Below are 115343 nucleotides of genomic sequence, written 5' to 3'. Positions count from 1 at the left end.
TCGCCGACGATGGCGCCGACCATGTGGATCGGGTCGATGCCATAGGCGCGAGCGGTCGACTTAATCTTGCCCATCAGCTTGCTGTCGGTCGCGAGCAGCTGCCGCACCTTCTCGTACTTGGCGTCGAAGCTCGATTTTCCCGCCTTCGTGCGGCGGACCGATGCGCCGGGCACCGACGGCTGCTCGGCATTGCGGTTGCCCTCCGGCATCACGCGTATCTCCGCTCTGGCCGGTGCGCCCGAAGCAAGCAGGGCGGTGATAAGGGCGAGAGCGGGAACGAGTTTGCGCAAGGCTTCAGTCTCCAGAGGGTGCGGCGGTTCGCTTAGGTGATGCGGCGTAAAGGTGTCGGAATCATGCCATCCGTCATTCCTCTGCCATTCCGTCTGTCCCCGCAACCGCCTCCTCCACGCCTTTGAAGCGGCGCAGAGAAAGCTGCGATGCGGTTCATCAGAGGATGTAACGCGACAGATCGGTGTTGGCCGCGAGGTCGCCGACATGCTTGCGCACATATTCGGCATCGATGTTGAGTTCCTCCCCCGACTTGTCGGGAGCCGCGAACGAGATCTCGTCGAGCACGCGTTCCATGACCGTCTGCAGGCGACGCGCGCCGATGTTCTCGACGCTGGAATTCAGCATGACGGCGACATCGGCCAGCGCGTCGAGCGCATCGTCGGAAAAGTCGAGCGTCACGCCTTCTGTTTCCAGCAGCGCCTTGTACTGGCGGATCAGGCTCGCCTCTGTTTCCGTCAGAATGCGGCGGAAGTCTTCCTTGGTCAGCGCCTTCAGCTCCACCCGGATCGGCAGACGACCCTGAAGTTCGGGCAGGAGATCCGACGGCTTCGACACATGAAAGGCGCCGGACGCGATGAAGAGGATATGGTCGGTCTTCACCGGCCCATACTTCGTCGCGACCGTCGTTCCCTCGACCAGCGGCAGCAGATCGCGCTGCACGCCTTCGCGCGACACGCCGGCACCCATGCCACCGTCGCGGGCAGCGATCTTGTCGATCTCGTCGAGAAAGACGATGCCGTCGTTCTCGGCCGAGCGCACGGCCTCCCGCTGGATCTGCTCATTGTCGAGCAGCTTGTCGGATTCGTCGTCGATCAGGAGCGCGTAGGACTTCTTGACCGTCGTGCGCACCTTCTTCGTGCGGGCGCCCATGGCCTTGCCGAACATGTCCGAGAGGTTGAGCACGCCGATATTGGCGCCCGGCATGCCGGGAATCTCGAAGCCGCCGCCGGGGCTTGCGGTATCCGCGACCTCGATGTCGATTTCCTTGTCGTCCAGCTCGTTGTCGCGCAGCTTGCGGCGGAAGCTGTCGCGGGTCGCGGGCGACGCGGTGCTGCCGACCAAGGCGTCGAGCACGCGTTCCTCGGCATTCTGGTGCGCCTTCGCCTTGACCTCGCCGCGCTTCTTCTCGCGCACGAGGCCGATGCCGACCTCGACCAGATCGCGGATGATCTGTTCGACATCGCGGCCGACATAGCCGACTTCTGTGAACTTGGTGGCCTCGACCTTGATGAAGGGCGCGCCGGCAAGCTTGGCGAGGCGGCGCGAGATTTCGGTCTTGCCGACACCGGTCGGCCCGATCATCAGGATGTTCTTCGGCATCACCTCATCGCGCAACTCGTCGGGAAGCTGCTGGCGGCGCCAGCGGTTGCGCAGCGCAATGGCGACGGCGCGTTTCGCATCGTGCTGGCCGATGATGTAGCGGTCGAGTTCGGAAACGATCTCTCTTGGGGAAAAGGTGGTCATGGTGTGTCCGTTTCTTCAATCTGGGCATCCAGCGCCATGAGATGGGCCGGACCGTAAAGGCTGTGTCGCTGGTCGATGAAGCGGAATCCGGCTTTCTCATAGGCCCGGATCGCGCGGGAATTCTCGGGGTGCGGATCGATGACGATCCGCTTCGTGCCTGCCTCGAAAAGCCGGGCCGCAAGGCTTGCGGCTATCTTCCCGCCATGACCCTTCCCGATGTCATCGGGCAGGCCGATCACCATGTCGAGGCCGAGCGTTCCCACCGGCTGGTCGCGATAGGGATGGTTCGGCTCGCGGTGCGGATCGTAGGTCTGGAGGTAGGCGAGCCGCCTTCCCTCCCATTCGACGATCATCGGCAGTGTTTCCCCTGTCTTCATCGCTTGCGCGATGGCGGCGAGCTCTACCTCCGCCGCATCCCACCATCTCGTGACATGCGGCTCGGCGAGCCACTGGGCCAGGCGCGGAAAATCCTCGTGGCGCAGGGCGCGAAAGACGTAAGGGTCGCCCGGTTCAGGCGACATCCAGCGTCTCGACGACGATGTTACCGTTGGTATAGACGCAGATATCGCCGGCGATCTCCATGGCGCGGCGGGCGATCTCCTCCGCCGTGCGGTCCGAATCCATCAGCGCCCGGGCCGCGGCATAGGCGTAGTTGCCGCCCGAGCCGATGGCGATGGTGCCATGCTCCGGCTCCAGCACGTCGCCGTTTCCTGTGATCGCCAGCGTGATCGTCTTGTCGGCGACCAGCATCATGGCTTCGAGATTGCGCAGGTACTTGTTCGTCCGCCAGTCCTTGGCAAGCTCCACGGCGGCGCGCATCAGCTGGTCGGGATATTGCTCCAGCTTGGCTTCAAGCCGCTCGAGAAGGGTGAAGGCGTCCGCCGTGGCGCCGGCAAAGCCTGCGATGACCTGGCCCTTGCCGAGCCGGCGCACCTTGCGGGCATTGCCCTTCATCACCGTCTGGCCGAGACTGACCTGACCGTCGCCGGCCATGACCACCTGGCCGCCCTTGCGCACGGTGATGATCGTGGTCGCATGCATGGTTCCGTAAGGGTTATGTTCGCTCATAAACGTCCTGTCACTTTCCGCTCCCGGCTCTGTTCCCGGGGCGTTCGAATGCTTGATGTCGCGATCTATGTAAGAATGACCACAGCGATTGCAAAGGGTGCTGCAGAGGGTGGACGCGCGCCTTATGGGGAGCGATCGCGCCTGGATAATCGAAGCTGGATATTTTCCGGCCGGCCTGATATCAGGCGACTTTCACAGACCGGAGTTCCCGATGGCAGAGGCAGAAGGCCGCAGCGGCAGCATATCCCGCAAGACCAACGAGACGTCCGTCTCCGTGTCCGTCGCGATCGACGGCACCGGGGCCTCGACCATCTCGACGGGCGTCGGCTTCTTCGACCATATGCTCGACCAGCTGTCGCGCCATTCCCTGATCGACATGACGATCGAGGCGAAGGGCGACCTGCATGTGGACGATCACCACACCGTCGAAGACACGGGCATCGCCATCGGCCAGGCCATCGCGAAAGCGCTCGGCGACCGGCGCGGCATCACGCGCTATGCCTCGATCGACCTTGCCATGGACGAAACGATGACGCGGGCGGCAGTGGACGTTTCCGGGCGTCCGTTCCTCGTCTGGAACGTCACGTTCTCCTCGCCGAAGATCGGCACGTTCGACACGGAGCTGGTGCGGGAGTTCTTCCACGCTCTGGCGCAAAATGCCGGCATCACGCTGCACATCCAGAACATCTACGGCGCGAACAACCATCATATCGCCGAGACATGCTTCAAGGCCGTTGCCCGCGTGCTGCGCACGGCAACCGAGATCGACCCCCGCCAGGCCGGCCGCATTCCTTCCACCAAGGGAACGCTGGCTTAAGCCGGACCCTTCCGCAGCGGACGCCGAGCAGGCGTGGTATCGGCCACGTCGAGACACGTCTTCCTGAGAGAAGATCCTTCTGTTGAGAGCAGGCTGCTTATGACACCGTTTCTCGTCTATCTCCCGCCCGGCGCGCGGCCCGACAGTGCGGATGCGGTCTTCGTTGCCGATCGCTTCGCCTGGCCTGCCTTCGTCTTTCCCGCCTTCTGGCTCCTCTTCAAGCGCCAATGGGCCGCCGGTATCGCCGTCTTCATCCTCCAAAGCGCGATGACGGCAGCCGGCGGACTTGCCGGTGCCGCGCTGGCCGCCATCCTGATCGAACTGGCACTGCGGCTTCTCGTAGCGTTGGAAGGCCCGACCTATCTCGCGCATCGGCTGGAAAAACGCGGGTTTACGCTCGCCGCCGTCCTGCCGGCACCAGATCTGAAGACGGCCGAGGCGATGTATGGCGCGACGCTCGACGATCTTGCCAGCGATCCCGTCCCGCCACTGCCGCGCCTCGGGCCCGGCCGTGACGGCGTGAAGACCATCGACCCTGCCAATCCAGGCTTCGGCCTGTTCGACACCTACGGGAGCCGCTGATGCGCGTTGCGATCATCGATTACGGATCCGGAAACCTTCGCTCCGCCACCAAGGCCTTCGAGCGCGCCGCCCGCGAGGCCGGCATCGATGCCGAGATCGATCTGACCGACAAGGCCGACCGGGTGGCAAGTGCCGACCGGATCGTGCTGCCCGGTGTCGGCGCCTATGCCGATTGCCGGGCCGGCCTCTCCGCTGTTGATGGCATGAGCCAAGCCATCATCGAAAGTGTCGAGAAGGCCGGAAAGCCGTTCCTCGGCATCTGCGTCGGCATGCAGCTGATGGCCTCGCGCGGGCTGGAGAAGGCAACGACGCAGGGCTTCGGCTGGATCAAAGGTGACGTCATCGAGATGAAGCCGGCGGATACCACGCTGAAGATTCCGCAGATCGGCTGGAACACGCTGACGCTCAACCGGCCGCACGCGCTGTTTGACGGCATTCCAACCGGGCCGGATGGATTGCATGCTTATTTCGTGCATTCCTACCACCTTGCGGCTGAGAACCCGGATGACCTCGTCGCGACCACCACATACGGCGAGCCCGTGACGGCCTTCGTCGCCCACGAGAACAAGGCGGGCGCTCAGTTCCATCCGGAAAAGAGCCAGACGCTCGGCCTTGCCCTTTTGACCAATTTCCTGCGCTGGAAGCCCTGACATGATCCTTTTTCCCGCGATTGATCTTAAAGACGGCGCCTGCGTGCGCCTGAAGCTCGGCGATATGGCAGAGGCCACCGTCTACAATCCGGATCCCGGCGCCCAGGCGAAAGCTTTTCAGGATCAAGGCTTCGAATGGCTGCACGTGGTCGATCTCAACGGCGCCTTTGCCGGCGAGACGGTGAATGGTGCGGCCGTCGAGGCAATCCTCCAGGCGACCACCAATCCGGTCCAGCTTGGCGGTGGCATCCGCACGCTCAGCGATATCGAAAGCTGGCTCGCCAAGGGTCTCGCCCGCGTCATTCTCGGCACCGTCGCGGTGCGCGATCCAGCATTGGTCAAGGAAGCCTGCCGGTTGTTCCCGGGCAAGGTCGCTGTCGGCATCGATGCGAAGGGCGGCAAGGTCGCCGTCGAGGGTTGGGCGGAAGCGTCCGAACTCGGCGTGATCGAGCTTGCCCAGCGCTTCGAAGGCGCCGGTGTCGCGGCCATCATCTATACCGACATCGATCGCGACGGCATTCTCGCCGGTATCAACTGGGCGGGCACTCTGGCGCTTGCCGATGCGGTCGCCATTCCCGTCATCGCCTCGGGGGGGCTTGCCTCCATGGAAGACATTCATCGCCTCGCCGCACCCGAGATGGCCAAGCTGGAAGGTGCGATTTCCGGACGGGCGCTTTATGACGGTCGGATCGATCCGGCCGAGGCGCTTGCCGTTCTCAACCGTGCAAGGGGACGTGCAGCATGACCCTCAAGGCCCGCGTGATCCCCTGCCTCGATGTCAAGGACGGCCGTGTCGTCAAGGGCGTCAGCTTCGTCGATCTGATCGATGCCGGCGACCCTGTCGAATCGGCCAAGGCCTATGATGCGGCCGGTGCCGACGAACTCTGCTTCCTCGACATCACCGCCTCGTCCGATGGCCGCGATACGATCTTCGACGTGGTCGAGCGCACCGCCGAACATTGCTTCATGCCGCTGACCGTCGGCGGTGGCGTGCGCAGCGTCGGCGATATCCGCCGGCTTCTGCTCGCCGGCGCCGACAAGGTCTCGATCAACTCGGCCGCCGTGCGCGATCCCGATTTCGTGGCGCAGGCGGCCGACAAGTTCGGCAACCAGTGCATCGTCGTCTCGATCGACGCCAAGCGGCGTGTGACGCCCGGGGCGGAAGGCACCAGCGCCTGGGAAATCTTCACCCATGGCGGCCGCACCGCGACCGGCATCGATGCAGTCGATTTCGCAGCGCGCATGGTCGAGCGGGGAGCCGGCGAACTGCTGGTGACCTCGATGGATCGCGACGGCAGCAAGATCGGCTACGACCTCGAGCTGACCCGTGCCATCGCCGACCGTGTGTCCGTCCCCGTCATCGCCTCGGGCGGCGTCGGCACGCTCGATCACATGGTGGAAGGCATTCGCGACGGCCATGCGACGGCCGTTCTCGCGGCCTCGATCTTCCATTTCGGCACCTACAGCATCGGCGAGGCCAAGCGCTACATGGCCGAACGGGGGATTCCGATGCGGCTCGACGGCTCAGCGCAGGAGGAGAGCAACCTGTGACCGGATTTTCTCTCTCCGATCTCGAAGCCATCGTCGCGGAGCGGGCAAAGGCCTCGCCTGAGACGTCGTGGACGGCCAAACTCGTTGAAAAGGGACAGGCGCGCGCTGCAAAGAAGCTCGGGGAAGAGGCCGTGGAAGCGGTTATCGCCGCCGTCTCCGGCGACCGTCAGGAGCTTGTTTCCGAGAGTGCCGACCTGCTTTATCACCTGCTGGTGGTATTGAAAATTGCCGACGTTCCGTTACAGGAGGTCTTGGAGGAGCTTGAGGGACGCACTGTCCGGTCAGGCCTTGAGGAGAAGGCGAGCCGAAAGACGTGACCATCGCGGCGCAGAACAGGGGGGAAGCGGATATGCCGGACGATCTCGGCAGGCGAGACTATTCCCCGTACCACTTCTTCTCGGCCGAGGCGTGGTCGCAGTTTCGCGCGGACACGCCCCTGACACTGACCGGCGACGAGGTTCGCCGGCTGCGCTCGCTGAATGATCCGATCGATCTCGACGAAGTGCGGCGGATCTACCTGTCGCTGTCGCGCCTGCTCTCTACCCATGTCGAGGCGTCGCAGATCCTCTACGAACAGCGCAAGCGCTTCCTGACGATCTCGGATGAGACCAAGACGCCATTCGTGATCGGCATCGCGGGATCGGTGGCAGTCGGCAAATCGACCACCGCCCGTATTCTCGCCGAGCTCCTGTCGCGCTGGCCGTCCAGCCCCAAGGTCGATCTCGTGACGACCGACGGATTTCTCTATCCGAACGCCGTACTGATGCGCGAGAACATCATGAACCGGAAGGGTTTTCCGGAAAGCTACGATATCGGCGCGCTCCTGCGCTTTCTCTCGGCCATAAAGGCTGGGCAGCCGAACGTCCAGGCGCCGAGCTATTCGCACCTCGTCTATGACGTACTGCCCGACCAGTTTCAGGTGGTGGACCGGCCGGATATCCTGATCTTCGAGGGCATCAACGTGCTGCAATCGCGCGACCTGCCCGAGGACGGCAAGATCGTGCCGATGGTGTCGGATTTCTTCGACTTCTCGATCTATATCGATGCCGACGAAAACCTGATCCACTCCTGGTATGTCGACCGCTTCATGCGGCTGCGCCAGACCGCGTTCAAGGACCCGGAATCCTTCTTCAAGCGCTATGCGCAGGTGAGCGAAGAGGAGGCGCTGGGGATCGCCGAGGGGCTCTGGCAGAACACCAATTTGAAGAACCTGCGCCGCAATATCCTGCCGACCCGGCCGCGCGCGGACCTCATCCTGCAGAAGGGTACCGATCACCTCGTCCAGACGGTCGCGCTTCGCAAGCTGTAAAGCTACAAGAGGCCGGCTTCCCGAAGCCATGTCTCCAGTGGCGCCAGCGAGGGATGGTCGAGCGCTTCGCGGAGATAGGCGAAGGTGCGCGGCATGTGCTTCATATAGCCCGACTTGCCATCCCGCTGCATCAGCCGAACCCAGATTCCGACCAGCTTGCAGTTTCGCTGCGCGGCCATCAGATGGAAATGCTCAAGGAAGGACGCGTCATCGAACGGGCCGAGACGGTGCCGCTCGGCGATATAGGCCTCGAGAATGGCGCGTCCGAGATCCGGCGCGATGGTGACGCGGGCGTCCTGGGCAAGCGAAGCGACGTCGTAGGCCGTGGGGCCGATCATCGCATCCTGAAAATCGATGAGGGCGACACGGTCGATGCCGGTCCTGTCCTCGCGCCAGAGGATGTTGGGCGAATGAACGTCGCGCAGGAGAAGGTGCTTTTCGCCGCGGTCCGACAGGTCGATCAGCCGGTCCCAGACGGCAGCATAGCTTTCGCGCTCTTCAGGGGTCGCCGGCGTGCCGCGATGATGCGGCAGGAACCAGTCGAGCAGCAGCCGCGTCTCGATTTTGATCGCCGCGCGGTCGAAGGGCGGGACGACATGGACCTGCCCGCCGGGGAGAGGCAGCCGGTCGCCCAGAGCTTGCGCGTGCAGACGGGCGAGCAGACGCGCTGTTTCGATGTAGCGTTCTGCAATAGGCGCGCCTTCCGTATCGAGCACGCCTTCGGCCCCGAGATCTTCCAGAAGGAGAATGCCGGCGTCGATATCCTGCGCAAGAATTTCCGGCGCACCGAAGCCGCGCTTGCGCAGATAGAGATCGATGGCGACGAAGGCACCGACATCCTCGGCGATATGGGCGATCTGCTGGTAGTATTTGCCGTCTTCGAGGATCGGTCCCGGGGTGGTGCGGGGCGCATCCATCAGGATCAGGTCCGGCTTTGCAGCCTCGCGGATACGCTCATAGCCGCGTACCGAGGCATCGCCGTTGAGATGGCGGCGCGCCGCGCCCTGATAGCCTTGATCATTGAGAAACTGACGGATCGCGAGGCTGCGCCGGATGCGCGACAGAATCGGCTCGCTGCCGGAAAAGATGGCCATGCGACCATCGCCATCCTGTTCGAGCGTCAGGACGATGCTCTGTCGCGGCAGGTAGCCTTCCGCTCGCTCCGGCCACTCGATCAGGCAGATGCCGTTTGCCGAGAGTTCGTCGAGGCCGAGTTCCAGCACCTCGCTCGCATCGCCAAGCCGGTAGAGATCGAAATGGGAAACGGGAATACGCAGGTCGTAAGACTGGACGAGCGTGAAGGTCGGGCTCGGCACCTCCAGAAATGGATCGTCGGCGACAGCCCGGATCAGCGCCCGGGCGAGGGTGGATTTTCCGGCACCCAGATCGCCAGAGAGTGCGACCGTATCGCCGGCTTTGAGCGCGAGCGCCAGATCTTCACCGAGCGTCATGGTGGACGCTTCGTCCGGCAGCGGCAGGCGCAGCATGTCGCTCATTCTGCCGCTTCGGCCTTTGGCAGCGCGCCCGAGGGAATGCGGCAGACGACCTCCGTCCCCTCGCCTTCGCGCGTGACGATGCGGACCTTGCCATGGTGCAGCGTGATGAAGCTATCGACGATGGAGAGGCCGAGGCCGGCGCCCCCGCGTTGACCATGGCTTTCGAAGCGGTGGAAGACGCTTTCGAGCACATCCTTCGGAATGCCGGGACCCTGATCGCTGACGGTGAAGACGAAATCGCTGCCTTCGCGGGCGCAGGAGAGACCTATCAGGCTGCCTTCCGGCGCGAAATTGGCGGCATTGGTCAGGAGCTTGATGAAGATCTGCTTCAGGCGCTGATGATCGGCGACGAAGGTGCCGAGCATATCCGGCGTATCGATGCGCAGGGTCACCGCGCTTTCCTGCAGGCGGTCGGCCATCTGGTGGGAGACTTCATCGAGGAAATCGGTGAGGTTGATTTCGCTGAGGTCGAGCTCGACGATACCGGCATCGACGGTAGCGAGATCGAGAATGTCGTTGACGATGGTGAGCAGCAGCGACGACGAGGTGGAGATATGATCGACATATTCCGCCTGGCGCGTCGAAAGCTCGCCGAAGGCAGGCGTCTTCAGGAGGTCGGCAAAGCCGATGATATTGGTGAGCGGCGAGCGCAGCTCGTAGGAGACGTGCTGGACGAAATCGTTCTTCAGCGAGTCCGCCATGCGCAGCGCTTCGTTCTTCTCCGTCAGGGCCCGCTCGACACGGACGCTGTCGGTCATATCGACGAAGGTCAGCATGGTCTGCGCATTGGGCAGCGGAATGATTGCGAAGTCGAGGATGAGGCCGGTGCGCAGTTCCAGCATGCCGCGGCTCGACGGCCGCTCATCCTCGAAACTGGTGATGGCATGGGCGAACTGCTTCCAGCCATCCGGCTGGTCATAAGAGACGGCGCAGGCCTGCTCGATGGCGCGGATGTGGGTTCCGGGCGCGACTTCCGTCTCGGTTACGCCCCAGAGCGCCCGGAAAGCCGGGTTCGATAGCTTGATCCGCCCATCCGGGCCGAACACGGCAACGCCTTCGGAGAGATGGTCGATGGTTTCGCCCTGGACCTGAACCAGCGTGTTGTAGCGGGTTTCCAAGTCGACACGTTCGGTCAGGTTCTCGAACACCCAGGTGGCGCCGCCTTGCGGACGGGCCGTGGCGAAGACGCGCAAGGTCTGACCGTTCGGCAGGTGCCACATGTCGGTCTGGGTTTCGATGGCCTGATAGACCGAGAGAGCCTGTTCCTTCCACTGCTTCCAGCTGAGCTGCTCGGGAAGACGGCCGCTCTCGCGCAGCTGGTCGAAGATCTCGCCGTTGCCGGGACGGCGGGCGAGGAAGGCGGTGTCGAGGTTCCACAGGGTCTGGAAGGCCTGATTGTAGAATTGCAGACGCTGCGAGCCATCGAAAGTAGCAACGGCCGTCGCCAGATGATCGAGCGTTTCGGCATGGCTTTTCAGCGTGCGCGAAAGCTCCTCGCGCACCGCCTCGATGGCGCTCACATCGAGCGCGATGCCGGCCGTGCCGTAGGTGGTCTTCGCATCGACGACATCGAAGAAGGTGCGCTGGCCGCGCACGACCGTTGAGATCTTGTCGCGGAAAGGGGAATCGTAGGTCGAAAGCGCCTTGGCTTTTTCACGTGAAACGGTCGCGAGCAACTCACGGCCTTCCTGAACCACCACATCGGCGCTCGGCGCCTCTACGGCGTCGCAATAGGCTTCGTTGACCCAGCTGATCTGGCCATCCCGGCCACGCTGCCAAACCGGCATGTCAACGGCGTTCAGCAGCGTCTGCAAGCTGGCGAGATCGCCGCGCAGGCGGTCGCGTTCCAGCGTCAGTTCGGCCAGTTCTTCCCGAAGATTGTTCAGCGCCACGAAGCGCACGAAGGCACGGCCACCGGATACGCGCCCCTGTGCTTCCAGAATTTCGTTGCGATTCGTCTGGACGATGAGGTCGAAGCTTTCGGCATAGGTGCGCAGCCGGTCGATGGCGCGCTCGAGTTCGCTGGCGGATGTCGCCTTGATCCAGCGGCCGAAGGCGAGAAAATCCCGGTCGTCCTGCGGCGCGCCGGTCTCGGGCGGCAGCTGGCCGAGAAACTCCGGCTTTTCGGCCGGTCCGTCCCAGACGACGATGCTGCGGTTCTTGTCGGAGATCAGCGCCTGAAAGCGCGAAATGCTCTGGCGGGCGTCCGCAAGCGCGGTCTTCAGGTCGCGATTGTCGATCTCGACCGTGCTGCGCTGGCGAATGACCCAGACAGCGGAGATCATGGCCGCGGCGATGGCACCGGTCAGGAGCGAGAAGGTGATGATTTCGGAGGAATGGAAGACGCTCGCGACGCCTTCGGCCGCCATGGCCTCGCCGGAGAGAAGCCCGAGCGCGGAGCCTGCTGCCAACCGACGAACAAGAAGGGACAAACGCCCGTGGCGCGGAATGGTAAAGGGTTCAGGCGAAGAGGATGGGGACGTCTGGTGTTCTGGCGCCTGGGCGGACACCATACAGGACTTTACCGGCTCGGCGCCCGTCCGTCCCGCGTTCCAAGAAGCTTTCGTCATCGCGTGCCTGTCCCCGTTGCACGGCGTCCTGACCGGCGTTGCGCCAAAAAGGCATCAACCGACAGGGCGCACGTCCGCCGTCCCACGCGGTCTCTAGGTAAGGCCGCCTGAACGAATATCGTCTTCCTCGGGATCGTTACGCGCTTATGCTTGCCCGCCGCTTGCGACGCACTGCGTTCCGTCCTGAAAACCAACGCTTTTCTCCGATTCGGTCCGCGTCAGTGCCGCATCTTCGTCCCGAATCGATACAGGCAGCATACCCACTCCCCCGGCGAGCGGGAAGCGCCGACACAAAAAAGAGGCCGCACGCTGTCAAGCGCACGGCCTCCTCTCACCTGTGGATGAGCGTATTATCTGTTTAGTAGCGGTAATGATCCGCCTTGAACGGGCCCTGCGGCGTCACGCCGATATAGGCGGCTTGTTCGTCGGAGAGCGTCGTCAGCTTCACGCCGAGCTTGGCGAGGTGCAGGCGCGCGACCTTTTCATCGAGGTGCTTCGGCAGGATATGGACGCCGGCTTCGTACTGCTCGCCCTTGGTGAAGAGCTCGATCTGGGCCAGAACCTGGTTGGTAAATGAGGCCGACATGACGAAGGACGGGTGGCCGGTGGCGTTGCCGAGGTTCAACAAACGGCCTTCCGACAGAAGGATCATGCGGTTGCCCTTGGGAAACTCGATGAGATCGACCTGCGGCTTGACGTTGTTCCACTTCAGGTTCCGAAGCGCGGAAACCTGAATCTCGTTATCGAAGTGGCCGATATTGCCGACGATCGCCATGTCCTTCATCTCGCGCATATGCTCGATGCGGATGACGTCCTTGTTGCCGGTCGTGGTGATGAAGATGTCGGCGCTGGCGACGACGTCTTCGAGCTTTACGACTTCGAAACCGTCCATGGCGGCCTGAAGGGCGCAGATCGGATCGACTTCCGTCACCTTGACGCGTGCGCCGGCACCCGACAGCGAGGCTGCCGAACCCTTGCCTACATCGCCGTAACCGCAGACGACGGCGACCTTGCCGGCCATCATCACGTCGGTGCCGCGGCGGATGCCGTCGACCAGCGATTCCTTGCAGCCGTACTTGTTGTCGAACTTCGACTTGGTGACGCTGTCGTTGACGTTGATCGCCGGGAAGGGCAGCAGGCCCTTGGCATGCAGCTGGTACAGGCGGTTGACGCCGGTGGTGGTTTCCTCGGTGACGCCCTGGATCGCGTCGCGCTGCTTGGTGAAGAAGCCGGGCGTTTCAGCCAGACGCTTCTTGATCTGCGCGAACAGGATCTCTTCCTCTTCCGAGCCGGGGTTCGACAGCACATCTTCACCGGCTTCGGCACGCGCGCCGAGCAGGATGTACATGGTGGCATCGCCGCCATCGTCGAGGATCATGTTGGAGACGCCGCCGTCGGTCCACTGGAAGATCTTATCGGTGTAGGTCCAGTATTCCGTCAGCGTCTCGCCCTTGACGGCGTAGACCGGAATGCCGGCGGCAGCGATGGCCGCAGCCGCATGGTCCTGCGTCGAGAAGATGTTGCACGAAGCCCAGCGAACCTCGGCACCGAGCGCGACCAGCGTCTCGATGAGGACGGCGGTCTGGATCGTCATGTGCAGCGAGCCGGTGATGCGCGCGCCCTTCAGGGGCTTCGACGTGCCGAATTCCTCACGCGAGGCCATCAGGCCCGGCATTTCGGTTTCGGCAATGGTAATTTCCTTGCGGCCGAAGTCGGCCAGGCCGATATCGGCTACCAGATAGTCGTTGGTCGTGCTCATGAAGCTCTCCGCTGATGGCGCGCCGGGTCGAAAGCTGCAAGCTCCGGGACCGCTGGCGAGCGTGATCTCGTTGCCCGGGCATAGCCAGGGCGCGATCTTCCTCTAGCAGGAAAGCGGATCGCAGGCAACACACACATAAAGACGTCTTTATATGTTTATATGCCTACATTTCCTCGCCGAAACGGTCTTTGACCAGTGCGTCGAGCGCTTCCAGCGCTTCTTCCGCCTGATTGCCGCTTGCGGTGACGGCAATCGAGCTGCCGGTGCTGGCAGCGAGCATCATCAGGCCCATGATCGAGAGCCCGCCGACGGTCATGCCGTCCTTCGTCACATGGATATCGGCATCGTAGGCCTCCACCGTCTGCACAAATTTGGCGGAGGCGCGCGCATGGAGACCGCGCTTGTTGATGATCTGGAGGTCCCGCGACAGGGTCATGAAGGATCGGGTCCGTTATTTGCCGCTGAGAACGCGGCTGGCGACGTTGATGTACTTGCGCCCGGCTTCGGATGCCTCGACCAGCGCCTTGTCCATGTCGCTCTCGCCACGCACACCGGCCAGCTTGATCAGCATGGGCAGGTTGACGCCGGCGATGACCTCGACGGTGCCGCTCTGCATGACGGAGATGGCGAGATTGGACGGCGTGCCGCCGAACATGTCGGTGAGAATGATGACGCCGCTGCCCTCATTGGCGGCGATGACGGCGGTCAGGATATCCTGACGCCGCTGGTCCATGTCGTCTTCGGGCCCGATACAGACGGTCTCGATGAATTTCTGCGGCCCTACGACGTGTTCGAGCGCATGACGAAACTCTTCAGCCAGCTTGCCGTGCGTGACAAGCACAAGTCCGATCATGTGTCTTTGCTCCAACTGCCTTTTCCCTTCGGCGGACGATAGCCATGCCATGCCGCAATGCAACAATTTCATTCCGCCTTGGGGCGGTCATCTTGGCGAGGAAATGCCGGAGTGCAAGTCAAAAATCCTAAAACAGGGATCACATGAGCAAAAACTGTGCAGACTGCGACATTTCAAAGAGCCGAAAAACGGCTGAGTGCATCCAGCGGGTCAAGCCCGGGAAGGAGCGGAAGCCGCAGCAAGGGGAGCGCAGCCAGGCCGGCGTCCCACGTCTCGGCCTCCGGTGCGACCCGCATGTCGAACGGCGGGGCAACGGGCAGGACGGCGTAGGACATGACAGCAGCTTTGACCGTGCGAACCGGGATGGGCCCGACGCCGCGCAACTCCGCGAGGCCCGCAATGGTTACCGGGGCGCGGGCGACGAGGCGGCCGCTCCGCAGGCTGACGAGAACCTGATCGTCGGAAACGAGCGCCGCATTCCAGCCGCGGCGGGCGGCAGACGAGAGACAGGCAAGGGCGGCACTGGTCTTGCCCGTGCCGGAGGGGCCGACGAAGAGATAGCCCAGACTACCAAGGACGACGGCCGTCGCGTGGATGTTGCGGGGCGCGGCCTCGTCATCGGCTGGGGAACCATGGCCCGTTGAATCTTGCCTCAGGCTCACGCCGCCTCGCCGACGGGCAGCGACAGGATGAAGCGCGCGCCGGTGATCGCGCCTTGCGCATCCGTCATGTTTTCGGCCCGCAGCGTGCCGCCATGCGCTTCGGCGATCTGCCGCGAGATCGAGAGGCCGAGGCCGGAGTTCTGCCCGAAATCCTCGCCATCCGGCCGGTCTGTGTAGAAGCGTTCGAAGATACGGTCGATATCCTCGGCCTGGATGCCCGGGCCGTTGTCCTCGACATAGACGACGCAACGCGTGCGGTTGCGCGTCAGCCGGACGATAATGTGCCCGCCCTCCTCCGGCACGAAGGACCGGGCGTTCTCGATAAGGTTGGTGATGATCTGCCCGATGCGCAGTTCATAGCCGCTGACGTCGAAACGCGCCTTCGGATTGTCCTTCCGCTCCACGACGAAGTTGAGCAGCACCGTCTTCTTCTTGTTGCGGACCTGGCGCGAGATATCGACGAGGTCGCCGAGCAGCTTTTCGAGATCGACGCCGCGCGCATCGCTGCGGGCAAGCTCCGCATCCAGCCGCGAGGCGTCGGAGATATCGCTGATCAGGCGGTCGAGCCGGCGCACGTCGTGCTGGATGACATCCATCAGCCGTTTCTTGGATTCGTCGGTGCGGGCGAGCGGCAGGGTCTCGACAGCACTGCGCAGAGAGGTCAGCGGGTTCTTGAGTTCATGGCTCACATCGGCGGCAAAATTCTCGATAGCCGCGATGCGGTCGTAGAGCGCGCCGGTCATGTCGCGCAGCGCCACCGAGAGGTTGCCGATCTCGTCCTGGCGGGAGGAGAAGTCGGGGATCTCCTGCCGCTCCTTGGCGCTGCCCCGGCGCACGCGGATGGCGGCAGCCGACAGGCGGCGCAGCGGATTGGCGATGGTGCTCGACAGGAGCAGCGACAGGATGACGTTGACGAGGGCGGCGACGCCGAACACCCGGATGATCGCCAGCCGCTCGGCATGGACGATCTTGTCGATATCGCCGGCCTGGGTTGAGAGAAGCAGCACGCCGAGCACGGCCCGGAAGCGCTGCACGGGAACGGCGACGGAAACGATGAGTTCGCCCTGTTCCGTCACGCGCACCACCGCGCCGCGCACGCCTGTCAGCGCATTCATGACTTCCGGATAGATCGACCCATTGCCGCCCGGCGGCTCCTTGTAGAGCGGCAGATTGCCCGGCTGGAGCATGCGATTGTACCAGGTGTTGAGCTTGGCGGTCAGCGTCTGGTTTTCGGGCTCGATGGGCGGCAGGTCGAAGCGCAGCACCTGGCCGCCGGTATAGAGGTGGCGGCTGTCGAGCAGCAGGTCGGCATCCGCATCGAAAAGACGGGCACGGGTGCGGGTGGGCGAAATCAGCCGCCGCAGCACGGGTGCCACGCGCTCCTGCGTGATCGGGAATTCGAGGTCTTCGTCGCGTGGCAGCGGCGTGATGCTCTGCCCGGCCTGGAGTTCGAGCAGCTTTTCCGGATCGATGGTGATGGAGTTCGTATCGACCGAGGCCGATGCCGCGATCGCGCCGGCAATGATCTCACCCTGCGTCAGCAGGCTCTCGACGCGCGCATCGATCAGCCCCTCGCGGAACTGGTTGAGATACATGATGCCGCCGACGAGAACGACGAGCGCTACCAGATTGAAGAACAGGATGCGGCGTGTGAGGCTGGAAAAGACGGCATTGCCGAAGATACGGCGGATCAGCGTGAAGGGATGCGCCCAGCGTCGACCGGAGCGATAGGCTCCGTCCGCTTCCTCGATCGCCGCATGCCTCGTGATATCAGCCACGTCGGACGCTCAGCCTCTCCCGCTCGTCTTGATGTTCAGGACCTCAGGCCGATTCGCGGAACCGGTAACCGACGCCATACAGGGTTTCGATCATATCGAAGTCGTTGTCGACCATCTTGAACTTCTTGCGCAGCCGCTTGATGTGGCTGTCGATGGTGCGGTCGTCCACATAGACCTGCTCGTCATAGGCGGCATCCATCAGGGAGTCGCGGCTTTTCACGACGCCGGGTCGCTGGGCGAGCGAATGCAGGATCAGGAACTCGGTCACCGTCAGCGTCACCGGCTCGTTTTTCCAGGTGCAGGTGTGGCGCTCCTGGTCCATTGACAGCTGGCCGCGTTCCAGAGACCGGGCCTGAATGTCGTCCTTCATCTTCTGCAGTCCGGCAGGACCGGCAGCCGCCGCGGCCTCCCGGTTGGCGGAGCGGCGCAGGATGGCCTTGACTCGCTCGACCAGCAGGCGCTGGGAGAAAGGCTTGGTGATGAAGTCGTCGGCGCCCATCTTCAGGCCGAAGAGCTCGTCGATCTCCTCGTCCTTCGAGGTCAGGAAGATGACGGGAATATCAGACTTCTGCCGCAGGCGGCGCAGGAGTTCCATTCCGTCCATGCGCGGCATCTTGATATCGAAGATCGCGAGCTGCGGCGGCCGGGCCAGAAGCCCGTCGAGCGCGGAGGCGCCATCCGTATAGGTCTCGACTTTATAGCCTTCGGCTTCCAGCGCGATCGAGACCGATGTCAGGATGTTCCGGTCGTCATCGACAAGTGCAATGGTCTGCATCGTATTCCGCTCCATCATATCTTCGCGCCTTCTCTCCTCGATCCCATCTCCGGCAGGAAACGGGACATCATCGACAGAGGCCGGCCCGGAAAGACAGACCTCCCGATACGGAGATCTGCCAGGGCCGGCGCGCGTTCATGAGTATAAAGGTGGAACAAATTGTGGCGAAGCGAAAACGTCACCGGGAAGCACAATCGTGGATGAATGGCCTGGCAGCGGCCTCCTCCAAGATTTTCAATTGTGAATTTAAACCGATTGAACATTGAACAATTTCCTTTAAATCGATTAATATATTGAATTTATTATCTTTTTCCTGGTGCTATCTTGCGTTTTCTGTAACTCCGGCTAATGTTGGGCCATCGATACAACGCAGGGGAGCAGCGCTCATGGAAGAATTTGGCATTCGCAATCCGGATCTCGGAATCGCTGCACTCGGTTTTGAAGACCTTGTCGCCGTCCGTTACAACCTGACACCGGCAGAGCTTTACGAGGAATCGTTGCGGCTCGGCGAAGCACAGGTGACGGCAGATGGCGCGCTTCGTGCGCTCACCGGCCAGCACACGGGCCGCTCCGCCAAGGACAAATTCGTCGTTCGCGATGCGACGACGACCGACCAGATCTGGTGGGACAACAACAAGGAAATGTCGCCCGCGCATTTCGAAACGCTGTGCAACGACATGCTCGACCATGCCCGTGGCCGTTCGCTCTATGTGCAGGACCTGATCGGCGGTGCCGACAGCGACAATGCCCTGCCGACCCGCGTCATCACCGAATTCGCCTGGCACTCCCTCTTCATCCGCAACCTCCTGATCCGTCCGGATCGCGAGAGCCTGACGACGTTCGCGCCGAAGCTGACGATCATCGACCTTCCGCATTTCCGCGCCGACCCGGCCCGTCATGGCTGCCGCACGGAAACCGTCATCGCCTGCGATCTCGTCAACGGCCTCGTTCTGATCGGCGGCACGTCCTATGCCGGCGAAATGAAGAAGTCGGTGTTCACGGCGCTCAACTACCTTCTGCCGGAAAAGGGCGTCATGCCGATGCACTGCTCGGCGAACGTCGGTCCGGCCGGCGATTCCGCCGTGTTCTTCGGCCTTTCCGGCACCGGCAAGACCACGCTGTCGGCCGACCCGAAGCGCACGCTGATCGGCGACGACGAGCATGGCTGGGGCAAGGACGGCATCTTCAACTTCGAAGGCGGCTGCTATGCCAAGACGATTCGTCTTTCGGCCGAAGCCGAGCCGGAAATCTTCGCAACCACGAAGCGTTTCGGCACCGTGCTCGAAAACGTCATCCTCGATGAAAACCGGGTTCCCAACTTCGACGACGGCTCGCTGACCGAGAACACCCGCTGCGCCTACCCGCTGGACTTCATTCCGAATGCCAGCGCAACGGGCACGGCCGGTCATCCCAAAACGATCATCATGCTGACGGCCGATGCCTTCGGCGTCATGCCGCCGATCGCCAAGCTGACCGCCGATCAGGCCATGTACCACTTCCTGTCCGGCTACACCGCCAAGGTCGCCGGCACGGAAAAGGGCGTGACCGAACCGGAAGCCACCTTCTCGACCTGCTTCGGCGCGCCTTTCATGCCGCGGCATCCGAGCGAATACGGCAACCTGCTGCGCGAACTGATCGCCGAACACGGCGTCACCTGCTGGCTCGTCAACACCGGCTGGACCGGTGGTGCCTACGGTACGGGCCGCCGCATGCCCATCAAGGCGACCCGCGCTCTGCTCGCGGCAGCGCTCGACGGCTCGCTGGCCGAGACCGAATTCCGCACCGATGCCAATTTCGGCTTCGCGGTACCGGTCGAAGTCGCCGGTATCGAGGGCGGTATCCTCGATCCGCGCTCGACCTGGGCGGACGGTGCAGCCTATGATGCGCAGGCCAGCAAGCTCGCCAACATGTTCGTGGCGAACTTCACCAAGTTCGAGAGCCACGTCGATGGCGGCGTCCGCGATGCAGCACCGGGACTGGCCATCGCTGCGGAGTAAACCTCAGGCCGAAATGCTTGATCGATGATTTCACGTGAAACCCGGCGCTGGCAACAGCGCCGGGTTTTGTCATTCAGCTTATCTTTTTGTCTTCACGCAATTCCAGCAAAACCGCTGTGCACTTTTGCTGGAATTGCTCTCTTGGCAAAGCACGCAAAGCTGGAATAAACAGGGAACGAAAGGCGACGGCATGGCAAGCGACCCCCTCTATATCAACGACCGGATCGTCATTGCCGGCTGGGAGCTGAGCGAGCAGTTCGTGCTGGCGGGCGGCCCCGGCGGGCAGAACGTCAACAAGGTCGCGACCGCTGTCCAGCTGTTCTTCAATATCGCGGCGTCCCCTTCCCTGCCCGAGCGCATCCGCGACATCGCGATCGGCCTTGCCGGTCGCAGGGTCTCGAAAGAGGGCGTGCTGATGATCGAGGCGAACAGCTTCCGCAGCCAGGATCGCAATCGCGAGGACGCGCGCGAACGATTAAAGGCGCTGATCCTCAAAGCCGCCGAACCGCCCCCGCCGCCCCGCCGCAAGACCAAGCCGACCCGCGGCTCGGTGGAGCGCCGCCTGAAAGCGAAGAGCGGGCGCGGAGAGGTCAAAAAGATGCGTGGCCGCCCGGATGGCGAATAGATGAATGCGATCGCCGGGCAAGATGCCAATGCAACGCTCGAACCGGTAAATGTCGCGGTCGGAATCCGGCAAAGAACCCTGCCATGAGCGGCTGGCAGCAACGCGAACAGGAGGAGGCCATGCTGGTCCTGCCGAAAGGCTTCCGCCATATTCCCGGCTTTCTCGATCGCGATCGGCAGGAAGCCCTTGTCGAGGAGATCCGAGCCGTCGTTGCCGCGGCCCCGCTCTATCGCCCAGCCATGCCGAAAACCGGCAAGGAACTGTCGGTGCGGATGACGAATTGCGGCACGCTCGGCTGGGTCACGGACAAGGCTCTCGGATATCGCTATCAACCTCAGCATCCCGTAAGCCAGGAGCCGTGGCCCGCCATTCCACAAAGCCTGCTCGATCTCTGGCAGACGGTTGCCGGTGCATCCAAGCCGCCACAGGCCTGTCTCGTCAATTTCTATGCGGAAACCGCGCGGATGGGGCTGCATCAGGACAAGGACGAGCAGGATCTGCAGACACCGGTCGTCTCGGTGTCGCTCGGCGATGCCTGCCTGTTTCGCGTCGGCGGTCGCGAGCGCAACGACCGGACGGTCTCCTTCAAGCTGTCGAGCGGCGACATCGTCGTTCTCGGCGGCGAAAGCCGGCTCGCCTTTCATGGCGTCGACCGGATCTACCCCGCGACATCGACGCTTCTGAAAAATGGTGGCCGTATCAATCTGACGCTTCGGCGCGTTACGCCTTGAGAAGGCTCCGGCGACATGACATCCCACACGGCATCCGTTGTTGAACCTCGCCGCATTTCGGAAATGATGCGAGGCTTCGATCGCGAATCAAGGGCCAATCAAGGAAAGGGCGACATGCTCATTGAAAATGCCATGGTGCTGGCCGCGGGGCTCGGCACACGGCTGCGTCCCATCACCGACACGATGCCGAAGCCGCTGGTGCCGATTGCCGGCAAGCCGATGATCGACCATGTGCTCGACCTTCTGGTTGCTGCCGGCATCAAGACGGCGGCCGTCAACGTGCACCATTTCGCCGATCGCATGGAAGCGCATCTCCATGCCCGCGCGGCACCGGCGATCCGGATATCCGACGAGCGCGCGGCCCTGATGAATTCGGGCGGAGGCCTCGCCAAGGGGCTGGCACGGCTCGATCCCGGCCCGGTGCTGGTCATGAATGCCGACCTCTTCTGGATCGGCGAGCCGGAAGGGCGCAGCAATCTGGCCCGGCTTGCCGAGGCCTTCGATCCCACCCGCATGGACATGCTGCTTCTCTGCGTCGATCTCGACCGGACGACCGGGCATGACGGCAAGAAGGATTTCTCGCTTCAGGCCGACGGGCAACTCGTGCGCTACGCCGAAGGACTGCCGCAGCCCGTCGTCTATGCCGGCGCCATCGCCATGATGAGCACGCTGTTCGACGATGCGCCGAAAGACGCCTTCAATCTCAACATCTATTTCGACAAGGCGATCGCGGCCGGACGTCTCTACGGTCTGATGCTCGAAGGCGAATGGATCACCGTGGGCACGCCGGATGCGATCGGCAAGGCCGAAGCGCAATTTGCGCGGCTGGCGGAACGCGCCTGAGGGAAGAAACCATGATGCCCGCACGACAGAACGTCTTCACCATCCCGGCCGGCGTGCCCTTCCTGAAGACGCTCGTTCATGCGATCTGCGACGGGACGATCGTGCCCGACTACCGATACGATCCGGCCGATCCGCTGTCGCTTGCGGGCGTGACGATCTTCGTGCCGACACGGCGCGCGGCGCGCGTGCTGCGCTCGGAATTCGTGGATTGCCTCGGCGCCCGCTCGGCCATTCTGCCGGTCATCCGGGCGCTGGGGGAGACCGACGACGATAGCGGCTTCTTCGATGCGGAGATGCCGGCCGTTCTCGATCTGGCGCCGCCGCTGACCGGCCCGGCCCGACTGATCGAGCTGTCGCGACTGATTCTCGCCTGGCGCAACACGCTGCCGCGCATCGTCACCGAACTCCACGGCGAGAGCCCGCTGATCGCGCCGGCAAGCCCGGCCGACGCCCTGTGGCTCGCGCGCAACCTCGTGCAGATCATCGACGATATCGAGACGGAGGATCTGGACTGGGAGAGCCTGGGCACGCTCGATGCCAGCAACTATGCGCAATGGTGGACGCTGACGCTAGAGTTTCTACAGATCGCCAGCCAGTTCTGGCCGGCCCGGCTTGCCGAACTCAGCCGCTCCTCGCCCGCCCGCCACCGCAATGCGATCCTCGAGGCGGAAAGCCACCGGATCGCCGCCGGTGCCATCGATGGCCCGGTCATCATCGCAGGGTCAACGGGTTCCATTCCCGCCACCGCCCGGCTGATCCTCGCGGTGCAAAAGCTGTCGCAAGGCGCGATCGTCCTGCCCGGCCTCGACGAAACGATGACCGAGGCGGACTGGAGCCTCATCGATCCGCCGCCTGTGGATGCCGCCCGCCGCGACGATTCGGCCAGCCGCAGCCACCCGCAATACGGCTTCGTGCGTCTCCTCCGGCGCATGGGCATCGCACGGACGGAGGTCGTGTCGATCGGTACTGTCGATACGGATCTCGCCGACCGGGCCGAGACGTTGTCGCACGCTTTCCTGCCGGTGGAAGCGACCAGTTCCTGGGACGCTGTGCGACGCTCGCTCGATGCGCGGCGTGTCGAGGCTGCCTTTTGCGATGCGGCGCTGATCGAGGCGGTTAACGAACGCGAGGAGGCGACGGCGATCGCGCTGTCGCTTCGGCTGGCGCTGCAGAAGGACGAGGAATGCCAGGCCGCGCTGATCACGCCCGACCGCGATCTCGCCCGCCGGGTTGCCGCGGAACTGCAGCGCTTCGGCATCGAGGCGGACGATTCGGCGGGAACGCCGCTCGCATCCACGCCTCAGGGCACGCTTCTCCGTCTCATGCTTGACGTGACGCTGCGCCCCGGCGATCCCGTCGCCATCACCACACTGATGAAGCATCCGCTCGCCCTCTTCGGGGTGTCGCTCGAGCGCTTCCGCCCGGCTGCGACGCTGCTGGAGCTGCTGGCTCTGCGCGGCGGCACGGTGCCGGCCGATATTGCCGACCTCAGGCCGCTGCTCGACGAGGCGGCCGTGCGAAGGCGGGCCGATCGCCATGCGCCGGAGTGGCTGGCGCATGTGATCGATGCGGATATCGAGGATGCCCGCTTCGTGGCTGGTGCCATTGCCACGGCCGTCGAGCCGCTTGTCGCCATGCTGGTGCGGCGGCGAAAGGGTGCCGGCGGGTTCAGCACGTCGCTGACGCTGTCCGACTGGGCCGAGCGGACCGGCCGGGCGCTGGAAGGTGTAGCCATGGCCGAGACCGGCGACCTCGGCGCTCTCTGGTCCGGCGAGGCGGGTGCCGCACTTGCCGATCTGCTGCGCGCCGTGATCGAGGTGGACGGGCAGATCGAGGCGGATGGCGGACAGTGGTGCGAGGCGGTGGAAGCACTGATGGCCGGCTCGGCCGTCAAGCCGCGCGCCATGCGGCATCCGCGCGTCTTCATCTTCGGGGCGCTGGAAGCCCGGTTGCAGAGCGTCGATCTCGTCGTCCTCGGCGGTATGAACGAAGGGACGTGGCCGGGGCAGAGTGCCAATGATCCGTTCCTGTCGCGCAGCATGAAGACCGGCATCGGACTGGAGCCGCCGGAACGGCGCATTGGCCAGCTGGCCCACGATCTCCAGATGGCCTGCGGCACGCGGCGGCTGGTGTTCAGCCGGTCGCTGCGCAAGGGCGCGACGCCCACGGTCGCATCCCGCTGGCTGCAGCGGCTTCTCGCCGTCGGCGGCAAGGATCTCGGACAGCGTCTGCGCGAAAATGGTCGCGACCGGCTGCGCTATGCCGCGCTTCTCGATGCGCGGCCAGACACGCCGCTTGCCCGGCGGCCGGAGCCGAAGCCGGATTTCGCGCTGCAGCCGCGGCGCTACTCCTTCAGCGAGGTCGGGCGCCTGCGCCGCGATCCCTACTCCATCTATGCCCGGCGCATCCTGCGCCTCCAGCCGGTCGATGGATTCAATGCCGACCCGGGTGCGGCCGAGCGCGGCACCATCTACCACGCCATCGTCGAGCGCTTCGCCAAAAGCGAGGTCGATCCGGCGAGCCCAGAAGCGCAGGCCGTCATGCAGCAGCTGATCGATGCGGCCTTTAACGAACAGCGCCTGCCGGTGCATATCGATGTCATCTGGCGGCCCCGGTTTGCGGCCGTCGGCCGGGCCTTCATCGATTGGGAAGTTTCCCGCAAGGACGGAATTCGGCAATCTTTCCTGGAGCGATATGCCAAGTTTCAGGTCGGCGTCGCCGATATCGAACTGACCGGCATGGCCGACCGGATCGACATCGGGCCCGATGGCGAGGCCGTGATCGTCGATTACAAGACCGGCGCCAACCCCTCCGTGAAGGAAGCCCGCGCACTGCTCGACCCGCAGCTGCCGCTCGAAGCCGCGGCACTGAAGGCTGGCGCCTTCGACACGGTCGGCAGGCGCCATCCCGCCTCGCTCCTTTATGTCCGGCTGAAGCCCGGAGACCGGTTCGAGGTGGACGAGGTCAACAATGAGGGGCGTGCGCGGGGCGATGTCGAGCCGAAGACGGCGGACATGCTGGCGGACGAATCGCTTGCCCAGTTCACAGGCCTGCTGCGCGCGCTGCAATCGGGCCAGCGCGGCTTTGCTTCGCGGGTGATCGTCCAGAAGGAGAAATCCTATGGCGGGGAATACGATCATCTGGCGCGCGTTGCCGAATGGTCGACGGCCGATGGCGAAGAGGAGACGGGGGATGCCTGACGATCTCGCACCGAAGAGCGGCTCACCGGCCGACTGGCTGAACTGGACCACCGAGCAGCAGGCCATCGCCTCGGATCCGAAACGATCGGCCTGGGTGTCGGCCAATGCCGGGTCGGGCAAAACCCATGTCCTAACCCAGCGCGTCATCCGGCTGCTGCTTTCGGGATGCCGCGCGTCGGCCATTCTCTGCCTGACCTATACCAAAGCGGCGGCCGCCGAAATGTCGAACCGCGTGTTCGAGCGGCTGGCCGAATGGGTAACGCTGGATGACGCGACGCTCTCGGCGCGGATCACGGCACTCGAAGGGCAGCCACCGAGCGCTGCCACGATCGCCGAAGCCCGGCGCCTGTTTGCGCGCGCGTTGGAAACGCCGGGCGGGCTGAAGATCCAGACGATCCATGCCTTTTGCGAAGCGCTGCTGCATCAGTTTCCGCTGGAAGCCAATGTCGCCGGGCATTTCTCCGTGCTGGACGACCGGACGGCCACGATCCTGCTCGCCGATGCGCGCCGTCTTCTCCTGACGGCCGCGGCGACCGAGGGCGATCCGGTGCTGACCGGCGCGTTCGAGACGGTACTGGCGCTCGCCGACGACACCGGGCTCGAAAGCCTGCTGTCGATGATCGTCGCCAACCGGACGGCGCTTCAGGCCTTTCTGACCGAGGCCGAGCAGCAGGGCGGCACGGATCGTGTCCTGCGCGGGGCGCTGGGACTGGACGAAAGTGAGACGGCGGACAGCGTCATCGCGCAGTTCTGGCCGCTTGCCGGCCTCAACGGCCCGGATCTCACGCGCTATATCGACATCGCCCGCACTTCGGGCGGTACCAAGGTCCGGGATTTTGCCGACGGGCTGGCGGTTGCGGCAGAACTCAAGACGCCGCTGCAGCGCTATCAGGCCGTTCGGGACCTGTTCTTCTCCCCGTCCTCGGGCAAACCGAAAGCCATGTCGGGCTTCTTTTCCGCGCCGCTGCGCAAGGCGGCACCCGATCTCGAGGACAAGGTTCAGGCCGCCTACGATCAGGTTCTGACGCTCTCCGACCGGCTCAGTCTGCTTCATATGTTCGAGGCGACACAGGCCGCGATGGTGCTCGCCGAGCGGCTGACGCAGGACTATGAGGACATCAAGAAAAGCCGCAGCCAACTCGACTTCGACGACCTGATCAACCGGACCGCCCGGCTGCTGACCCGCTCGGACGTCGGCGCCTGGGTGCACTACAAGCTCGATCAGGGTATCGACCATCTTCTCGTGGACGAGGCGCAGGATACGAGCCCGGTGCAGTGGTCGATCATCCGGTCGCTGGCCGAGGACTTCTTTACCGGCGACAGCGCCCGCGGCCGCCACCGGACGCTCTTTGCCGTCGGCGACGAGAAGCAGTCGATCTACTCGTTTCAGGGCGCGCGACCGGAGCGCTTCTCGGAAGAGGCGCGGGAGGCGAAGCGGCGGATCGACGCCAGCGGGCTCGCCTTCAGTCCCGTGCAGTTGCAGCTCTCCTTCCGCTCGACGGAGGACGTGTTGTCCGCCGTGGACACGGTGTTTCGCCAGCCCGCCCATGCGCGCGGTCTCAGCGCCCGCAACGAACCCGTGGTGCATGCCTCCAACCGCGTCGGCCATCCGGGTCTGGTCGAGATCTGGGACGCGATCGCGCCCGCGCCGAGCCTTGAGGAGGAGGACTGGACAGCGGCTTTCGATGCGACGCCGGAAAACGCGCCGGCCAACATTCTGGCCGAACGCATCGCGGCGACGCTTGCAAGCTGGATCGGCACCGAGACCATCATCGAGAAAACGACGCGCCGCGTCATGCGGCCGGGCGACGTGATCGTGCTCGTGCGCAAGCGCGATGCCTTCGTCAATGCGCTGATGCGCGCCCTGAAGACGCGGCACGACATTCCCGTCGCGGGTGCCGACCGGCTGGTGCTGACGGCGCATATCGCGGTGCAGGATCTGATGGCGCTCGGGCGGTTCCTGCTTTTGCCGCAGGACGACCTGTCGCTGGCCGCCGTGCTGAAGAGCCCGCTTTTCGCGGTGACCGAGGAGATGCTGGCAGACGCCGCAACCTTGCGACCCCTTGGCCAGAGCCTCTGGACCGCGCTTCAGGGATCGACCGATCCTGCCCTCACGCCCGTCGTCGCACGGCTGGCGAACTACCGGACGCTTGCCGATACGCTCTCCGTGCACGACCTCTATGCACGCCTGCTGGGTGCCGATGGCGGCAGGGCGGCGTTCCTGTCGCGGCTCGGCAGCGAGGTCAGCGATATCCTCGACGAGTTCCTGACCTTCTGTCTCGATCATGAGGCCAACGGTCTTCCCGGTCTGCAAAGCTTTATCTCCGGGCTCGAACTGGAAGCACCGACGATCAAGCGAGAGCAGGACAAGGAGCGCAACGAGGTTCGCGTCATGACCGTGCATGCGGCCAAGGGCCTGGAGGCGCCGGTCGTGTTCCTCGTCGATGGCAGTGGCAAGGCCTTCAACAACCAGCATGTTCCCGCACTCCGCATGGTGCCCTTCCCGCATGGACAAGGCCCGAACGGACGAGGCCCCGATGGCGAGACCCTGACCATCCCCGTCTGGCGACCGCCACGGGCAGCCTCCAACAGCCTGATCGACAGCGACACGCAGCGGCTGAAGGCAAGCGCCGAGGAAGAGTATCGCCGGCTGCTCTATGTGGGCATGACGCGGGCGGCGGATCGTTTGATCGTCTGCGGCTATCGGGGCAAGCTCGACAATCCTGAGAGTTGGCACGCGATGGTTAAGGCCGGTCTTGCGGCGGATGCGGAAGGCCGTCTGATGCCCGTCGATTTTGCCTTAGGCGGCCTGCAATGGAGCGGCGCGCGGTGGCATGCGCTGACGAAGCGGACGGATTTCGACATCGAACCCTTGGAAGCCAAGATCACGGCCGATGATGGCGGAGTTCTGCCGACGGCGCTGCTCGAACCCCTGCCGCCGCAGCGCCACCTTCCCCGTCCCTTGAGCCCATCCGGGGCCGGCTTTACTGTCGAGGCCGACGCAGCGGACACGATCACGGGATCGCGCCTCTTTCTCGAGGACAAGCGGACCGGACCATCCCTTCTGCGCGGGGCGATCCTGCACCGGCTGCTGCAGGTCCTGCCCGCACGGGCGCAGGAGGCGCGCGAAGCGGATGCCGCGCTCTACCTGTCGCGCGCTGTTCCCACATGGAGCGAAGCGCAGCGAGACGGCATCGTGCGCTCCGTTCTTGCGGTCATCGAAGATCCCGCCCTTTCCGAACTGTTCTCCGGCACCAGCCGCGCCGAGGTGTCGATCATGGGCACGCTTCGGCTCGGTGCGCGCGAACACGCGGTGTCCGGCCGGATCGACCGGTTGGCCGTTACCGACGATTGCGTGGTGATTGCCGACTTCAAGACCAACCGCGACGTGCCCGGTGACGCCGGCGCCGTACCGATGGTCTACCGGACACAACTCGCGATCTATCGGGAGATCCTGCGACCGCTCTATCCGGCCCATCGTTTCCGCTGCATCCTCGTCTTTACCGAGGGTCCATCGGCAATCGAAGTGCCGGAGGCCCTGCTCGATGCCGCGCTTGTGGAGCTCGCCACAAAATGAGATACCGGACATTGAAATTAAGGGTCCGGATCATCACATCCTGATCATGCCCTGCGGGTCCTCCGCACCATAAAAACCAGGAGCGCATCATGGCGACCGTGAAAGTCGATACATCCAATTTTCAGGATGAAGTTCTCAATGCACAGGAGCCGGTTATCGTCGATTTCTGGGCCGAATGGTGCGGCCCGTGCAAGATGATCGCGCCGAGCCTTGAGGAAATCTCCAACGAGATGGCTGGCAAGGTGAAGGTCGCGAAGATCAACATCGACGAGAACCCCGAGATCGCCGCTCAGTACGGCGTCCGGTCGATCCCGACGCTCGCGATCTTCAAGGCCGGCGAAGTTGCCGACATCAAGGTCGGTGCTGCGCCGAAGACCGCACTGACTTCCTGGATTATCAACGCCGCTGCATAAGCGCTTGCGTCATCAGATACGACAATTGAAAAACCCGGCCTCGCAGCCGGGTTTTTTCATGCCGTTTCTTCCGCTGGCGTCTTTCAGCGCGGCGGCGTGCCATTGTCGGCGAGGACGTTGCCAACGAGATAGAGCGAGCCGCCGATGAGGATGCGTGGGGCAATCGGCTGGTTTTCGAACAGGACCGAGAGGATCGCCAATGCTTCGGTGACCGAGGAGACGGGCTCGACCTCGAAGCCCTGGGCCGCTGCATCTTCCGCCAGCGCCGCCGGATCGATACCAACATCCGAGTCACGGATCGGCACGGTGAAGACCTGTTCGGCGAGGCCGGAGAAGGCCTGGAAATAGCCGGCAGGATCCTTGGTGTTGATCATTCCGATGATGAGGAACAGAGGGCGCGGATCGCGCTCCTCGAGGTTTGCCATCGTCTCGGCGATCACCTTGCCGGCACCGGGATTGTGGCCGCCATCCACCCAGATCTCGGCGCGTTTCGGTGCGCGTTCCGCCAGCCGTCCGCTGGTCAGCCGCTGCAGGCGGCCGGGCCACTCCACGGTCATCAGGCCTTTCTCGATGGCCTCATCGGACGGGTCGAAACCGGCAGCGCGAATCGTGCGGATCGCCGCTGCGGCATTGGCATATTGATGCCGGCCGGGAAGGCGGGGGAGCGGCAGATCGATCAGTCCGTCATCGTCCTGATAGATCAGGCGGCCGAACTCCTCGTGCGCCATGAAGTCCTGTCCGTAGACGGACACGGGGCAGCGCAGCCGCTCGGCGGTGGTGACCAGCACGTCGCGCGCGGCCTCCTCCTCCTGCTGCCCGATGACGACGGGACAGCCGCGCTTCATGATGCCGGCCTTTTCGGCGGCGATCAGTTCGACGCGGTCGCCCAGATAGGCCTGATGATCGAGCGAGATCGGCATGATCGTCGTTACCGCCGGCGTCTTGATGACGTTCGTCGCATCAAAACGCCCGCCGAGACCAACCTCGATGATCGCGACATCGGCCGGATGCTCGGAGAAAAGGACGAAGGTGACGGCGGTTAGGATCTCGAAGACGGTGATGATCTCGCCGCGATTGGCGGCCGCTACGCGGCGAACGGCGTCTGCGAGAACCGCATCCGTGGCATAGGCACCGCGCCCGCCCTTGACGCCGAGGCGATAGCGCTCATGCCAGGTGACGAGGTGCGGCGAGGTGTGGACATGGACCGAAAGACCGGCCGCCTCCAGGATCGCCCTGGAGAAGGCCGAGACCGATCCCTTGCCGTTGGTGCCGGCCACATGAATAACGGGCGGTAGCCGGTCCTGCGGATTGCCGAGCCTGTCGAGGAGGCGCGTCACGCGCTCCAGCGACAGATCAAAGCCTTTGGGATGAAGGGCAAGGAGCTTGTCGATCTCCTGCGTGGCTTCGCTTGCCGCAACGGTCATCGCTGAACTTAAACGCTGGCCGCAACCGGCACCGCTGCCGGGGGAACCACGATCTCAGGCTCGACGGTCCGCTTGACCGCATCGACCGGCTTCTTGAGCATGATCTTCAGCAGGCGTGCGAGCGTCGAGGGAATATCGTGGCGCTTGATGACCATGTCGATCATGCCGTGATCCATCAAATATTCCGACGTCTGGAAGCCCTCGGGGAGCTTTTCGCGGATGGTCTGCTCGATGACGCGCTTGCCGGCAAAGCAGATCTCGGCACCGGGCTCCGCCAGATGCAGGTCGCCGAGCATGGCATAGGACGCCGTGACGCCGCCCGTGGTCGGGTTCGTCAAAACCACGATGTAGGGAAGACCTGCCTCCTTCAGCATCTGCACGGCAACGGTGGTGCGCGGCAGCTGCATGAGCGAGAGGATGCCTTCCTGCATGCGGGCGCCGCCCGAGGCCGGGAAGATGACGAGCGGGCACTTCTCGGAGATGGCGCGCTCGAAGGCCTTGATGATCGCCTCGCCGGCGGCAATGCCGAGCGAGCCGCCCATGAAGGCGAATTCATGCACGACGGCCACGAGCTTCAGGCCTTCGACGGTGCCGACACCGGCAAGGATCGTGTCCTCCATCTCGGTCTTCGCACGGCTGTCGCGCAGGCGATCGGTGTATTTCTTGCTATCGCGGAACTTCAGCGGATCCTGCGCCACCTTCGGCTGCGGCAGCGTCTCGAAGACGCCCTCGTCGAACAGGTCCTTCAGACGCGCCTTCGCCGGCATCTTCATGTGGAAGCCGGAGGCGGGGATGACCCACTTGTTCTCCTCGAGATCGCGATGGAATACCATCTCGCCCGTTTCCGGGCACTTGATCCAAAGGTTTTCCGGAACCTCGCGGCGGCCGAGCATCGAATTGATCTTCGGGCGAACGTAGTTGGTAATCCAGTTCACATGAAACTCCTGAAATCGTTCAGCCTGTCATTGCCCTGAATGTGGGCGATTATTCGGCTGCGGCAAGACGTGCGGCCCGGACGCCGGCCGAAAGGCCGCGAACGAGAGCTTCGACGCCCGGAACGGTCGCGCCCGTGGCCTGACCGTCTTCGGTCAGGCTGGATGCGACCTGATTGATGATGACGGTGCCAACGACCACGCCGTCGGCGGAGGCGCCGATGGCACGCGCATGCTCCGCCGTCTTGACGCCGAAGCCGACGCAGACCGGCAGGTTGGTATGCTCCTTGATGCGCGCCACGGCGCCGCCAACCAGTGCCGGCTCCGGCAGGGCCGAACCGGTGATGCCGTTCATGGAGACGTAATAGACAAAGCCCGAGGTGTTTTCGAGAACCTTGGGCAGACGCCGTCCGTCCGTCGTGGGCGTCGCCAGCCGGATGAAGCTGATGCCCTTCTTGAGGGCGGGCAAGCAAAGCTCGTCGTCCATTTCCGGCGGAAGATCGACGACGATCAGGCCGTCGATGCCAGCGACAAGCGCGTTTTCGAGAAACCGGTCCACGCCATAAATGTAGATCGGATTGTAGTAGCCCATCATAACGATCGGCGTGTCCGTATCCGTCTTGCGGAACTGGCGGGCGAGCTCCAGCGTCTTTTCAAGCGTCTGGCCGCCGCGCAGGGCGCGCTGGCCGGCAAGCTGGATCGCCGGGCCATCGGCCATCGGGTCGGAAAAGGGCATGCCGAGTTCAATGATATCGGCGCCGGCAGAGGGGAGTGCCTTCATGATCGACAGGGAAGTGTCGAAATCCGGATCGCCCCCCATGATGTAGGTGACGAGCACCGGACGGTGATCGGCGGCAGCCTTGGCGAAGGTCCTGTCGAAACGTGCGCTCATGTTCTTACAGTCCCATTCCGAGCAGCTTGCCGACGGTGAAGATATCCTTGTCGCCGCGTCCGCAGAGGTTCATCACGATGATCTGGTCCTTGTCCATCGTCGGCGCCCGCTTGATGACTTCGGCGAGCGCATGGCTCGGCTCGAGCGCGGGGATGATGCCCTCGAGGCGGGTCAGAAGCTGGAAGGCTTCGAGCGCCTCATGGTCCATGATCGGCACGTATTCGACGCGGCCGGCATCCTTCAGCCAGGAATGCTCGGGCCCGATGCCGGGATAATCGAGGCCGGCGGAGATCGAGTGGCCTTCCTTGATCTGTCCGTCCTTGTCCTGCAGCAGGTAGGTTCGGTTGCCGTGGAGAACGCCCGGCGAGCCCGCCGTCAGCGAAGCGCAGTGCTCCTCGCCGTCGAGACCCTTGCCGCCCGCTTCCACGCCGACGATCTTGACGCTGGCATCGTCCAAGAACGGATGGAAGAGACCGATGGCATTGGAGCCGCCGCCGACGGCAGCAATCAGCATGTCCGGCAGGCGGCCTTCCATGGCCAGCATCTGCTCGCGCGTTTCCCGGCCGATGACGGCCTGGAAGTCGCGCACCATTTCCGGATAGGGATGCGGGCCGGCGGCGGTGCCGATCAGATAATACGTGTCGTCCACATTGGTGACCCAGTCGCGCAGGGCCTCGTTCATGGCATCCTTCAGCGTACCGTGACCGGCTGTCACGGGGCGCACTTCGGCACCGAGCAGCTTCATGCGGAAGACGTTCGGCGACTGGCGCTCGACGTCGGTCGCGCCCATGTAGACCACGCAGGGCAGGCCGAAGCGGGCCGCGACGGTTGCCGTCGCCACGCCATGCTGGCCGGCACCGGTTTCCGCGATGATGCGGGTCTTGCCCATGCGCTTGGCAAGCAGGATCTGGCCGAGGCAGTTGTTGATCTTGTGCGAGCCGGTGTGGTTCAGTTCGTCGCGCTTGAAGTAGATCTTCGCGCCGCCCAGCTCCTCCGTCAGCCGCTCGGCGAAATAGAGCGGGCTCGGACGGCCGGTATAATGGGTGTTGAGATGCTCCAGCTCGGCCTTGAAAGCGGGGTCGGTCTTTGCCTTCTCCCATTCGGCTTCAAGCTCGAGGATCAGCGGCATCAGCGTTTCCGCAACGAAGCGGCCGCCGAAAATGCCGAAACGACCATCCTCGTCGGGGCCGGAACGGAAGGAATTGGGGAGGGGGGTCTGATTCACGTCGTGCTCCTTGACCGGAAAGGCTCTGCGCAAGCCTGTGCAACGGCATCGAAAAACTCTTCCATCCGCCCGAGATCCTTGACGCCGGGCGCTCTTTCCACTCCAGAGGAGATGTCGATCGCGCGCGTGCCGGTCATCTGCAGGGCCTCGCGGATATTTCCGGCGTTCAGGCCGCCGGAAAGCATGTAATCCACCTCGGCGTCAAGCGCGTCGAGGAGTGTCCAGTCGAACGACACACCATTGCCGCCCGGCAGGTCGGAACCCTTGGGCGCCTTGGCGTCGAACAGGAACTTGTCGGCAATGCCGATATAGGCCTCCACGGCGCGCAGATCATCAGCCTCGCGCACCGAAAAGGCCTTCATGACCGGCCGGCCGTAGATGGCCCGGATGTCCAGCGCGCGGCTCGCCGTCTCGTGGCCGTGAAGCTGCAGGATGTCGGGGTCGAGCGACGAGACGATTTCGTCCAGCGTGTCGTTATCCGCGTCCACCGTCACGGCGACGATCTTCGCCCGGCCGCGGATCCGGTCGGCAAGCCGTGCGGCATCGTCCGGCTCGATATTGCGCGGGCTCTTCTCGAAAAATATGAAGCCGACATGGTTCGCGCCCAAGGCAACCGCCTTGTCGACGGCTTCGGCGGTCTTCAACCCGCAGATCTTGACATCGATGGTCATAAGGCACCGCATTTGCATGAATCGGCCTGCGAGTCGAGCCAAAACAAGGGGCCGCGCCGTTGTCGAAGGACGCGATCAGGTGAAGTCGATGGCGTGCAGCAGCGTGCCGTTGCGCTTCAGCCAGTGACGGGCGTCGGCCGTGCGCGGGCAGAGGCGCTCGCAGAGTGCCCAGAAGTTCGGGCCGTGGTTCATTTCCTTGAGGTGAGCGACCTCATGGGCGGCGAGATAATCGATGACGTAAGGCGGCGCCATAACGATACGCCAAGAGAAATTCAGCGCGCCATCCACGGCGCAGGAGCCCCAGCGGCTCCGCGTATCGCGCAACGTCAGCGACTTGATCCGTCGGCCGACCTGCAGCGCATGGGCAGGTGCCAAGTGCTCCAGATCCTTGCGGGCTTCTTTCTTCAGGAAATCGGCGATGCGCCGGCCGAGATGTTCCGGCGCGCCGCTGACCCGCAGAACCGCCTCGTCATCGACCATGACGCTTTCCGTCACACCCCGGAGCCGCCCCGTGCGCTCGATACGATGCGCCACGCCGCGCACGAAGATCACGCCGCCCTCCTCCAGCACGCTTTCGCCGGAGAAGCGTGCCAGCCGGCTGGCCAGCCACGCCTGATGACGGTCGAGAAACTGCGTGATTTCGCGTTCGGGCAGGCCGGTGGGAATGGTCATCTTGAGAGCGCGGCCGCCGGGCTCGATCCGCAGCGTCATCCGTGTTGCGCGCGGGTTCTGCCGGATCGTCAGGGGAAGCGGCCGCCCATCGACGGTCAGCGTCTTCACGACGGTCTTCGTCACCGGCCGGACAGTTGCGACCGGCTTCTTCCGGCGGACAGGCTTGAGCAGCAAAGGAAACATGGGTTCCTGATAGATGATTCGCGGGCCTTATGCCGCAAGTTGGAGATGAAAAAGCCGGCCTTCCCCGCAAAGGAAAGGCCGGCCTGTTCTTCGTCAAAGCGCGCCTGAGGTCACACGGCGCGTCGAGGATCAGTTACCGGTGTAGCCGGTGACCGGGCCGTTCGACGGGTTGTTACGTTCGCGCATGAAGCGGTCGAAATCGTCCTGATCCTTGGCGCGGCGCAGCTCGCGGACATAGGCGTCGAAATCTTCGCGCATATCGTCCAGACGGTGGCGCTCTTCATCGAGACGCGCCAGTTCGGCTTCGCGCCAGTCGTCGAAAGCGACGTTGCCGGTATTGCCGGCGCGAAACGTGCCGCGCGAAAAACCCGTCTTGCCAAAGCCGCCGAAGCCGCCCCTGAAGGTGGAAAAGACGGTATCGACGGAAGCGTTCGCGTCGCGCTTGAAGGATTTCAGGCGTTCGCCGAAGAGGATGTAAGCAAGCATGGCCAGACCGAGCGGCCAGAAAACGACGAAGCCGAGAACCATCAACGCAATGGTCGCGGGCGTCCAGTCGGGACGGATCAAGGCATTCTGATTCATGGGGATTGGTCCTCATCTATGGAGGGGTTCGATCGTCGAACCCGCTCTCTTCGATGTGGGAACAGGTCCATTCCATCACAAGACGATGCGACCAAAAATCGGGCAAGGGCTTGCCCGATCTCACCATTTTTTGATGTTTCCGTTCGTTTTTCCGCTCTCAAGCGGTTTTTCCACCCTTGATGACCTTGACGGCTGTAGCCTTGTGGCCGTGCTCGCGCTGGAAGGCGGTGATGCGCGGTGCGATTTCCCGACGGAAGCGCGAACCGTTGAAAACGCCGTAATGTCCGACATCCGGCTGCACGTAATGCATCCGCAGATGGTCCGGAATATTGGAACAGATGGTCTGTGCCGCCTCCGTCTGCCCGGCGCCGGAGATGTCGTCGTTTTCGCCTTCGACCGTCAGCAGAGCCACCTTGCGGATCGCGTGCGTATCCACCCGCTCGCCACGATGCATCATCTCGCCCTTCGGCAAAGCGTGCTGCATGAACACGACATCGACGGTCTGCAGGTAGAATTCGGCGGTCAGATCCATCACGGCGAGATACTCGTCGTAGAACTCCCGATGCTTCTCCGCTGCATCGCCGTCATGCTTGACGAGATGGTCGAAGAATTCCTTCTGGGCATTGATATGCCTGTCGAGGTTCATCGACATGAAGCCGGAGAGCTGGAGGAAGCCGGGATAGACCGGCCGCATGAAGCCTGGCTGCGGAAAGGGAACAGGCATCACGACATTGTCGCGGAACCATTCGATCGGCTTGTCCTTGGCGAGCTTGTTGACGGCGGTCGGGTTGATCCGCGTATCGATCGGCCCGCCCATCAGCGTCATCGAGGCCGGCGAGAGCGCATCGCCCCGGGCTTCCATGATGGCGGCGGCGGCGAGAACGGGAACCGCCGGCTGGCAGACTGCAATGACATGCGTGTCGGGCCCGAGGAAATGCAGGATCTCGATGATGTATTCGATATAGTCGTCGAGATCGAACGTCCCCTCCGTCAGGGGTACCATGCGCGCATCGATCCAGTCCGTAATGTAGATGTCGGACGTCGGCAGCAGCGCTTCCACGGTGCCGCGCAGAAGAGTCGCATAGTGACCGGACATCGGGGCGACGATCAGGACGCGCGGATCGGACCGGGCCGGCTTTTCGAGAACGCGCTCGAAATGAATGAGATTGCAGAAGGGCTGACGCCAGACGATCTTCTCGTCGATCGAAATCGGCTGGCCGTCGATGATCGTCTCATGCAGGCCGAATTCCGGCTTACCGTAGCGGCGGGTCGAGCGTTCGAAGACTTCGAGACCGGCTGCTGCGGTGCGGCCGAGATAGGTTTGCGACAGCGGGTTGAGCGGATTGCTATAGGCCAGACGCATGGCGTCGGCTGCGGCACGCCAGGGGGCCATAATCGCATGATTCAGCTCATAGAACTGGTAAAACATTGGATACAAACTCCTTTTTACCATGAGCGGAGACAGTTCTGGCGTAAAGTCTCCGTTTCATATTCCTCTAATATGATAGGCTACGCTTTATTGTGCAGTGCGGCAAGTGCGTTAGAGTATCACGGTTGGCCGGTGCGAAACTGTCGCAAGACCTTCCTCTGCTATCATCTTGAAATCCTCCCTCATTCCTCGACGAAGTGTGCGCCCGAAGGCATTGACAAGTCGATAAGCCCTATCAATACCCGGACGATCCTGTGGTATGGGACGTTTCATCGCCTTGATATTGCAGACGCAGCCGGGTCGTTGCTTCCACGAGCGTCGTCACATCCGTTCCAATCGCCATGAAGTCCGCGCCGAGTTCACGATAGAACCTTGCCTGATCGAGGTTCAGCGTCATGATGCCGGACGCCTTGCCGGCCTTGGCGATCCGCGCGAAGGCATCGCGAATGGCTGCCGTGACATCGGCATGGCCCGGCTGCCCGAGAAGGCCCATATCGGCCGCGAGATCGGACGGGCCGATGAACAATCCATCCACGCCGTCGATCGCGGCGATCCGGTCGAGAGCCGCCAAACCCGCCCGGCTCTCGATCTGCACGATCAGGCAGATCTCGCGATCCGCCGTTTCCAGATAGTCACCGATGCGGCTGAAGCTGGAGGCCCGGCCAAGCGCTGCACCAACGCCTCGGTCACCGCGCGGCGGATAGCGCACAGCCCGCACCAGCCGCTCGGCTTCCTCGACGGTTTCCACCATCGGAATCATGACGGTCTGGGCGCCGGCATCGAGGATCTGCTTGATCATCCATGTCTCGCCCACCGGCAGGCGGACGACCGCATGGCTCTGCGAGCCTTTCAGCGCCTTTACCTGCGCTGCGAGCGAGGGAATGTCGTTCGGGGCGTGCTCGCCATCGATGAGCAGCCAGTCATAGCCGCTGCCGGAGAGAATCTCGGCGGCATAGGGACTGGCCAGCGCCACCCAGAAACCGAGCTGGAAGCGTCGCTCGTTCAGCGCCGCCTTGAATGGGTTGATCGGTGCCGGCACGTCGCTCTCCTTCTCGCACTCACCCTTTCTCAGATAGGGCATCAGGCAATCGTCTCCATGGTGAAGACACTCTATTCGCTGAAAGCATCTTGTCGGGAATGGCACGGACTTACTAGATGGTGCAGTGCGCTCTCCGTCGCGCCCATGCTTTTCCCATCGGCAACCGCTGGCACAGCGGCCGATCCACTCGAAGGACCAGAACCATGACCACGTCGAGCAATTTCCGACAGGCAGACCATCCGATCGAAGCTAGCTTTCTCGACCGATGGTCGCCCCGTGCCTTCAAGGACGAGACGATGGGCGAAGCGGAGCTTCTGACGATTCTCGAAGCCGGCCGCTGGGCGCCATCCGCCTTCAACTCGCAGCCCTGGCGCTTCTCCTACGCGCTGCGCGGCACGCCGGAATGGGACACGCTTCTCCCGATCCTCAACGATTTCAACCAAAGCTGGGCGAAGTCCGCCTCCGCGCTGGTGATCATCATTTCCAAAACGCACTTTACGGCACCGGGCTCCACCGAATCCAAGCCGTCCTACAGCCATAGCTTCGATGCGGGCTCGGCCTGGGGCGCCATCGCCCATCAGGCAATGCTGCTGGGCTACCAGGCGCATGGCATGACCGGCATCCACTTCGACAAGGCTGCCGAGATCCTTGGCATTCCCGAAGGCTACCGCGTCGAAGCCGGCGTTGCGATCGGCCGGGTCGGCGACAAGTCGGTCCTACCGGAAGGCCTGCAGGCGCGGGAAACCCCGAGCCCCCGCCGTCCGCTCTCCGAACTCGCCTTCAACGGCAGCTTCAAGGCCGACTGATCGGCGTCGATCTCAAAGCATGAGATCGACATGAAAAAGCCCTCGCAGCCGGTTGGTTGCGAGGGCTTTTCGGTTTGAAACTCTGGAAAGAGTATTCCGTTAGATATCGAGGTTCGCCACGTTCAGCGCATTTTCCTGAATGAAGTCGCGGCGCGGCTCGACTTCGTCGCCCATGAGGCGTGAGAACAGGCTGTCGGCATCGGTCGCATCGTTGACGCGGACCTGCAGCAGCGAACGGACGTTCGGGTCGAGCGTCGTTTCCCAGAGCTGCTCGGCATTCATCTCGCCGAGACCCTTGTAGCGCTGCATGGAGAGGCCCCTGCGGCCGCTGGCGAAGATGGCGTCGAGCAGGGCGCGCGGGCCGCTGATCTCCTGCGTGCCTTCCTTGCGCCGCAGCACGGGCGGAATGGCGTAGATGTCGTGCAGCTTGGCATTCAGCTGGTCGATCAGGCGGGCATCCTGCGAGGCGATCAGCGCCATGTCGAGGAAGGCGAGTTCCTTTACGCCGCGGACCATGCGCTCGAGCCGCAGGCCACCGTCGCCGGCGATCTCCGCGCTCCAGCCACGTTCGGTTTCCTCGGCGATGAGATCCAACCGCTCGGCAAGTTCGCGGGCGATGACCGCGGATTTCTCGTCGTCGCGCAGGCGTTCCGGATTGAGCGCACCGGCAATTGCCGCCTGCTCGACGACGGAACGGCTGTAGCGGGAATGCAGGCCTTCGACGAGCGCGCGCAGGCGCAGCGCATCGGTGATGACTTCGCGCAGATCCTGCCCGGCGCGCACTTCGCCGGAACCGAGCTCGAGGCGTGCCTCTTCCAGGCCCATCGAGATGAGATATTCCTCGAAGGCCTTCTCGTCCTTCAGATACTGGGCCGACTTGCCGCGCGTAACTTTGTAGAGCGGCGGCTGGGCGATGTAGAGGTGGCCGCGCTCGATGAGTTCCGGCATCTGGCGGAAGAAGAACGTCAGCAGCAGCGTCCTGATGTGGGCGCCGTCCACATCGGCATCCGTCATGATGATGATCTTGTGATAGCGCAGCTTGTCGGCATTGAACTCGTCCTTGCCGATCGACGTGCCGAGCGCCGTGATCAGCGTGCCGATTTCCTGGCTGGAGAGCATCTTGTCGAAGCGCGCGCGCTCGACGTTAAGGATCTTGCCGCGCAGCGGCAGAATGGCCTGGTTTTCGCGCGAGCGTCCCTGCTTGGCGGAGCCGCCGGCGGAGTCACCTTCGACGAGGAAGAGCTCGGACTTGGACGGATCGCGCTCCGAGCAGTCGGCAAGCTTGCCGGGCAGCGAGGAGATGTCGAGCGCACCCTTGCGGCGGGTCAGCTCGCGCGCCTTGCGGGCGGCCTCGCGGGCAGCAGCAGCTTCCACCACCTTGCCGACCAGAATCTTCGCGTCGGCGGGATGTTCTTCGAACCAGGTGCTGAGCGCCTCGTTGACGAGGCTTTCGACCACCGGGCGCACTTCGGACGAGACAAGCTTATCCTTGGTCTGCGAGGAGAACTTTGGATCGGGAACCTTGACGGAGAGGACGGCGGTCAGACCTTCGCGGCAGTCTTCGCCCTGCAGCGTCACTTTTTCCCTCTTGGTGATGCCCGAGTGGTCGGCATAGGACGTCACCTGGCGCGTCAGTGCGCCGCGGAAACCAGCCATGTGCGTGCCGCCATCGCGCTGGGGAATGTTGTTGGTAAAGCAGAGCATGTTCTCGTGGTAGCTGTCGTTCCACCACATCGCGACCTCGACGGTGATGCCGTCCTTCTCGCCGCGGATGGAGACTGGTCGCGTGACCAGCGGCTTCTTGGCGCGGTCGAGATAGACGACGAAGGCCTCGAGGCCGCCGTCATACATCATCTCTTCCTGCTTGATGTCGGAGTGCCGCTTGTCCGTGAGAACGATGCGGACGCCGGAATTGAGGAAGGCGAGCTCGCGCAGTCGATGCTCCAGCGTTCCATAGTCGAACTCGACCTGCGTGAAGGTATCCGTGCTCGGCAGGAAGGTGACTTCCGTTCCCGTCGTGCCACCGCTGTCGCCGGTCACCTGCAGCGGACCATCGGCCACGCCATGGGTGAAGCTCATCTCATGGGCCTTGCCGGCGCGGCGGATCTTCAGCTTGAGCGAGACGGAGAGCGCATTGACCACAGACACGCCGACACCATGAAGACCGCCGGAGACCTTGTAGGAATTCTGGTCGAACTTGCCGCCCGCATGCAGCTGGGTCATGATGACCTCGGCAGCGGACACGCCTTCTTCCTTGTGGATATCGGTCGGGATGCCGCGGCCGTTGTCGGTCACGGTCACGGAGCCATCAGCATTCAGCGTCACCGTCACGAGGTCGGCATAGCCGCCCAGCGCTTCGTCGATCGCGTTGTCAACGACTTCATAGACCATATGGTGCAGGCCGGATCCGTCGTCGGTATCGCCGATATACATGCCCGGGCGCTTGCGCACGGCATCGAGACCCTTGAGAACCTTGATCGAATCGGCACCATATTCGGCATTCGCGCCGGTTGCAGCATCAGGCAGTTCGGTCATAGAGGTCGGGTCTTTCCATTGTTACGGCGTCGTTTCGGACGCTTGCCATACGAGAATCCGGGCCATGCGGGAATCCGGGAGGGCGAATCAGCTTGTTGGCAATCGTCTGAATATAAGCATTTCCGGGTCCGGTTCCAAATCTGACAGATGGTTGCGGGCCAGAAACGGGACTTGAAATCGATCCGGCGAAAGCGGGATCGGGGGATGGGTTCTTCCGTTTGTCTCGCAGCTCCCGAGGCAAGATCGCCAGGCTCTTTTGCCGGAGAGGGTTTCAGGAACTATCTTTAGCACCCTTCTGCGCATTGTCCAAAAGTTGCGTGATATCCACAACCGTCTGGTCCGGGAGATGCCGGATTCGGGCCGCCAGGAGGTTGGCAAGGATCGTATGGCCCGGGGGAAGACCTGATGTGTCGACGGTGACGCGCGGGTTCGACTGCGCCGCAAGCGCGAACAAAGCGTCCGCCTCGTCCCAGATGATGTGGAAGTACCCGGCAACCCGCTGGAGGAAATCGAAGCTCGGCGTGCCGCGCCTTCCGTGCTCCAGCGCCGAGAGATAGGCGGCGGACACATTGAGCGCCTGCGCCATCTGCTTCTGCGTCACCCCACGCTCGGCGCGCAGGCGGATCATCTCCTCACCGAAGGGCGTCATGCGGTGTAGCCGGAGCCATGCCGCGAGACGCCGTGCCGCGACAGGCGAACGTAGAGAGCGCCTTCGCCCCCATGATTACGGGCAGCGGGCTCGTAGGAGGAAATCAGCGAACGGAAATCCGGCAGGGAGAACCAGAGAGGCACCGCGCGCTTCAATGCCCCTTCGCTGCCCATCGACGTGCCCTTGCCGGTGATGACAAGAACATGGCGCAGGCCGTGATCGTGCGCCCGCGTGATGAATCTCAAGAGGAGCCCATGCGCTTCCGACTGCGCCATGCCGTGAAGGTCGATGCGGGCATCGATCGGCAGGTGGCCTTTGGCGAGCTTGCGCTTGACCGGCTTTTCCAGCGGCTGGTGATGTCGCGGCGTTTCGACCTTGGCGACGGGCGCCGGCGCGCGCGTCACCTTCGCTGCGGGAACGGGCAAGTGCTCTGTGGGCTTCGGCGGCGCCTCCTCTCCTTCGAAGAGCGCGAGCAGTTCCATGCGTCCGGGGAGCGCGCGCGTCGAGCGGGCGACCTTGCCCCAGAGAATGCGGTCTTCGCTCGAAAGCGTCTTCTTCCTCGTCATGCCTCGTATCTTGCCGCTGCCGCCTTCGGAATCAAAATGAAAAAGTCCGCCTCGTTGCGCACCGCGCCGGCCCGCTCGCCGGCCTCGTCGCCCGACCCGGTGAAGATATCGCCGCGGGCCGGACCGATGATGGCGGTGCCGGTGTCGAGGGCCAGCATCAGCCGGCGAAACGGACGGCCGTCGTCGATACGGGCCAAGCTGTCGCTTGCGATGAAAAACGGCACGCCGAAGGTATGGATCAGGCGATCAACCGCCAGGGAGCGTCCCGCCTGCAAGGGCACCTTGGCGGCGGCGACGGGTCCGAGCGCGGGATCATCGACCGCGGCCTCGCGGAAGAAGATGAAGGAGCGGTTGTGCCACATCACGGTATCGGCTTCCTCAGGATGCGTATCGAGCCAGGCCTTGATCGACTGCATAGACACGGTCGCCGCATCGATCTCGCCACGGTCGATCAGCAGCCGGCCGATGGCCGAGAAGGGGTGGCCGCTTTTGGCGGCATAGGTGATGCGCTTCGAAGAACCGTCGGGAAAAATGAGGCGCGCCGCGCCTTGGACATGGGCGAAGAAGACGTCGGTCTTCGAGCGGGCAAAGGCGATCTCCAGCCCGCGCCCTGCAAGACAGCCGGTCTCGATCGCGCGCCGGTCGGGATATTCCTCGATCCGGTCTTCTACGCTTCGGGCAAAGGCGAAGCTCTCGTCCAGCGATGCCGGGCGGTTGGTCGCATCGAGATCGACCAGATCGTCTGGCCGGCGATAGAAGGGAAAGACGTATTCAGTGGTGCGCTCGCGGCTGACGGCAACGGTCGGCTCGAAGAAGGCGGTGACGAAGCCCGGCTTTCCGTCTTGGCGCTCGATGGCGAAGGGCTGAAAGTTGGCCTCGAAGAAGGCGCGGGATGCAGCGGCATCTGGCGCTTCCACGTCATCGGCAGCGCGATAGGCGGGCATGAGATCGTGCGAGGAGATGCCGAGCGATCCGGTCCGGTGGGGCTTGACCGTCTCGACATGATGCCGGCACCGGCGGAGTGCCGGCAGGAGATCCGATGGATCGTCGCTCGTCCAGCCGGGCAGATCCGAAAAGGCGACCTTGCGGAGCGCGAAATCCATCGGCGATCCCTATCTCTCTTCTGCGAACGCCCGCTCTCTTCTGCAAATGCCCAGACGGCGAGACCTCAATTCTCGGATTCTGTCGCGATCAGCTTCCAGTTCGGATCGCGCGAGCGGCTGTCGCGGGCAAAGGTCCAGAGGTCGTTGACCTCAGAGACGGCTTCCGCATCGCCATCGACGATCGTTCCGGCCTTGTCGAAGGTCGCCGAGATCAGCTGGCTGAAGATCCGCACGGTGACGATCGCTTCGCCGTCCTTGAGGTCGGCCGAGACGATGTCAGACTTCTCGATGCCGACGAAGGTCGACTTGACGAGTTCGCCCTTGGCTTCACGGTCGGCGATCGCTGCTTCGAAGCCGTCATAGACTTCCTTGGAGAGGAGCGACTTCAGCGTCTTCCGGTCGCCATCCGCAAAGGCGGTCACGATCATTTCATAGGCCATCCGCGCACCGTTCACGAACTCCTTCGGGTCGAAGGCGGTGTCGGCATCAGCGATCTTGCGCAGCGAAGCGTTCAGCGAGGTCTCGGGCTTGGCGAAAGCATCGATCGCGGCATAGCGCGCCGCCTCGTCCACGACGGTGTCGCGGCGGGGAAGCTGGACGACCTTGCCGGTGGGGTCAGCGCTGTCCACAGGTTCACGGGCGGAGAAGGGATCGGTCGGCGGGCGTTCATTGCCTGTCCGACGGCCCAGCACGCTGCGAAGCTGGATGAAAATGATCACCGCGGCGACAAGAAAGAACAATGTTACGAAGTCGAAAGATCCCATTTCCACCAATGCCGCTTTTATGATGTATCTTAGAGACCCATATAGACGCGATGGACCCATCATTCAAATGGCCAGGAGCAGATTGGCAAAGCGTTGAAAGCAGATCGGCAGGTATCTTGAAGCAGATCAACCGCCGACGCATGATCCAATGCCGCCTCTTCGCTCTTTTGCCTCAGAGCATCGGGCCGACGACAACCCTTACAACCAACACGTGGACCGAATGCGCCTTTCCCTGATCCCGCTCTTCTTCCTGCTCCTGCCGATGGCGGAGATCGCCACCTTTATCGTCGTCGGGCGCGAGATTGGCGTGGGTGCCACGCTCGGTCTCATTCTCCTGTCCGCCATCGTCGGTGCGCTTCTCCTGAGGGCGCAAGGCCTTGGTGTCCTGCGGAAACTCCAGTCCGCATCACGCACGGGCGAGAACCCCGGCCGACAGATCGTGCATGGCGCGATGATCGTCGTCGCCGCCTTTCTGTTGATCCTGCCTGGGTTTCTGACGGACGTCTTCGGCATCCTTCTCTTCATTCCCGCGGTGCGGGAAGCGGTCTGGCAGTTCCTGCGCAAGCGGATCACCGTGGTGACGCGCACGAGCAGTGCGCATCCCGATCCGGCCAGCACACGGCCCCGCGCCATCCCCGGCGTGATCGATCTCGATGACGCAGAATTTACCAGGGACCCCGACCGTACCGACCCGAACGACCGGCTGCGGTGACGGAAACGCCCTCGCCGGTGTCCCGCCCGGCCGCTCGGGTTGTAAGGGCATGCCCGAAATGATAGATGCGCTCGACCAATGAACCGCTCCATTCAACGCATCATTCTATCGAACGCCTCCAAGGAACGCGCCTCATGACCGACACAGCAGCACCCACGAACGGTGACACCGGCGAAAATCCGTCGCTGAACATTCTCGCCCAGTACATCAAGGACCTCTCGTTCGAAAATCCGGGTGCGCCGCGCTCGCTTCAGGCCCGCGACAAGGCTCCGGCAATCAACATCAACGTCAATGTGAACGCCAATCCGATGACGGATACGGAGTTCGACGTGGTGCTGACGCTGAATGCCGAAGCCAAGGATGGCGACAAGGTTCTGTTTGCGGTCGAACTGACCTATGGCGGCGTCTTCCGCGTCACCGGCTTCCCGCAGGAGCACATGCTGCCGCTGCTCTTCATCGAGTGCCCGCGCCTGCTCTTCCCGTTCGCACGCCAGATCGTGGCCGACGCGACGCGCAATGGCGGCTTCCCGCCGCTGATGATCGACCCGATCGATTTCGCGCAGATGTTCACGCAGCGCATGGCCGAAGACCGCGTCCGCGCCCAGGTTTCCACCACCCCGAACTGATCGGCCTTCAAGCCGACTGTTTTCAACGCCCGGTCCGACAAGGCCGGGCGTTTTGCGTTCAGACCTCGTAATGCGACCAGATGGCCTTTGCGCCGATCTTCTCGACAAGGGCCGCATGGGCGGCCATGTCGCTTTCGGCAAGGCGCGGACGCAAGGGCACGGGGCGCTCGCGCGGCACGGCGACCATGTCGTCGGAGGCTTCCGCCTGGGCGCGGCTTTCCTGAGTGGTCAGGCCAAGCGCTGCCTGCCGGCCGCCGATCATCTCGATATAGACTTCAGCCAGAAGCTCGGAGTCGAGCAGTGCGCCGTGCTTCGTACGGTGGGTATTGTCGATACCGTAACGCCGGCAGAGCGCGTCGAGCGAATTCGGACCCATCGGATGCTTGCGGCGGGCCATCGACAGCGTGTCGGTCACGAGGTCTTGCGAGACCGCCGGGCGATCAAGACGCGCCAGCTCGGCATTGATGAAGCCCATGTCGAAGGTGGCGTTGTGCGCGACCCAGCGGGCGCCCTCGAAGAAAGTCATGAGGTCCTCGACCACCTCGGCGAAGACCGGCTTGTCCTTCAGGAAATCATCGGTGATGCCGTGCACGGCGAGCGCATCGGGGTGGACCTTGCGGTCACCGGGATTGATGTAACGGTGAAAGGTCCGTCCGGTCGGAAAGTGATCGTTGAGCTCGATGCCGCCGATTTCTATGACGCGGTCCTGGCGATTGTCGAGGCCGGTGGTTTCCGTATCGAAGATGATTTCCCGCATGGCATTTTCCTTCCGTCGAATACGATCTGCTGTCTACCCGGGGACATGTTATCCCGCTCGGGTAGTGAGGTCGCGGACAATCTCTTCGACTCTTTGGCGCGCGGCGTCCAGTCCGTGACCGGTGTCGATCACATAGTTTGCACGGGCGCGTTTCTCGCTGTCCGACATTTGCCGCGACAGGATCAGGGCGAATTTTTCCGGGGTCATGCCCGGACGGGCGAGAACCCGCTGACGCTGGATGTCCGCATCGCAGGTGACGACCACGACCTTATCAACCCGACCCTCGCCGCCCGTCTCGTAAAGCAAGGGAATATCGAGGACGACGAGGGGCGCGTTCATCTGTTTCTCTCTCTTCAGAAAGACACGCTCCCTTTCCCTAACGAGGGGGTGGACGATCGCTTCCAGCGTCTTGAAGCCATCCGGGTGCCTTGCCAAGGCCGCGCTGAGTGCTGCGCGATCGACCACACCGTCTTTGGTGGAACCGGGAAAAACCGCCTCGATGGGTGCGACGGCCTGACCGCGATAGAGATCATGAACGACAGCATCGGCATCGTTGACGGGAATGCCCAGCGCCTTGAACATTTCGGCCGTCGTGGACTTGCCCATGCCGATCGATCCGGTGAGCCCGAGGACGATCATGCGTGTGCCGCCATATCGGCGATGACGAGGGCGCGCAGCTTTTCGTCCACGAGAGGCTTTTGACCGAACCATTTTTCGAAGCCCGGCGCTGCCTGATGCAACAGCATGCCGAGCCCGTCTACGATCCTTCGGCCCTGTGCCTCTGCCTGTGCCAGGATAGGCGTAACCAGCGGCACATAGACGATATCGGTCACGACAGCGTTGCCGGACATGCGGGTGAAATCGAACTCGGGAACCGGCGTACCGTCCATTCCGAGCGAGGTCGTGTTGATGAAGAGGCTTGCATCGGTGAGAAGCTCCGGCAGCGCGTCCATGGCGTGGGCTATAACGCGTGTGCGCCCGAAGCGGTCTGAGAGTTCGCGGGCACGGGGCAGCGTGCGATTGACCACATGGATGGTGCGGACACCGCGATCGCGGACGGCCTGAATCACCGCGCGGCTGGCACCGCCGGCACCGAGCACGATGGCGGTCTCGGCCTTGTTCCATCCCGGTGCCCGCTCGTCGAGATTGGCGGCGAAGCCGAGGCCGTCGGTATTGGTTGCCTTCAGCCGGCCCTCCTCCAGCCAGACGGTGTTGGCCGCACCCATTTCCCGGCTCAGCGCATCGGCCTCATCGACATGGGCGATCACCGTTTCCTTGTGCGGAATGGTGACATTGCCCCCGACGAAGCCGGATTGGCCGGATTTGAGAAGCGCGATGAAATCAGGGAAGATGGCGGGCGTGACTTCGCGCGTGGTGTAGCTGCCGTCCAGCCCCAGTGTCTTCAGCCAGTGCGAATGGATCAGCGGCGAGCGCGAATGACGGACCGGATAGCCCGCGACGAAGGCATGGTTAACAAATGTTTCACGTGAATCATGCATCGATGACACTCAGTCTTCTCAATTCGGCGAGCAGCGGCAGGATCGGCAATCCGAGGATCGTGAAATAATCGCCGTCGATCGCCTCGAACAGCTGTATCCCCTCGCCTTCCAGCTGGTAGGCGCCGACGCTGGTCAAGGCCTTCTCCCCCACCCGCTCAAGATGGCGCGCGATAAACCCGTCATCGAGCGGGCGCATCGTCAGGCGGGCGGTCGAGACGTGTGACCACACGGTCCTGCCATCCTGATGAAGGGCGATGGCGCTGTTCAGCTGATGGGTCCGACCGGACAGGGCGCGCAAATGGTCATGCGCTTCCTCCCTCGAGGCGGGCTTGTGAAACACGCGACCCCCGAGCGACATCGTCTGATCCGATCCGATGACGACGAGACCGGTGCCTTCCTCCACCCCTTGCCCTTTGCGCGACGCCGAGGCGACAGATTCAGCCTTCGCCTCTGCGAGCACAGTCGCGACCCTTTCCGGGGATGCGCCCTCTGCTTCGAGCGGCGCTTCCAGCGCGCGTTCGTCGATCTCGGCCGCCTGCCACGTAAAGGCGATGCCGGCATTCTCGAGCAGCATGCGCCGGAACGGGCTCGCAGAGGCGAGGACAAGCTGATGCGTCATGGATGATCTCTCCCTATCGCGATGCGGACTAGCGCAGGCGCGGCCTCAGGGCAACGATGGCGGCGGCCGTTTCCTCGATCGAGCGTCGCGTGACGTCGATGATCGGCCAGTTGTTGCGGGCGCAGAGCGCACGGGCATATTTCAGTTCCTCGGCAATCGCTGCACGATCCGTATAGTCCTGCCCGTGAAACCCTTGTGTCGTGCCAAGCACCCTGTGTTCGCGAACCTGGGAGACGCGATCGGCCGTCGCGATGAGGCAGACGACCAGCGGCTTCGTCGCCTCCAGCAGTCGTTCCGGCAGGGGCACCCCCGGCACGATCGGAATGTTGGCAGTGCGGATGCCACGATTGGCAAGGTAGATGCTGGTCGGCGTCTTCGATGTTCGGCTGATCCCAATCAGCACGACATCCGCATCGTTGAAGTCGGCCGGAAGCTGGCCGTCATCATGATCCATCGTGAAGTTCAGCGCGTCGATCCGCGCGAAATAATCGGCATCCATGACATGCTGGGCGCCGGACCGCCGCCGCGACGAGGTGCCGAGATAGGTCTGGAAGAGATCGATGATCGGCTCCAGCACGGAGACACAGGGCACGCCGATCTGCTGGCACTGGGCATTGATGATATCCGACAGCTCGCGATCGACGATCGTGTAGAGAACGATGCCCGGCGCCGTGTCGATCGACTCCAGCACCTGCATCAGCTGCTTGCGATTGCGGATCAGCGGATAGACGTGCTCCAGCGCGTGATAGGTCTGGAATTGCGCCGCGGCTGCCCGGCCCGCCGCGATCAGCGTTTCGCCCGTCGAGTCGGAGATCAGATGCAGGTGGAAATAGTTTTTGTGATTGTCCACGCTATTCTTGGCCGCCTGTTGATGATGGTGGATAAACCGAGCCTAGGGGGGAGCCGGCCCGGCAGGCAAGGGGAAAACCTCCGACTTATTCACAAAGAGACCCGCGCCGGCGATCTTTCCGGAGAACTTGTGAAAAAGACTCGCGATGCGACCGATCGCCGCCGATCCTCAACAGGTCATCCACAGGCAGAGCAAAAATCGGACGACAGCCAAGGTGCTCGAATGACGGGATTTTTTCGACTTGCTCCCTATGTTGTCCCTCAAGCGCCCGATCATCGTCCCGCCAATTCGGACGGAATGGCGTTCTGGGGACAAAGGACGGACAACCTTTAATCCTTGATAGTCACCGACTCTAAGAAATAGAAACCCTTAGATTCAAGATTCTATTTTAAGAGGGAAGCTGTGTGTGACGTCTGAAAACCGCAAGCTCGTCCGTGTTCTGAACGGGGAGACGCTGACGCCTCCCCCCATCTGGCTGATGCGCCAGGCCGGACGATATCTGCCGGAATATCGCGAGACGCGGGCAAGGGCCGGGAGCTTTCTCGATCTCTGCTATTCCCCCGACTTCGCCGTGGAAGTGACACTGCAGCCGATCCGTCGCTATGCCTTCGACGCGGCCATCCTGTTTTCCGACATCCTCGTCATTCCCGATGCCCTGAAGCGCAATGTCCGCTTCGAGGAAGGCAGCGGACCCAAGCTCGATCCGATCGATGTCGACGGCATCAAGGCTCTCGACGGAAGGCCCGTGGCCGATCATCTGCGTCCCGTCATCGAAACCGTGACGCGCCTGCGCCGGGAGCTTCCGACGGAAACGGCACTGCTCGGTTTCTGCGGTGCGCCCTGGACGGTCGCGACCTACATGATCGCCGGGCATGGAACGCCGGACCAGGCACCGGCCCGGCTGTTCGCCTATCGGCACCCGGAAGCCTTCGATGCGCTGCTCGCCCTCCTCGCCGAACTGTCCGCGGATTATCTCGTCGCGCAGCTCGACGCCGGTGCGGATGCGGTGCAAATCTTCGACTCCTGGGCCGGTGTGCTCGGGGAGGATACGTTCGAGCGGTTTGCGGTCGCTCCCGTGCGTCGGATCATCGAAAGCGTGCGGGCACGTCGACCAGACGCGAAGATCATCGCCTTCGCCAAAGGGGCGGGCCTGCTGCTCAAGGACTATCGCCAGAAGACGCAGGCTGATGCGATCGGCCTCGACTGGTCGGTGCCGCTGTCGTTTGCGGCCGACCTGCAGAAGGAAGGCCCGGTGCAGGGCAATCTCGATCCGATGCGTGTCGTTGCAGGCGGCAAAGCTCTCGAGGAAGGGATCGATCATATCCTCGACCGTCTCGGACAAGGCCCTCTGATCTTCAATCTCGGCCATGGCATCACGCCGCAAGCGGATCCCGCGCATGTCGCTGATCTCGTGGCCCGTGTCAGGAGCCGCGTATGAGTACCCCACAGCGCGACGAAGGCGGCGAGCGGCAGACGGATGCCCCGGCAGGCCGTAAATCGCGTGTACGGGCCTTTGTGGCGCTTTCGGTGCTTGGGGCTGTTATCGTCGGGCTGATCGTCTGGCAGCCGACCGATCTCATTCTCTGGATCAAGGCGCTGCATGTCGTGGCCGTCATCTCCTGGATGGCCGGCCTCCTCTACATGCCCCGCCTGTTCATCTACCATACCGACGCCGAGCCGGGCTCGCAGACGTCGGAGACCTTCAAGGTGATGGAGCAGCGGCTCATGAAGGTGATCATGCGCCCGGCCATGATGATCACCTGGACGCTCGGGCTCTATCTTGCCTGGAGCGTCTACGGTTTTCAGGGCGGCTGGCTTCATGCCAAGATCCTCGCCGTGATCCTGCTGACCGGCGTGCATGTGCACTATGTCGATGCCGTCGGGCGTTTTTCGCGCGATGGCGCGCGACGCACGGCGCGCTATTGGCGACTGATGAACGAGGTGCCAACCGTTCTGATGATCGTCATCGTGATCCTCGTCATCGTAAAGCCGTTTTAGGCCATCACGGACATTTTAGCCTCTCACATCGCTAGCCCCCTTGCGGTGCAGGCCGGAAGTCGCTAGCGTGTGACATCCCATCTTTCTGGCGCGCGTTAGAGTTCGAGTGGCTATCCCCCTGCCGCTCCCTTGACCCACACAGCGCCAGCCCTTCCATTCCCTCTGCAAGTGTGATTTTCCTTCATGGCTGAAATGAAGCTCCAAGACCTCAAGAACAAATCTGCAACCGACCTTTTGGCGTTCGCCGAGTCGGTGGAGGTCGAAAACGCCAGCGTGATGCGCAAGCAGGAGCTGATGTTCGCCATCCTGAAGATGCTCGCGGCGCAGGATGTCGAGATCATCGGCGAAGGTGTCGTCGAGCTCCTCCAGGACGGCTTCGGCTTCCTGCGCTCCGCCAATGCCAATTACCTCCCCGGCCCCGACGATATTTACATCTCTCCTTCCCAGATCCGGCGCTTCTCGCTGAAGACCGGGGATACGGTCGAGGGTCCGATCCGCGGACCGAAGGAAGGCGAACGCTATTTCGCGCTCCTTAAGGTCAACACCATCAATTTCGAAGATCCGGAGAAGATCCGGCATAAGGTGCACTTCGACAACCTGACGCCGCTCTATCCGAACGAGCGCTTCAAGATGGAACTCGAGGTTCCCACCTCCAAGGATCTTTCTTCGCGCGTCATGGATCTCGTGGCACCGCTCGGCAAGGGCCAGCGCGGCCTGATCGTCGCGCCGCCGCGCACCGGTAAGACGGTGCTGCTGCAGAACATCGCGCATTCGATCACCGCCAACCATCCGGAATGTTATCTGATCGTTCTCCTCATCGATGAGCGTCCGGAAGAAGTGACGGACATGCAGCGCTCCGTGAAAGGCGAGGTCGTTTCCTCCACCTTCGACGAACCGGCCACGCGCCACGTGCAGGTCGCCGAGATGGTGATCGAAAAGGCCAAGCGTCTTGTCGAGCATGGTCGCGACGTTGTCATCCTGCTCGATTCCATCACCCGCCTCGGCCGCGCCTACAACACCGTCGTGCCGTCCTCGGGCAAGGTTCTCACCGGTGGTGTGGATGCCAACGCCCTGCAGCGTCCGAAGCGCTTCTTCGGTGCGGCACGTAACATCGAAGAAGGTGGGTCGCTGACGATCGTCGCGACAGCGCTGATCGATACCGGCAGCCGCATGGACGAAGTCATTTTCGAAGAGTTCAAGGGCACGGGCAACTCGGAAATCGTGCTCGACCGCAAGGTCGCCGACAAGCGTATCTTCCCGGCGATGGACATTCTGAAGTCCGGTACCCGCAAGGAAGACCTGCTCGTTCCGCGTCAGGATCTCCAGAAGATCTTCGTTCTCCGCCGTATTCTCGCGCCGATGGGCACGACCGATGCGATCGAGTTCCTGATCGACAAGTTGAAGCAGACGAAGACGAACGGCGATTTCTTCGACTCCATGAACACTTGAGATCATCGGCCTCACAAGAAGCTGATCTTTCGTTTCGTTCGACGCATTCTGAAAATCCCTGGCATCCTCCAGGGATTTTTTCGTTTATCTCAGATGAAGTTTTCACGGACGGTTCGAATGCCAGCGGCCAGCGATACGATCTATTCTCTTTCATCGGGCGGTCTGCCCTCGGGTGTCGCCGTCATTCGGATCAGCGGGCCATCGGCGTTGACGGTGTGCGAGGGTCTCTGCGGCGGTCCTGTTCCTCCGCGTCTGGCCACGCTGCGTACGATTCGGTCCCGTAACGGAGATGTGGTTGATCAGGGACTGGTCTTGTCGTTCCCCGGCCCGGCCTCCTTCACTGGGGAGGACTGTGTCGAGCTTCAGGTTCATGGTGGGCGGGCCGTCGTGGATCGCCTGTTGGACGAACTCGCAACGTTCCCCACATTTCGTCATGCAGAAGCCGGCGAGTTCTCGCGCCGGGCCTTTGCACATGGAAAGCTGGACCTCCTCGAAATCGAGGGTCTCGCCGACCTGATCTCTGCCGAGACCGAGATGCAACGGCGCCTTGCAGGCGAACATGCCCGCGGCGGGGTTTCACAGCTTTATCAACGCTGGGCGAAGCGTCTGACCCACGCCCGAGCGATGATCGAGGCGGAGCTCGACTTTGCTGACGAGGACGATGTTCCGGGTTCCGTCAGTGCCACAATCTGGCGGGATACACAGAAACTCAGAACGGAAATCGCCGAACATCTCGCTGCTGCAAGGACGGGTGCGATCATTCGGGATGGCTATCGTGTGGTCATTTCAGGACCACCCAATGCCGGGAAATCCAGTTTGCTCAATGCTCTCGCCAGACAGGATATTGCGATCGTCACGGATATCGCGGGCACCACCCGTGACGTCCTCAGTGTCGATATTTCTTTAGCCGGATTCGTTGTCAAGCTCTTTGACACTGCTGGTTTGCGGGAAACCGCTGATCCGGTCGAGCGCGAAGGCATCCGACGGGCGAAGGCTCTTCTGGCAGATGCCGATCTTATATTGTCTCTCTCTGACACGCCGGACGGATTTATGGTTCCGCCCGACAGCCAGATCGAGATCCTCCGAATTGCCACCAAGATTGATATTTCCCCGGAATTATGGGATAGAGCCGCGGCCGACGTGTTCGTCTCCGTCGAGCAGCCCGAAGGCTTGCAGGCTTTGATTTCGGCGCTAACGGCGCGACTTCCGGATCAAACCAAAGCGGATTCATTCGCTGTTCCCTCTCGCCGTCGGCATGCTGATCATTTGACGCAGTGTTTGACTGCGCTGGATGAGGCTGTTGAAAGTGTCGATCTCGATATCCAATCCGAGCAACTTCGGCGAGCCGGAGATGCGCTGGGGCGAATTACGGGTCGGGTCGATGTCGAAGATCTCCTGGATGTGATCTTCTCGGAATTCTGTATCGGCAAATAGACTGCAACGCATGCGAGTCGTCCCGCACGTTTCACGTGAAACATTGAATCGGAATCGAAATGATCGCGAAGTATGATGTTATCGTTGTCGGTGGCGGACATGCCGGCTGTGAAGCGGCGGCCGTCGCTGCGCGCCTCGGTGCCAATGTTGCGCTTGTCACGCATAAGCGCGAAACGATCGGCGTCATGTCTTGTAATCCCGCCATTGGCGGACTGGGCAAGGGGCATCTTGTCCGGGAAATCGATGCGTTCGATGGACTGATGGGTCGGGTTGCCGACCAGGCTGGCATCCAGTTCCGTCTGCTGAACCGCAAAAAGGGCCCAGCCGTTCGTGGGCCGCGAACACAGGCTGATCGCCGTCTATACCGGGAGGCGATGCAAGCGGAGCTTGCGAACCTCTCCTCGCTGACGGTGATAGAGGGAGATGTCGTTGATCTCGTCCTCGACCAGGCTGCCATTGCCGGCGTCGCCCTTGCAAGCGGAGAGACTATATCCTGTGGCGCTGTCGTCCTCACGACGGGCACGTTTCTCCGTGGTCTCATTCATATCGGAGATAAAAAGATTCCAGCCGGTCGCGTCGGTGAGGCGCCGTCAATCGGGCTGTCAAATGTGCTCGAAGACCATCATGTAACATTGGGCCGACTGAAGACTGGAACGCCAGCGCGTCTGGATGGCCGGACGATTGGATGGGATAGGATCGGTAGCCAGGCAGCAGACGCAGAACCGGTTCCCTTCTCCTTCATGACGGATTGTATTACGACGCGGCAGATCGCGTGTGGTGTTACCCGAACCACCGATGCGACCCACCGGATTATCGAGGAGAACCTTCAGCGGTCGGCAATGTATTCCGGACAGATCTCTGGCGTTGGACCACGCTACTGCCCATCGATCGAAGACAAGATTGTGAAATTCGGGGAGCGTGATGGCCACCAGATCTTTCTAGAACCGGAAGGTCTCGATGATCACACCGTCTATCCCAATGGCATTTCGACGTCTCTTCCGGAGGAAGTCCAGGCAGCCTTTATCCGGACAATACCCGGGCTTGAGGATGCAAAGATCCTGCAGCCCGGCTACGCGATTGAATACGACCATGTCGATCCGCGCGAGCTTTCGGCGAGCTTGGAACTTAGGAAGATCCCCGGTCTGTTTCTGGCAGGTCAAATCAATGGGACGACGGGTTACGAGGAGGCAGGGGCACAGGGCCTTGTTGCCGGCCTGAACGCGACGCGCAAAGTTTCCGGCCAGAGTCCTCATATCTTCTCGCGCACAGATTCCTATGTCGGCGTAATGATCGATGATCTGATCACAAGGGGCGTGGCGGAACCCTATCGCATGTTCACCTCGCGCGCGGAGTACCGGCTGTCTCTCCGTGCCGACAACGCCGACATGCGACTGACACCGGCGGCAATCACGCTCGGCTGTGTCTCTCGCGAGCGACGGGACCGATTCACCGCGTGGCAGAGTTCCTTCGGCAGATGGAAGGAAATGCTTCATCAACGGATGCTGACGCCAAATGAAGCCGGCGCGCATGGTTTGAACCTCAACAAGGACGGACAGAGACGCTCCGCCTTCGATCTGCTATCGCATGCCGATATTACCCTCGCCCGTCTCTCAGGCATCTGGCCGGATCTCGCCGAGGTGTCGACCAGGCTTGCCGACGCCATCGAGATTGACGCCCGCTACGCTGTGTATATGGATCGGCAGGCTGCCGATATCGTTCGAGCCCGCAAGGAAGAGGAGCGAACAATACCGGACGACTTCGCTTACGCAGATCTCATCGGCCTTTCCAATGAGCTGAGACAGAAGTTGACGCGGATACAACCGCGGAATTTTGCCCAGCTTCAGGTCATCGATGGTATGACACCTTCAGCCGCCACGCTGATTCTAACCCATCTGCAGCGCTATGAGCGGCGTGATGCAGCACAAGGTGTACACTGATGGCGAGTCAGTCCGCGGAATTGATCGGCTTGCGTGTTTCACGTGAAACGACCGAGAGGCTTCAACATTTTACCCAGCTCTTCCTGAAATGGGCGAAAACGATCAATCTTGTTGCTCCCTCAACGCTTGGAGACCTCGACAACCGGCATATCCGCGACAGTGCCCAGATCTATGCGCTCGCGCCCGGCCCGAAGACGTGGATCGATTTGGGAAGCGGCGGCGGATTTCCCGGTGTCATTACGGCCATTCTTCTGTCCGAAATCTCGGAGGGATGGGTTCATCTCGTAGAGAGCAATCAGAAGAAAGCAGCGTTCCTTCGCGTTGCCCTTCAGGAAACCGGCGCACGAGGCTCCGTTCATGTTCTGCGTATCGAAGACGCTCCGGCGAAAATTCCGACTTGCGATGCGATCTCTGCACGGGCTGTTGCCGATCTATCCCTGTTGCTGCAGTTCATCGCGCCCTGGATGGCGAGTGGTGCGACACGCGCCTTCTTTCACAAAGGCAGGGATTACGAGACGGAAGTCGCGAATGCGCGTGGTCGGTATGATGTCGATCTGGTAAAACACCAAAGCATTGTCGAGGCTGACTCCGTCATTCTCGAGATCACGCGGATGCAGCAGCTGAGCCAGGGCGCAGGAGCGATCAATGTCGCGCGATAAAAACCGAATCATTACGATTGCGAACCAAAAAGGTGGCGTCGGTAAAACGACGACGGCCATCAATCTCGCAACCGCTCTAGCCGCGATCGGTGAATCCGTCTTGATCATCGATCTGGATCCCCAGGGCAATGCGAGCACCGGGCTCGGTATTCAGCGCCGTGATCGTCGGTATTCTTCCTACGACCTGATGATGGGAACGCATACGATCGATACGATCGTTCATCCGACTGTCGTTCCGAACTTGTCGATCATTCCCTCGACCATGGATCTTCTTGGTCTGGAAATGGAAATTTCCAGTCAGAGCGACCGTGTTTTTCGCTTGAAGAAGGCTCTCGGGACACCGGAGGCACTGGCCTATTCCTATATTCTGGTCGACTGCCCACCCTCCTTCAACTTGCTGACCATGAACGCCATGGCCGCCGCACATTCGGTTCTCGTGCCACTCCAGTGCGAGTTCTTTGCGCTCGAAGGGCTCAGCCAGTTGCTGGAAACCGTCGATCAGATCCGCAGGAGCGTTAATCCGCAGCTCGATATCCAAGGTATCGTCCTGACAATGTTCGATTCCCGGAACAACCTTGCACAACAGGTCGTGAGTGACGTGCGTACGCATCTGGGCGAAAAGGTTTACCATACACTCATTCCACGCAACGTCAGGGTTTCCGAAGCGCCGTCCTATGGAAAGCCTGCTATTCTTTACGATCTGAAATGCGCGGGCAGTCAGGCCTATCTGCAGCTCGCGTCGGAAGTCATTCAACGCGAGCGCCAGCGGAAAGCTGCGGCGTAATCGATTCGGCTCCAGAATAATGAGGAGAACGCCATGAACGAAGATCCCGCACGGCGCCGTCTCGGACGAGGTCTCGCCGCATTGATCGGGGAGATGGACCAGCCCATCGCCGCTGAATCAACCCCCGCGCCAATCGTTCCGGCAGACCAGCGTGTCCCGATCGAGCATATTACGCGCAATCCACGAAATCCGCGGCGGACGTTCGACGAAGCGGAATTGCAGGATCTCGCGAACTCCGTTCGGCAGCATGGTATCGTCCAGCCCGTCGTCGTTCGCACCGTGAACGGTGACCGGTTCGAGATCATCGCCGGCGAGCGCCGCTGGCGTGCAGCTCAGCTTGCGGGGTTTTCCGATATTCCCGTCATCGTTCGCGATGTGGATGATCGCACGGCACTCGAAATCGCCATTGTCGAGAACGTTCAGCGTTCCGACCTCAATCCTCTTGAAGAAGCCATGGGGTATGAGCTGCTGATTGCCGATCACGGCTACACGCAGAACGACCTCGGCGAGATTATCGGCAAGAGCCGAAGCCATGTGGCAAACAGCCTTCGACTTCTGAAGCTTCCGGAGCCGGTGCGCGACATGCTATCCTCAGGCACGCTCTCGGCCGGCCATGCACGCGCGCTTATCCCCACGTCCGACCCGACTACGCTCGCCCGTGCGATCATCGCAAAGGGCCTGTCCGTTCGGGATACGGAAAAACTTGCGCAGAACGATATCCGGGCCCAGAACGATCCGACTTTTGGTGCGAAGCCTCGTCCTGAAAAGGATGCGGACACAGTTGCCCTCGAACGCTCCCTGACCGACAGTCTTGGCCTTGAGGTTTCTGTCAATCACCGCGCAAGTGGCGGCCAGCTGAAGATCAGCTACAAGACGCTGGAACAGTTGGAAGATATCTGCCGGCTACTCGAGCGGCGCTGATCGGCGACGAGACAGAGCCTGGAGTTCAAGCAGATCGTTGCCTTGCCGCTTGAAAGGCTATCGCGATCAGTGCTTGGCTGGCGATGTCGGCCTCAAGCATCTGGCGGCCGCGACTTTGCAGGATCGCGTTCTGGAGTCTTTGCAGATCGCGCCGGATGGCTGGTAGTCCCCAGTTCTTCAGCGCCGCTTCGATCAAGGGCTTGCGGCGGAAGTGAATGCCTCGACCGAGCGTCGCGGTGACTTGCGACGGTCCGAGCCGCTTTGCGTCCATCTCCGCCCTGAGAATGTCGAGCTGCTGGAACTGGCGCAGGCAGCTTTGCAGCACGAGGAACATCGACGTCTTCGATGCCTCGACCTTGCGGAGCGACGTCATCAAGCGGTCCATATCCCCGGTGAGAACGGCATCCACGGCATCATCGACCGAGGTGGAGCTGGCATCCCCGATGATATCGAGGACATGACTTTCCTCGATGACGGGTTCATCGCGGCAGTAGAGCGCGAGCTTGGCGATCTCGTTACGCGACGCCAGCCGGTCCGCACCCAGAAGATCGCGGAGCGCTTCGCGTGCCGCTGGTGTGATGCGCAGGCCAGCGGCACCCAGTTCCTTATCGATCAGGCCGTTGATGGCCTTCACGTCGTCGGCATAACAGGCGACGGCGATGATGCTGCGCGCGGTTTCCCCTATCTTGCGGAGAGCTGTGCCCTTTTTCAGGTCGCCGGCTTCCACGATGACGAAGGCGTCGCGTGGCGGCTCCTCGGCGAGGTAGGCGAGGCCTTCGCTCAGGGCCTTTTCCGTTCCCGATGCCCGCACCCAGACGAGCTTGCCACCACCGAAGAGACCCAGTGCGTTAGCCTCGTCGGCAAGCCTGCCCGGAGACAGGTCGCTGCCATCCAGCTTGATGAGGGAGAAGGGATCGTCGAGCGCAATGCCGGTTTTCGCTGCGATCGCTGCGGCGCGTTCGGCGACCAGGCCACGATCGGGTCCGTAGAAAAGGTAAAGCCGCTGGCTGGGCAGCGGCCTTTCCACGAAATTGTCGAACTCGTGGGATTTGATTTCACTCATGCCGGCGCCGGATCAGTTGCCGAGTGCTGCGGCGAGATCGGCGCGGATGACTTCCGCGAGTTCGCGGGCAGCCCGGTTCTCCGCGTCGCGGATCGCGCGAAGCTTGGCAAATTCCTGGATCGGGAAATCGACCAGCGCGACGGCTTTGCGATGACCGGATTTCACCGTTTTGCCGGTATCGACGCGGGTCAAGTTATAGTCCGCCTCGATGACGAGACGACCGGCCGAGGCCGTGTCGTTATCGTTGCGCTCGTCGAAGAGCACGCCGGTGGTCTGGTGGCTGACGCTCAGCGCCAGCTGGTATTGCGGCGCAGTCGGTTCACCCTTGCCACCGGATGTCAGGAAGATCAGGGCGTTGCGCACGCGCTGCTCCACCCGGTCCTTCGCCTCCGAGATCCCGATCGAAGCCAATGCGGTCGCCGGAGCGCCGCTCGGACCATCGGAATAGAGCGGGCGAACCTGGCAGCCCGCCATCAGCAAAAGGGAAAGACCGGCAAAGCAGAGCGCGATGCGGCGGCGAGGATCGAACTTAGACGACGACATTCACGATCCTCTGCGGCACGATAATGATCTTCTTCGGCGTCCGGCCTTCCAGCGCGGTCCGCACGGCATCGAGGCTGAGTACGGCAGCCTCGACGGCAGTCTGATCCGCATCGCGCGCGATTGTCAAATCGGCGCGCTTCTTACCGTTGATCTGGACCGGCAGGACGATCTCGGAAACCGTGACGAGCGCCTCGTTGAAGCGTGGCCAATCCGCCTGAGCGATAAGGCCCTCGCCGCCGATAACACTCCAGCACTGTTCCGCCAGATGCGGCGTGATCGGCGCCATCAGATGAATGAGAATTTCGACCGCGTCGCGCATGGCGTTGGTGGTCGTTGCGTCCGTTCCCACGGAGACATCGGTAAGCGGCGCGGCAAGGGCGTTCACCATCTCATAGAGGCGGGCCACGGCCTTGTTGAAGGCGAGCTTGTCATAGTCGGCTTCGACCGCCTTCAGCGTCCTGTGGGCGACTTGAGAGATGACAAGAGCCGGGCCTTCTGTGGCGGGGGCAGCCTTTGCAGCGGCCAAAGCGGGCGCTGCTTCGGAGATCAAGCGCCAGACGCGCTGGACGAAGCGATGGGCGCCTTCGACGCCCGCTTCCGACCAGATGACGTCACGGTCGGGCGGCGAGTCCGACAGCACGAAGAAGCGTGCCGTGTCGGCACCGTAGGATGCGATGATGTCATCCGGGTCGACCACGTTCTTCTTCGACTTCGACATCTTCTCGATGGAGCCAATGACGATCTCTTCGCCGGTCTCGTTCAGCGTCGCCCTGCGGCCGGTGCCGAGATCCTCGATGGTGATGGCCGAGGGGTTGATCCACTCGCGCTGGGCGCCTTCTCCTCGGCTGTAGGTCTCGTGCACGACCATGCCCTGGGTGAAGAGACCCTTAAACGGCTCGGACAGCCCTGCGTGACCGGCGGCCTTCATGGCGCGGGTGAAGAAGCGGGAGTAGAGGAGATGCAGGATCGCATGCTCGATACCGCCGATATATTGATCGACGGGCACCCAACGATCGACGACCGCTCGGTTGGTCGGTTGTTCTTCCCACGGCGCCGTGAAGCGCATGAAATACCAGGAGGAATCGACAAAGGTGTCCATCGTGTCGGTTTCGCGACGGGCCGCGGCGCCGCATTGCGGGCAACCGACATGGCGCCAGGTCGGGTGGCGGTCGAGCGGGTTGCCGGGTTTGTCGAAGGTGACGTCGTCGGGCAAGCGAACCGGAAGGTCCTTCTTCGGCACGGGAACGACACCGCAGACTTCGCAGTGGATAACCGGAATGGGGCAGCCCCAATAACGCTGGCGGGAAATACCCCAGTCTCGCAATCTGAAGTTGACCTTGCGTTCGGCCTGAGGACGACCGCCAAGCTCCTGGGTTTCGAGCAAGCTTGCCACACGCTCGAAAGCAGCTTCAATGGTGAGGCCGTCGAGGAAGCGCGAATGGATCATCACGCCATCGCCGGTATAGGCTTCCGTGCCGACGCTGAAGGTCGACGCATCACCGTCGGCCGGCATGACGACGGGCGTCACGGGCAGGTCATAGCGGCGCGCGAAATCGAGATCGCGCTGGTCACCGGAGGGGCAGCCGAAGATGGCGCCCGTGCCGTAATCCATCAGGACGAAGTTGGCGACGTAGACGGGCAGTTCCCAGGAGGGATCGAGCGGATGGCGGACGCGCAGGCCCGTGTCGATGCCGCGCTTCTCTGCCGTCTCGAGGGCCGCGAGCGAGGTTCCCGCACGACGGCATTCGTCGCAGAAGGCTTCCAGCTCGGCATTGCCGGCAGCGACCTTGCGCGCCAGCGGATGATCTGCGGCGATCGCCAGGAAGGAGGCGCCGAACAGGGTGTCCGGACGGGTCGTGTAGACCTCGACCTCGGTTTCGCCGGGTGCGCGTGCGTCTGCGACGAGCTCCCATCGGATGGAGAGACCTTCGGAGCGACCGATCCAGTTCTTCTGCATCAGCCGGACCTTTTCCGGCCAGTGCTCCAGCGTATCGAGGGAATCCAATAGGTCCTGACTGAAATCTGTGATGCGGAAGAACCACTGCGTCAGTTCGCGCTGTTCCACGAGCGCGTTCGAGCGCCAGCCACGGCCGTCGATCACCTGCTCGTTGGCAAGCACGGTATGATCGACCGGATCCCAGTTGACTTTGGATTGTTTGCGATAGACCAGCCCTTTTTCCATGAAATCGAGGAAGAGGTGCTGCTGCTGCTGGTAGTAAGCGACGTCGCAGGTCGCGAATTCGCGGCTCCAGTCGAGCGAGAGGCCCATGACCTTCAGCTGCGCGCGCATGGACGCGATGTTCTGGTAGGTCCATTCGGCGGGATGAACGCCGCGCTCCATGGCCGCGTTTTCCGCGGGCATGCCGAAGGCGTCCCAACCCATGGGATGAAGAACGTTATAGCCGCGGGCGCGCTTGTAACGTGCGACGACGTCGCCCATCGCGTAGTTGCGCACATGGCCCATGTGGATGCGGCCGGAGGGGTAGGGAAACATCTCCAGGACGTAGTATTTTTCCCGCGCGTCGTTATTGTCCGTCTTGTAGACGGATTTCTCGTTCCATTCGCGCTGCCAGCGTGGTTCTGCATCGCGCGGGTTATAGCGTTCTGTGGCCATGTGTTTCGTCGTTCCGGAAATTGTGGCGGGGCGCTGCCGCTCGGTCTTATGTGGCGTGACCTTCATCATGAAACAACGGTAGCGTCAAGTTTTGCGGGCCTTTGCTTGGGCCCTGCGGCATTCCCCGCAAGCTTGCTTGGCGGCCTGTCGCGGATTGTCTATATCGAGCCTGCAATCGCGCGTGACCGTGGCGCTTCAAGCCACATGACTGCCAGGGAGACCTTGCCTATGACCCGAGTGGACCAGTGGAACGAGGTGCTGTCGCGCATCCACGTGGCGGAGGATGGTGCTGCGCGCGCGCGCGGCTCCGTGGCGCTGGTTGCGGTATCGAAGACCTTCGATGCAGACGCCATCCGTCCCGTGATTACGGCCGGGCAGCGCGTGTTCGGCGAAAACCGGGTGCAGGAGTCGCAGGGCAAGTGGCCCGAGCTGAAGGCGGAGACGCCGGATATCACGTTGCATCTGATCGGCCCGCTCCAGTCCAACAAGGCGGCCGACGCCGTTGCACTGTTCGACGTCATCGAGACCATCGACCGGGAGAAGATCGCCCGCGCCGTAGCAGCGGAGATCGCACGGCAGGGCAAGCCGGTCCGGATCTATGTGCAGGTGAACACCGGGCTCGAGCCGCAGAAGGCGGGCATCGCGCCGGAAGAGACGGCAGCTTTCGTGACGATGTGCCGGGATACGCTGAACCTACCCGTGGAAGGGCTGATGTGCATTCCGCCGGCGGACGAGAATCCGGGCCCGCATTTCGCGCTGCTGGCAAAACTTGCCGCAGAGAATGGGGTCGAGAAGCTGTCGATGGGCATGTCGGGCGATTTCGATGTCGCCATCGCCTTCGGGGCGACCAGCGTTCGCGTGGGGTCGGCGATCTTCGGTCTGCGCGAGGCCGCTGTTCACCCTGCTTGAGAATCGTGAAACCTGAGGTCACAAAAAACCCGGCGTATGGCCGGGTTTTCGATGAATGCCGCAAGGACGCTTCTGCGGATCAGTATTTCTCTTCTTCCTCGTCCGGCGTTGCGGACTTCAGCGACTTCAGCTTTGCGAAAACGGCGTCTGCGTCCATTTCCTTCTCTTCCTCGCGCTCATAGCCATAGCTGAAGCGTTGGGTTTCCTGCGCCGGTTCCAGCGTGGCGCCGAGATCGGCGGCTGTCGGCAGCGGGCGGCCCTTGGAGGCGCGTTCGACTTCAAGGTCGAGATCAATCTGGCTGCAGAGGCCGAGCGTAACCGGGTCGCTCGCCGTCAGGTTGGCCGAGTTCCAGTGCGTGCGCTCGCGGATCTGCTCGATCGTCGACTTGGTCGTGCCGACGAGACGCGAGATCTGGGCGTCCTTGAGTTCGGGATGGTTGCGAACCAGCCACAGAATGGCGTTGGGGCGGTCCTGGCGCTTGGAGACCGGGGTGTAGCGCGGGCCCTTGCGCTTGGACTCGGGGACGCGAACCTTCGGCTCGGAAATCTTCAGCTTGTGGTTCGGATTGCCTTCGGCGCGGACAATTTCATCGCGCGACAGCTGCCCGGTGGCGATGGGATCAAGGCCCTTGATGCCCTGGGCTGATTCGCCATCGGCGATCGCCTTAACTTCCAGAGGATGCAGCTTGCAGAACGTGGCGATCTGCTCGAACGACAGGGCGGTATTATCGACAAGCCAGACCGCCGTGGCTTTCGGCATCAGCAATTGTTGAGCCATAGATATAGTCCTTCTGTCCGCCGCGCCGGTGTCGCGGGCCGTGGAATACCACTGATTTCCGGGAATAGGGCGCTTCTATACCCCTCTTGTCGCAGAATTGCAATTCTTCTCGACGTCCTGACTTTCGTCTCATTGCCGCCGGCTCTGCACCTGATATGTATCCCGTGAAAAGCGCCGTGAGGATGCGCAAGCACGACAGCAGGGAGAGAGAAGACCATGTCCGACAAGACCTACCCCGTCTCGGAGGAAACGCAGGCACGCGCCCTCGTGGACCAGGCGACCTATGACACGTGGTATCGCGAGAGCGTCGAAAACCCGGATGCGTTCTGGGGTGAGCACGGCAAGCGGATCGACTGGTCGAAGCCTTATACCAAGGTCAAGAACACCTCGTTTACCGGCGATGTCTCGATCAAATGGTTCGAGGACGGGCAGACCAACGTCTCCTTCAACTGCATCGATCGGCATCTGGAGACACGAGGCGATCAGGTCGCGATCATCTTCGAGGGTGACAACCCCTATATCGACAAGAAGATCACCTATCGCGAGCTGCACCAGCATGTCTGCCGGCTGGCGAACGTCATGAAGGCGCAGGGCGTCGGCAAGGGCGATCGCGTGACGATCTATATGCCGATGATCCCGGAAGCCGCCTATGCGATGCTCGCCTGCGCCCGCATCGGCGCCGTCCATTCCGTCGTCTTCGGGGGATTTTCTCCCGATGCGCTCGCCGGACGGCTGGTGGACTGTGCCTCCACCTTTATCGTCACCTGTGACGAGGGCATGCGCGGCGGCAAGCCGATCCCGCTGAAGGACAATACGGACAAGGCGGTTGAGATCGCCGCAAAAAACGGCATCGACGTGAAGACCGTCCTCGTCGTACGCCGGACGGGCGGCAAGATCACCTGGGCGGATGGCCGCGATGTCTGGTACCACACGGCAACCCAGGCCGCCGACACCGCGTGCGAACCCGTGCCGATGAATGCGGAAGACCCGCTGTTCATCCTTTACACCTCAGGTTCGACTGGAAAGCCGAAGGGCGTGCTGCACACGACGGGGGGCTATATCGTTTACGTCGCGATGAGCCACGAATATGTGTTCGATTACCACCCCGGTGATATCTACTGGTGCACGGCGGATGTCGGCTGGGTGACGGGTCATTCCTACATCGTTTACGGGCCGCTTGCGAACGGTGCGACGACTCTGATGTTCGAAGGTGTGCCGAACCATCCCGACCAGGGCCGGTTTTGGGAAATCATCGACAAGCATCAGGTGAACATCTTTTACACGGCGCCGACGGCGATCCGCTCGCTGATGGGCGCCGGCGATGCCTATGTGACGCGATCCTCCCGCAAGAGCTTGCGGATCCTCGGTACGGTCGGCGAGCCCATCAATCCGGAAGCCTGGCAGTGGTATCATGACGTGGTGGGCGACGGTCGTTGCCCGGTCGTCGATACCTGGTGGCAGACGGAAACAGGCGGTCACATGATCACGCCGCTTCCGGGTGCCACGGCGCTGAAGCCGGGTTCGGCAACCCTGCCCTTCTTCGGCATCCGGCCGGAGCTTGTTGATAACGAGGGTAACGTGCTTGAGGGTGCCGCGGACGGCAATCTCTGTATTGCAGATAGCTGGCCGGGTCAGATGCGAACCGTCTATGGCGATCACGAGCGCTTCATCCAGACGTATTTTTCAACCTATAAGGGTAAGTATTTCACGGGTGACGGCTGCAAGCGCGATGCGGACGGCTATTACTGGATCACGGGACGTGTCGATGACGTCCTCAACGTCTCGGGACATCGCATGGGTACGGCCGAGGTCGAGTCCGCACTCGTCAGTCATGATGCGGTATCGGAAGCAGCCGTCGTCGGTTACCCGCACGATATCAAGGGTCAGGGCATCTACTGCTACGTGACGCTGATGTCGGGCCGGGAGGGATCGGACGATCTGCGCAAGGCGCTTGTCGCACACGTCCGCAACGAGATCGGACCGATCGCGTCGCCGGACAAGATCCAGTTCGCGCCGGGTCTGCCGAAAACCCGCTCGGGCAAGATCATGCGGCGCATTCTTCGCAAGATCGCCGAAGATGACTTCGGCGCGCTCGGCGATATCTCGACGCTGGCAGATCCCGGTGTCGTGGACGATCTCGTCGCCAACCGCCAGAACAAGAAATAATTGAAAAGACCGGCAGGCAGTAGTGTCTGCCGGTCTCTGCTTAGCGTCTCGATCAGAAATCGATCGCGCGACCGTTGATTTCCCAGTCTCCGAAACGCACGGGCTCCGCGCCGCCGCGACCGCCGATTTCCGTCGGCAGTTCCAGTGCTGCGCTTGCTTCACGGCGCGCGGCCGCCTCCTCAAGGGCGCGGCGTGCCGCCGGCGAGAGAACCTTGCCCGGTGTTTCCTGGTTGTTGTCATTGTCGTTCAGCATTGTGTGACCTCACTACGCCGTTGAATCCGTGGCATCTGCGCCCCATCATATAGGGGGAAACGCGGCAATCCCACGATGATTCACGTGAAACGCCGCCGAAAATGCACCTATTGCTTTCGGAGACGCGCATGAACCTCATTCGCACGGCCATGCTTCTGGCCTTCATGACGGCGCTGTTCATGGGCATTGGCCTTTTGATCGGCGGTCGGGGTGGCATGATGATCGCCCTCCTCATCGCCATTGCCATGAACTTCTTCTCCTATTGGAATTCGGACCGGCTTGTGCTGCGCATGTATGATGCGCAGGAAGTCGATGAGCGCAGCGCGCCCGAATATTACGGCATCGTCCGGGACCTTGCGGCCAATGCCGGCCTGCCCATGCCGCGGGTTTACGTGATCAACAATCCGCAGCCGAACGCTTTCGCAACGGGGCGCAATCCGCAAAATGCCGCCGTGGCCGCCTCCACCGGGCTCTTGCAGGCGCTGACTTACGATGAAGTGGCAGGCGTGATGGCGCATGAGCTGGCCCATGTGCAGAACCGGGACACGCTGACGATGACACTGACGGCGACACTGGCGGGTGCCATTTCCATGCTCGGAAACTTTGCCTTCTTCTTCGGCGGCAATCGCGAGAACAACAATCCGCTCGGTTTCATCGGAACGCTGGCTGCGATGATTATTGCGCCATTTGTCGCCATGATGGTGCAGATGGCAGTGAGCCGGACGCGGGAATATTCGGCGGATCGACGCGGTGCCGAAATCTGCGGGCAGCCTCTGGCTCTTGCCTCGGCGCTTCGCAAGATTGCAGGTGCCGCGCACCAAGTGCCGAACGCTACGGCGGAGCGCAATCCGGCGACAGCGCATATGTTCATCATTAACCCGCTCTCCGGCGAGCGGATGGACAACCTGTTTTCGACCCATCCCGCGACGGAAAACCGTATTGCGGCTCTCGAAGACATGGCCGCCAGCTTTTCGCGGCCCTCGACGCGCGCGGCGCAGCCTGCTACGGCGACGCGAAAGACGCGTTCCGTGCCCAGTACAGGTTGGGGGCGTGATCGCTCCGAACCTCCAAAGGGCCCGTGGTCTTGATGACGAAGACAAAGAACGATTCGGCAACGCAACGATCTCCAAAGCCAGCTCCGGGGCCTCAGAAGTCCGGCCTCGTTGCGCGGCAGGCGGCAGCCAAGCTTCTCGGTGCGGTGATCGAGAAGAAGATCTCGCTGGACGGCATGCTTGATCCGATCGGTGGTAACCCGGCTTACCGTCAGCTGTCCGATATCGATCGGACGCTCGTCAAAGCTATTCTCCACACGGCATTGCGGCATCTTCCCCGCATCGAGGCCATGCTCGACCAGCTTCTGAAGACGCCTCTGCCGGACGGTGCGCGGGCCTTGCATCACCAGCTCGTCGTCGCAGCAACGCAGATCGTCTATCTCGATATTCCCGATCACTCGGCCGTGGACCTTGCTGTGGAGCAGGCCAATGCCGATCCACGCAATCGGCGCTTTGCGAGCCTGACCAATGCGGTCCTGCGCCGGTTGTCGCGCGAGAAGGACGAACTGCTTCGAATCGCTGCCGAAACGACCCCATCCCTTCCGGACTGGTACATGGCAAGGCTCGTCTCCACCTATGGGCAGGATCATGCCCAGCGCATCGCGGATGCGCTTCTAGAGCCGGCGGCCATCGACATCACGGTGAAGTCCGATCCGGACGGCTGGGCGCAGCGCCTCGGAGGCATCGTGCTTCCGACCGGCAGCGTTCGCCTCGCATCTTTCCAGGGTGCGGTCTCTGCGCTCGAAGGGTTCGATGATGGCGAATGGTGGGTGCAGGATGCTGCAGCCTCGCTGCCGGCGCGACTTTTCGGCGACATCCGCGGCCAGCGGGTCGTAGATCTCTGTGCGGCTCCCGGGGGCAAGACGGCGCAGCTGATCGATGCGGGGGCTGAGGTGACGGCGCTCGACCAGTCCGCCAGCCGGCTGAAGCGACTGAACGGCAATCTCGAACGGCTCGGCCTGACAGCCGAAACGCTGGAATGCAACATGGCGGACTTTCGGCCGGAGACGCTGTTCGATGCCGCGCTGCTCGATGCGCCCTGTTCCTCGACCGGCACGATCCGCCGCCATCCGGATGTCCCCTACACCAAGGGTCCGGAGGACATCACCAAGCTTGCGGGCCTGCAGGAGCGACTGCTGCGTCATGCCCTGACGGTCGTCAAGCCCGGTGGCCTCGTGGTCTTTTCCAACTGCTCGCTCGACCCGGCCGAGGGTGAAGCGGTGGTCGCGCGTGTCGTTGCAAACGGCGGATGCGAGCGTGTTCCGGTCGATCCCCATGCTTTTCCGGGTCTGGAGGATGCCATTACGCCCCTCGGGGAGCTGCGCACGACGCCTGCCATGCTGGCGCCGCAGCCGGGATTTGCCGGCGGGCTGGACGGCTTTTATGCCACAGTCCTGCGTAGATCGTTGTAAGGAAAGAGTTTCCATACCTTGACCGCTCACGTTCCCTCGGTCATCCACTGGTGCTGACCAGGGAAACACGTCACTGTGTTATCGATCGTGAACATTCCGGCGTGTCGTCGGAATGGGGTGGGGCTTCATTTCATTCATGCGGATGTCGGACAGTCGACGGCTGATCTCTCTCACCATTCGGGAAGCCTGGTGGCGCCTGTCGCGCCGCCTCGTGCTCGGTCGCATGTCGTTCATCCGCTTCTCCGGCACGACGCCCGACCGGCTGATCGTTGCGCCGACGGACCTCAGGGTCATCGACCCCCATGTCGCCAGTGAAATCGTTGCCGGGCGCTTTCCGCTTGCCGGACGCATTCTGGAAACGGATGGCGAATCACCGTTCGAAGTGGATCTTCCCTCCCGTGAATTCGCGATCCGGCTGCACACGTTCAGCTGGGCGCGTCACATCAGGGCGCTGACGGAGGAAGACGATCTTTCCCGCGCACGCCAGCTCGTCAGCCGCTGGCTGGCCACACATGGTCGTGGCATCAAGGGCATTGCGTGGGAGCCGGATGTCGCGGCACAGCGCTTGATCGCCTGGCTCTCCCATTCCCCGGTGATCCTGAAGCAGGCGGATCATGTGTTCTATCGTCGGTTTCTGAAGAGCCTCGCGGTGCATGTGCGCTACCTCCGGCATGTCGCCAATGCGGTGCCGGATGGCGAGGGACGGCTTCAGGTCCGGATCGCCATCGCCTTCGCGACGGTCTCCATGCCCGCCTCGGGTTCCGCTATCCGCCGGGCTGCGCGCCATCTCGACGACGAACTCGATCGCCAGATCCTTCCCGATGGCGGCCATGCCTCGCGCAATCCGCGCGTCGCGCTCGATCTCCTTCTCGACCTGCTGCCGCTGCGCCAGACCTATGTCAATCTCGGTCACGACGTTCCGGTAAAGCTGATCCCATCCATCGACCGCATGTTTCCAGCTCTGCGCTTCTTTCGCCATCAGGGCGGCGAGCTGGCGCTGTTCAATGGTGCGACGTCCGCGCAGGCAAACGAACTGATGTCGGTGCTGCGCTACGACGAGACGGCCGGTCAGCCGTTCAAAGGTCTGCCGGACAGCCAGTACGAGCGGCTGGCGGCAAAAGATGTCGTTGTCATCATGGACACAGGCTGTCCACTCTCGGCTGCCCTCTCGCGAGAGGCGCATGCCGGGTGTCTTTCGTTCGAGCTGTCTTCGGGCCGTCATCGGTTCATCATCAATTCCGGCGCGCCGCGCTTTGCCGGCGAGCGGTTTCGCCAGATGGCCCGGGTCACCGCGGCGCATTCCACGGTTACAGTCGAGGATCGCTCGTCTGCCCGGCTTTCGACCTCGCGCTTTCTGGGGCCGATCATCACCGGCGGCGTGACGGAGGTCTCGGTGACGCATTCGCCCAGTGAAGGCGGCGACAGCGTAGTCGCGCGCCACAACGGCTATGCCGGTGCCTTCAATCTGATGCATGAGCGGGATCTGAGCCTCAATGCCACGGGCACGACCTTGCGCGGTCGCGACCGGCTGGTGACGGAAGAAGGTGGGGATCCAGATCCCGCCCATACGGCGAGCGCAGTTGCGCGCTTCCATATTCACCCTGCCATCAGCCTGCGACAGGCGGATGCGCATGAGGTCAAGCTGGTCGCACCGGACGGCGACAGCTGGGTGCTGACCTGCCGCGATGGTGCGATCGTGGTGGAGGAGGATATCTTCTTTGCCGACCCTTCGGGCCTGCGGAAGGCCCAGATGCTGACGATCGGTTTTTCTGCCGGAGAGCAGCCTGAAATCCAGTGGATTCTTTCCCGGCGACCGTGACGTCTTTGTCCGAAAGCAAGGGGAAGCCTCAAGGATTCGGGTGAAATGGCCGTGGGCTGTAGGCCGGTGCGGTTCCTTCCCTGCCCTAGCTGTGCTAACGGCAGCGGCATCCGGCCGGCCGGGCTTTCGCGTGGCCCTCCGGCTTGCCTGCCTGTCCTCACCTCCCTTCCTCGCCCCGTCTTCCTTGCTAGGAGCCTGTCATGGCCGTTGCCTCCAAGAACATTCCCGCCCCCGACCGCGTTGCCCTGCGCACGGCCCTTCTCTCCGTGTCCGACAAGAACGGCATCGTCGAGCTTGCCCGTGCTCTGCATGAAAAGGGCGTGGCGCTCGTCTCGACCGGCGGTACGCACAAGACATTGTCGGAAGCCGGCCTGCCGGTGCGCGACGTGTCCGAGCTGACGGGCTTTCCCGAGGTCATGGACGGCCGGGTGAAAACGCTGCATCCCGGCGTCCATGGCGGTTTGCTCGCGATCCGCGACGATGCCGAACACGTCGCGGCCATGGAGACCCATGGGATCGCCGCGATCGATCTCGCGGTCATCAACCTCTATCCGTTCGAGGACGTGCGCGCCAAGGGCGGAGATTATCCGACGACGGTCGAGAATATCGATATCGGCGGCCCGGCCATGATCCGTGCGGCCGCGAAGAACCACGCCTATGTCACCGTCATCACCGACCCTTCCGACTACGACACGCTGATCGCGCAGCTCGGCGACGATGCCGCGACGACATTCGCCTTCCGGCGCCAGATGGCTGCCAAGGCCTATGCGCGGACGGCGGCCTACGACACGGCGATCTCGGGCTGGTTTGCCGAGGTGCTGGACACGCCGATGCCGCGGCATCGCGCGATCGGCGGCGTGCTGAAAGAAGAAATGCGCTACGGCGAGAACCCGCATCAGAAGGCGGCCTTCTACGTCACCGGCGAGAACCGCCCCGGCGTGGCCACAGCAAAGCTGCTGCAGGGCAAGCAGCTTTCCTACAACAACATCAACGACACGGATGCCGCCTTCGAACTGGTGGCCGAGTTTCCGCCGGAAACGGCGCCTGCCTGCGCCATCATCAAGCACGCCAACCCCTGCGGCGTGGCGACGGCGACGACGCTCGTGGATGCCTATCGGCGCGCCCTGGCCTGCGACAGCACCTCGGCCTTCGGCGGCATCATTGCGCTGAACCAGGAATTGGACGGTGCGACGGCGGAAGAGATCGTCAAGCTGTTCACCGAAGTCATCATCGCGCCGTCCGTCAGCGACGAGGCGAAGGCGATCATCGCCCGCAAGGCCAATCTCCGGCTGCTCGTCACCGGCGCCCTGCCCGACCCGCGCCTGCCCGGCCTGTCGGCCAAGACGGTGGCCGGCGGTCTTCTGGTGCAGACGCGCGACAACGGCATGGTCGAGGATCTCGACCTCAAGGTCGTCACCCGTCGCGCACCGACGGCGCAGGAACTCATCGACATGAAGTTCGCCTTCAAGGTCGCAAAGCACGTGAAGTCGAACGCCGTCGTCTATGCCAAGGATGGCCAGACGGTAGGCATCGGTGCCGGGCAGATGAGCCGTGTCGACTCGGTTCGCATCGCCGCCATCAAGGCCGAGGAGGCCGCGCGGGCTCTGGGGCTCGACAAGCCCCTGACGATCGGCTCGGCGGTGGCGTCCGAAGCCTTCCTGCCGTTTGCCGATGGTCTTCTGTCCGCCGTTGCGGCCGGTGCGACCGCTGTCATTCAGCCGGGCGGCTCGATGCGCGACGAGGAAGTGATCGCCGCGGCCGATGAGGCGGGCGTCGCCATGGTCTTCACCGGCATGCGCCATTTCCGGCATTAAGCCGTAACAGGCCGAAAAACCCTATCCTATCCGGTCGCCCTTGTCGGCCGGATAGGGCGTCGTCAGGAGGATCAGGAGCCCGATGACGAGGAACGCGATCAGCGCCATCATTCCGACCCGTGCGGAACCGGTGGCCAGCGTCAGGGTCGCGACGCTGGCGGGCGCCAGGAAAGAGGTTGCGCGACCCGACAGCGCGTAGAGGCCGAAATAGCGGCCGGCCTCCTCCGGTGCGACGCTGCGGGCAAGGTAGGAGCGGGCGGAGGCCTGCACCGGCCCGAAGGCGATGCCGACCAAGAGGCCGAAGAGGATATAGGCTTTCTCCGCCGCCGTGCCGAACAGGCCGTTGCTATCGGCGGTCGAGAGTTGCACGAGGCCGAACAGCGTAAAGCCGGGCCCTGTCGAGACAATGCCGATGGTGGCGACGATCAGGCTCAGCAGGCTGAGAACGACGATGGTCTTCGAGCCCAGTGCCGTGTCGAGGCGGCTCGCCACCAGGCACCCGCCGATCGCCACGACGTTGAGGATGATGCCGTAGAGGCCGAGTTCCAGCGTCCGCCAGGCGAACATGCCCGCCGCAAACGTTCCCCCGAGAACAACCAAAGCGTTGACGCCGTCCTGGAAGATCATCCGGGCGATCAGGAATTTGAGGATGCCGCGCCGCTGGCGGAGGCCGAGGATCGCGCTTTTCAGGTCCGCAAGGCCCTCTGCGATCGCCCGGCTCGCTGATATCGTGGTCTTCGGTGCATCCGGCGTGAACAGGAACATCGGCAGGATAAAGAGCGCGTACCAGGCGGCGGCCAGCGGTCCGGTGATACGCGCATCGGCACCGGTTGCGGGGTCGAGGCCGAAGAGCGGGGCGATGCCGAGCGCCGTGACGCCCGTTTCGGGACTACCGGCGAGAAGCGCCACGACGGCGATCAGGACGATCATGCCGCCGAGATAGCCGATGCCCCAGGCGATGTTGGAGATCCGGCCGGTGTCCTCCGGCGGCACCAGCCGCGGCATCATACTGTCGTTGAAGACGATGGAAAACTCGGCCGCGATCGATGCCAGCACGATGCAGACGAAGGGCAGGATCAGCGGGGACCCCGGAACCGCGAACCAGAGCGCCGACAAGGCGGCGATCTTGACGACCGCTAAACCGGCGATCCAAGGCTTTCGCGCGCCCGTGGCGTCCGCCAGAGATCCGAGGATCGGCGACATCACCGCGATGACGAGGCCGGAGACGGTGAGCGTATAGCCCCACATCGCCTGGCCCGCTGCCGGATCGTCCGTCAGGCGGGAGACGAAATAGGGGCCGAAGATGAAGGTGATGACGACGGTGAAGAAGGGCTGCGCTGCCAGATCGAACAGCATCCAGCCCCAAAGGCCCGCGCGGCGGGTTTGCCCTCGACTTGCCCGGTCTCGGCTTGCCGGCGCTGGTGCCCCCTCCACCGTCTCCGCCATCACCGGGCCCTGTCTTCGGCCAGATCGCTCAGCAGGCCTGCTGCGACGGTGATCTTGGCAAGCGTCGTCTCACCCTTCTCCGTCATCTGCGCCAGCTGCGTCACGACGCGGTTGAAGCGGTCGGCGTCGCCTTCCTGCCAGGCGAGCACGGGCTCCTTCTCGCCTTTGCGCTGCGTGAGAGCGGCGATGGTGATGGCGCGGCGGGCATCGGCGATATCGCTGGTGCTGCGGGCAAGTGCCATCGCCTCATAAGGGTCGGTGGTGATGATGCGCTCGGCTGAGGCCAGCAGCCGGCCGACCTTGAGGCTCTGCGTCACCGCGAAGTAGCTCTGTGCGGTTCGGGCAAGCGACGTTCCCGCAACCGAGGAGATCTGCATGATCTCCGGCACGAGGGTGATGAGGAACAGGCGGGCGATATCCTGCGCCAACGCTTCCGGAACGCCCTTTTCGATAAGGGCAGCAGCGCGGGCTTCGATCTCCGTCACCGCCTCTTCCGGCACGGCACCGTGTGCGGCCGTGGTCAGTTTCTCCAGCGCCTTGCGCAGCTTGTCGATCGCCTGACCCAGAGGCCCGGTGATAGCCCGGGTTCGCAGCGTGCGTTCTGTGACGATCGCGAAGATGCGGCCGACATCCTGGTAGAGCTCGTTCTGCACCGTGCCGGGCACCACGTTGTCGAGCGCGTCGATAGCACGGTAAAGGCGCGGCAGGTCGTAGCCATCGCGCGTCAGCACGGCGGCCTTCACCACATCGGCCGGCAGGAAGCCCGTCTGGTCGATCATGGTCGAGATGAAGGCCGGGCCGCCACGGTTGATCACGTCGTTGCAGAGCAGCGTGGCGATGATCTCGCGGCGCAGGCGATGGGTCTCGATGTCGCCCTGATGCGCCTTCTGCATCTTGCCTGGGAAATAGCCGATCAGCGTTTCGTGGAAATAGGGATCGTCGGGCAAATCACTGTCGATGATCTCGTCGAAGAGCACGATCTTGGCGTAGGAGAGCAGCACGCCAATTTCGGCCCGGGTCAGGGCCTTACCGGACTGATAGCGCTCGCTGAGCGCACTGTCGTTCGGCAGAACCTCGACCTTGCGGTTCAAGAGCCCTTCCGCCTCCAGCCGCGTCATCAGCCGGGCGAGCGAGGTGCGGTTGGCAGCGCCTTGCATTTCGGTAAGCGATATCGCGAGGGACTGCTGGTAGTTGTTGTGCAGGACGAGAGACGCGACCTCGTCGGTCATCGATGACAGCAGCGTGTTGCGCTTGGCGCGCGTCAGGCGGCCATCGCGCATGGCGGAGGCCAGCGCGATCTTGATGTTGACCTCGACGTCGGAGGAATTGACGCCAGCCGAATTGTCGATGGCATCCGAGTTGCAGCGGCCGCCGGCAAGGCCGAAGGCGATGCGGCCACGCTGCGTGACGCCGAGATTGGCGCCCTCCCCGATGACCCGTGCGCCCACCTCGTCCGCCGTGATGCGGATCGGGTCGTTGGCCCGGTCGCCGACATCGGCATCGTTCTCGGTCGGGCCGCGGACATAGGTGCCGATGCCGCCGAACCAGAGCAGGTCGACGCGCGTCTTCAGGATGGCCGTCATGATCTCGAAGGGCGTCGCCTGGGACTTCTCTAGCCCGATAGCGGCCGCCGCTTCCGGGGTCAGCTTCACCGATTTTTCGGTTCGCGGAATGATCATGCCGCCCTTCGACAGCGTGGAGCGGTCGTAATCCTGCCAGCTGGAGCGGGGCAAAGCGAACAGACGCTCGCGCTCGGCAAAGGATGCAGCGATATCGGGATCGGGATCGATGATGATGTCGCGGTGGTCGAAGGCACCGATGAGGCGGATCTGGCGCGACAGCAGCATGCCATTGCCGAACACGTCGCCGGACATGTCGCCGACACCGACGACGCTGAACGGCGTCGTCTGAATGTCGATGTTCATCTCGCGGAAGTGGCGCTTGACCGTTTCCCAAGCGCCGCGTGCCGTAATGCCCATCTTCTTGTGGTCGTAGCCGGCCGAGCCGCCGGAGGCGAAGGCGTCGTCCAGCCAGAAGCCGGCGTCCTGCGCGAGGCCGTTGGCCGTATCGGAGAATGTGGCCGTGCCCTTGTCGGCCGCCACCACGAAGTAGGGATCGTCACCATCCAGCCGCAGCGTGTTGTCGGGCGGCACAATCTCCTGATCGACGATGTTGTCGGTGATCGACAGCATGGTGCGAATATAGGTCTTGTAGGCCTCGGTGCCGACGCGGAAGATCTCGTCGCGTGGCCCCCCGGCCGGCAGCAGCTTCGGGAAGAAGCCGCCCTTGGCGCCGACGGGCACGATGACGGCGTTCTTGACCTGCTGCGCTTTCACCAGGCCCAGCACCTCGGTGCGATAATCCTGCGCCCGGTCCGACCAGCGAAGGCCACCGCGGGCAACCTTGCCGAAGCGCAGATGCACGCCCTCGACCTCGACGCCATAGACGAAGATCTCGCGGAAGGGCCGCGGCTCCGGCAGGCCGTCGAGCAGCTTCGGATCGAACTTGAAGGCCAGCATGACACGCGGTTCGCCCGCTTCGTCGCGCTGGAAATAGTTGGTGCGCAGCGTCGAGAGCACGGCGTTCATCATGCGCCGGAGAATGCGGTCCTCGTCGAGGCTCGGAACGGCGTTCAGCGCGTTTTCGAGGCTCGTCTGGAGGTTGGAGACGTCGCGCGTTCGCGCCTTCTCTTCGGTCCGTGGATCCATTCGCGCGATGAAGAGGCGGAAGATATCGGCGGATATCGCGGGATATTTGTTGAGCGTCTCGGCGATCAGTCCCTGCGAATAGGCAATGCCGGCCTGGCGGAGGTAGCGCGCATAGGCACGCAGAACCGTGACGTCGCGTGCGTTGAGGCCGGCCAGCAGGATCAGCCGGTTGAAGGCGTCATCCTCGATCTTGCCCGTCCAGGCGGAGAGAAAGGCCTCTTCCAGCAGTGGGCCCATGGACGAGACGTCGAGCGTCTTTCCGTCACGGTGGATCAGCTCCATGTCGTGGAGGACCACCAGCCGCTCGCCCTTCGTATCGGAAACGGAGAGGTCGTGGGTCTGTTCGCTGATGACGCGGAAGCCGAGATTTTCGAGCAGCGGCACGCGTTGGGACAGCGAGACGGCGCGGTCGGCGTGGAAGATCTTCAGTTCGAGGCGATCGGCGTTCGACGTGTCCTCCCCGGCCGTCTCCGATGGCGTGTCCTGCAGTCGGTGGCGCTCGTAGAAGGCGATGCGAATCGGGTCGTCCGTTTGCGCGGCCGCGATGTCGGGCAGGTCGGCATAGGCTTCAGCGGGGGTGAAGGCCGCCTGATAGCCTTCGCTCACGCTCAGCGAGACACCGTCGCGTCGGGCGAGCAGATGGAAACGGTCGGACCAGCGCGTGACGATCTCGCGGACGGCATCTTCCAGCGTGCTCTGGGCGACACGCGGCGTCGTGCCGCCGGAACGGCCGATGATGAAGTGGACGCGGGCGAGCCCGCCGGCCGGAAAGGCCGGGTAATAGGCGGAAACCCGGCCCTCGTAGACATCCTTGAAAACATCGCCGATACGCTCGCGCACGCGGGAATCATATTGTTCGCGCGGCACGTAGACGATGATCGAGACGAAGCGATCGAAGCGGTCGATGCGCGGCAGGACGCGTACGCGCGGGCGATCGGCGAGCTCGTTGATCTGCTCGCAGAACACCTGCAGCTCTTCGACATCGATCTGAAACAGGTCGTCGCGCGGGTAGGATTCCAGCGTGTTAATCAGCATCTTGCCGGAGTGGCTGTGCGGATCGAAGCCGAAATGCTCGATGACGCGGCGCACCTTCAGCCGCAGCAGTGGAATGTCGGAGGCCGAGCGCGTATAGGCCGTCGAGGTGAAGAGGCCGACGACGCGCAGTTCGCCGATCACGTTGCCCTTTGCGTCGAAGCGCTTGATGCCGATGTAATCCATATAGGCGCGGCGGTGGACGAGGGCCTTGGTGTTCGCCTTGGTAACGATCAGGAAATCCGGACCCTGCAGGAAGGCGAGGATTTCCGGCGTGGTGACGACGGCGTCGTGTCCCTGGCGCAGCACGCGCACGTTCGGATCGGAAAGGATGCCGAGGCCGTGGCCGGTGCCGCGGTCGAGCGTCGCTTTCTGCCCATCGCCGGAATAGCTGTATTCGCGCATGCCGAGGAAGGTGAAGTTGTCGTCGCGCAGCCATTTCAGGAAAGCGAGCGCCTCCTTGCGGTCGGCGTCGCGGTCGCTTGCCGTCTGCCCTTCCAGTTCGCCCATGGCTTCGCCGAGAAGCGTCTTCATCGGTTCCCAGTCGCCCACGGCCTGATGCACTTGCGCAAGCACGGTCTCGATCGCTCCCACCAGTGCCGTCGCCTCCTCGGCCACGAGGTGGCTGAGGTGGATCTGGATATGGCTGACGCGATCCGTCGGATCGCTCTCCTCCTCGGGATCGAACAGCACGGGCGCGGCGCCCTTGGACACCACCAGGATCGGGTGGACGGCGAGCGAGAGATCACGGTGCCGGCTCGTGACCTCACCCATGATGGAATCATAGAGGAAGGGCATGTTGCGGTCGGTGACGCAGAGAACGGAGACTGGCGCGCCGCCGGGCTTCACGCTTTCCAGATCCGTAACGGTGACGCGGGATGTGTTTCTCTTGCGGGCGGTCACTTCCTTATAGGCGTGCGCAGCGGCGGCGGCGAGCATGCCGGCATCATAGGCGGCGATATCGTCAGGGCTCGCACGTCCGAAAAGGATGGCCGGCGACAGGAAGGGCTGGCCGAGGCGTTCTGCCGCCTGCTCGATCTCGCCGATCAAGCGGGTTTTCTTCGGATGATGTCGCGTGCCCATGGTGTTTCGTCCTCCAGCCGTTATTTTTACGTGAACCTAGCAGAACAATTCGCATTTGCGACCGCTAAGCCTGCCTGTTTCTTCCAAAGCACGGCCGTGGTCTCCGCAGACGATGGGTAGAGCAGAGCGGATACGTGATCTCGTCCTCTCGAGGCACCTGCTCCTCTTCCCATGCGCAGTTGACAGCGGCATGACCGTCAGGCGATCTGGCGGGAGAACCCGAGAGAGAGACCTGCTGCATGTCCGAGACCGCTGCCGGTGCCGTTATCGTCATTTCCAGCCACGTCATGCGCGGCTCCGTCGGCAATAGGGCCGCCGTCTTTGCGCTGGAGACGCTGGGTTTTACCGTGTGGGCCGTGCCGACGGTCATCATGCCCTGGCATCCCGGCCATGGACGCTCGACGCGGATGGCGATCGACCCGGATACGTTCGATGCGATGCTGGGCGAGCTTGCCGCGTCCCCCTGGGTGGGCGAGGTTCGGGCCGTGTTGTCTGGCTATCTTGGCAATGCGCAGCAGGTCGAGGCGGTGGCACGGCTGGTCGAGACGCTGAAGGCGCGCAATCCTCACCTCATCTATGCCTGCGATCCCGTGATCGGCGACCGGGGCGATCTCTATGTGCCGGAACCGGTGGCCTCGGGCATCCGGGACAGGCTGCTGCCTTTGGCGGGGCTCGCCACGCCGAACCGGTTCGAACTGTCCTGGCTCTCGAATGCGGCGCTCGACAGCAATGCGGCCATTCTGGATGCCGCCCTGGCGCTCGGGCCATCGCGCATGCTGGTAACGTCGGCGATCGCCATGATGAACGGCAGCACGGGCAATCTCTACCTCTCCGGACATCATGCGCTGCTGGCCGAGCACCGGCTGGTGGACAATCCGCCGAACGGGACGGGCGACCTGATGGCCGCGCTGTTTCTGGGACGGCTGCTGGAGGGGCAGAGCGAGGAGAAGGCGCTGCAGCTTGCCACCGCCAGCGTGTTCGAGATGGTGGCCCGCTCGGCACGGCGCGGCGCGGACGAGCTGACGCTGCAGCAGGACGCGCATTGCCTGACAGGGCCGATGTCGCTGGTGCAGATGCGGCATCTGATGCATCCGTCGCAGACGCGCAAGCGCTGATACGGGGATTTGCGGGCTGGCGTCGTGCCCGGCGCGCCGCAAATTAACCCAGCTGACCGCGTTACTCTTGCCTCATCGGGCATTCGGCGCTTAAACACGAGGCAGCAAAAAGGGCACAGGCACATGTATCATTTTCCCGAGCACCTGCTGGGCGGTTACCAGAAATTCATGAACGGCCGGTTCACCGAGCAGCAGGCTCGCTACAAGACGCTGGCGGACACCGGACAGCAGCCGAAGACGCTGATCGTTGCCTGTTGCGACTCTCGCGCCGCGCCGGAAACCATCTTCGACAGCGGACCGGGCGAACTCTTCGTGGTGCGCAACGTCGCCAACATGGTTCCGCCCTACGAGCCCGATGGACAGTATCATTCGACCTCGGCAGCGCTGGAATTCGCGGTCCAGTCGCTGCGTGTCAAGGATATCGTCGTCATGGGCCATGGCCGCTGCGGCGGTATCAAGGCGGTGCTCGATAGCAGCGCCGAGCCTCTGTCGCCCGGAGATTTCATCGGCAAATGGATGAACATGCTGAAGCCGGCGGCCGAACAGATCGCAGGCAATGACATGATGACGGCGGCGGAGCGGCAGCGGGCGATGGAGCACGTGTCGATCCGCAACTCCATCGTCAACCTGCGGACATTCCCCTGCGTTCAGATCCTCGAGCAGCGCGGCAAGCTGCAGCTGCATGGCGCCTGGTTCGATATTTCGACGGGGGAGCTGTGGGTGATGGATCCGAAGTCGGGTGATTTCTCCCGGCCTGGGACCTGATACACGCCAAATTATCGTTTCAAAAAAGGCTGCACGGGTCAAACCGTTGCAGCCTTTCTTGACAATGAACATGAAAAAGCCCCGGAACGCATCCGCGCCGGGGCTTTTTTAATATCAAAATCCGAAAGGATCAGCCGTCGATGTCGGCTGCGATCTGGGCGATGGCCTGCTGGTAGACGCTGGCCGCGTTCCAGCCCTGGATGGCGCCGAAATTGGCTTCACCCGGCTGATAGCCACCCCCTGCCCGCCAGCCATGGCCGCGCAGGAAGTTGGCCGTGGAGGCCAGGGCGTCGGCCTTGGAGCGAACCATGTCGACATGGCCGTTGCCATCGCCGTCGACGCCGTATTTCACGACGTTTGCGGGAAGGAACTGCGTCTGGCCAATTTCGCCATGGGCCGCACCGCGGGCATCCGTCGCAAGATCGCCGCGCTGGACGAGCGTCAGAGCTGCGTAGAGCTGGTCGGTGAAGTAGTCGGAACGGCGGCAGTCATAGGCAAGCGTCGAAACGGCAGACAGCGTGTGCTCCTTGCCGAGGAAGTTGCCGAAACCGGTTTCCATGCCCCAGATTGCGATCAGCGGGCCAGCCGGCACGCCGTAGCGCTGTTCGATGGACGCAAAGAGGGCCGCGTTCTGGGCCTTCATCTTCTTCCCACGCGAGACGATGGTCGCGCCACCGCGCTTCTTCATGAATTCGCTGAGCGAGAGCTTGAAGCTCTTCTGGCCGCGGTCGGCGCGGATCGTGGCCGTGTTGTACTTCACATTGGCAAAGGCGCGGTCGAGCACGGCGGGGCTGATGCGGCCGGAAGCTTCCTGCTTGAAGTCCTGAACCCAGGCGTCGAAGCCGGCAGACGTGTTGCCACAGCTGGTGGCAAACGCCGCTTGCGGCGCGAGGGCGGCGGCCAGTACAAGACCTGCCAGTGCGAACGTCTTCTTCAGCATAAAAAACCCCGTAGCCCTGCTTCTGATGGCCGACAACCTTGCCGTCTGGCAAAGGCAGCGCCTTGATGTTTCACGTGAATCCGTCCGTCACCGTCCGTCTTCAATGTTCGAGTACCCGCCGTCCCTGTCCCGGTCGGCGGGTCCCCTCGTCTCTTTGCTGCCGATCAGGCAGCCTGCTTCTTGGCCGTGATCAGCCCGCGGGCGACCAGCAGTTCCGCGATCTGGATCGCGTTGAGTGCGGCACCCTTGCGTAAGTTATCGGACACAACCCAGATGTTCAGGCCGTTTTCGACCGTCGCATCTTCACGAATGCGTGAAATATAGGTCGCGTCTTCACCGGCGCTTTCGTAAGGCGTCATGTACCCGCCATTTTCGTGCTTGTCGATAACGAGGCAACCGGGCGCTTCGCGCAGAATGTCGCGGGCCTGATCGGCGGTGATCTCGTTTTCGAATTCGATGTTGACCGATTCCGAGTGGCCGATGAAGACGGGAACGCGCACGGCCGTGCAAGTGACCTTGATCTTCGGATCGAGCATCTTCTTGGTCTCGGCCAGAACCTTCCACTCTTCCTTCGTGTAGCCGTCTTCCATGAAGCTATCGATGTGCGGAATGACGTTGAAAGCGATGCGCTTGGTGAACTTCTTGCTTTCGACCGGATCGGCCACGAAGACGGCGCGGGTCTGGTTGAAGAGCTCGTCCATACCGTCCTTACCGGCGCCCGAAACGGACTGGTAGGTCGAGACGACGACACGCTTGATCTTGGCGAAATCGTGCAGCGGCTTCAGCGCGACGACGAGCTGCGCCGTGGAGCAATTCGGGTTGGCGATGATGTTGCGCTTGGTAAACTGGGTGATGGCGTCGGGATTGACTTCCGGAACGATCAGCGGAACGTCCTGATCGTAGCGCCAAGCCGAGGAATTATCGATGACGACGCAGCCCTGCGCGGCGATCTTCGGGGAATACTTGAGCGAGACGGCACCGCCGGCCGACATCAGGCAAATGTCGGTGTCAGAGAAGTCGTAATTTTCGAGGTTCTTGACCTTCAGCGTCTTGTCGCCGAAGGAGACTTCGGTGCCGTGCGACCGTGCCGAGGCCAGCGCCACGACCTCATCGGCCGGGAAGCCGCGTTCGGAAAGGATGTTGAGCATTTCGCGCCCGACATTGCCGGTGGCGCCTGCTACGGCGATCTTGAAACCCATTGTCTTGCTCTCTTTCTCTTCTCTCCGCGTAAGCTGGGGGAGAAACCCGGATCGCCTTCGGCGCGGGCTTCGCGTCCCCGGCCGTGCCGGGGAGAGAGCGGTGGGCCAGAGACGTCAGACGGTTTTCGTCGTCGTTTTGGCCGTGTTTGTGAAAAGTGCGGACATGGGTTCAGGCGCTCCTGCCGAAGCAAGACCGTTTGCGCAGTCGATGATGGACATCTGACGAAGCATGAACCCTTCCCTTTCCGCTGCTTCTCTTATTCATTCTGCCGGTAAAGTCAAGGTTCTTCACACGGCAAAACCCGTCGGAGCGGGCCTGTTGTTAGACGAAAGTCATAATCCGAAAGGATCGCTGCCCGATGCCCTCCCGATCTGCCATTCTTGCCCATCGGTGCATCCCTTGAACCGATCGAGGAGGATCGGAGGGATGCACGCCTTAGTTTTGGGAGGACAGAGAGAATGGCAAATGTGACATCCGTGGGCCGGACGAAGGCCGCACCGATGACCGGGGAGGAGCGCAAGGTCATCTTCGCATCCTCGCTCGGCACCGTGTTCGAGTGGTATGACTTCTATCTCTACGGCTCGCTCGCCGTTTATATCGGCGCAACCTTCTTCAGCCAGTATCCGGAGACGACGCGCAACATCTTCGCGCTGCTCGCCTTTGCCGCCGGCTTCCTCGTGCGGCCTTTCGGCGCCCTCGTCTTCGGGCGGCTGGGCGATCTCGTCGGGCGCAAATACACCTTCCTCGTCACCATCCTCATCATGGGTCTCTCGACCTTCCTCGTCGGCATTCTGCCGGGTGCAGCCACCATCGGCATTGCCGCCCCGATCATCCTCATCCTCCTGCGCATGCTTCAGGGCCTGGCGCTCGGCGGCGAGTATGGCGGGGCCGCCACCTATGTGGCCGAGCATGCGCCGCATGGCCGACGCGGCTACTTCACGTCATGGATCCAGACGACGGCGACGCTCGGGCTGTTCCTGTCGCTCGTCGTCATTCTCGGCGTCCAGTTCGCGCTCGGCAAGGAAGCCTTTGCGGCCTGGGGCTGGCGCATTCCATTCCTGGTTTCGGTCGTGCTTCTCGGCGTGTCCGTCTGGATCCGCCTCAAGATGAACGAGTCACCGGCCTTCAAGAAGATGAAGGCGGAAGGCAAGACCTCGAAGGCACCGCTCAAAGAAGCCTTCGGCACGTGGAAGAACGCCAAGATCGGGATTCTCGCGCTGTTCGGCGCAACCATGGGCCAAGCCGTCGTCTGGTATTGCGGTCAGTTCTATGCGCTGTTCTTCCTGCAGAACATCCTGAAGGTGGATGGTCAGTCGGCCAATATCATGGTCGCCATCTCGCTGCTGATCGGCACGAGCTTCTTCGTCATCTTCGGCCTGCTCTCCGACAAGATCGGCCGCAAGCCGATCATCATGGCCGGGCTGCTGCTTGCCATGCTGACCTACTTCCCGCTGTTCAAGGCCATGACCTGGACGGCAAACCCGGCGCTCGCCGAAGCGCAGGCGACCGTCCGCGCGACGGTGACCGCCGATCCGGCAGACTGCACCTTCCAGTTCAACCCCACGGGCACGGCGAAGTTCACGACGTCCTGCGACGTGGCAACCGCGTTCCTCACCCGCAATTCCGTACCCTACGACATCGTTCCCGGCCCTGCTGGCCAGGCTGCGGCCGTCAAGATCGGCGACGCGACCGTGCCGAGCTACGATACGGTCGCTGCCGGTGCGGATGCGAAAGCCAAGGCTTCGGTGTTCGAGAAGGGTATCAACATGGCGCTGCACGATGCGGGTTATCCGCTGCAGCGGGGTGCGGCGAAGGTGCCTGAAAGCAAGCTCGACGGCTTCGTCGCCGCCAATCCGGAGCTTTCGCTCGATCCGGCAACGGTACGCGCCTCGGCGCCGGCAACGATGACGGCCGACGAACTGGTGGCCGCCAAGCTGCTGACGGCGGAGGAAGCCGCCGGCGTGACGTCCATGCCGGTCTACACGGTGGCGAATGGCGGTACCTATTCGATGGTCGCCGATCCGCAGCGGGTCAACTGGATCGGCACGATCGCCGTTCTGACCGTTCTCGTCATCTACGTGACCATGGTCTACGGCCCCATCGCCGCACTGCTGGTCGAACTGTTCCCGACCCGTATCCGGTATTCGGGCATGTCCCTGCCCTACCATATCGGCAATGGCTGGTTCGGCGGCCTGCTTCCGGCCATGGCATTCGCGATGAGTGCGGCCAAGGGCGACATCTATTACGGCCTCTGGTACCCGATCATCTTTGCAGGCATCACGCTGGTCATCGGCATGCTCTTCCTGCCGGAAACCAAGGACCGCGATATCCACGCCATGGATTGAGCAAGATCTTCATCGGAGAAGATACGAACCCGGCGGGCCTCCTCGCCGGGTTTCTCGTCAGACGTTCTCGTGGGTCGGAAACTGCGTCTTGGGCCGTGGCCAGCCCTTGTCGTCGAGCCGGAACACCCAGTTCTGCCGGGCAAAGAGGAAGGCAATCATCAGGGCGCTCCATAGACCGACCAGCAGGCCGGCGGCCACGTCGCTCGGATAATGCGCGCCGACGACGACACGAGTGACGCCAATGGTGAGCGCGCCGAGCGCAAAGAGGATCCGCAGGCGCGGCGCCAGCATGGCAAAGGCGCCGAAGAAGGAGCCGACGGCCGCCGAGTGACCCGAGGGGAAGCTCTGGAACAGCCATTCGGAGGCGAAGGGTGTCAGGCTATAGGCACCGAGATCGGAAAAGGCTTCCGGCCGGGCGCGGCCGATGAAGAATTTGAGGATATGGACCACAGCGCTGGCGGTGCCGATCGTCACGAGGAAGTAGAGCGACAGGCGCCGTGCCGCTCTCGCCTTCTCGGCGAAGCCGTGGCTGCTGACGACGCGCGCGAGGATGTAGGCGATGATGACCAGGGTTGCGGAGCCGTAGATCATCCAGGCGAAGGTGCCGAAATCCGTGATGCGGGCATTGAAGGCGACGAAGGGTTCCGGTAGCGCCTGCGCCGATTGCGACAGGTGCGGATCGAAGGGCACGAGCGCGACGACGAGGAGGATGGCGCCCAGAAGCAGCCAGACGGAGGAGGAGATCGGCTTGTTCATGATGTTCCTTTATTCTTCCGCCCGGTCGATCCCCCGGAAAGTGTTTTCGCTTTCGCTGAAGTCAACTGCCGGACATGAAAATGCCCCGGTCTCCGCGGGGAGCCGGGGCATCTAACGTGTCTTTCTGGAGATATCAGGCCGAAAGTGCCTTGAACTCGGCCAGGATGGCGTCGCCCATTTCGTTCGTGCCGACCTGGCGGGCACCCGGCGCCATGATGTCGCCGGTGCGGATGCCCTGATCGAGCACGTTGGCGATCGCCTTTTCCAGACGGTCGGCTTCCGCAATCATGTTGAACGAGTAGCGCAGGCACATGGCAAACGACGCGATCATCGCGATCGGGTTGGCGATGCCGCGGCCGGCAATGTCGGGGGCCGAGCCGTGTACGGGCTCGTACATCGCCTTGCGCTTGCCCGTCGTCTCGTCGGGCGCGCCGAGCGAGGCGGAAGGCAGCATGCCGAGCGAGCCGGTCAGCATGGAGGCGACATCCGACAGCATGTCGCCGAACAGGTTGTCGGTGACGATGACGTCGAACTGCTTGGGCTGGCGAACCAGCTGCATGCCGCCAGCATCGGCCAGCATGTGATCCAGCTGCACGTCGGAATATTTTTCCTTGTGGATCGCTGTGACGACCTGGTTCCACAGCACGCCGGACTTCATGACGTTGCGCTTTTCCATGGAGCAGACGCGGTTCGAGCGGGTGCGGGCGAGCTCGAAGGCGACGCCGGCGATGCGTTCGATCTCGTAGGTGTCGTAGACCTGCGTATCGATGCCGCGCTTCTGGCCGTTGCCGAGGTCGATGATCTCCTTCGGCTCGCCGAAATAGACGCCGCCCGTCAGTTCGCGCACGATGAGGATGTCGAGGCCTTCGACCAGCTCCGGCTTCAGCGACGATGCGGCCGAGAGCGCGGGGTAGCAGATGGCGGGGCGCAGGTTGGCAAACAGTTGCATGTCCTTGCGCAGGCGCAGGAGGCCGGCTTCGGGGCGTGCTTCGTAAGGCACGTCGTCCCACTTCGGGCCGCCGACGGCGCCGAAGAGAACGGCGTCGGCTGCCATGGCCTTCGCCATGTCGGCATCCGAGATGGCGGTGCCGTGGGCGTCATAGGCCGAACCACCGACGAGACCCGTGTCCGTGACAAAGCCGGCGCCGGCTTCCGTGTTCATGTGGTCGATGATCTTGACGACCTCGGCCATGGCTTCTGGACCGATGCCGTCACCCGGCAGAAGGAAAAGTGTGCGCGTGGACAAGAAGGCCTCCCATGGCTTTGATAAATCGGATTGCGGGTTCCTTACCGCATGTCGTCCGACAGGAAAATGCCGTCGCGCCAAGAATAAGACCTGTCATATCAGGTTTTAATCGGCGCGATGGTGGAGAGGCCGCCGAGCCAGTCGAGATATCGGGCATAGGCGAAATGGAGCGCGATGCCGACCACAACGAATAGGGTGCCGATGATCGGGTCCTTGCCGGTGACGAACAGCAGGACCTGGCCGATCATCGCAAGGATCGTCCCGAAGATGAAGACGGGCAACGAGTGGCGACCGATCATGACCAAGGGGTGATCGAGACGCAGACGTGACAGCCGGTTGAAGACGGGGGTGATGGCGAGGAGATAACCGAGCGCGAGAACATGGAGGAGGCGGGTCAGCGACAGAAAGGTCTTGTCGAAGCCGGTGAGAACGGCGGGGAGGCCGTGGGAGAAATCGATCGACCACCAGGAAAACAGCACCCAGGCGAAAGAGACGCCGACATAGAGCGCCGCGACCGAGACGAGGGCCGGGTGGCGCGGCAAGGAGAGGCCCTTGCGACTGCGCATCATGGCGACGAGGCCGATGGCGAACAGGAATTGCCATGAAAAGGGGTTCAGGAACCAGTAGTTATGGTCGAGGAAGTTGATCGGCACGATGTGGAAGATGCCGGCGAGAAGCCAAACCAGCGCCGAGACGCCCACAAGAAGGGCGGGACCGATCTTCTGCAGAAGCAGCATGCCCGGAAGCATGAGGAACATCACCGCATACATGGAGAGGATGTTGTTGTAGCCGAACTGGTGGCCGAGCAGCACCATCGCCACCACGCCCTGCTCCGTGTTGTCGACCAGGGGGCGGATGTTGATCTCGCTGATCAGATCCTGCCGGTGGAAGTAGAGCGCACCGCCGGCAAAGATCGCGAGCGTGATGATGCTCGACATGATGTGGGCGATGTAGAGCGTGAAGGCGCGGCGCCAGATGCGCAGGCTGAGCGCCAGCCGGTTGCCGGGCAGGAACTTCCGCCCATAGGCAAGCCCGGCCGAAAGACCTGAGATCAGCACGAAGGCTTCGGCCGAATCCGAGAAGCCGAAGTTTTTCGTCGTCAGATATTCGAGATATTGGCCCGGCACATGGTTGATGAAGATCATCAACAGGCAGATGGCCCGATAGGTATCCAGCCGCGTATCGCGCTCGCCCGGAACGGGCGTCCGCGAGGGCGCCGGAGGGGGTGGCACACTGGGCGTTGACGCGGACACCGGCTGCAGCAAGGGCTGCAGAAGGGCCGGAGGAGCGGTGCGCAGCACCGGAGGCGTGTCATGAAGCATTCGAGGTCTCATGCGGATCTTGGCGCCCCAGCCCCTCAACCTCGCCGATATCGTTCAGGCTTCTTTGCAGACCGGCCCGGGTTCGACCGGGCCGGTCTGCCATTGGTGGCTAGAGCAAAACGCCATCATGCGCGTTTTTTGTGACAGTCGTATCAACCGTAACTTCAAACGCACCATTATCGCCGCCGCTTCTGGCCACGGCGATCTCGTGCACCTTGCCGTCGATGGTCAGCCGGGCCTTGAAGCCCTGCCACTCCGAGGGAAGGGCGGGATCGACGATCAGCCGCTCGCCCTCCTTGCGCAGGCCGAGGATCCCTTCCACGGCAACGCGGTAGAGCCAGGCGGCCGAGCCGGTGTACCAGGTCCAGCCACCACGGCCGGTGAGGTCTCCATGGCCGTAGACGTCGGCTGCCACGACATAGGGCTCGACCCGATAGACATTGGCGTCTTCGCGGTTCAGCGCGTGGGTCACCGGGTTCAGCATCTGGAAGGCCTTCCAGGCATCGTCGCCGCGCTTCAGGCGGGCGAGCGCCAGTACGACCCACGTTGCTGCATGGGTGTACTGCCCGCCGTTTTCACGGACGCCGGGCGGATAGGCCTTGATATAGCCCGGGTCCTGCTCGGTGCCGGAGAGCGGCGGGGTGAACAAGCGGATCAGGCGATGTTCGTCATCGGCAAGCTCTGCGAGCACCGCATCCATGGCCTGCGTGGCGCGGGCCGGATCGCCTTCGCCCGAGAGCACGCTCCAGGACTGGGCAATCGAGTCGATGCGGCATTCGTCTGACGTGGCCGAGCCGAGCGGCGTGCCGTCGTCATAGTAGCCGCGGCGATAGTGCGTGCCGTCCCAGCCTGCCGTCTCCAGCGCCTGCTTGAGGCTCTCAAGATGGGCGGTCCAGGCGGTGACGCGGGTGCTGTCGCCGCGCGCCTCTGCGATGCCCGTGAAGTCACGCAGGGTGGAGGCGAGGAACCAGCCGAGCCAGACGCTGGTGCCACGGCCTTCGATGCCGACGCGGTTCATGCCGTCGTTCCAGTCGCCGCCGAGGATCAGCGGCAGGCCGTTTTCGCCTGTCCGCTTGATGGCGAGGTCGAGAGCCCGGGCGCAATGCTCATAGAGGCTTGCGGTGGTTTCCGAGACCTTCGGCTGGAAGAAGCTGTCGTGCTGGCCTGGCTCGAGCGCCGCTCCCTCGATGAAGGGAATGGTCTCGTCCAGAATGTCCGTGGTGCCGGTCACCTCGCAATAATGCTGTGTGGCGTGGCCGAGCCAGACGACGTCGTCGGAGATCAGCGTGCGCACGCCGGCGCCGGACCCCGGCAGCCACCAATGCAGTACGTCGCCTTCCGCAAACTGCCGGGCAGCAGCATTGAGAATCTGGGTCCGTGCCAGTTCCGGCCGGTGCACGATGAAGGCGAGCGTATCCTGCAGTTGGTCGCGGAAGCCGAAGGCGCCGCTTGCCTGATAGAAAGCGGACCGGGCGAGAATCCGGCAGCCGAGGCTCTGATAGGGGAGCCAGCGGTTGACGAGGTTGTTGAACGCCTTGTCCGGGGTCTCGATTTCCAAGACGCCGGTGAAGGCTTCCCAGAAGGCGGTCGATGCTTCCAGAACGGCATCGAACGTTTCGGCCTTGGCGGCTTCCAGGTGTTCGAGCGCCTGCGCCCGGTTGTCGCTGTCGCCGATGTAGAAGACGAGATCGCGCGTTTCGCCCGGCTTCAGGGTGACGTCGAGCGAGAGCGCGGCGCACGCATCGCCGTCAATGTCGGAGCTGCCGGTGAGAACGGCACCATCGACCACAGCCTGCGGTGCAAGGATGCCACCGGTGCGGCCGAGGAACTCTCGGCGGCTTGCGGTGAAGCTTGCCGGGGTTTCGCTGACGGCGAGGTAGGCTGTCCGCCCCGCATAATCGATGCTGTACGGGTTGGTCGCCGACATCATTTCCGCGACCTCGTCATAATGGCTGACGACGAAGGGTGCGGTGCGGGCGCGGTTGTTGCCGAGTACCCATTCGACATAGCCGTAGAGACGGAGGCGACGGGCCTCGCCGGCGCCGTTCGTCAGGCGCAGGCGGGTGTATTTCACGGGCAGCGTGCGATGCACGGTCTGCGTGGCTTCCACCGTCAGACCGTCCTGAACGCTCGAGAAGGTGGAGACGCCGAGGCCATGGCGGGTTTCGAAGGTCACATCCTTGCGACGCGAGAGCGCGCCATAGGGGGTGACGACCGAGCCGCTTGTCATGTCCTTGATGAAGATCGCCTCTCCGGGGCGGTTGCCGACCGGATCGTTGGTCCAGGACGTGAGCTGGTAGTCGCGCGAATTTCGGCTCCAGGTGAAGGCGGAGCCTTCGGCCGAGACGTGGAAGCCGAAGATGTCGTTGGAGATGACGTTGATCCACGGATGCGGCGTCGCCTCGCCACCGCGCAGGCGCGTGACGTATTCGCGGCCATCCGCGGAGAAGCCGCCATAGCCGTTCCAGAAGTCGAGGCCATCGCCGGAAATCGTGGCGGGTGCGGCATCGGTTGCGGTCGGGGCTGCCAGCAGCGGCACGGAACCGGTGGCCGGCTTGTCCTTCTTGATGCTCGGTGTCGAATACAGCGCTTCGGCACGGGCCATCTGGTCGGAGATCTTGCCGTTGCGGGCATGGAAGACGGCGCGCGAGGCGGACAGCAGCGCTGCCCATGTCTCGGCTTCCATGATATCGCGGCGGACGGCAAAGACGTGCTGGCGCGCACCATCGGACTGGCCGCGCAGGCGCAGGTTTTCGCACATGCTGTCGATCGCGTGCTGCATATCCTGAGCGTAGGAGGCGGCGCGCTCGTTGATGATCACCAGATCGGCGGTGACGCCGCGGGCGCGCATATATTCCTGCGCGCGAAGGGCTTCGCGGGCGATGCCCATATCGACATCGTCGTTGATGCGGACGGTGAAGATCGGGAAATCGCCGGAGATTGCAAGCGGCCAGAGGGCCGACTGCGGACCGAGGCCGGCGCGCACCGTTGCCGTGTCCGCACGCAGCTGCATGTCGGGATAGACGAGGTAGCGGCCGAGGATCTGGAAGCTGGCGGCTTCCTGCGAGGTCACGCCGACATGGCGCATCTGCACCTGGCTGCGCGTCCACGCATGGATCATCTCATGGCTGAAGCTGTCCGGGTGGCGGTAGCGCTCGACGGCGCGATCGATATCCGCACGGTTGGGTGCCGCGATCGTCCAGAAGATGACGCTGACCTTCTTGCCGGCCGGTACGCGCACGGTGCGGCGCAACGCCATGACCGGATCGAGCGTGAAGCCCGATGTGCCGGAGAGGCTGACATCGCCGTCGAAAGCGCGGGCTTCCGCCAGCGTGCGGCCTTCGCCGATGAAGCGGCGGCGGTCGGTCTCGACCTCCGTCGGACGATCGGTGCCGGCATTGTCGACGATCAGGTGCGCGACCTGCATGTCGGGCTCGCTTGGCGTGCGCTTGTTGCGCATCACGCGGATGAGGTCGCCCTTGGCATCGATTTCCGTCTTCAGGAACATCTTGGCGAAGAGCGGATGGGCGTTGTCGGTATCGTCCGTCGTCAGCACCGGTTCGGCATAGGAGGTCACTTCGATGAAGCGGTCCTCGGAGCCGGTGTTGACGAGCGTCACGCGCCGGCCTTCGGCATCGTGTTCGGTTGCGACGATGACCTCGACTTCGCTGGTGAGATCGCCGACGATCTTGATGAACTCGGCCTTGTCGTCACCGAAGCGGGTCGTCGCCTTCTCGCCTTCCGCACGGCGCGGCTCGGCGGTGGCCGACCACCAGTCGCCGGTCGCGGTGTCGCGCAGGAAGATGAAGGTGCCGGTGCGATCCTCAACCGGATCCGGCTTCCAGCGCACGACGGTCTGGCCGTTCCAGCGCGAGTAACCGGAGCCGACGGCGGTCAGCATGATCGCGTAGTGGCCGTTCGACAGGAACACCGTCTCACGATCCTTTGCGAGCGGGTTCTTGACGACGCGGACTTCGGGACGGAGCAAGTCTTCCTGGCCCTTGCCGAGGGCTTCCGGCTCCCGCTTGGCGTTTATGATCGGGATATCGCGCGGCGCCTTTTCCTGCAGTAGGAGTTCGGCGGCCTCGATGACCGGATCGGCATGGAACCACTCGCGCAGGCGGCCATTGAAGACCACGTTGGCGACCGCGGCGATCGACATGCCATGGTGGTGCGCATAGTAGTTGCGCACGACCGCGCAGGTCTTGCCTTCGGGAACGCGGGTCGGCGTGAAGTCGACCGAGTCGTAGAAGCCGTACACGCCCAGCGCACCGAAGCCGCGCAGGCGATCGAGGTTGGCAAGAGCGGCTTTCGGATCGTACATGCTGGCGAGGATCGAGGCATAGGGCGCGATGACGGCGTTCTGGCCGAGACCGCGCTTCAGGCCGAGCGAAGGCACGCCGAAGTTGGTGTACTGGTAGGTCAATTCATGGTCACGGGCATTGAAGGCGGCTTCCGAGATGCCCCATGGCGTGCCGAGACGACGACCATGATTCATCTGCTCGCGCACGATCAGATTGTTCGTCTGGTTGAGAATGCCGCCCTGGCGCTCCTGCATGACGAGCGGAGGCATCAAATATTCGAACATCGAGCCGGACCAGGAGACCAGCGCGCCACGCGCGCCGATCGGCACGACGGGACGGCCGAGCTTATACCAGTGCTCTGTCGGCAGGTCGCCCTTGGCGATCGCAAACAGGCTGGTCAGGCGGCATTCCGAGGCGAGAAGGTCGTAGCAGGCTTCGTCGAGCTCGCCGCTGTTGACGCGGTAGCCGATCGAGAGCAGGCGGCGCTCCTTGCGGAAGAGGAACGTGAAGTCCATCGAGAACGCGATGTCGCGGCTGCGGTCGCGCAGCACGATGAGGCGCTGGCGCAGGGCGTCGATGGCGCCGAGGTCGAAGACGCTGTCGGCGATGTGCGCTTCGCAGGTCTGGACGAGCAGGCCCGACCACTTGACGACTTCGCCGCTGGCACCGCTTTTTACCTCGTGGTCGAGGTTCAGCGACAGCTTCTGAATATCGCGAGCGAGGACCGAGAGGTTGATGACGCGGATCGACGCGAATTCATGCTCGCGCTTGACCGCCTGCAGCGCGCTCTGGAAGCCGATCAGGCGTTCCTCGATGCGGCGGCGCAATGGGCGAACCGTTTTGCGGTCGTCGGGAAGGGCGGCCAGCATTTCGGCAAGGATCGACACCACGTCGCCGATGCCGTCGAGGCTGCCCTGCACATGCGCGGACGGCGCTTCCGCCCATTCGCGGCACATGGAGGAGACGGCGATGAGGTGACCGGCGAGGTTACCGCTGTCGACGGCCGAGACGTATTTCGGCTCCATCGTTTCCAGGCGGTTGGTCGTGTACCAGTTGAACAGGTGGCCGCGATATTTCGGCAGAGCATCCACGGTCGCGACGGTTTCCTCGAGACGGCGAATGGTTTCCTCGAAACCGATCCAGCCGAAGTCGCGGGCCGACATGACCGAGAGCAGATAGACGCCGATATTGGTCGGCGACGTCCGTTCCGCGAGGATCGGATGCGGGATTTCCTGAAAATTGTCCGGCGGCAGGAAGTGCTGCTCGGCGGTGACGAAATCCTCGTAGAAGCGCCAGGTGCGCCGTGCGATCTTGCGGAACTCGGCCTTTACCTCGTCGGAAACGTCGAGCTGATCCTCGGTTTCGGCCGACTGGCTGACGAGCCAGGCGATGGCCGGGGAGAGCGCCCAGAGAACGGCAAAGGGGATGCCGATGAAGGGCAGGCCGGTGGCCGAGACGGCGGCCAGTCCGAGCGATACCACGGCGATCACCGGGGCGATCCACATGGTGCGGTAGTAGTCGAGCACGGTGCCGGTGGCGCTGCTCTGGACCTGGGCGGCCGTACGCCATTCCAGCATCAGCTTGCCGCTGACGAAGGTACGGTAGACGGCCCGCACGATCGCATCCACCATCATGCCGGCGGAGTGGGCGATGAAGACGATGCGGAGTGCGACCTGCGCATTGGCGGCGCTGATCTCGGAGAGGACGGCGTGGAAATGGGCGCGGGCGACGATATCGTTGCGGCGCGGCATCAGGCCGGAGATGAGCGAGAGGGTGGGGGCGACGAAGAGCGAGAAGATCAGCACGACCTGCCAGATCAGCGCCTGCGTCGGCTCCATGTAGTACCAGCCGAGCACGGAGGCGATCAGCCACGCGACGGGGATCAGCGAACGGCGCAGATTGTCGTACATCTTCCAGCGGCCGAGCATGGAAAGGCCGTTGGACGGGCTGAAGATGTAGGGGAGGAGCTGCCAGTCGCCACGCGCCCAGCGATGCTGGCGTGAGGTCTCGACCTCGTAGCGGATCGGGAAATCCTCGACGAGTTCGACGTCGGTCACCAAGGCGCAGCGCGCGAACGATCCTTCGAGAAGGTCGTGGCTGAGAACCGCGTTCTCATCGATGCGGCCCTTGATCGCCGCTTCGAAGGCATCGACGTGATAGAGGCCCTTGCCGGTGAACGTGCCTTCCGAAACGATGTCCTGATAGACGTCAGAGACCGTGAAGACATAGGGGTCAATGCCGCGATTGGCCGAGAAGATGCGCTGGAAGGACGAGGCTTCGCTGCCGGTCGTCAGCGACGGCGTGACGCGCGGCTGCAGGATCGAATAGCCCGACAGGATCTTCTGGTTCTTGGCGTCGATGACGGGGCGATTGATGGGGTGGTACATCTTGCCGACGAGCTTGGTGACGGCATCGCGCATCAGGCGCGTGTCGCTGTCGAGCGTCATGACGTACTGGACGTTCTCGGGCACCTTGTCGGCGCCGGTAATAAAGGTGGTGTCACGGTCGCCGCGCAGGAGCAGATTCAGCTCGTGCAGCTTGCCGCGCTTTCGCTCCCAGCCCATCCACGCGCCTTCGCCCTCGTTGTAGAGGCGGCGGCGGTGCAGCAGGTAGAAGCGGGTGCGGCCATCATGGGCGTAACGCTTGGAAAGCGTAGCGATTTCGTCCTTGGCATATTCCAGGACATCGAGGTCGGCGGCGGTTTCCTCGGTCTGGCTGTCGGCCCAGTCGCTGACCAGTGCGAAATAGATCTCGCCCTTGGGATTTGCGAGGTAGTGGACCTCGATATTGCGGACGAGTTCATCGACGTGATCGCGCTTGGAGATCAGGCAGGGAACGACGACCAGCGTGCGGGCGTCCTCGGGAACGCCGGAGAGGAATTCGTATCCGACAAGCCGCGACGGGGTGAGGAAGAAGGTCACGACCGTGTTGAAGAGACCGGCAGCACCCTCTGAGGCGGGCAGGGCGAAGAGAAGCAGGATGATCAGCTTGGCGCCTGTCGGCATGTCCATGGGGCTGATGAAATCATAGACGAGCACGATGGCGAGGATCGTGAGGATGAGGTTGGGCAGAGCGATGGCGAGCCAGCCCATGCGGCGCGCCGTGCGCACCACCGACTGGACGGGCGTCGGGCGGTAGCCGATGGCCTCCTCGAAAGCGTCGGTCCGGTTGCCGACCAGGAAATCGCCGACATTGGTGGCATGGACCTGGATGTCGTCTTCGATCACAGGCTCGATGCCGGCCTCCACCGACGTCTCGTCGGCTGCCGGCCGGATCGGCACGATATTCTGCCCTTCGGCGGCCATGGCGATGGCGCGCTGGGTAACCTCCAGCTCGGTCAGGCCGGAGCGCTTGGCGAGCCGCTCGATCGTCGTGCGGTACTTGTTGCGGGAGCCGAAATCGAGCGCCATGTAATCGGAGTGCTCGCGCAGTTCCGCGTCGAGCTTGCTGACGCTTTCGAACCAGACGGCCCAGTCATTGTCGTCGATTTCGCGCAGCGAGCGTATGATGTTGCTCATCGTCGCATTGCCGGATGACAGGCGGTTCTGCTCGGCGACCAAGGCCTCCTCGACATCGCTGCCGCGCTTTTCCAGCTGTTCCTCGAGCCAGCCGATGACGACGCGGCCACTCTGGGAGCCGTCGCGCAGGCGGTAGAGAAGCTGGGCGACGAAGGAATTGTCGGCCGTCAGGCCTTCGTAATCCTTCAGGAGCGTCGCCGCCTTTTCCGGATCGCTCAGGCGGACGATCTGGTCGGCCACGTCGTTGGCCTTGTGGCGCATGGCGCGCGAGCGCTCGACGCGGATGGCGATGCGGCGCAGGTTTTCGATGAGGATGAAGCGCAGGATGGAGGGAAGGGCCCAGAGCTCGCCGATCTTGAAGGTGGCATGCTCATGGAAGCCCTCGACCATGGCGGTCAGGCTTTCACGCGAAACGGTGGAGTGCGTGTGGGCCGTGTAGAGCCAGGCCAGCGCCATGGTGCGCGGAATGGACGTACCGGCGACCGGAATCGTGGGCAGCTGGCGGTAGAACTTGCGGGGGAAGTCGCGCCGGACCTCCTGGATCGCTTCTTCCACGACATAGTGGTTGTCAAGCAGCCACTCCGCCGCCGGCGTGATGGTGGCGCCGGCTTCCACGTCGGCGGCCGTGATCTTGTAGACCCGGAAGATCTCGCCTTCGTTCTCGCGGTGACGCTGTTGGAACTCGAACGGGAGGAAGCTCGGCAGGGTCGTCGCACCGTCTCGTGCCAGTGCGGCACCTGCGGCCCGAAGTTCCTCGTTCGTGAAATAGGTCGAACGGATAGAGTCGTTGGTGTCGAGGAGGGCGGGCTGGGCTCCGCGCGGCGAGGTCGTGTTTGTTTCTTGCAGGGCCATGGAGCGGGTTCTGGATCCAACCGTTGAGTTAAGAGGTAAGGCGACTGCACGAGGCGCAGTCGGTCGGCGTGAGGCGTGGCCTCTCAATCGGGCGCTTTCACGGCGCCGGCATCGTTTGCAGTGGACCGCGACCGGGAAAACCCGGCTTCGGGACCCCGCCGGCATCGCGGCAGCCGATCCGTGAGAGGGTGCGGAAAAGCGCCCTCTCGATCGCCGACAGGCGCGATTGCCGATCGGATGTGAGGTATCTGAAATAAAGGCTTTGTTTTCTAGCGGGATGCCGGTGCGCTTGCAAGGCAAAGCGCAGCGTCGGCGCAGCCGGCCACAGGGCGTGGAGCGCGGGAGGACAGATCGTCGTCACAGGTCTTTTCGGATGACATTCGATGGCCGCCACCTCCCGGGCTTAAAGCGAAAGCATGGCATTTCTCTCCCCATGGAAACGCAGCGTGCGGCCTTTTGTTCCGTAAGTTGTGTCTTGAACGTGAAGGTCTCAAGCTCTGTCGTCATGTCACCTGACCCATGATCCAGTCCCGGAAGGCAAGGCCTGCCCGGTTCTCCATCTTGCCCTCGGGCACGACGAGGTAATAGCTGTTTTCGGTCTTCATCGGCCGGTCGAACACCACGACGAGGCGGCGGATTTCAAGCTCGTGCTCTATGAGGTAGCGCGGCAGGAGCGCAAAGCCGAGGCCGGCGATTGCCGCCTCGATCACCATGGCGAACTGGTCGAACCGGCTGCCGCGATAGGCGCTGCCGGCCGTCGTGCCGTTTGCCTCGAACCATTCCGCCCACATTTTCGGCCGGGTTGCGAGGTGCAGCAGCGGCGCGCCGTCGAGGTCGGCTGGTTCGGGGGCAGGGTGGCGCGCCAGAAGGGCTGCACTGGCCACGGGCACGATGACCTCGCTGCAGAGATAGTCGCAGATCGCATGCGCCCAGACAGGCTGGCCGTAGTGGATCGCCACGTCGAAATTCTCCTCGCCGAAATCGAACGGCTGCGACCGGGCGGCGATGTTGAGGATGGTGTCGGGGTGAAGGCGGAGAAAATCGGACAGGCGCGGCGTCAGCCACCGGCTGCCGAAGGTCGGCAGCGTCGCGATCGACAGCGCATTGTCGGAGCGGGCCGCGCCCATGGCCCGCACCATCAGCTCCTCTGACTGGCGCAGCAGGCGGCGCACGTCGGGCAGGAACTTCTGCCCCGCATCCGACAGGATGACGCGCTGGCGGATGCGTTCGAAGAGGAGCACGCCGAGCTGGCCTTCAAGGTCCTTGATCTGGCGGCTGACGGCGCTCTGGGTGAGGCTTAATTCCGCTGCGGCCTGCGTGAAGCTGCCATGGCGCGCGGCGCATTCGAACGCCTGCAGCGTGGCGATGTCGGGCACCAGTCTTCGGCTCAACTTCATTCCGCCCCCGCATGATCATAGTCAAAACCGTCGCAATCAAAGCGCATTTCGGGGTAGTATCATACGAAACCAGAATGATCAGCGCGCCACATCCTATCGTGACGCCATATCGCGAGGCAAGCCGCCATGACCGAGAAGACCTTCGTTCAGAACGACGCTATCCGTTCCGCCTTTTCCGCCGCCATGTCGGCCATGTACCGGGCGGAAGTGCCGGCCTATGGCACGCTGATGGATCTGGTTGCCGAGGTGAATGCGCATGTGCTCGCCGCAGAGCCCGCCCTTGCCGAGCGGTTGACGGAGATCGATGCGCTGGAGCGGATTTCGCAGGAGCGGCATGGCGCCATCCGGCTTGGCACGCCTGCGGAATTGTCGGTGATGCGCCGCGTCTTTGCGGTCATGGGCATGTTTCCGGTCGGCTATTACGACCTCAGCACGGCGGGCGTTCCCGTCCATTCCACGGCGTTTCGTCCGGTCGGTGCGGCAGCCCTCAGCCGCAACCCCTTCCGCGTCTTCACCTCGCTGCTGCGTCTCGACCTGATCGACGATGCGGACCTGCGGGCGGAAGCCGAACGCGTGCTTTCGACGCGCGCGATCTTCACGCCTGGTGCCGTCGCGCTTACCGAGAAGGCGGAGGCCGAGGGTGGGCTGAATGCCGAGGACGCCGCTGCCTTTGTCGAGGCGGTGCTGGAGACATTCCGCTGGCACGACAAGGCCATCGTGGATGCGGGCCTCTACAAGCGGCTGCACGATGCGCATCGCCTGATGGCCGACGTCGTTTCCTTCAAGGGACCGCACATCAACCACCTGACGCCGCGCACCCTCGATATCGACGCAGTGCAGGCCCGCATGCCGGAAAAAGGCATTGCGCCGAAGGCCGTCATCGAAGGTCCTCCGACGCGGGCCTGCCCCATCCTTTTGCGACAGACCTCGTTCAAGGCGCTGGACGAGCCGGTGTCGTTCAAGGACGAGACCGGCGCCTGGGTGGCGGGTTCGCACACGGCCCGCTTCGGCGAGATCGAGCAACGCGGTATTGCCCTGACGCCGAAGGGGCGGGCGCTTTACGATGCCTTGCTCGACAAGTCGCGCAAACATGTCCGCCCGGCCGCCGACGGTTCCAATGCCTCGGCCTACGAGCAGGCGCTGGCGGATGCCTTCGAGGCGTTTCCGGACAGCTGGGACGGTATTCGCGTGCAGGGGCTTGGCTATTTCACCTACAGCCTGACGGATGCCGGCCGCGGTGCCGAGATGTCGGGCGACCTTGAGACGCTGTTGCGTGACGGGCTCGTGCGGTTCGACCCGATCGTCTACGAGGATTTCCTTCCCGTCAGTGCTGCCGGCATTTTCCAGTCGAATCTTGGCGATGCCGCTGCGCAGGATTTCTCCGCAAGCCCCAGCCAGCAGCAGTTCGAGGCCGATCTCGGACAGGCCGTGCTGAACGAATTCGACCATTATGCGGCGATCGAAGCGGCCTCGATCGCGGCCTGCATGTCCGGCACGTCGGGACAGGCGACATCGCGCGCAGAGGCGGCCGAGTGACCGTTCGCGTTGCCATCGCAGACGAGCATGCGCGGGCGCTGACGGCGCTGGTGGGCGAACGCGGCTTCGTGTCCGACGCCGGCGACATGGCGGGCTATGAGACCGGCGCGCGCTATGATGCCGGCCGGGCGCTGGCCGTGGTGCGGCCGCAGACCACGCAGGAGGTGTCCGCTGTCCTTTCCTACTGCGTGCGTCACGGCCTTGCCGTCGTACCGCAGTCGGGCAATACGGGCCTCGTCTCCGGCTCGACGCCCGATGCGGCGGGCGGGCAGGTGGTGCTCAGCCTCGACCGGATGACCGGGCATTTCGCGCTCGATGCCGACAATCGCTCCTTGGAGGCCGATGCGGGCTTGCTGCTGTCGGACGTCAACCGGCGGCTGGAGGCGTCCGGCCTGTTCTTTCCGATCGATCTCGGGGCCGATCCGCGGCTCGGCGGCATGATCGCCACCAACACCGGCGGCTCCCGTTTCCTGAAATATGGCGATGTCAGGCGCAACGTGCTGGGGCTGACGGTGGTGCTGGCCGATGCCGAGGGGACGATCCTCGAATTCGGGCAGGCGCTACGCAAGAACAATACAGGCGTGGACTGGAAGCAGCTGTTCATCGGCACCTCCGGCGCGTTCGGCGTCGTCACACGCTGCGTGCTCAACCTGGAGCGCCTGCCGCTGCAGACGGCTACGGCCTATCTGGTTCCGGCAGGGCCCGAGGCGGTGATGCCGCTGCTGCGGCTGATGGAAGAACGGCTCGGCACCACGCTGTCGGCCTTCGAGGGCATGTCGCGCAATGCCATTGCGGCGGCCCTTGACCATGTGCCGTCGCTTCGCAACCCGTTCCAGAACGGCGAGATCCCGGACTATGTGATCCTCGCCGAGGTCAGCCGGACGTGGCAGGCGCGTGAGAGCGAGGAGCCGCTCGGCGACATGCTCGAATCCGTGCTGGCCGAAATCTTCGAGACAGAGGCTGCGCCGCTGGCCGATGCCTTCATCGGCCCGGCGCACGAGATGTGGGCGCTCCGGCATGCCCTTTCGGAGGGCGTCAAGCAGTCCGGCCGTCTCATCGCCTTCGACGTCGCGTTTCGTCGCGGCGACATCATGGCGTTCTGCGAGCGGATGAAGCGCGACATGCCGGAGCGCTTTCCGCAGGGGCGGATCTGCGATTTCGGTCATATCGGCGATGGCGGCGTCCATCTCAACATTGTCTTTCCGCGCGACGCGGAGGGGCTTGCCGACGGTTCGCTGGAAACGGCGCTGCGCGACTGGGTCTACGCCGTGACAGTTGAAGACTTCGCCGGCAGCTTCAGTGCCGAGCACGCCATCGGCCGCAAGAACCAACATTATTACGATCTTTATACGCCGCAGAAGATCAAGGACATGGCCTGCGGCCTTCTCACCCTCACCTCGCCCGGCGGTCTCGGCACCGTCCGCTTCGGCTGATCCCCTTTCAGGAGTTGAACCCATGAACATCGCTCACAAGCCGCTCGACGTCGTCGCAGAGACGGGCCGCCTTCTCGGCCTTCTCGGCGTCGATCCGTCCCTTTACACCGGTGGCGACATGGCGTCCTTCTCGCCGGTCACCGGCCAGGAAATCGCGCGCCTCAAGACCATTTCGGCCGACGAGACCGCTGCCCGCATCGAAGCCGCGCATGAGGCCTTCAAGGCCTGGCGCCTGATCCCCGCGCCGCGTCGTGGCGAACTGGTCCGCCTGCTCGGCGAGGAACTGCGGGCGCACAAGGCCGATCTCGGCCGCCTCGTTTCGCTGGAAGCCGGCAAGATCCCGTCCGAAGGTCTCGGCGAAGTGCAGGAGATGATCGACATCTGCGATTTCGCGGTCGGCCTTTCCCGCCAGCTCTACGGTCTGACAATCGCGACCGAGCGCCCCGGCCACCGGATGATGGAAACCTGGCACCCGCTCGGCGTCATCGGCGTCATCTCGGCCTTCAACTTCCCGGTCGCCGTCTGGGCGTGGAACGCAGCGCTTGCCTTCGTCTGCGGCAATGCCGTGGTCTGGAAACCTTCGGAAAAGACGCCGCTGACGGCGCTCGCCTGCCAGGCCGTTCTCGAAAATGCCATCAAGCGCTTCGGCGATGACGCACCGTCCGGTCTCTCCTCCGTGCTGATCGGAGACCGCACGATCGGCGAAGTTCTGGTCGATCATCCCAGGGTGCCGCTCGTTTCGGCAACGGGCTCCACCCGCATGGGCCGCGATGTCGGCCCGCGGCTTGCCAAGCGTTTCGCGCGCGGCATTCTGGAGCTCGGCGGCAACAATGGCGGCATCGTCTGCCCGTCTGCGGATCTCGACATGGCGCTGCGCGCAATCGCCTTCGGCGCCATGGGCACGGCCGGGCAGCGCTGCACGACGCTGCGGCGTCTGTTCGTCCATGATAGCGTCTATGACGCCCTGCTGCCGCGTCTGAAGAAGGCGTATGGCAGCGTGTCCGTCGGCAACCCGCTCGAAAGCACCGCTCTCGTCGGCCCGCTGGTCGATCGCCCGGCCTATGAGGGCATGCAGAAAGCACTCGAGGAGGCCAAGGCGCATGGCGGCAGCGTGACGGGTGGCGAGCGCGTCGATCTCGGCCATACCGACGCCTATTACGTCAAGCCCGCGCTGGTCGAAATGCCGGAGCAGGCGGGCCCGGTGCTGGAGGAAACCTTCGCGCCGATCCTCTACGTCATGAAATATAGCGACTTCGACACGGCGATTGCGGCCCACAATGCCGTGGCCGCTGGCCTCTCCTCGTCGATCTTCACCCGCGACCTACAGGAATCCGAGCGGTTTCTGTCGGCCGACGGTTCGGATTGCGGCATCGCCAACGTCAATATCGGCACGTCCGGTGCCGAGATCGGGGGTGCGTTCGGTGGCGAGAAGGAAACCGGCGGCGGTCGCGAATCCGGTTCGGATGCCTGGAAAGGCTATATGCGCCGGGCGACCAACACGGTGAACTATTCCAAGGCGCTGCCGCTGGCGCAGGGCGTCTCGTTCGATATCGAATGAGGAACAAGGAATGAGGGCGCGTTATCCGCCCTCATTCGCCTAAACTAACTGGCTTCGGCTTTCGCCAGCGACAGCACGAAGGCTGCGAAGCGCTCGCCGGCCTCTTCCAGCGGGCCGCTATTGTCGATGGTGGTCAGGTGCGGATCTCCATCGATATCCGGCACCTGGCGGGCGAGACGCCGGCGGATCTCGGCTTCGCTTTCCCGGGCGCGAGCGATCAGCCGGGCCGCGATGACCTCGGGCGACGCTACGATATTGACGACTGCCACGCGCGGAAACGCGTCCCGAAAACTGTCGAGCACGGCGCGGCTGCCATTGGCAACCAGCGTGCGCCCTTCCTCGAGCTTGGCGTAGCACGCGATGGGGATGCCGTAATGAAGGCCGTGGGCCTCCCAATGCACGGCGAATGCGCCCTTTTCGGCACGGGCGCTGAAATCCTCAGGCGATATCGCTTCGTGATCCTCTCCGCCGGCATCCTGTGCGCGCGTGATCACGCGACGGACGAGCTCGACCTCGGCCGATCGGGCCTTCAGCCGGGCCATGGCATAGTCGATGACGCTGTCCTTGCCGGCGCCGCTGGGGCCGACGACGACGATCATGGCACCGGTGCCGCCCGTCGGGTGATCCGGGGTCATGCGACACGCCGCCCGTTGCGCCAGACGGAGCGGACGATCGGCACGCCGCTCGGCCGCTCGACGCGCACGAGGTCGGCACGGCGGCCGACCGCAATCCGTCCTCGGTCGTCGAGACCGACCGTGCGGGCCGGATTGTCGCTGACGAGCGCGATCGCTCTTTCCAGGCCGAAGCCCTCGATCGCATCGGCGAGCAGGAAGGGGGCGTGGATAAGGCTGAAGGGCACGTAGTCGGAAGAGAGCACGTCGAGCACGCCGCGCTCGGCGAGATCGCGGGCTGCGATGTTGCCGGAGTGCGAGCCGCCGCGCACGACGTTCGGGGCGCCCATCAGAACGCTGAGACCAGCCTTGTGGGAGAGATCGGCGGCTTCAAGGCTGGTCGGGAATTCCGCCAGCTTGACGCCGAGGTCGATCGATTCCGTCACGTGAGCCGCCGTCGCATCGTCATGGCTGGCGATCGGGATGCCGCGGGCAGCGCAGATGTCGGAGAGCGCGATCCGATGGCGGGCGGAATTGCGTTCCGACAGCGCGAGTTGCTTCTCGACATAGATCGCGAAGGCCTCGTCCGAGAGGCCGCGCTTGATCTTGTAGTAGAGAATGTACTGATCCATCGTCTGGAACTGGCGCTGGCCCGGCGCGTGGTCCATGAGCGAGACGAGGCCGACTTTCGGATCGTCGCGGAAGGCGTCGAACTGGTCGAGCACGTTGTCGGTCGAGACCTCGCAGCGCAGATGAATGCGGTGGTCGGCACGCAGGCGGTTCTCCCGCTCGGCCTCGGCCAGCGCATCGGCCATGGCGCGCATTTCGCCCGTGGCAAAGCCGTCGTCGCCCTCCGCAGAGCCCATGCGCAGACAATCGAAGACCGTGGTGATGCCGGAGGTGACGATCTGCGCGTCATGCGCCTGAATCGCCGCCATCTTCATCCAGCGCAGGCCGGGGCGTGGGGAATAATGCGTTTCCAGATGGTCGGTGTGCAGCTCCACGAGGCCCGGAATGAGGTAATCGCCCTCGAAGTCCTCGCCGCTGTGAAGCGCGCCGGTCGAGATATCGGCAATCTCTCCGTCGCGTACGAGGACGGAGCCTTTTACGATTTCATCCGGCAGGACAATGCTGGCATTGGTGAAGATCTGCTCAAGGGCCATTCATCTGTCTCCTTCGGTCGCGGCATCGCCCAATGGCATCAGCGAGTGGACGGTAAAGGGGCTGCCGCGCTTCGGCTCGATGAAGAGCGCGAGTGCGGTCACGGGCAGTGGCTTTTCCAGGAAGCCGGCGAACGCCTCTTCGAGCGCTGCCCGCACGGCCGGGCGCCGCTCCTCGGGAACCGTGCCGGTCAGCGTCATGTGAAAGCGGAATTCGTCGAAAACATAGGGGTAACCCCAGTTTTCCAGGTTCTCTCGCTGTGCCGTGGGCAGCATTTCCGGATTTCGCCGGGCAATGTCTTCCGCCGACAGGGCCGCACGAAAGGGCTCGAACCGGCGCACGGTCTCGGCGGCAAAGCGTGAGAGCGCATCCGAGGGGGCGCCGGGAACGAGCGCGAAGAAGGGGCCAAGCTGGCCGAGCGTGAGGGACGGGATCTCGAAGGGTTCGCTTTCGGCGGAGAATTCGTCGAGAGCTGCCAGCAGCTCGGTTTCCGTGCGGTCGGGCGCAAGCTCGAAGGGTGCCTTCAGCGTGGCGTGGAAGCCGTAGCGCCGGGGCTCGGCCGTCAGCGTGCCCAGCTCTTCCGTCGTAAAACCGGGAACCTCAGGTGTCGGCACCCGGCCATCGAGAAAGGCGTCCCGCGACAGCCAGGCCGCGGCGGCCAGCGTCAGGGCATCGTCTTTCGGTGGGGTGAAATAAAGGGCGTAGCGCATCGCATCCTCGATCATGGCCTGCTTCCGGTCTTTGCGCATTCGGCAAAGCCTTGGCGGTCGTTCCTGTTCCACATCGTCCGAGCACCGGGAGACGCGTGTCGAAGCGGATGTGGTCTTTGCCGTCGTTTGCGGCACGCGTGTCATTCTCATGTGACGACGTCATGACATCGCCTGTGGTTGCCGCCTCACATGTCTTTCGGCTGCATTTCCCGTTCCTGTGAGCGGCGGAGAATCACAGGTGCCGCCTTACCGAATGTCCTTAAAGCGCTTTTGCCGCCGGAGTCACGGGGTGCGTGCGCTTCAGGACAGGCCGGGTTGGGCTGCGTCAAAAATGACGCAGATCAGGTGCCGGAGACGAAGGAGATCCCGCAAGAAGGCTCTCACGCGGTCCGCAGATCGGCGAGGCCTTCCAGGGCGGCGGCAATGACAGCGTCGAGCGGCCGGTCGATGTCGACGGTGACGACGAGGTCTTCGCCCGTCGGGGCCTCCAGCGTCCTGAACTGGCTGTCGAGCAGCGAGGTGGGCATGAAATGGCCGGTGCGATGGCCCATGCGGGATTCGAGGACGGCCCGGGTGCCCGTGAGGTAGACGAAGGCGAGCCTGCCGCCCGCCGCTTTGCGCAGATGGTCGCGATAGACCCTCTTCAGCGCAGAGCAGGACACCACGACCGCGTGACCTGCGTCGGATCCCTGATGCAGGGCCTGGCCAACGGTGTCGAGCCACGGCCAGCGGTCCTCGTCGGTCAGCGGCGTGCCCGCCGACATCTTGGCGATGTTTTCGGGCGGGTGCAGGGCGTCGCCCTCGATGAAGTCGGTCGCAAAAGCCCCGGCGATGGCCTCGCCGACGGAGCTTTTGCCGCAGCCACTGACGCCCATGACCACGACGGGTACGGGCAGGTGAACGACCGTCCCCTCCTGCGGGGCGGTGCGGGGGGCGGAAGGCCCCCCGTTTATGCTATCGATGTCCGGCACGTGGATCAGGCCATCTTCGCGTAGGTGGCGGCCATATCGGCCATGCGCTTGATGCGGATCGACGATGCCTTGCCGGCGGTTCGGAAGGCCTCGAAACGCTCCAGGCAGACATCGGTCATCAGGGCCGTCGCGGGCTTCAGGTAGCTGCGCGGATCGAAATTCTCCGGCTTCTCCTTGAAGCACTTGCGGATCGTCCCGGTCATCGCCAAACGCAGGTCGGTATCGATATTGACCTTGCGCACGCCGAAGGGAATGCCGCGCTGGATTTCCGATACGGGCACGCCCCAGGTCTGGGTCATCTCGCCGCCATAGGCGGTGAAGAGGTCCTGCAGGTCCTGCGGCACCGTGGAGGAGCCGTGCATGACGAGGTGGGTGTTGGGCAGGGCCTTGTGGATTCTTTCGATGGTATCGATCGACAGGATGTCGCCGTCCGGCGCGCGGGTGAACTTGTAGGCGCCATGGCTGGTACCGATGGCGACGGCCAGCGCATCGACGCCGGTCTTGCTCACGAAGTCGAGCGCCTGTTCCGGGTCGGTCAGCAGTTCCTCGCGCGTCAGCCTGCCTTCGAAGCCGTGCCCGTCTTCCTTCTCGCCGGCGCCGGTTTCCAGATTGCCAAGGCAGCCGAGTTCGCCTTCGACCGAGACACCGGCCGCATGCGCGATCTTCACGACTTCGGCTGTGACGGCGACGTTGTATTCATAGCTTGCCACCGTCTTGCCGTCGGCCAGCAGAGAGCCGTCCATCATGACGGAGGTGAAGCCGTTGGTGATGGCGGAGATACAGGTGGAGGGCTGGTCGCCGTGATCGAGATGAAGGCAGATCGGAATGTGCGGATATTCCTCGGCCGCGCCGAGGATCAGGTGCCGCAGGAAGCCATCGCCGGCATAGGCCCGCGCACCGCGGCTGGCCTGGAGGATGACGGGGCTGTCGGTCTTGTCCGCCGCGCGCATGACCGCCTGGACATATTCCAGATTGTTCACGTTGAAGGCCGGTACCGCATAGTCGTTTTCGGCCGCATGATCCAGCAATTGCCGAAGGCTGATCAGTCCCATTCACTCTCTCCCATTGTGCCGTCCGCTCTGGTTGCGGCTGCTCTTTTCCCGTGCTCCGGACGGGCTTCCCAAGGGACGTCGTGGTGCCCTCGGAGCGACGACCGCCGGATCTCTATCTGGTTGACCAGCATAAGGATCGCAACTGTTTTGGCAACGGAGAAGGCCGCTATTCGTCGGCCTGCCGAAATTTCTTTAGCGTCTGCTCACGGAAAAAGATGAAGAGACCTGAGGCAACGATGAGGGCGGCGCCGATGATGACGGTCGGGCGTGGCGTATCTCCGAAGAAGATCCAGCCGAAGACCACCGCCCAGAAAAGCAGCGTGTATTGCAGAGGAACGACGGTCGCGGCATCCGCAAGCTTCAGAGAGCGGCTGACGAGCACGTGGGCGAGCATGGCGACCACGCCGAGAAGGGCCGGAAGCAGGATCGTCGCGGGATCGAGCGGCTTCCAGCTGCCGGGGACGACGGCGACGCCGATGAGCGAGAAGACCAGCGAGCCGACGAACTGCCAGACAACCAGCGTCGTATCCGGCGTGGTGCGCAGCGTGCGGCCGAGCATGATGGCAAAGGCAAAGCAGGCACTGCCGAAGAGCGCGACCAATGCGGGCATCGACAGGCTTTCGCGCGAGGGATCGAGCGCGATGATCACGCCGGCAAAGCCGATGAGGATCGCGGTCCAGCGTCGCCATCCGACCTTTTCGCCAAGCAGGAAGGGCGACAGCGCCGCGACATAGATGGGGGCCGCAAGCCAGTAGATCATCGCATCGGCCAGCGGCATGTAGCCGACGGCGAAGTAGAAGGCGGTCGCGTCGATGGCAAACAGCAGCGCGCGCAGGGCCTGCAGCCCGGGACGCTCGACCCGAACCACCGTCATGATGCCGCGGCGGAGAACGAGCGGCAGCAGCACGAGAAGCGCGGCAACGCTGCGGATCGCCATCAGTTGCAGAACCGGATAGGTCTCGACCAGCCATTTCCCCATCGTGTCGTTCAGCGAGAACATCAGCATGCCCAAGAGCATGAAGACGATGCCCAGGCTGGCTGAACCGTGTTGAATGGCGGAGGATTTCGGAGGCACGGTTGAGGGCATGGTGGGCTGCTCGGCGTGATCGGGGCGCATGATCGGGGATGGGGCCGATGCGCGTTCGATCAGGCGCGGCAAGAGGCTCTGCCTGTTGCCATAAAAGGCCTGCCCGATCCAGTGCCGGTTGACGATGGCTTCATGACAAAAGGAAATGAGTTTCCCCGTTGCACGGGTGGCATCTTGACGGGGGATCAGGGATGGCTAGATAGTTCAGCAATCCCGCGCATACGACATCGACACTCGCGCGGGACGAATTTGGTGCCGGGCCCCTCTGGCGAGAGTTTTAACGGCGCTCTCGCGATGTCGGTACCGCCAGCACACCGAGCCGGCGGATGTAAATTCCCATGACAAAGAACGTCTCTACGACGATGCATGCCCGTGCAGGCATGGCATCGCTTTTTGCTACCCCCGATCCGATCAGCACCGGCGCGAACGTCGCGGCCGGCGGGAGGGCGGGCGCATGAACCCCTCCACCCAGACATCGACACTCAGCTATTTCACCTGGGCCTTCATCGTCACCGGCCTCGGTCTCGCGCTCGGCGCCTGGCTTGGCTGGAACGAGACCGGCACGATCGGCGGCATGGCCACCGTCTTCTTCATCTGCACGGTGCTCGCCGTGCTCGAAATTTCGCTTTCCTTCGACAATGCCATCGTTAATGCCAACAAGCTCAAGGACATGACGCCGATCTGGCAGCAGCGGTTCCTGACCTGGGGCATTCTCATCGCCGTCTTCGGCATGCGGATCGTCTTCCCGCTGCTGATCGTGGTCATCGCGGCCGGCATCGGTCCGATCGACGCCATCATCCTCGCCGCCGCACGGCCGGACGAGTATGCGCGCATCATGAACGACGCCCACCTGCCGATCGCAGCCTTCGGCGGCACCTTCCTGATGATGGTCGGCCTCTCCTACTTCTTCGACCATGACAAGAAGATCCACTGGATCTCCTTCATCGAGAAGCGGTTGTCGGCGGCGGCCAGCATCAAGGGCGTCGAAATCGCTTTCGTCCTCGTCCTGATCCTCGCCTTCTCCGCGCTGATCCCGGACGATGCGGCAACGCCGGATATCGAGAGCACGACCTTCGTCTTCTCGGCCATCTACGGCCTCGTCACCTTCCTCGTGGTCGAGGTCATCGGCGGTTTGCTCGACGCGTCGCAGAAGACGATGAGCGAAGCGGCGAAGGGCGGCCTCGGTGCGTTCATCTATCTCGAAGTGCTCGATGCCAGCTTCTCGTTCGACGGCGTCATCGGCGCCTTCGCCCTGACGCAGAACCTGTTCGTCATCGCCATCGGCCTCGGCATCGGCGCCATGTATGTGCGCTCCATGACTATCATGCTGGTGGAGAAGGGAACGCTCGCGGAATATCGCTATCTGGAGCACGGCGCGTTCTACGCGATCCTGATCCTCTCGGTGATCATGTACGTCCAGACGCTGGTGCATATCCCCGAAGTCATCACCGGTCTCGGTGGCGCGACGCTGATTGGCATCGCCCTCTGGTCGTCCATTCGGTACAACAAGAAGCATCACCCGGTCGGGGCCGACGCTGTCGCCCCGCATTGATATCGAGGCTGGCGGCGAAGGTTGCCGTCCATCTCCTCGCAGACAGACCCGCGGTTCGAAAGGACCGCGGGTTTTTTTATCGACTGTCATGGAGACGGTGGGTGTGACGGGAAGGGACGTCTCGTCTACGCGCTATCCCCCAAAAGCAAAGCCCGCTGGTCCATCATGGACCTGCGGGCTTTTTGCGGCCCGGGATGAATGATCCCAGGCGAAATCTTTTACTGCGACAGTCTGTACGCAGCGTCGTCGTATCAGCCGCGGCGATAGGGAGCCGGGAAGCTGGTCGGGTCGATGCCGAGGGTGTTGAGGTCGCGGGCCTGCGGGCGACGGCCGCCTTCGATGGCTGCTGCTGCTGCGGATGCGGCGCCGATAACGGCAAAGGCACGGCCGAAAATGTTACGCTTGCTGGTCATTGTCTTCGTCTCCTGCTCTTCTTCTGTGACCTGAAGATGGGCTTCCCAAGCCCCTTTCACAATGCACAAGAGTTCATTGCAGCCATGCGCGGCAAGCAAGACGGACATCTTAAGAAACTATTACTTCGCGAGGCCGCCGCTAAGACGTTTGCAGAGACAAGTATCGCCGGAATTAAACCGATTATATTGCCGCTGTCCAAAGCCGGAAATGGAAATGGCCGGACGCCCCAAGAGCATCCTGCCATTCGATGTCATGCGCGATGAAACCTCGGATCAGTCTTCGCTGGCGGCCAGTTGCGAGAGCACCTGTCCGCGTCCGCGCGCCCGCAGGATCAGTGGCACGATCAGAGCCAGTGCTGCGATGGTCAGCAGCACGGCCGCGATCGGCGAGGTGAAGAGCACGCTCGGATCGCCCTGGCTGATCGCCAGCGCCCGGCGCAGCTGCTGTTCGGCGAGCGGCCCGAGAATGAGGCCGACTACGACGGGCGCGATGGGATAGCCGAGGATGCGCATGATGTAGCCGAGAAGGCCGAAGCCGAGCAGCATGCCGAGTTCGAAGACGGACGGATTGGCGCCGATGGTGCCGAGCGTCGCGAATAGCAGGATGCCGGCATAGAGCCAGGGCTTCGGGATCGTCAGCAGCTTCACCCAGAGGCCCACCAGCGGCAGATTGAGGACGAGCAGCATGAAGTTGGCAATCAGCAGCGAGGCGATGAGACCCCAGACGAGTTGCGGGTTGGTGGCAAACAGAAGCGGGCCCGGCTGCAGGCCGTATTGCTGGAAGCCGGCGAGCATGATGGCGGCGGTGGCCGTCGTCGGCAGGCCGAGCGTCAGGAGCGGCACCAGCGTGCCGGCGGCGGACGCGTTGTTGGCGGCCTCCGGTCCGGCGACACCTTCGATCGCACCGTGCCCGAATTCTTCCGGGTGCTTCGTCAGTCGCTTTTCGGTGGCGTAGGAGAGGAAGGTGCCGATTTCAGCACCGCCGGCCGGCATGGCGCCGATCGGGAAGCCAATCAACGTGCCGCGCAGCCAGGGCTTCCAGGAGCGCGACCAGTCCTGCTTGGTCATCCACACCGAGCCCTTGACGGCCTCGACCTTGTCCGGCCCCGTCGCGCCCTGTGCGGCGATGTAGAGCGTCTCGCCGATGGCGAAGAGGGCAACGGCGAGCGTCGTCACTTCGATGCCGTCGAGCAGGTCCGGCACACCGAAGCTCATGCGCGCCTGACCGGTCAGCTGGTCGATGCCGACGATGGCCAGGGCAAAGCCGATGAAGAGCGAGGTCAGCCCGCGCAGGGTGGAATCGCCGAAGGCCGAGGATACGGTGACGAAGGCGAGAACCATCAGCGCGAAATATTCGCGCGGCCCGAAGACGAGGGCCACCTTGACCACGAAGGGTGCGATGAACGCCAAGCCGATGGTGGCGATGAGGCCGGCGACGAAGGAGCCGATGGCGGCGGTCGCCAAGGCCGGTCCGCCCCGGCCCTTCCGGGCCATCTTGTTGCCCTCCAGCGCCGTGACGATGGAGGCGCTTTCGCCGGGCGTGTTGAGCAGGATCGAGGTGGTGGAGCCGCCATACATGCCGCCATAATAGATGCCCGCGAACATGATCAGCGATCCCGCAGGATCGAGCCGGTAGGTCACGGGCAGCAGGAGTGCGACCGTCAGCGCCGGGCCGATGCCCGGGAGAACGCCGACCGCGGTGCCCAGCGTCACGCCGACCAGCGCGTAGAGCAGGTTCATCGGCTGCATGGCAATGCCGATGCCCTGGAGCAGGAATTCGAATGTCGACATGACGGTCTCTTAAAAGAAGAGGTGTTCGAGCGGCCCTGCCGGCAGCGACAGCTGCAGGAGACCGGCGAAGATGAGCCAGACGGCGAGACAGAGCACGATGCCGACCGGAATGGTGATCCACAGCTTGCGCCGGCCGAAGCCCGCCGCCGTGAACGCGAAGAGCAGGCCCGTGGCAATCGAGAAGCCGGCGATGCGAAGCAGAAGCATCTGCAGGACGAGACCCCCGACGATCCACGCGACCGGCGGAATTTCCTGGCGTTCGCGCACCGGGAACTCGCTGCGGAAAGCGGCAACGGCGGTCCAGATGGCCAGGCCGAGAAGACACCAGGCGATGACGAAGGGAACGGTGGCAGGGCCGATCTTGGAGTAATTGGCCATGGCCGAAAGGCGGGAGCTATCCCAGAAGATCAGGCCGGCAAGGCCGCCGAGGAAGACCGCAACGGCAAGCGCCGCCCTGTCGGGGCGGCGCGAGGTTGCGCTTTGTGTGCGCGAAAGTTCGCTCATTGAACGAGACCGATGTCTTTAAGGATGGTTTCGGTGGCCGAGACGTCCTTGGCGAGCTGTTCCTTGAAGGCGTCGCCCGACAGGTAGGTGTCCTGCCAGCCCTTGGTCTTCAGCGTTTCCTGCCAGGAGGCGGACTTCACCATCTTTTCGACGTCGGCGGTGACGGCGGCCTTCTGTTCGGCGGACAGGCCGGGCGCAGCGGCGACCATGCGCCAGTTCTGTACGACCACGTCGAGGCCGCTTTCCTTCAGCGTCGGGGCTTCGACGCCGGCGATCTTCTCGGCGCTGGAGACGGCGAGGAGGCGCAGCGTGCCGGACTTCACCTGCGATTCGAATTCGCCGTAGCCGGAGATGCCGGCGGTGACCTGATTGCCGAGAATGGCTGCCAGCGCTTCGCCGCCGCCCGAAAACGCGATGTAGTTGATCTTGGTCGGATCGACGCCGGCTGCCTTGGCGATGAGGCCGACCGCGATATGGTCGGTGCCGCCGGCCGAGCCGCCAGCCCAGGAGACCGACCCCGGATCCTTCTTCAGCGCCTCGACGAGGTCGCCCATGGTCTTCAGCGGCGATTCGGCGGGAACGACGATCGCTTCGTATTCGCCGGTCAGGCGGGCGATCGGCTCGACTTCGCTCAGCGAAACCGGCGACTTGTTCGTCAGGATGGCGCCGACCATGACGTAGCCGCCGACGAGCAGGGCATTGGGGTTGCCGGCCGACTGGCTGGCGAACTGGGCGAGACCAATCGTGCCGCCGGCGCCGGGTACGTTCTGCACCTGCACGTTGCCGGAGATCTTTTCCTGCTGCAGGGCGGTCTGCATGGAGCGCGCCGTCTGATCCCAGCCGCCGCCGGGATTGGCCGGTGCGATGATGGTGTAGTCGGCAGCGGCCACTGGGAGCGCCATGGCACCGGCGATCAGGGATGCAATGAGAAACTGTTTCAAGGTGACGTCCTCCGTCAGCGCGTTTGCGCGCTTTGTTTCGATTCTTGACGCGAGGAGTATGTGGAACAGGCGCGCGTGAGATCGAGGGATCTTCGCTCGGGCCGTTTTGGGTGAGACACTCCTCCGCACCGCTTCGTCACCGCCTCCACGGCTGACGAACACCACTAAGCCACCATAGTAAGCTGACATCAACCTGACATCCATGCATCCCGTGCATAACTCAGGATAGATCGCGCCAGATTTCGCGGGGGCTTTGGTTTCTGTCCGGGGGTCACGGTTTATGGGAGGCCGAGCACGTCCTTCCAGCGGGCGATCAGGCGGGCACGCTTCACCTGGTCGAGATAGACCATCAGGCCGGGGCTGACGGGAACGGGACGCAGCTGCGCGCCCAGAATGTCCTGCAACGTGCTTGCCGTGTTGTCGCCGGCCACGTCCGGATTGACGGCGGCGATATGAAGCTCGCGCGCCATGATCGACTGACCCTCGGCGGACATGAAGAATTCGAGATAGCGCCGTCCGAGTTCGGGTGCAGCGGCGGCCTCCGGCACGAGGCCGATCCGGGAGATGACGACGGTGTAATCGGTCGGCAGGATGATGCCGAGATCGGGATGATGCTCGGCCCAATCGGCCGCGTAGGAGCCGACGATGTTGTAGCCGAGCAGGAAGCGGCCATCGGCGACCCGCTCCAGAATATCGGAGCTCGTGGCATAAAGCTTGACCCCGGCGTCGCCCATGGCGCGGATCACCGACCAGATGTCGCCGAACTGCTCCTGATCGCGCGCCATGAACAGGAAGCCGACGCCGGAACGCTCGATATCGTAGGTGCCGATGCGGCCAAAGGCC

General features: G+C 63.2%; 94 protein-coding genes and 1 pseudogene (2 of these 95 running past the window's edge). 39 read left to right on the top strand and 56 right to left on the bottom strand.

What is annotated here, in order from left to right:
* The 4 genes from C8J33_RS16020 to hslV all read right to left on the bottom strand — a co-directional run.
* Positions 1 to 290, bottom strand: partial view of a DUF1402 family protein gene (locus C8J33_RS16020; protein ID WP_165929828.1) — the 5' end (the start) only. 661 nt of this gene lie to the left of the window's left edge; 290 of the gene's 951 nt are visible here — the first part of the coding sequence; the start codon lies at positions 288 to 290; its stop codon lies off the left edge, out of view.
* 157 nt (positions 291 to 447) lie between these two features.
* The gene (hslU, locus tag C8J33_RS16015; RefSeq protein ID WP_110801176.1) at positions 448 to 1755 is read right to left on the bottom strand and encodes an ATP-dependent protease ATPase subunit HslU; all 1308 of its coding nucleotides are present in this window, start codon (positions 1753 to 1755) and stop codon (positions 448 to 450) included.
* On the bottom strand, positions 1752 to 2276 hold the full coding sequence (locus C8J33_RS16010; protein ID WP_132664896.1) for a GNAT family N-acetyltransferase: 525 nt from the start codon (positions 2274 to 2276) through the stop codon (positions 1752 to 1754). Before C8J33_RS16010 ends, hslU begins: the two co-directional genes overlap by 4 nt.
* On the bottom strand, positions 2266 to 2823 hold the full coding sequence (gene hslV / locus C8J33_RS16005) for an ATP-dependent protease subunit HslV (RefSeq protein WP_110801174.1): 558 nt from the start codon (positions 2821 to 2823) through the stop codon (positions 2266 to 2268). Before hslV ends, C8J33_RS16010 begins: the two co-directional genes overlap by 11 nt.
* A gap of 211 nt (positions 2824 to 3034) precedes the next feature.
* Here hslV and hisB point away from each other — a divergent pair, with 211 nt between their 5' ends.
* The 7 genes from hisB to coaA all read left to right on the top strand — a co-directional run bounded on the left by hisB (position 3035) and on the right by coaA (position 7732).
* A complete protein-coding gene (gene hisB, locus C8J33_RS16000; RefSeq protein WP_132448841.1) occupies positions 3035 to 3640 on the top strand; it encodes an imidazoleglycerol-phosphate dehydratase HisB in 606 nt (201 codons plus the stop codon).
* Positions 3641 to 3739: 99 nt separating this feature from the next.
* On the top strand, positions 3740 to 4222 hold the full coding sequence (locus tag C8J33_RS15995) for a DUF2628 domain-containing protein (protein ID WP_132448840.1): 483 nt from the start codon (positions 3740 to 3742) through the stop codon (positions 4220 to 4222).
* Positions 4222 to 4872: an imidazole glycerol phosphate synthase subunit HisH gene (hisH, locus tag C8J33_RS15990; RefSeq protein WP_132448839.1), complete on the top strand. Its 651-nt coding sequence runs from the start codon at positions 4222 to 4224 to the stop codon at positions 4870 to 4872. The genes C8J33_RS15995 and hisH overlap by 1 nt, the downstream gene beginning before the upstream one ends.
* A 1-nt stretch (position 4873) precedes the next feature.
* The gene (gene hisA / locus C8J33_RS15985) at positions 4874 to 5617 is read left to right on the top strand and encodes a 1-(5-phosphoribosyl)-5-[(5-phosphoribosylamino)methylideneamino]imidazole-4-carboxamide isomerase (RefSeq protein WP_132448838.1); all 744 of its coding nucleotides are present in this window, start codon (positions 4874 to 4876) and stop codon (positions 5615 to 5617) included.
* Positions 5614 to 6423 carry an imidazole glycerol phosphate synthase subunit HisF gene (hisF, locus tag C8J33_RS15980; protein WP_110801169.1) on the top strand — a complete coding sequence of 270 codons (810 nt, stop codon included), beginning with the start codon at positions 5614 to 5616 and terminating at the stop codon, positions 6421 to 6423. The genes hisA and hisF overlap by 4 nt, the downstream gene beginning before the upstream one ends.
* Positions 6420 to 6740, top strand: coding sequence for a phosphoribosyl-ATP diphosphatase (locus C8J33_RS15975; protein WP_110730320.1), 321 nt, complete (start codon positions 6420 to 6422; stop codon positions 6738 to 6740). Before hisF ends, C8J33_RS15975 begins: the two co-directional genes overlap by 4 nt.
* Before the next feature lie 32 nt (positions 6741 to 6772).
* On the top strand, positions 6773 to 7732 hold the full coding sequence (gene coaA, locus C8J33_RS15970) for a type I pantothenate kinase (protein ID WP_165910644.1): 960 nt from the start codon (positions 6773 to 6775) through the stop codon (positions 7730 to 7732).
* Positions 7733 to 7734: 2 nt separating this feature from the next.
* On the opposite strand, the gene tsaE is transcribed toward coaA, so the two are convergent.
* The 8 genes from tsaE to C8J33_RS15930 all read right to left on the bottom strand — a co-directional run bounded on the left by tsaE (position 7735) and on the right by C8J33_RS15930 (position 17625).
* The gene (tsaE, locus tag C8J33_RS15965; protein WP_132664895.1) at positions 7735 to 9228 is read right to left on the bottom strand and encodes a tRNA (adenosine(37)-N6)-threonylcarbamoyltransferase complex ATPase subunit type 1 TsaE; all 1494 of its coding nucleotides are present in this window, start codon (positions 9226 to 9228) and stop codon (positions 7735 to 7737) included.
* A complete protein-coding gene (locus tag C8J33_RS15960; RefSeq protein ID WP_132664924.1) occupies positions 9225 to 11741 on the bottom strand; it encodes a PAS domain-containing sensor histidine kinase in 2517 nt (838 codons plus the stop codon). The genes tsaE and C8J33_RS15960 overlap by 4 nt, the downstream gene beginning before the upstream one ends.
* 415 nt (positions 11742 to 12156) lie before the next feature.
* On the bottom strand, positions 12157 to 13557 hold the full coding sequence (ahcY, locus tag C8J33_RS15955) for an adenosylhomocysteinase (protein ID WP_132664894.1): 1401 nt from the start codon (positions 13555 to 13557) through the stop codon (positions 12157 to 12159).
* A gap of 163 nt (positions 13558 to 13720) precedes the next feature.
* Complete coding sequence (locus C8J33_RS15950) at positions 13721 to 13993, bottom strand: HPr family phosphocarrier protein (protein ID WP_132448836.1); 273 nt, start codon at positions 13991 to 13993, stop codon at positions 13721 to 13723.
* Positions 13994 to 14008: 15 nt separating this feature from the next.
* Positions 14009 to 14410, bottom strand: coding sequence for a PTS sugar transporter subunit IIA (locus C8J33_RS15945; protein WP_092931151.1), 402 nt, complete (start codon positions 14408 to 14410; stop codon positions 14009 to 14011).
* Between the two features lie 173 nt (positions 14411 to 14583).
* The gene (locus tag C8J33_RS15940; protein ID WP_245507193.1) at positions 14584 to 15072 is read right to left on the bottom strand and encodes an HPr kinase/phosphorylase; all 489 of its coding nucleotides are present in this window, start codon (positions 15070 to 15072) and stop codon (positions 14584 to 14586) included.
* Entirely contained in the window at positions 15069 to 16823 is a 1755-nt protein-coding gene (locus C8J33_RS15935) for a stimulus-sensing domain-containing protein (protein ID WP_245417180.1), read from the bottom strand. Before C8J33_RS15935 ends, C8J33_RS15940 begins: the two co-directional genes overlap by 4 nt.
* 70 nt (positions 16824 to 16893) lie before the next feature.
* Positions 16894 to 17625 carry a response regulator transcription factor gene (locus C8J33_RS15930; protein ID WP_092935839.1) on the bottom strand — a complete coding sequence of 244 codons (732 nt, stop codon included), beginning with the start codon at positions 17623 to 17625 and terminating at the stop codon, positions 16894 to 16896.
* Positions 17626 to 18011: 386 nt separating this feature from the next.
* On the opposite strand from C8J33_RS15930, the gene C8J33_RS15925 reads away from it, so the two are divergent.
* The 7 genes and pseudogenes from C8J33_RS15925 to trxA form a co-directional block, all read left to right on the top strand.
* Positions 18012 to 19622: a phosphoenolpyruvate carboxykinase gene (locus tag C8J33_RS15925; RefSeq protein WP_132664893.1), complete on the top strand. Its 1611-nt coding sequence runs from the start codon at positions 18012 to 18014 to the stop codon at positions 19620 to 19622.
* A gap of 190 nt (positions 19623 to 19812) precedes the next feature.
* Entirely contained in the window at positions 19813 to 20247 is a 435-nt protein-coding gene (arfB, locus tag C8J33_RS15920; RefSeq protein WP_110801163.1) for an alternative ribosome rescue aminoacyl-tRNA hydrolase ArfB, read from the top strand.
* Positions 20248 to 20366: 119 nt separating this feature from the next.
* Positions 20367 to 20978, top strand: a complete 612-nt coding sequence (locus C8J33_RS15915; RefSeq protein ID WP_132664922.1) for an alpha-ketoglutarate-dependent dioxygenase AlkB family protein — start codon at positions 20367 to 20369, stop codon at positions 20976 to 20978.
* 114 nt (positions 20979 to 21092) lie between these two features.
* Positions 21093 to 21821 carry a nucleotidyltransferase family protein gene (locus tag C8J33_RS15910; protein ID WP_132664892.1) on the top strand — a complete coding sequence of 243 codons (729 nt, stop codon included), beginning with the start codon at positions 21093 to 21095 and terminating at the stop codon, positions 21819 to 21821.
* Between the two features lie 14 nt (positions 21822 to 21835).
* Positions 21836 to 25021, top strand: coding sequence for a double-strand break repair protein AddB (addB, locus tag C8J33_RS15905; RefSeq protein ID WP_132664921.1), 3186 nt, complete (start codon positions 21836 to 21838; stop codon positions 25019 to 25021).
* The gene (gene addA / locus C8J33_RS15900) at positions 25014 to 28598 is read left to right on the top strand and encodes a double-strand break repair helicase AddA (RefSeq protein ID WP_132664891.1); all 3585 of its coding nucleotides are present in this window, start codon (positions 25014 to 25016) and stop codon (positions 28596 to 28598) included. Before addB ends, addA begins: the two co-directional genes overlap by 8 nt.
* An 83-nt stretch (positions 28599 to 28681) precedes the next feature.
* Positions 28682 to 29011, top strand: a pseudogene (gene trxA / locus C8J33_RS15895) (thioredoxin); the annotation flags it as partial.
* 83 nt (positions 29012 to 29094) lie between these two features.
* Here trxA and C8J33_RS15890 read toward each other — a convergent pair.
* From C8J33_RS15890 to C8J33_RS15850, 9 genes are all read right to left on the bottom strand, one after another.
* Positions 29095 to 30435, bottom strand: a complete 1341-nt coding sequence (locus C8J33_RS15890; RefSeq protein WP_132664890.1) for a bifunctional folylpolyglutamate synthase/dihydrofolate synthase — start codon at positions 30433 to 30435, stop codon at positions 29095 to 29097.
* 8 nt (positions 30436 to 30443) lie between these two features.
* Positions 30444 to 31370 carry an acetyl-CoA carboxylase, carboxyltransferase subunit beta gene (accD, locus tag C8J33_RS15885; RefSeq protein ID WP_110730332.1) on the bottom strand — a complete coding sequence of 309 codons (927 nt, stop codon included), beginning with the start codon at positions 31368 to 31370 and terminating at the stop codon, positions 30444 to 30446.
* Between the two features lie 49 nt (positions 31371 to 31419).
* On the bottom strand, positions 31420 to 32259 hold the full coding sequence (trpA, locus tag C8J33_RS15880) for a tryptophan synthase subunit alpha (protein WP_132664889.1): 840 nt from the start codon (positions 32257 to 32259) through the stop codon (positions 31420 to 31422).
* 4 nt (positions 32260 to 32263) lie between these two features.
* Complete coding sequence (trpB, locus tag C8J33_RS15875; protein WP_110730334.1) at positions 32264 to 33484, bottom strand: tryptophan synthase subunit beta; 1221 nt, start codon at positions 33482 to 33484, stop codon at positions 32264 to 32266.
* Complete coding sequence (locus C8J33_RS15870; protein ID WP_132664888.1) at positions 33481 to 34155, bottom strand: phosphoribosylanthranilate isomerase; 675 nt, start codon at positions 34153 to 34155, stop codon at positions 33481 to 33483. Before C8J33_RS15870 ends, trpB begins: the two co-directional genes overlap by 4 nt.
* 75 nt (positions 34156 to 34230) lie before the next feature.
* The gene (locus C8J33_RS15865) at positions 34231 to 35010 is read right to left on the bottom strand and encodes a M48 family metallopeptidase (RefSeq protein WP_132664887.1); all 780 of its coding nucleotides are present in this window, start codon (positions 35008 to 35010) and stop codon (positions 34231 to 34233) included.
* Positions 35011 to 35139: 129 nt separating this feature from the next.
* Positions 35140 to 35592 (bottom strand): DUF2852 domain-containing protein, encoded by a 453-nt coding sequence (locus tag C8J33_RS15860; RefSeq protein ID WP_132664886.1) that lies wholly within the window; start codon positions 35590 to 35592, stop codon positions 35140 to 35142.
* Between the two features lie 157 nt (positions 35593 to 35749).
* On the bottom strand, positions 35750 to 37021 hold the full coding sequence (phaZ, locus tag C8J33_RS15855) for a polyhydroxyalkanoate depolymerase (RefSeq protein ID WP_132664885.1): 1272 nt from the start codon (positions 37019 to 37021) through the stop codon (positions 35750 to 35752).
* 235 nt (positions 37022 to 37256) lie between these two features.
* On the bottom strand, positions 37257 to 38060 hold the full coding sequence (locus tag C8J33_RS15850; protein ID WP_132664920.1) for an HpcH/HpaI aldolase family protein: 804 nt from the start codon (positions 38058 to 38060) through the stop codon (positions 37257 to 37259).
* 203 nt (positions 38061 to 38263) lie between these two features.
* Between C8J33_RS15850 and C8J33_RS15845 the strand changes: the two genes are divergently transcribed.
* Complete coding sequence (locus C8J33_RS15845) at positions 38264 to 38866, top strand: nitroreductase family protein (RefSeq protein WP_110801152.1); 603 nt, start codon at positions 38264 to 38266, stop codon at positions 38864 to 38866.
* Between the two features lie 99 nt (positions 38867 to 38965).
* On the opposite strand, the gene gyrB is transcribed toward C8J33_RS15845, so the two are convergent.
* The 5 genes from gyrB to C8J33_RS15820 all read right to left on the bottom strand — a co-directional run bounded on the left by gyrB (position 38966) and on the right by C8J33_RS15820 (position 44483).
* A complete protein-coding gene (gene gyrB, locus C8J33_RS15840) occupies positions 38966 to 41401 on the bottom strand; it encodes a DNA topoisomerase (ATP-hydrolyzing) subunit B (RefSeq protein WP_092931121.1) in 2436 nt (811 codons plus the stop codon).
* A gap of 271 nt (positions 41402 to 41672) precedes the next feature.
* Positions 41673 to 42050, bottom strand: coding sequence for a helix-turn-helix domain-containing protein (locus tag C8J33_RS15835; RefSeq protein ID WP_110801151.1), 378 nt, complete (start codon positions 42048 to 42050; stop codon positions 41673 to 41675).
* Positions 42047 to 42616: a Smr/MutS family protein gene (locus C8J33_RS15830; RefSeq protein ID WP_132664884.1), complete on the bottom strand. Its 570-nt coding sequence runs from the start codon at positions 42614 to 42616 to the stop codon at positions 42047 to 42049. The genes C8J33_RS15835 and C8J33_RS15830 overlap by 4 nt, the downstream gene beginning before the upstream one ends.
* Positions 42613 to 43719: a murein transglycosylase A gene (locus tag C8J33_RS15825; RefSeq protein WP_132664883.1), complete on the bottom strand. Its 1107-nt coding sequence runs from the start codon at positions 43717 to 43719 to the stop codon at positions 42613 to 42615. The genes C8J33_RS15830 and C8J33_RS15825 overlap by 4 nt, the downstream gene beginning before the upstream one ends.
* A 65-nt stretch (positions 43720 to 43784) precedes the next feature.
* Positions 43785 to 44483, bottom strand: a complete 699-nt coding sequence (locus C8J33_RS15820; protein ID WP_132664882.1) for a Tim44/TimA family putative adaptor protein — start codon at positions 44481 to 44483, stop codon at positions 43785 to 43787.
* A gap of 220 nt (positions 44484 to 44703) precedes the next feature.
* Between C8J33_RS15820 and C8J33_RS15815 the strand changes: the two genes are divergently transcribed.
* Together C8J33_RS15815 and secB are read left to right on the top strand one after the other, a co-directional pair.
* On the top strand, positions 44704 to 45195 hold the full coding sequence (locus tag C8J33_RS15815) for an FxsA family protein (RefSeq protein WP_132664881.1): 492 nt from the start codon (positions 44704 to 44706) through the stop codon (positions 45193 to 45195).
* Between the two features lie 134 nt (positions 45196 to 45329).
* Positions 45330 to 45821 (top strand): protein-export chaperone SecB, encoded by a 492-nt coding sequence (secB, locus tag C8J33_RS15810; protein WP_110730434.1) that lies wholly within the window; start codon positions 45330 to 45332, stop codon positions 45819 to 45821.
* A gap of 58 nt (positions 45822 to 45879) precedes the next feature.
* On the opposite strand, the gene dnaQ is transcribed toward secB, so the two are convergent.
* Genes dnaQ through C8J33_RS15785 form a run of 5 tightly spaced genes read right to left on the bottom strand, consistent with a single transcriptional unit; the run spans position 45880 to position 49546 of the window.
* On the bottom strand, positions 45880 to 46578 hold the full coding sequence (gene dnaQ / locus C8J33_RS15805) for a DNA polymerase III subunit epsilon (RefSeq protein WP_132664880.1): 699 nt from the start codon (positions 46576 to 46578) through the stop codon (positions 45880 to 45882).
* Positions 46579 to 46626: 48 nt separating this feature from the next.
* The gene (coaE, locus tag C8J33_RS15800) at positions 46627 to 47217 is read right to left on the bottom strand and encodes a dephospho-CoA kinase (RefSeq protein WP_132664879.1); all 591 of its coding nucleotides are present in this window, start codon (positions 47215 to 47217) and stop codon (positions 46627 to 46629) included.
* Positions 47214 to 48077, bottom strand: a complete 864-nt coding sequence (locus C8J33_RS15795) for a shikimate dehydrogenase (RefSeq protein ID WP_132664878.1) — start codon at positions 48075 to 48077, stop codon at positions 47214 to 47216. The genes coaE and C8J33_RS15795 overlap by 4 nt, the downstream gene beginning before the upstream one ends.
* Complete coding sequence (locus C8J33_RS15790) at positions 48070 to 48696, bottom strand: Maf-like protein (protein ID WP_132664877.1); 627 nt, start codon at positions 48694 to 48696, stop codon at positions 48070 to 48072. The genes C8J33_RS15795 and C8J33_RS15790 overlap by 8 nt, the downstream gene beginning before the upstream one ends.
* A 28-nt stretch (positions 48697 to 48724) precedes the next feature.
* The gene (locus tag C8J33_RS15785; RefSeq protein WP_110801142.1) at positions 48725 to 49546 is read right to left on the bottom strand and encodes a pyruvate, water dikinase regulatory protein; all 822 of its coding nucleotides are present in this window, start codon (positions 49544 to 49546) and stop codon (positions 48725 to 48727) included.
* Here C8J33_RS15785 and C8J33_RS15780 point away from each other — a divergent pair.
* From C8J33_RS15780 to C8J33_RS15740, 9 genes are all read left to right on the top strand, one after another.
* Positions 49514 to 49879, top strand: a complete 366-nt coding sequence (locus C8J33_RS15780; protein WP_132664876.1) for a hypothetical protein — start codon at positions 49514 to 49516, stop codon at positions 49877 to 49879. The genes C8J33_RS15785 and C8J33_RS15780 overlap by 33 nt on opposite strands.
* Positions 49880 to 49952: 73 nt before the next feature.
* Complete coding sequence (hemE, locus tag C8J33_RS15775; protein ID WP_132664875.1) at positions 49953 to 50984, top strand: uroporphyrinogen decarboxylase; 1032 nt, start codon at positions 49953 to 49955, stop codon at positions 50982 to 50984.
* On the top strand, positions 50981 to 51544 hold the full coding sequence (gene hemJ, locus C8J33_RS15770; RefSeq protein WP_132664874.1) for a protoporphyrinogen oxidase HemJ: 564 nt from the start codon (positions 50981 to 50983) through the stop codon (positions 51542 to 51544). The genes hemE and hemJ overlap by 4 nt, the downstream gene beginning before the upstream one ends.
* Positions 51545 to 51727: 183 nt before the next feature.
* Positions 51728 to 52993, top strand: coding sequence for a transcription termination factor Rho (rho, locus tag C8J33_RS15765; RefSeq protein WP_092931093.1), 1266 nt, complete (start codon positions 51728 to 51730; stop codon positions 52991 to 52993).
* A gap of 117 nt (positions 52994 to 53110) precedes the next feature.
* On the top strand, positions 53111 to 54427 hold the full coding sequence (gene mnmE / locus C8J33_RS15760) for a tRNA uridine-5-carboxymethylaminomethyl(34) synthesis GTPase MnmE (protein ID WP_132664873.1): 1317 nt from the start codon (positions 53111 to 53113) through the stop codon (positions 54425 to 54427).
* A gap of 62 nt (positions 54428 to 54489) precedes the next feature.
* Entirely contained in the window at positions 54490 to 56364 is a 1875-nt protein-coding gene (gene mnmG / locus C8J33_RS15755; protein ID WP_132664919.1) for a tRNA uridine-5-carboxymethylaminomethyl(34) synthesis enzyme MnmG, read from the top strand.
* On the top strand, positions 56361 to 57023 hold the full coding sequence (gene rsmG, locus C8J33_RS15750; protein ID WP_165929831.1) for a 16S rRNA (guanine(527)-N(7))-methyltransferase RsmG: 663 nt from the start codon (positions 56361 to 56363) through the stop codon (positions 57021 to 57023). The genes mnmG and rsmG overlap by 4 nt, the downstream gene beginning before the upstream one ends.
* The gene (locus C8J33_RS15745; RefSeq protein ID WP_092931085.1) at positions 57010 to 57807 is read left to right on the top strand and encodes a ParA family protein; all 798 of its coding nucleotides are present in this window, start codon (positions 57010 to 57012) and stop codon (positions 57805 to 57807) included. Before rsmG ends, C8J33_RS15745 begins: the two co-directional genes overlap by 14 nt.
* Positions 57808 to 57840: 33 nt before the next feature.
* A complete protein-coding gene (locus tag C8J33_RS15740) occupies positions 57841 to 58728 on the top strand; it encodes a ParB/RepB/Spo0J family partition protein (RefSeq protein WP_132664871.1) in 888 nt (295 codons plus the stop codon).
* A 25-nt stretch (positions 58729 to 58753) separates the two neighbouring features.
* Here the strand turns inward: C8J33_RS15740 and holA are convergent, their stop codons facing one another.
* From holA to leuS, 3 genes are read right to left on the bottom strand one after another with little or no spacing between them, the layout of a single operon-like run.
* The gene (holA, locus tag C8J33_RS15735; RefSeq protein WP_132664870.1) at positions 58754 to 59791 is read right to left on the bottom strand and encodes a DNA polymerase III subunit delta; all 1038 of its coding nucleotides are present in this window, start codon (positions 59789 to 59791) and stop codon (positions 58754 to 58756) included.
* A gap of 12 nt (positions 59792 to 59803) precedes the next feature.
* A complete protein-coding gene (gene lptE / locus C8J33_RS15730; RefSeq protein ID WP_132664869.1) occupies positions 59804 to 60334 on the bottom strand; it encodes an LPS assembly lipoprotein LptE in 531 nt (176 codons plus the stop codon).
* Positions 60321 to 62948 (bottom strand): leucine--tRNA ligase, encoded by a 2628-nt coding sequence (gene leuS, locus C8J33_RS15725; protein WP_132664868.1) that lies wholly within the window; start codon positions 62946 to 62948, stop codon positions 60321 to 60323. The genes lptE and leuS overlap by 14 nt, the downstream gene beginning before the upstream one ends.
* 228 nt (positions 62949 to 63176) lie before the next feature.
* On the opposite strand from leuS, the gene C8J33_RS15720 reads away from it, so the two are divergent.
* Positions 63177 to 63857 carry a YggS family pyridoxal phosphate-dependent enzyme gene (locus C8J33_RS15720; protein WP_132664867.1) on the top strand — a complete coding sequence of 227 codons (681 nt, stop codon included), beginning with the start codon at positions 63177 to 63179 and terminating at the stop codon, positions 63855 to 63857.
* A gap of 79 nt (positions 63858 to 63936) precedes the next feature.
* On the opposite strand, the gene C8J33_RS15715 is transcribed toward C8J33_RS15720, so the two are convergent.
* Positions 63937 to 64635: a DUF1013 domain-containing protein gene (locus tag C8J33_RS15715; RefSeq protein WP_110801132.1), complete on the bottom strand. Its 699-nt coding sequence runs from the start codon at positions 64633 to 64635 to the stop codon at positions 63937 to 63939.
* Between the two features lie 216 nt (positions 64636 to 64851).
* Between C8J33_RS15715 and acs the strand changes: the two genes are divergently transcribed.
* The gene (acs, locus tag C8J33_RS15710) at positions 64852 to 66801 is read left to right on the top strand and encodes an acetate--CoA ligase (protein ID WP_132664866.1); all 1950 of its coding nucleotides are present in this window, start codon (positions 64852 to 64854) and stop codon (positions 66799 to 66801) included.
* A 52-nt stretch (positions 66802 to 66853) separates the two neighbouring features.
* Here the strand turns inward: acs and C8J33_RS15705 are convergent, their stop codons facing one another.
* Positions 66854 to 67054: a DUF1674 domain-containing protein gene (locus C8J33_RS15705; protein WP_110730363.1), complete on the bottom strand. Its 201-nt coding sequence runs from the start codon at positions 67052 to 67054 to the stop codon at positions 66854 to 66856.
* A gap of 128 nt (positions 67055 to 67182) precedes the next feature.
* Between C8J33_RS15705 and htpX the strand changes: the two genes are divergently transcribed.
* The 4 genes from htpX (at position 67183) to purH (ending at position 73151) form a co-directional block, all read left to right on the top strand.
* Entirely contained in the window at positions 67183 to 68142 is a 960-nt protein-coding gene (gene htpX, locus C8J33_RS15700) for a zinc metalloprotease HtpX (RefSeq protein WP_132664865.1), read from the top strand.
* On the top strand, positions 68139 to 69518 hold the full coding sequence (locus tag C8J33_RS15695; protein WP_422038367.1) for an RsmB/NOP family class I SAM-dependent RNA methyltransferase: 1380 nt from the start codon (positions 68139 to 68141) through the stop codon (positions 69516 to 69518). The genes htpX and C8J33_RS15695 overlap by 4 nt, the downstream gene beginning before the upstream one ends.
* 136 nt (positions 69519 to 69654) lie before the next feature.
* A complete protein-coding gene (locus tag C8J33_RS15690; RefSeq protein WP_132664863.1) occupies positions 69655 to 71337 on the top strand; it encodes a heparinase II/III domain-containing protein in 1683 nt (560 codons plus the stop codon).
* A gap of 200 nt (positions 71338 to 71537) precedes the next feature.
* A complete protein-coding gene (gene purH / locus C8J33_RS15685) occupies positions 71538 to 73151 on the top strand; it encodes a bifunctional phosphoribosylaminoimidazolecarboxamide formyltransferase/IMP cyclohydrolase (RefSeq protein WP_132664862.1) in 1614 nt (537 codons plus the stop codon).
* 21 nt (positions 73152 to 73172) lie between these two features.
* On the opposite strand, the gene C8J33_RS15680 is transcribed toward purH, so the two are convergent.
* Positions 73173 to 74597: an MFS transporter gene (locus C8J33_RS15680; RefSeq protein WP_132664861.1), complete on the bottom strand. Its 1425-nt coding sequence runs from the start codon at positions 74595 to 74597 to the stop codon at positions 73173 to 73175.
* Positions 74597 to 79420 (bottom strand): NAD-glutamate dehydrogenase, encoded by a 4824-nt coding sequence (locus C8J33_RS15675; protein ID WP_132664860.1) that lies wholly within the window; start codon positions 79418 to 79420, stop codon positions 74597 to 74599. Before C8J33_RS15675 ends, C8J33_RS15680 begins: the two co-directional genes overlap by 1 nt.
* 239 nt (positions 79421 to 79659) lie before the next feature.
* Between C8J33_RS15675 and pdxY the strand changes: the two genes are divergently transcribed.
* Together pdxY and C8J33_RS15665 are read left to right on the top strand one after the other, a co-directional pair.
* On the top strand, positions 79660 to 80535 hold the full coding sequence (pdxY, locus tag C8J33_RS15670; protein ID WP_132664859.1) for a pyridoxal kinase PdxY: 876 nt from the start codon (positions 79660 to 79662) through the stop codon (positions 80533 to 80535).
* Between the two features lie 123 nt (positions 80536 to 80658).
* Positions 80659 to 81300 (top strand): carbonic anhydrase, encoded by a 642-nt coding sequence (locus C8J33_RS15665; protein ID WP_092931054.1) that lies wholly within the window; start codon positions 80659 to 80661, stop codon positions 81298 to 81300.
* Positions 81301 to 81430: 130 nt separating this feature from the next.
* On the opposite strand, the gene C8J33_RS15660 is transcribed toward C8J33_RS15665, so the two are convergent.
* Complete coding sequence (locus C8J33_RS15660) at positions 81431 to 82240, bottom strand: lytic murein transglycosylase (protein ID WP_132664858.1); 810 nt, start codon at positions 82238 to 82240, stop codon at positions 81431 to 81433.
* A 164-nt stretch (positions 82241 to 82404) separates the two neighbouring features.
* Positions 82405 to 83439, bottom strand: a complete 1035-nt coding sequence (locus tag C8J33_RS15655) for an aspartate-semialdehyde dehydrogenase (RefSeq protein ID WP_110801123.1) — start codon at positions 83437 to 83439, stop codon at positions 82405 to 82407.
* A gap of 459 nt (positions 83440 to 83898) precedes the next feature.
* On the opposite strand from C8J33_RS15655, the gene C8J33_RS15645 reads away from it, so the two are divergent.
* Positions 83899 to 85785 (top strand): MFS transporter, encoded by a 1887-nt coding sequence (locus C8J33_RS15645; protein WP_132448800.1) that lies wholly within the window; start codon positions 83899 to 83901, stop codon positions 85783 to 85785.
* Positions 85786 to 85842: 57 nt separating this feature from the next.
* Here C8J33_RS15645 and C8J33_RS15640 read toward each other — a convergent pair whose 3' ends face one another.
* The 5 genes from C8J33_RS15640 to C8J33_RS15620 all read right to left on the bottom strand — a co-directional run bounded on the left by C8J33_RS15640 (position 85843) and on the right by C8J33_RS15620 (position 99180).
* Positions 85843 to 86541 (bottom strand): phosphatase PAP2 family protein, encoded by a 699-nt coding sequence (locus C8J33_RS15640; RefSeq protein ID WP_132664856.1) that lies wholly within the window; start codon positions 86539 to 86541, stop codon positions 85843 to 85845.
* Positions 86542 to 86674: 133 nt separating this feature from the next.
* The gene (leuB, locus tag C8J33_RS15635) at positions 86675 to 87787 is read right to left on the bottom strand and encodes a 3-isopropylmalate dehydrogenase (RefSeq protein ID WP_132664855.1); all 1113 of its coding nucleotides are present in this window, start codon (positions 87785 to 87787) and stop codon (positions 86675 to 86677) included.
* 98 nt (positions 87788 to 87885) lie between these two features.
* Entirely contained in the window at positions 87886 to 89109 is a 1224-nt protein-coding gene (locus tag C8J33_RS15630; protein WP_132664854.1) for an OpgC family protein, read from the bottom strand.
* Between the two features lie 109 nt (positions 89110 to 89218).
* Positions 89219 to 97783 (bottom strand): GH36-type glycosyl hydrolase domain-containing protein, encoded by an 8565-nt coding sequence (locus C8J33_RS15625; protein ID WP_132664853.1) that lies wholly within the window; start codon positions 97781 to 97783, stop codon positions 89219 to 89221.
* A gap of 503 nt (positions 97784 to 98286) precedes the next feature.
* Positions 98287 to 99180, bottom strand: coding sequence for a LysR family transcriptional regulator (locus C8J33_RS15620; RefSeq protein WP_132664852.1), 894 nt, complete (start codon positions 99178 to 99180; stop codon positions 98287 to 98289).
* Positions 99181 to 99306: 126 nt separating this feature from the next.
* Between C8J33_RS15620 and hglS the strand changes: the two genes are divergently transcribed.
* Genes hglS through C8J33_RS15605 form a run of 3 tightly spaced genes read left to right on the top strand, consistent with a single transcriptional unit; the run spans position 99307 to position 103707 of the window.
* A complete protein-coding gene (gene hglS / locus C8J33_RS15615; protein WP_132664851.1) occupies positions 99307 to 100716 on the top strand; it encodes a 2-oxoadipate dioxygenase/decarboxylase HglS in 1410 nt (469 codons plus the stop codon).
* 14 nt (positions 100717 to 100730) lie between these two features.
* Positions 100731 to 102149, top strand: coding sequence for an FAD-binding oxidoreductase (locus C8J33_RS15610; protein WP_422038402.1), 1419 nt, complete (start codon positions 100731 to 100733; stop codon positions 102147 to 102149).
* Between the two features lie 22 nt (positions 102150 to 102171).
* A complete protein-coding gene (locus C8J33_RS15605) occupies positions 102172 to 103707 on the top strand; it encodes an aldehyde dehydrogenase family protein (protein WP_132664850.1) in 1536 nt (511 codons plus the stop codon).
* Between the two features lie 44 nt (positions 103708 to 103751).
* Here the strand turns inward: C8J33_RS15605 and phnN are convergent, their stop codons facing one another.
* The 6 genes from phnN to C8J33_RS15575 form a co-directional block, all read right to left on the bottom strand.
* Positions 103752 to 104342, bottom strand: a complete 591-nt coding sequence (phnN, locus tag C8J33_RS15600) for a phosphonate metabolism protein/1,5-bisphosphokinase (PRPP-forming) PhnN (RefSeq protein WP_132664849.1) — start codon at positions 104340 to 104342, stop codon at positions 103752 to 103754.
* Entirely contained in the window at positions 104339 to 105481 is a 1143-nt protein-coding gene (locus C8J33_RS15595; protein ID WP_132664848.1) for an alpha-D-ribose 1-methylphosphonate 5-triphosphate diphosphatase, read from the bottom strand. Before C8J33_RS15595 ends, phnN begins: the two co-directional genes overlap by 4 nt.
* The gene (locus C8J33_RS15590) at positions 105482 to 106189 is read right to left on the bottom strand and encodes a DUF1045 domain-containing protein (RefSeq protein ID WP_132664917.1); all 708 of its coding nucleotides are present in this window, start codon (positions 106187 to 106189) and stop codon (positions 105482 to 105484) included.
* Positions 106190 to 106569: 380 nt separating this feature from the next.
* Positions 106570 to 107064: a gluconokinase gene (locus C8J33_RS15585; RefSeq protein WP_132664916.1), complete on the bottom strand. Its 495-nt coding sequence runs from the start codon at positions 107062 to 107064 to the stop codon at positions 106570 to 106572.
* Positions 107065 to 107165: 101 nt separating this feature from the next.
* Entirely contained in the window at positions 107166 to 108212 is a 1047-nt protein-coding gene (gene fba / locus C8J33_RS15580; protein ID WP_110801113.1) for a class II fructose-bisphosphate aldolase, read from the bottom strand.
* Between the two features lie 166 nt (positions 108213 to 108378).
* A complete protein-coding gene (locus C8J33_RS15575) occupies positions 108379 to 109329 on the bottom strand; it encodes a DMT family transporter (RefSeq protein WP_422038400.1) in 951 nt (316 codons plus the stop codon).
* A gap of 424 nt (positions 109330 to 109753) precedes the next feature.
* Here C8J33_RS15575 and C8J33_RS15570 point away from each other — a divergent pair, with 424 nt between their 5' ends.
* On the top strand, positions 109754 to 110851 hold the full coding sequence (locus C8J33_RS15570; protein WP_110801112.1) for a DUF475 domain-containing protein: 1098 nt from the start codon (positions 109754 to 109756) through the stop codon (positions 110849 to 110851).
* Between the two features lie 251 nt (positions 110852 to 111102).
* Here the strand turns inward: C8J33_RS15570 and C8J33_RS27060 are convergent, their stop codons facing one another.
* From C8J33_RS27060 to C8J33_RS15550, 5 genes are all read right to left on the bottom strand, one after another.
* Positions 111103 to 111264 carry a hypothetical protein gene (locus C8J33_RS27060; RefSeq protein ID WP_092931024.1) on the bottom strand — a complete coding sequence of 54 codons (162 nt, stop codon included), beginning with the start codon at positions 111262 to 111264 and terminating at the stop codon, positions 111103 to 111105.
* Positions 111265 to 111537: 273 nt separating this feature from the next.
* Positions 111538 to 113055: a tripartite tricarboxylate transporter permease gene (locus tag C8J33_RS15565; protein ID WP_110730386.1), complete on the bottom strand. Its 1518-nt coding sequence runs from the start codon at positions 113053 to 113055 to the stop codon at positions 111538 to 111540.
* A gap of 9 nt (positions 113056 to 113064) precedes the next feature.
* A complete protein-coding gene (locus C8J33_RS15560; protein WP_132664847.1) occupies positions 113065 to 113559 on the bottom strand; it encodes a tripartite tricarboxylate transporter TctB family protein in 495 nt (164 codons plus the stop codon).
* Positions 113556 to 114500, bottom strand: coding sequence for a Bug family tripartite tricarboxylate transporter substrate binding protein (locus C8J33_RS15555; RefSeq protein WP_110801207.1), 945 nt, complete (start codon positions 114498 to 114500; stop codon positions 113556 to 113558). Before C8J33_RS15555 ends, C8J33_RS15560 begins: the two co-directional genes overlap by 4 nt.
* 278 nt (positions 114501 to 114778) lie before the next feature.
* Positions 114779 to 115343, bottom strand: partial view of an ABC transporter substrate-binding protein gene (locus C8J33_RS15550; RefSeq protein ID WP_132664914.1) — the 3' portion only. It continues 506 nt past the right edge of the window; the window shows 565 of its 1071 coding nt (coding positions 507-1071); its start codon lies beyond the right edge, outside the window; its stop codon occupies positions 114779 to 114781.

The sequence above is a fragment of the Rhizobium sp. PP-CC-3G-465 genome, assembly GCF_004343445.1.
GTDB classification, from domain to species: domain Bacteria; phylum Pseudomonadota; class Alphaproteobacteria; order Rhizobiales; family Rhizobiaceae; genus Ferranicluibacter; species Ferranicluibacter rubi.
This window is presented reverse-complemented; position numbering and strand designations above follow the sequence as displayed.

Coding starts and splice junctions, on each gene's coding strand:
- trpA (WP_132664889.1), bottom strand. CDS start 32,259: ATGAGCGCACGTTTCGACAGGACCTTCGCCAAGGCTGCCGCCGATCAC.
- hisF (WP_110801169.1), top strand. CDS start 5,614: ATGACCCTCAAGGCCCGCGTGATCCCCTGCCTCGATGTCAAGGACGGC.
- hslV (WP_110801174.1), bottom strand. CDS start 2,823: ATGAGCGAACATAACCCTTACGGAACCATGCATGCGACCACGATCATC.
- htpX (WP_132664865.1), top strand. CDS start 67,183: ATGAACCTCATTCGCACGGCCATGCTTCTGGCCTTCATGACGGCGCTG.
- C8J33_RS15575 (WP_422038400.1), bottom strand. CDS start 109,329: ATGCGCCCCGATCACGCCGAGCAGCCCACCATGCCCTCAACCGTGCCT.
- C8J33_RS15780 (WP_132664876.1), top strand. CDS start 49,514: ATGCAGGTGGAAATAGTTTTTGTGATTGTCCACGCTATTCTTGGCCGC.
- C8J33_RS15910 (WP_132664892.1), top strand. CDS start 21,093: ATGCTCATTGAAAATGCCATGGTGCTGGCCGCGGGGCTCGGCACACGG.
- C8J33_RS15665 (WP_092931054.1), top strand. CDS start 80,659: ATGTATCATTTTCCCGAGCACCTGCTGGGCGGTTACCAGAAATTCATG.
- hslU (WP_110801176.1), bottom strand. CDS start 1,755: ATGACCACCTTTTCCCCAAGAGAGATCGTTTCCGAACTCGACCGCTAC.
- hglS (WP_132664851.1), top strand. CDS start 99,307: ATGACCGAGAAGACCTTCGTTCAGAACGACGCTATCCGTTCCGCCTTT.
- dnaQ (WP_132664880.1), bottom strand. CDS start 46,578: ATGCGGGAAATCATCTTCGATACGGAAACCACCGGCCTCGACAATCGC.
- C8J33_RS15820 (WP_132664882.1), bottom strand. CDS start 44,483: ATGGGATCTTTCGACTTCGTAACATTGTTCTTTCTTGTCGCCGCGGTG.
- C8J33_RS15660 (WP_132664858.1), bottom strand. CDS start 82,240: ATGCTGAAGAAGACGTTCGCACTGGCAGGTCTTGTACTGGCCGCCGCC.
- C8J33_RS15645 (WP_132448800.1), top strand. CDS start 83,899: ATGGCAAATGTGACATCCGTGGGCCGGACGAAGGCCGCACCGATGACC.
- C8J33_RS15605 (WP_132664850.1), top strand. CDS start 102,172: ATGAACATCGCTCACAAGCCGCTCGACGTCGTCGCAGAGACGGGCCGC.
- C8J33_RS15870 (WP_132664888.1), bottom strand. CDS start 34,155: ATGACCATCGATGTCAAGATCTGCGGGTTGAAGACCGCCGAAGCCGTC.
- C8J33_RS15845 (WP_110801152.1), top strand. CDS start 38,264: ATGACCACGTCGAGCAATTTCCGACAGGCAGACCATCCGATCGAAGCT.
- acs (WP_132664866.1), top strand. CDS start 64,852: ATGTCCGACAAGACCTACCCCGTCTCGGAGGAAACGCAGGCACGCGCC.
- C8J33_RS15595 (WP_132664848.1), bottom strand. CDS start 105,481: ATGGCCCTTGAGCAGATCTTCACCAATGCCAGCATTGTCCTGCCGGAT.
- C8J33_RS15570 (WP_110801112.1), top strand. CDS start 109,754: ATGAACCCCTCCACCCAGACATCGACACTCAGCTATTTCACCTGGGCC.
- arfB (WP_110801163.1), top strand. CDS start 19,813: ATGGCAAGCGACCCCCTCTATATCAACGACCGGATCGTCATTGCCGGC.
- hisH (WP_132448839.1), top strand. CDS start 4,222: ATGCGCGTTGCGATCATCGATTACGGATCCGGAAACCTTCGCTCCGCC.
- addB (WP_132664921.1), top strand. CDS start 21,836: ATGCCCGCACGACAGAACGTCTTCACCATCCCGGCCGGCGTGCCCTTC.
- secB (WP_110730434.1), top strand. CDS start 45,330: ATGACCGACACAGCAGCACCCACGAACGGTGACACCGGCGAAAATCCG.
- hemJ (WP_132664874.1), top strand. CDS start 50,981: ATGAGTACCCCACAGCGCGACGAAGGCGGCGAGCGGCAGACGGATGCC.
- C8J33_RS15630 (WP_132664854.1), bottom strand. CDS start 89,109: ATGCTTCATGACACGCCTCCGGTGCTGCGCACCGCTCCTCCGGCCCTT.
- coaA (WP_165910644.1), top strand. CDS start 6,773: ATGCCGGACGATCTCGGCAGGCGAGACTATTCCCCGTACCACTTCTTC.
- C8J33_RS15945 (WP_092931151.1), bottom strand. CDS start 14,410: ATGATCGGACTTGTGCTTGTCACGCACGGCAAGCTGGCTGAAGAGTTT.
- C8J33_RS15815 (WP_132664881.1), top strand. CDS start 44,704: ATGCGCCTTTCCCTGATCCCGCTCTTCTTCCTGCTCCTGCCGATGGCG.
- tsaE (WP_132664895.1), bottom strand. CDS start 9,228: ATGAGCGACATGCTGCGCCTGCCGCTGCCGGACGAAGCGTCCACCATG.
- C8J33_RS15705 (WP_110730363.1), bottom strand. CDS start 67,054: ATGCTGAACGACAATGACAACAACCAGGAAACACCGGGCAAGGTTCTC.
- C8J33_RS15795 (WP_132664878.1), bottom strand. CDS start 48,077: ATGCATGATTCACGTGAAACATTTGTTAACCATGCCTTCGTCGCGGGC.
- C8J33_RS15720 (WP_132664867.1), top strand. CDS start 63,177: ATGACCCGAGTGGACCAGTGGAACGAGGTGCTGTCGCGCATCCACGTG.
- C8J33_RS15655 (WP_110801123.1), bottom strand. CDS start 83,439: ATGGGTTTCAAGATCGCCGTAGCAGGCGCCACCGGCAATGTCGGGCGC.
- C8J33_RS15950 (WP_132448836.1), bottom strand. CDS start 13,993: ATGACCCTGTCGCGGGACCTCCAGATCATCAACAAGCGCGGTCTCCAT.
- C8J33_RS15745 (WP_092931085.1), top strand. CDS start 57,010: ATGTCGCGCGATAAAAACCGAATCATTACGATTGCGAACCAAAAAGGT.
- gyrB (WP_092931121.1), bottom strand. CDS start 41,401: ATGACCGAACTGCCTGATGCTGCAACCGGCGCGAATGCCGAATATGGT.
- C8J33_RS15565 (WP_110730386.1), bottom strand. CDS start 113,055: ATGTCGACATTCGAATTCCTGCTCCAGGGCATCGGCATTGCCATGCAG.
- C8J33_RS15830 (WP_132664884.1), bottom strand. CDS start 42,616: ATGACGAGGAAGAAGACGCTTTCGAGCGAAGACCGCATTCTCTGGGGC.
- C8J33_RS15995 (WP_132448840.1), top strand. CDS start 3,740: ATGACACCGTTTCTCGTCTATCTCCCGCCCGGCGCGCGGCCCGACAGT.
- C8J33_RS15620 (WP_132664852.1), bottom strand. CDS start 99,180: ATGAAGTTGAGCCGAAGACTGGTGCCCGACATCGCCACGCTGCAGGCG.
- phaZ (WP_132664885.1), bottom strand. CDS start 37,021: ATGTTTTACCAGTTCTATGAGCTGAATCATGCGATTATGGCCCCCTGG.
- C8J33_RS15560 (WP_132664847.1), bottom strand. CDS start 113,559: ATGAGCGAACTTTCGCGCACACAAAGCGCAACCTCGCGCCGCCCCGAC.
- leuS (WP_132664868.1), bottom strand. CDS start 62,948: ATGGCCACAGAACGCTATAACCCGCGCGATGCAGAACCACGCTGGCAG.
- coaE (WP_132664879.1), bottom strand. CDS start 47,217: ATGATCGTCCTCGGGCTCACCGGATCGATCGGCATGGGCAAGTCCACG.
- ahcY (WP_132664894.1), bottom strand. CDS start 13,557: ATGAGCACGACCAACGACTATCTGGTAGCCGATATCGGCCTGGCCGAC.
- pdxY (WP_132664859.1), top strand. CDS start 79,660: ATGTCCGAGACCGCTGCCGGTGCCGTTATCGTCATTTCCAGCCACGTC.
- C8J33_RS27060 (WP_092931024.1), bottom strand. CDS start 111,264: ATGACCAGCAAGCGTAACATTTTCGGCCGTGCCTTTGCCGTTATCGGC.
- C8J33_RS15890 (WP_132664890.1), bottom strand. CDS start 30,435: ATGACCGTTGCGGCAAGCGAAGCCACGCAGGAGATCGACAAGCTCCTT.
- C8J33_RS15930 (WP_092935839.1), bottom strand. CDS start 17,625: ATGCAGACCATTGCACTTGTCGATGACGACCGGAACATCCTGACATCG.
- C8J33_RS16010 (WP_132664896.1), bottom strand. CDS start 2,276: ATGTCGCCTGAACCGGGCGACCCTTACGTCTTTCGCGCCCTGCGCCAC.
- C8J33_RS15960 (WP_132664924.1), bottom strand. CDS start 11,741: ATGGTGTCCGCCCAGGCGCCAGAACACCAGACGTCCCCATCCTCTTCG.
- purH (WP_132664862.1), top strand. CDS start 71,538: ATGGCCGTTGCCTCCAAGAACATTCCCGCCCCCGACCGCGTTGCCCTG.
- lptE (WP_132664869.1), bottom strand. CDS start 60,334: ATGTCGTCGTCTAAGTTCGATCCTCGCCGCCGCATCGCGCTCTGCTTT.
- C8J33_RS15690 (WP_132664863.1), top strand. CDS start 69,655: ATGCGGATGTCGGACAGTCGACGGCTGATCTCTCTCACCATTCGGGAA.
- phnN (WP_132664849.1), bottom strand. CDS start 104,342: ATGACCCCGGATCACCCGACGGGCGGCACCGGTGCCATGATCGTCGTC.
- C8J33_RS15860 (WP_132664886.1), bottom strand. CDS start 35,592: ATGAATCAGAATGCCTTGATCCGTCCCGACTGGACGCCCGCGACCATT.
- C8J33_RS15865 (WP_132664887.1), bottom strand. CDS start 35,010: ATGTTTCCTTTGCTGCTCAAGCCTGTCCGCCGGAAGAAGCCGGTCGCA.
- addA (WP_132664891.1), top strand. CDS start 25,014: ATGCCTGACGATCTCGCACCGAAGAGCGGCTCACCGGCCGACTGGCTG.
- hisA (WP_132448838.1), top strand. CDS start 4,874: ATGATCCTTTTTCCCGCGATTGATCTTAAAGACGGCGCCTGCGTGCGC.
- C8J33_RS15790 (WP_132664877.1), bottom strand. CDS start 48,696: ATGACGCATCAGCTTGTCCTCGCCTCTGCGAGCCCGTTCCGGCGCATG.
- holA (WP_132664870.1), bottom strand. CDS start 59,791: ATGAGTGAAATCAAATCCCACGAGTTCGACAATTTCGTGGAAAGGCCG.
- fba (WP_110801113.1), bottom strand. CDS start 108,212: ATGGGACTGATCAGCCTTCGGCAATTGCTGGATCATGCGGCCGAAAAC.
- hisB (WP_132448841.1), top strand. CDS start 3,035: ATGGCAGAGGCAGAAGGCCGCAGCGGCAGCATATCCCGCAAGACCAAC.
- C8J33_RS15585 (WP_132664916.1), bottom strand. CDS start 107,064: ATGGGCGTCAGTGGCTGCGGCAAAAGCTCCGTCGGCGAGGCCATCGCC.
- C8J33_RS15740 (WP_132664871.1), top strand. CDS start 57,841: ATGAACGAAGATCCCGCACGGCGCCGTCTCGGACGAGGTCTCGCCGCA.
- mnmE (WP_132664873.1), top strand. CDS start 53,111: ATGCCAGCGGCCAGCGATACGATCTATTCTCTTTCATCGGGCGGTCTG.
- rho (WP_092931093.1), top strand. CDS start 51,728: ATGGCTGAAATGAAGCTCCAAGACCTCAAGAACAAATCTGCAACCGAC.
- C8J33_RS15675 (WP_132664860.1), bottom strand. CDS start 79,420: ATGGGCACGCGACATCATCCGAAGAAAACCCGCTTGATCGGCGAGATC.
- C8J33_RS15680 (WP_132664861.1), bottom strand. CDS start 74,597: ATGGCGGAGACGGTGGAGGGGGCACCAGCGCCGGCAAGCCGAGACCGG.
- C8J33_RS15835 (WP_110801151.1), bottom strand. CDS start 42,050: ATGACGCCCTTCGGTGAGGAGATGATCCGCCTGCGCGCCGAGCGTGGG.
- C8J33_RS15925 (WP_132664893.1), top strand. CDS start 18,012: ATGGAAGAATTTGGCATTCGCAATCCGGATCTCGGAATCGCTGCACTC.
- C8J33_RS15640 (WP_132664856.1), bottom strand. CDS start 86,541: ATGAACAAGCCGATCTCCTCCTCCGTCTGGCTGCTTCTGGGCGCCATC.
- C8J33_RS15825 (WP_132664883.1), bottom strand. CDS start 43,719: ATGGATTTCGCGCTCCGCAAGGTCGCCTTTTCGGATCTGCCCGGCTGG.
- C8J33_RS15625 (WP_132664853.1), bottom strand. CDS start 97,783: ATGGCCCTGCAAGAAACAAACACGACCTCGCCGCGCGGAGCCCAGCCC.
- C8J33_RS15915 (WP_132664922.1), top strand. CDS start 20,367: ATGCTGGTCCTGCCGAAAGGCTTCCGCCATATTCCCGGCTTTCTCGAT.
- C8J33_RS15590 (WP_132664917.1), bottom strand. CDS start 106,189: ATGCGCTACGCCCTTTATTTCACCCCACCGAAAGACGATGCCCTGACG.
- C8J33_RS15715 (WP_110801132.1), bottom strand. CDS start 64,635: ATGGCTCAACAATTGCTGATGCCGAAAGCCACGGCGGTCTGGCTTGTC.